We start from the raw sequence: 113,767 nt of genomic DNA, 5'->3' as shown, positions 1-113,767 counted from the left end.
TCTCCTCGCAGCTGTGGCCGTTCTCCACCCTGGGCTGGCCGAATGAGCAGGCCATGGCCGAGCGCGGCTTCGACCGCTACCTGCCATCGTCGGTGCTGATCACCGGCTTCGACATCATCTTCTTCTGGGTGGCGCGCATGATCATGGCCACCGACAACCTGGTCGGAAAGATCCCGTTCAAGGACGTCTACTTCACCGGCCTGATCCGCGACGGCCAGGGCCAGAAGATGTCCAAGAGCAAGGGCAACGTGCTCGACCCGCTGGACATCATCGACGGCATCACCATCGACGACCTGGTCGCCAAGCGTACCGGCGGCCTGATGCAGCCGAAGATGGTGGAGAAGATCGAAAAGGCCACCCGCAAGGAATTCCCGGACGGCATTGCTGCCCACGGTGCCGATGCGCTGCGCTTCACCATCGCCGCGCTGGCCACCCACGGCCGCGACATCAAGTTCGACATGAACCGCGCCGAGGGCTACAAGAACTTCTGCAACAAGCTGTGGAACGCCAGCCGCTTCGCCCTGATGAACACCGAAGGCGCTGCGTTCACCGGCGTGCCGAAGCCGCGTACCGATGCCGAGCGCTGGATCCTCGCGCGCCTGGCCGCCACCACCGCCGAAGCGCAGGGCCATTTCGCCGCCTACCGCTTCGACCTGCTGGCGCAGTGCCTGTACGAGTTCGCCTGGAACGCGTTCTGCGACTGGTTCCTGGAACTGAGCAAGCCGGCACTGAACGGTGCAGACGCCGCCGACGCCGAAAGCACCCGCCACACCCTGCTGTACGTGCTGGAAGCGCTGCTGCGCCTGCTGCACCCGCTCACGCCGTTCATCACCGAACAGCTGTGGCAGCAGCTGGCCCCGCGCCTGGGCCTGACCGAAACCACGCTGTCGCTGCGCCCGTACCCGACCGCCGCCGAGTTCGAAGGCGATTTCGCCCAGGCCGAGGCCGACGTGGAATGGCTGAAGGCGGTGATCAGTGCCGTGCGCCGCGTGCGCAGTGAGCTGAACGTCGCGCCGTCCAAGCTGGTGCCGCTCCGCCTGCAGGCCGGCCTGGCGCAGGACCGCGTGCGTATTGAACGCTTCAGCGCCTCGCTGTCGTTCCTGCTGAAGCTGGACAGCGTCCAGTGGCTGGCCGAAGGCGAAAGCGCACCGCCGGCGGCCGCCGCGATCGTGGGCGAGCTGAAGCTGCTGGTGCCGCTGGAAGGCCTGGTCGATCTGGACGCCGAGCGCGCACGCCTGGACAAGGAGATCAAGCGCGTGGAAGGCGAGCAGGAAAAGAGCGAAACCAAGCTGGCCAGGTTCACCGACAAGGTTCCACCGGCGGTGGTCGAGCAGGAGCGCGTGCGATTGGCCGACTGGAACACCCAGCTGGCCGGCCTGCGCGAACAGCGCGCGAAGCTGTAACACCTCGCCCTGGTGGGTGCCAACCAAGGTTGGCACCCACCAAACCCGGAACATTTTCCCGGCATGGCATCATCACCGGATGCCGCTTTCCATCTTCCTGCTGGTCCTCGCCGCTGCGGCACTGCATGCCAGCTGGAATGCGATCGTCAAACGCGGGCCGGACAAGTTCCTCGGCACCGTGCTGGTGACCGGCAGCGCTGCGCTGCTGTCGGCGGCGGCCCTGCCCTTCCTGCCGTTCCCGGCCGCGCAAAGCTGGCCCTGGCTGGCTGCATCCGTACTGCTGCAGGTGACCTACTACGGGCTGGTCGCACGCTGCTACCAGCGGGTCGACATGAGCCTGGCCTATCCGCTGATGCGTGGCAGCGCGCCGATCCTGGTTGCACTGGCGGGCTCCCTGCTGGGCGAGCAACTGCCCCCGGCGGCGTGGCTGGGCGTGGTGCTGGTGAGCACCGGCATCCTGTGCATGGCACTGGGTGCACGTGGCGGCCAGCTGCGCCTGCCGCTGCTGACTGCGGCGATGATCGCCACCTACACCCTGGTCGATGCGCACGGCGCGCGCGAGTCCGGCAGCGCGCTCAGCTACACGCTGTGGTTGTTCCTGCTGTCGGGCATTCCGCTGCCGCTGTGGGCGTTGTACACCCGCGGCGGCGCGGTATTGGACTATGCGCGGCAGCATTGGCCACTGGGCCTGGCCGGTGGCGTCGGCACCACCGCCTCCTACGCGATGGCGTTGTGGGCCATGACCCAGGCACCGGTGGCGATGGTCTCGGCGCTGCGCGAATCCTCGATCCTGTTCGCGTTGCTGATCTCGGTATTCGTGCTGCGCGAGCGGATTCCGCGTGCGCGCTGGCTGGCAGCGGCGTTGATTGTGGGTGGCGTGCTCGCACTGCGGATGGCGTGAGAGAAGCGTGCCAACCAAGGTTGGCGGCTAGCGGTAGTGCCGGCCGCTGGCCGGCACCCTTCTCCGTCACAACGGCGGCATCGCCTGCAGGTCACCATCGACCAGCTCGATCGCCATCACCACCGCGTCCTCGCGGCCCTGTGCGGCCGGGTAGTAGCGCGGGCGGCGGCCGATCTCGTTGAAGCCTTCGCTGTGGTACAGCGCCAGCGCCGGCGTATTGGACGGACGCACTTCGAGGAACACACGCTGTGCCCCCCGGTCGCCAGCCAGCTGTACCAGCGCGCGCAGCAGTTGACGACCCAGCCCACGCGACTGCGCCAGCGGATCGATGCAGATGTTCAATACATGTGCCTCATCGGCCGCGATGCTGAGCACCCCATAGCCGATCAACTGACCATCGCGCTCCATGGCCAGGCCGGGATAGCCCGCACGCAGGCAATCGACGAAGATGCCGCGGGTCCACGGAAACGGATACCCGCGTACTTCAATCGCCATCACCGCGTTGAGGTCACTCTCGCGCAGCGCGCGCAGGCTGACCGGACCAGGCTGGCTGACCGCACTCACGGTGCGCCCCGCTTGCGCAGGGCACGCAGCTGCGGCCACAGCGCGCGCTTGGCGGCGGGATCCTGGCGCAGCTGGTCCAACGGCCAGCTGTCCATCAGCGCCTGCGTGGCCGGATCATTGGGATTGCAGCCGGACGCGCGCAGCAAGGCGATCTGCAGGCGATCCGGCAGCCGCACCACCGGCTGCCGGGCATTGCCGCCGGGCAGCGGGCGGGCCGCCGCCGGCGCGGTATTCGGTGCGTTGACTGGGGTCTGGCGACGTGGTGGCGCCTGGCGTTCCTGCCGGGAAACCGGTGTTGGCGCAGCCAGAGGTTCGCGCGCGGGCGCGGTGGGTGCCCGCGCCTGCTCCACCGCTGGCGCGGCAGCCGCCTCGGCTTCGGCCACGCTCAGCTGCAGCGCGGCGTCCAGCTCGGCGGCCAGCTGGCCGTCGTGATAGACGGTGTAGCCCATGGCCTGCAGCCAGGCCTGCTGGGCCGGTGACCACAGCACGGGCAGGTCCTGGCTCACGCGGCCTCGGGCTTCTTGCGCAGGCGCTGCACGGCCCACATCACCGGGCCGGACAGGGCGTACAGGATGCCCACCGCGAACAGCACGCGCGGCAGATCGATGACCGCGATGGCGATGGCCACCGGCACCAGGGCCAGCACCAGGAACGGCACGCGGTCGGAACGGGTACCCTTGGCGCCGCCGCCCTTGAAGCTCCAGAAGCGGATGCGGCTGACCATCAGCAGCGCCGCGATGATCGTCACCGCCAGCGCCACGTAGCGCAGCTGGTTGCCGTCCCAGCCCAGGTTGCCATCTGCGAACGCCCAGACGAAGGACATCATCAGGCCGGCCGCAGCCGGGCTGGCCAGGCCGACGAACCAGCGTTTGTCGACCACCGCCACCTGGGTATTGAAGCGGGCCAGGCGCAGTGCCGCGCAGGCCGCGTACAGGAACGCTACGGCCCAGCCAACGCGGCCGAGCAGCGGATCGTCGAACTTCAGCCACGACAGCGACCAGTGATACATCACCAGCGCCGGAGCCATGCCGAAGCTGACCAGGTCGGCCAGCGAGTCGTACTGCACGCCGAATTCGCTGCTGGTGCCGGTCAGGCGCGCCACGCGCCCATCCAGCCCATCCATCACCGCCGCCACGAACACGGCGATGCTGGCGTTGACGAAATCCCCATTGGCCGCGGCGATGATCGCGTAGAAGCCGGCGAACAGTCCGGCAGTGGTGAACAGGTTGGGCAGCAGGTAAATCGTGCGCGAACGCGGCGGCGGTGTGATCGGGTCCATGGAATCCAGTTTAATCGACTTGCCAGTGCTCGGCGCCAATGCTGCAATCGGCGTTCTACGCCCATTCCGCGGAGTTTGCCATGCGTGCCCTGTCCTGCCTTGGATGCCTGCTGCTGCTGGCCAGTGCCAGCGCCGTGGCTGGCCCGGTCTATAAATGGAAGGACGCCCATGGCGTGACCCAGTACTCGGAGACCCCGCCGGCGGGCAAAAAGTACGAGACCCGGGAGCAGGCGCGCAGCCCGCAGACTGCAGCCAGCACCCAGACTCCGGCTGCACCGGTGCCCGAGCAGTGCAGCACCGCCCGTGCCAACCTGGCCTTGCTGGATGGTGGCGGCCAGGTGATGCAGGACACCGATGGTGATGGCAAGGCCGATACCCCGTTGAGCCCGGAGCAGCGCACCGCGCAGAAGGGGCTGGCGGAGGCCGCGATCAAGGCGTACTGCCCACCGGCAAGTTAAGGGGGTCGGCAGGGCTGCGCCCTGCACCTGCAGAGGCTGCATGCAACGGCAACGGCAACGTCAAAAGCGGGCATTCCGTGGAATGGCGGGGCGGTGTCGGATTGCGGGGACGCCGCAAGTACGTCCATGTAGGCCTGGCCGCGGCATCCATGCGGCTGACACCCCGCAATCCGACACCGCCCCACCCCCGACAGATTCCCGGTGGCCAATAGATCCACGCCATGCGTGGATGAAATCTGTCGGATCTCGAATTGAATCCGGGGTCAGATCCGTTTTCCTGCGGAAAACGGATCTGACCCCAGGAGCCATTCCGACAGCTCGCAGGAAACTGTCGAAGGCGGGGTGGGTCCGTTTGCGGGAGTGTCCGCGGCATGGATGCCGCGGCCAAGCCCCCAGGGATGGGTTTACGGCGTCTCCCGCAACCTGACCCACCCCGCCATCCCACGGGAAGCCCGCTGTTGCTGTTGCTGTTGCTGTTGCAGCTGACGTTGCTTGAGGCGGGTGCAGGGCGCAGCCCTGCCGATACCCCTCCCCCCGGCCGGGCTGGCAGAATAGGCGTCTCTGCCGTTATCCGAAGCCGACGATGCGCCTCTCCCAGTTCCACCTGCACACCACCAAGGAAACCCCCAGCGACGCCGAGCTCACCAGCCACCGGCTGATGCTGCGCGCGGGCATGATCCGCAAGCTGGCATCGGGCCTGTACACCTGGTCGCCGCTGGGCCTGCGCGTGCTGCGCAAGGTCGAGCGCATCGTGCGCGAGGAAATGGACCGCGCCGGTGCCGTGGAATTCCAGATCCCGACCATCCAGCCGAAGGAACTGTGGGAGCAGACCGGGCGCTGGCAGAAGTTCGGCCCGCAGCTGCTGAAGATCAAGGACCGCAAGGACCAGGTGTTCTGCTACAGCCCGACCGCCGAGGAAGCAGCCTGCGACTTCGCGCGCAGCGAGCTGTCCAGCTACAAGCAATTGCCGGTGAACTTCTACCAGGTACAGACCAAGTTCCGCGACGAGATCCGCCCGCGTTTCGGCGTGATGCGTTCGCGCGAGTTCCTGATGAAGGACGCCTATTCGTTCCACCTGCACGACGAGTGCCTGGTGCGCGAATACGAGAACATGAAGTCGGCCTACAGCCGCATCTTCACCCGCCTCGGCCTGGACTTCCGCATGGTGCAGGCCGACTCCGGCGCAATCGGCGGCGATGCGTCGCAGGAATTCCACGTGATCGCCGATTCCGGTGAAGACGCGCTGGTGTTCTCCACCGGCTCGGACTACGCGGCCAACATGGAAGCGGCGATTGCCGCCGATCCGGCGCCGCGTGCGGCCGCCAGCGAAGCCATGCGCAAGGTCGACACCCCCAGCCAGAAGACCTGCGAGGAGGTCGCGGCCCTGCTCGGCATCGACCTGCAGCGCACGGTGAAGTCGGTGGCGCTGATCGCGGGTGAAGGAAAGGCACAGCAGTTCGTGCTGGTACTGGTGCGCGGTGACCATGAAGTCAACGAGATCAAGCTGGCCAAGGTTGCCGGCCTGGACGAACAGCGCTTCGCCAGCGAGGCGGAGATCGCCGAGCATCTGGGCAGCGTGCCGGGCTTCCTCGGCCCGGTCGCCCCGGCCAAGCCCATCCGCGTGGTCGCCGATCGCGAAGTGGCGGCGATGTCGGACTTCGTCGTCGGCGCCAACGAAACCGGCTTCCACCTGGCCGGCGTCAACTGGGGCCGCGACCTGCCGGAACCGGAAGTGGCGGACATCCGCAACGTGCGTGCCGGTGACCGCGCAGTGGACGGTGGCGAACTGAAGATCGCCCGTGGCATCGAAGTCGGCCACGTGTTCCAGCTCGGTCGCAAGTACGCCGAAGCGCTGGATGCCACCGTGCTGGATGAAAACGGCAAGGCGGCGGTGATGGCGATGGGCTGCTATGGCATCGGTATCTCGCGCGTGGTAGCTGCCGCGATCGAACAGAACCATGACGATGCCGGCATCATCTGGCCGGACGCGATGGCGCCGTGGCAGGTGGTGGTGTGCGTGATCAACCCGAAGGGCGATGCTGCCGTGGCCGACGCTGCGGCCAACCTGTTGCAGGAACTGCGCGATGCCGGCCTGGACGCGGCGCTTGACGATCGCGGCCTGCGCCCGGGCGCGATGTTCGCCGACATGGAACTGATCGGCATCCCGCACCGCGTGGTGGTCAGCGAACGCGGCCTGGCCGCCGGTACCTACGAATACCGCTCGCGCCGCGCCAGCGAAGCAGAAAGCCTGGACAAGGCCTCCCTGCTGCAGCGTCTGCAGGGCTGATCAGGAAAAAGACCGGGCCCTGCCCCGGTCTTTTTTTTCTGCCGCGGTCTTCCCCGATATTGCAGCGGACATAATCCGGTCAAAATCACCGCGACGGCGCCTGCATGCCGCCACGCCATGACCCGCCTGCATTTGTGCTGTGATTAATTCATCTCTATTCTGTCCGCCGACGCCATGGACTGGCTTGTCCCGTCCACACATTAGTTTCCGGAGTAACCGTAAATGAGCATTGACCTGACCGGCCTGTCAGCACGCGAGCTGGGCGCCCTGATCCGTACCGCCAAGAAGCAGCAGACCATCGTCGCCAAGCGCCGGCCGATCACCAAGGTCCGGGCCCAGCTGACCAAGCTGGCCAAGACCGAGGGTTACACCATCGAAGAACTGTTCGGCAGCGCCCCGGCCACGCGTGCCCGCAAGGCCGCTCCGGCCGCCAAGGCCCCGTCGAAGACCGCCGGCCGCAAGCTGGGCAAGGTTGCCCCGAAGTACCGCAACCCGGCCAACCCCAAGGAAACCTGGACCGGCCGTGGCAAGCAGCCGCGCTGGATGGCTGAGCTGACTGCCAAGGGCAACAAGAAGCCGGAAGATTTCCTGATCAAGAAGGCCTGAGGCCGGATCGGGATGCAATGGAAAACGCCGGCGAAAGCCGGCGTTTTTTGTTTGTAGAGCCGAGCCCACGCTCGGCTATCCATATCCGAAGCCGAGCATGGGCTCGGCTCTACAGAGTCTTGCGGGCGGGCATCAGCAGATTGCCGAACAGCAGGCCGGCCACCAGTGCCATCACCACGTTGAGCACGGTAAGGAACACGCTCTGGCCGGCGCCCACGTCCTGCTGCTGGACCAGGGTCAGCACGCCGCGCAGGCTGGTGCTGCCGGGCACCATCATGATGATGCCGGGCAGGCGGATGATCGCGCCCGGACGCCCGACCAGACGACCGAACAGATTGCCACCGGCCGTCAGCAGCATCGCCGACAGGAAGATGCCGGCCGGCGCGCCCCAGGCGTGGCCGCCAAACTTGGAGATCGCATAACCGGCCACCGAGGCGGCAATCACCCACGGATAGTCGCGACGATTGGCCTTGAACAGCATCGCGAACGCGAATGCCGCGGTCAGCAGCGAGCCCCACTCCACCCACGGCCCCTGCGGCCGAGCCGCGCGGATCACCGGGTCCAGGCCGAGCACGTCGGCCAGGGTCACCGCGATCATCGCGCCGACGCTGAGCTTCATGATGGTGGTCAGCGCGCCGGCAAAGCGCGCGGTGCCCGATACCCAGTGCTGGCTGGCCAGTTCGTTGACCGCATTGGTCAGCGACATGCCGGGCAGCAGCACTACCAGCGAGGCGATGATCACCGTGTTGAGGTTGAGCGCACCAATAAAGGACGCAACCAGCGTGGCGACCAGGCCGGCCAACAGCGCGGCCAGTGCCTCGGCGGCTTCCCGGGTGGCCGGGCGACGGTCGGTGACCATGCCGAGCAGGCCGATCATCAGGCCGATGACACCGGCGGTCGCAATGTCCAGCCACGGCAGCTTCCACATGCCGGCCACGCCGGCCGCGCCAAGGGTGAACGAGAGGATCGTGCGCAGCTTGCCGCGCCGGCCCGGATCCTTGTCCAGCTGGCGCAGCGCGGTGTGGCCCTGGGCGATGCTCATCCGGCCGTTGGCCACTTCTTCGGCAATATGGTCGGCGACGCTGAGCTTGTGCAGGTCGTTCTCGCCGGGCGCCAGGCGGATCACCCGGGTGATGTCACTGGAGCCGATCGCCTGCGCCGGATCGCTGAAGCTGAGGATGATGCCGGTGGGGTTCGACCACGGTTCACAATCCAGGTCGAGCTGGCGAGCCAGTGCCACCACCGCCGTTTCCAGGCGCTGGGCCGTGGTGCCATAGCTGTGCAGGCGTCCGGCGATCTCGGAAACGAAGGCCACCCGCTGCGCGTAGGTGGCCTGGGGCGTGGGGATCGTGTGAGCATCTGCGGACATGCGCCGTAGTATTACCTAGGCGGGGCCTGACCGGAGAAATTCATCCGAGTTCGACGCGATGGCCAATACAGAACGGTTATGCTGCGACCGGAATGGCCCAAGTGACCCCGAACCACGCCCCCCAGCTCGAACAGGACGCCCATGATCCGGGCGTGATCCGCCTGTCCGGCACCTGGACCTTGAAGACCGCGCTGGCCGCGGCCGAGGTCCTGCGTGGCGTTCCTGACACGCTGACCGGCATCGATGCCACCGCCATCGAGAAGATGGATTCGGCCGGCGTGCTGCAGGTGCTGCGCGTGGCCCATCGCGCCGACCTCGGCGAAGACGCACTGAAGTTCCGCGCGGATCACCAGGCGCTGGTGTGCACCATCGAGGAAGTCGCCGACGACCGGCCCAAGCCCAAGCGCGACTTCGGCGTGCTGGCGGCACTGGAGCGGCTGGGTGTCAGCGTCCATGCCACAGGCCACAACATCAAGGCGCTGTGCAGTTTCCTCGGCGAGAACCTGGTCAAGGCGGCCCGCCTGGTCAAGGAACCGCGCCGCTTCCGCCTTACCGCCACCGTGCACCAGATGGAGCAGGTCGGGCTGGATGCGGTGCCGCTGGTGGCACTGCTGTCCTACCTGGTCGGTGCGGTGATCGCCTTCCTCGGCTCGACCATCCTGCGCGACTTCGGCGCCGAGATCTACGTGGTCGAACTGGTCAACATCGCCTTCCTGCGCGAGTTCGCGGTGCTGCTGACCGCGATCGTGCTGGCCGGCCGTACCGCCAGCGCCTTCACCGCACAGATCGGCGCGATGAAGGCGCGCGAGGAAATCGATGCGATGCGCACGCTGGGCCTGGACCCGGTCGACCTGCTGGTGCTGCCTCGCTTGCTGGCGTTGCTGGTCACCCTGCCCCTGCTGACCTTCATCGCGATGATCGCCGGCCTGGCCGGCGGCGTCACCGTCGGTGCGTTCGACCTCGACATCCCGCCGCAGATGTACATCGCGCGCATGCACGAGACCATGGAGGTGCGGCACATGCTGGTCGGCCTGTCGAAGGCGCCGGTGTTCGCGCTGGTGATCGGCCTGATCGGCTGCCTGGAAGGCCTGAAGGTCGAAGGCACGGCACAGTCGGTAGGCGAACGCACTACTTCCAGCGTGGTGCAGACGATCTCGCTGGTGATCATCATCGACGCCTTCGCGGCGTTGTGGTTCATGCACATGGGCTGGTGACATGAGCACGCATCCGACGCCCGAAGACATTCCCATGCAGGACGACGACGGCCACGAGCTGGCCATCCGCGTGCGCGGCCTGGTCAACCGTTTCGGCAGCCAGACCGTGCACGAAGACCTGGACCTGGACGTGCGTCGCGGCGAGATCCTGGGCGTGGTCGGTGGCTCCGGCACCGGCAAGTCGGTGCTGATGCGCTCCATCCTGGGCCTGCGCACGCCCGACGAAGGCCAGATCGAAGTGCTGGGCCGCGACGCGCGTGCCGACGACGCCGAGAGCCGCCTGCACATCGAACGCAACACCGGCGTGCTGTTCCAGGACGGCGCACTGTTTTCGTCACTGACCGTGGGCGAGAACGTGCAGGTGCCGCTGAAGGAACACTACCGCGAACTGCCCGAGCGCTGGCATTACGAGCTGGCACTGCTGAAGGTGAAGCTGGCCGGCCTGCCCGCCGACGCGATCAACAAGCTGCCCTCGCAGCTGTCCGGCGGCATGCGCAAGCGCGCCGGCCTGGCCCGGGCGCTGGCGCTGGACCCGCCGCTGCTGTTCCTGGACGAACCCACCGCCGGCCTCGACCCGATCGGCGCGGCCGCGTTCGACCGACTGATCAAGACCCTGCAGGAAGCGCTGGGGCTGACCGTGTTCCTGATCACCCACGACCTGGACACCCTGTACGCCATCTGCGACCGCGTGGCCGTGCTGGCCGACCGCAGGGTCGTTGCCAACGCCCCCCTCCCGGAAATCGAGAAACTGGATCATCCGTGGATCCAGGAATACTTCCACGGACCCCGCGCGCGCGCCGCGCGTGGCGAACAGATCGAGAGTGCCTGAGCCATGGAAACCAAAGCCAACTACGTGCTGATCGGCGCGTTCACCCTGATCACCGGCCTGGCCCTGCTGGCGTTCGGCCTGTGGGCGGCCAAGTACTCTTCCGACCGCACCTGGCAGGAATACCGCGTGGTGTTCCGCGAGGCGGTGACCGGCCTGTCGGTGGGCAGCCCGGTGCAGTACAACGGCATCGCGGTCGGGTCGATCGTCGAACTGAACCTGGTGCCGGACGACCCGCGCCAGGTGGTCGCACGCATCCGCCTGAACTCGACCACGCCGGTCAAGACCGATACCCGCGCCAAGCTGGCGATCACCAGCCTCACCGGCCCGTCGATCATCCAGCTCAGCGGCGGTACGCCGCAGTCGCCGGCGCTGACCACGGTCAACAAGGATCCGGCACCGATCATACCGACCACGCCGTCGGCGCTGCAGAACATCACTGATGTTGCCAACCGCATCGTCGAGCGCATGGACCAGATCCTCAGCGACCGCAATGTAGCCTCGATCAACGCCACGCTGGCCAACCTGGAGACCATCAGCGGTGGCCTGGCCGACCGCGACCAGGGTACCCAGGCGCTGCTGCTCAGCGCGCGCGATGCCGCCCGCAGCCTGGACACCACGCTGAAGACCACCAACGGCACCATCGAGCGCCTGGACAGGAACCTGGTGCAGCAGCTGCCGGGCATCATCGACAAGCTCGATGCCACCCTGGCCAAGCTCGACTCGGCCGCCGGCAACGCCGATTCGATCCTTGGCGAGAACCGCGCCGCGATCAACAGCTTCGCCAATGATGGCCTCGGCCAGCTCGGCCCGACGCTGACCGAACTGCGCGGCCTGATCCGCGACCTGCGCCGGGTCAGCGACCGCCTCGAGAACAACCCCGCGCGCTACCTGCTGGGCCGCGACGCACCGAAGGAGTTCGAACCCAAATGAGCCCGATGCCCCTTCCGCGCCTGCTGCTGGCCGCTTCGCTGGTCACCCTGCTGGGCGGCTGCTCCATCCTTGGCAGCAGCGAGAAAACCGCAGTGACGCTGTACTCGCCCGCCGTGCAGGTGAAGGCCGACCCGGCGTGGCCGCAGGCCAGCTGGCAGCTGGTACTGGCCAAGCCGAGCGCCGCGCGCCTGGTCGACAGCCCGCGCATCAATGTGCGGCCGACGCCTTCGCAGATGGAAATCTACAAGGGCGCCAGCTGGGCACAGCCGGCCACCGACATGATCGAGGACACCCTGCTGCGCGGCTTCGAGGATTCCGGGCGCATCCGCGGCGTGGCGCGCAGCACCGCCGGCATCCGTGCCGACTACAAGCTGTCCACCGACGTGCGCCGCTTCGAATCGGATTACCAGGGCCAGGCCACGCCGACCGTGGTGATCGAGGTCAACGCCAAGCTGATCCACGTCGCCGACCAGCGCGTGGTGGCCGACCGTACGTTCCGCCAGGCGCAGCCGGTCGGCAGCACCGACGTACCGGCGGTGACCGCGGCGTTCGAACGTGGCCTGCAGCAGCTGGCGCAGGATGTGGTGGGGTGGACACTGGTGAGCGGGCAGGCCGACCAGCCTAACGTCGCGCGCTGATCGATCAGCGCGGCGCAATCCAGCGGAACGTCAGGTTGATCCGCTCACCCTGCACCCGCGCCATCTTCGGAAGCGCGTGCTGGTAGAACCTCTGCGTCTGCCCCGCCATTACCAGCAGATCGCCATGGCCGAGCAGGTACTCGGCCTTGCGCGCCGGATCATCGCGCCGGCGCAGCAGGAATCGACGCGATGCGCCCAGACTCAGCGACGCAATCACCGGGGCCGGACCCAACTCCGGCTCGTCATCGCTGTGCCATCCCATGTAGTCGCCGCCGCCGCGATAGCGGTTCAGCAGCACGCTGTTGAAGCGGCCGAAGCCATCGTCCTGCAGGCGCTCGCGCATGCCCTGCAGGGACGGCGGCCACGGGTGCGGCACGAATTCTGCCCCCGAGTAGCGATAGCGCGCCTGCGGATCACCTATCCAGCAGCTCAACCGTGGCGAATCCACCCAGCTGCCGAACATGCGGATGCGATGCACCTCCCACGGCACGCCGGCTTGCAGATCGCGCTGCAAGGCATCGGCCTCGGCGGGAGACAGCCAGGCCGGGAGGTGGCGGACGTCGGCATCGGGAAGGTCGTGGGGGAACAGCATGGGCGCCCCAAGGGAAAGGGGGGGCGACCGAAGGCCGCCCCGGAACGTCAGCGGCGCGCGAACGCCACGCCCGTTTTTTCCTTCAGTTCGTCATCACTGACACCCGGCGCGGCCTCCACCAGCAGCAGGCCCTTGTCAGTCACGTCGAACACCGCCAGGTCGGTGATGATGCGGTCGACCACGCCCACGCCGGTCAGCGGCAGCGTGCATTCGGCCAGGATCTTGTGCTCGCCGTTCTTGGCGGTGTGCTCCATCAGTACCACCACGCGCTGCACGCCGGCCACCAGGTCCATCGCGCCGCCCATGCCCTTGACCATCTTGCCGGGCACCATCCAGTTGGCCAGGTCGCCCTTGTCGGTGACCTGCATGGCGCCGAGGATGGCCAGGTTGACGTGGCCACCACGGATCATCGCGAAGCTGTCGTGGCTGCCGAAGTAGCTGGCGCCCGCACGTGCGGTGACCGTCTGCTTGCCGGCGTTGATCAGGTCGGCGTCGACCTCGGCGTCGGTCGGGAACGGGCCAATGCCGAGCAGGCCGTTCTCCGACTGCAGCCACACATCCACGCCGTCGGGAATGTGGTTGGCGACCAGGGTCGGCAGGCCGATGCCAAGGTTCACGTAGGCGCCATCGGTCAGTTCCTGGGCGGCACGGGCCGCCATTTCATCGCGGGTCCACGCCATGTCAGTTGCCCTCCGCGCGGATGGTGCGCTGTTCGATTCGCTTCTCAGGATGCGCGTTGTGCACGATGCGGTGCACATAGATGCCCGGCAAGTGAACCTGGTCCGGATCAATCGCACCGACCGGCACCACCTCTTCCACTTCCACGATGCAGACCTTGCCGGCCATCGCGCAGGCCGGGTTGAAGTTGCGCGCGGTCTTGCGGAACACCAGGTTGCCAGCCTCGTCGGCCTTCCAGGCCTTGACCAGTGCCACATCGGCGCGCAGCGCGGTTTCCATCACGTAGTGCTTGCCATCGAACTCGCGGGTTTCCTTGCCTTCGGCCACCACTGTGCCATAGCCGGTGGCGGTGAAGAACGCCGGAATGCCTGCGCCGCCAGCACGCAGGCGTTCGGCCAGGGTGCCCTGCGGGTTGAATTCCAGCTCGAGCTCGCCGGCCAGGAACTGCCGCTCGAACTCCTTGTTCTCGCCCACATAGGACGAAATCATCTTCTTGATCTGCCGGGTTTCCAGCAGCTGGCCCAGACCGAAACCATCGACCCCGGCATTGTTGGAGATCACGGTCAGGCCCTTGGCGCCACTGTCGCGCAGCGCGGCGATCAGGGCCTCGGGAATGCCACACAGGCCGAAGCCGCCCACGGCCAGCGTCTGGCCATCGGCGACCACCCCTTGCAGGGCCTCCGCCGCACTGGCGAAACGCTTGCTGCGCTTGCCGGTGGAAGTCGATTGCTGCATTGCTGTACTACCCTGCACGTTGAGGATGACCGCATTCTAGCTGGAGGGCGGCGAAGGGCCTGGATGCGCCGCAGCATTGCACGGGCATCGCACTGGGTTCCGTAGAATGCTTGGTTCCCCTGCCAATGGCCGGCCCCATGCCCGGCCCACCCTCGTTGATGGCCCATACCTACACCGAAGAAGACCTGCTCCGCTGGATGGACGCGTGGACACTGGAAAAGAGCGAACGTTGCCTGTCCGGCGTCCGCAACATGCATCTGACCAGTGGAATGCTCATCGCCGAAGTGAAAGGCTCGGCCAGATATCCCTACAGGGTGGAAATCGATCTGGAAGCCAGCCTGCGCCATCCTCGCAGCCGCCTGCAAAGTGAATGCTCGTGCCCTGTCGGCCATCACTGCAAGCACGTGGCGGCCGTGCTGATCGCCCACATGCTGGATGCAGCAGACCTGGGCGATGACGATCCAGCGTCGGAGCACGAACCGGTCCAGTCGCCACGCCGCGAACTGCTGGAACAGCTGTCACGCTGGCAGTCCGTCAGAGCCCAGCCTCCCCGGTCACGTAGAAACGGCATCATCTTCGAGCTGTCCACGTTCAATCACCGGCCTTCCATCCTGCTCCGTCGCGTCAAGTACGCCCTCGACGACACGATCGAGTTCGACAAGTGGCAGGAAATCACCCCTCAGCTGTTGCTGGAACCGCCCGCCTACCTGACGCAGGCCGACCTGGCCGCGGTGGCGCAGCTGTGGGCCCTGCATCAGTCGGTGAAACCGCCGGAGTGGTTCGACGTCGGCACGATCCTGCAGTCGATCGTGTCCAGCGGGCATGGCTGGGTGTCATGTGGCATGCATGATCGCGTGCCAGCCAGGCCCGGCACACCACGTCGCGGTACGTTGGGGTGGAGCGCAGAGACGACTCACGGCAGGTTGCTGCTGGCGCCGGCACTGAGCGTGGAAGGCGATGCGGAAGGCCTCGTACTGGGATCTAGTGCCGGTTACCTGGATCCGGTCTCCGGTGAAGTCGGCCTTCTCCTGCTGGACGTCAAGCCAGAGGACGCGGACGCGTTCCTCGCCCTTCCCCACCTGCTCCCCGATGAGGAACCGATCGTGGCGCAACTGCTGCAACAGATCGACCCCGCGCTGCCGCGCCCCGGTGCAGGCGACACACTGCCTACGCTGCAGATCAGCGCCATGACCCCCGTGCTGCGCCTGCATACGATCGAGTTCCGCCCGGCATGGCTTGGCCACCGCGACGCTTCGCAATGGGCCGATATCGCCACCGTGGCCTTCGAATACGACGAGCACGTGCGGTTCCTGGATGATCCGAGCCTGTTCGCCCACGATCCGGAGGGCCAGCTTGCGCTGCTGCCCCGCGACCTGGCCGAGGAATCACGGCGCGAGGCCGAGCTGCGCACGGTGGGACTGCATCGCGACACGGCGCCGCGGGCGCCATTGGAGGGCGCAGGACCTCAGTTCCAGCTGCGCACCCATGACTGGACACGGTTCCTGCTGGACGACGTACCGCGCCTGGAAGCCTTGGGCTGGAAGGTAGAGACCGACGACGATTTCCGCCATCGCATCACCCGGGTGGATGAGATCGACCTGGACATCCAGGCGGACCCGGCGGATGCGGGCTGGTTCAACCTGGGCCTGGACATCCAGGTGGAAGGCCGCAACGTGTCGATGGTTCCGCTGCTGCAGCAGGTGCTGCAGTCCGATCCCCGCTGGATGCGTGGCCAGCTGGACGCCATCGGCGATGATGAGAACATTCTGTTGACGGCGGGCGACAACACGCGCCTGGCATTGCGGGCCGCACGACTGAAACCGATCATGGCCCTGTTGACGGACCTGTTCGCCCAGCGTGGCGCGCCGCTGCGCCTGTCTGTGCTTGACCGTGGCCGCCTGCAGGCGCTGCAGGACACGGCGCGCCTGCAGTTCCGCGGGCGCAAGGACACCCAGGCACTGGTGCAGCGGCTGATGCAGGCACCCGCATTGGGCGAAGTGCCGCCGCCGGCAGGGCTGGTGGCAACGCTGCGTCCCTATCAGCGCGAAGGCCTGTCGTGGCTGCAGTACCTGCGCCAGCAGGGCCTGGGGGGCGTGCTGGCCGATGACATGGGCCTGGGCAAAACCGTGCAGACGCTGGCGCATGTGCTGGTCGAGAAGGAAGCCGGTCGCCTGGACCGTCCGGCGCTGCTGGTGGTGCCCACTTCGCTGCTGCACAACTGGCAGAGCGAAGCGGCACGCTTCACCCCGGGCCTGCGCGTGCTGACCCTGCACGGGCCGGCACGTGAAACGCTGTTCGAGGCGATTCCCGGGCACGACCTTGTACTGACCACCTACCCTCTGCTGTGGCGCGACGAGCAGGCGCTGCAGGCACATACCTACCATCTGCTGATTCTGGATGAAGCCCAGCAGGTGAAGAATCCGAAGTCACGCGCGGCCATCGCCCTGCGCACGCTGCAGGCGCGCCACCGGCTGTGCCTGACCGGCACGCCGCTGGAAAACCACCTGGGCGAGCTGTGGACGCAGTTCGACTTCCTGCTGCCCGGCCTGATAGGCAGCGAGAAACAGTTCAACCAGCATTGGCGCCATCCGATCGAACGTGGCAGCGACCACCGCCGCGCCACCTTGCTGGCGCAACGGCTGCGTCCGTTCATACTGCGCCGGCGCAAGGACCAGGTGGCTTCAGAGCTTCCGCCCAAGACCGTCATTACCCGCGCGGTGGAAATGGAAGGCGGCCAGCGTGATCTCTATGAAACCGTGCGCGCAGCGATGGAAAAGCAGGTGCGCGAAGCCATCAGCGGCAGCGGGCTGGCGCGCAGCCACATCGTGGTACTGGATGCGTTGCTGAAGCTGCGCCAGGTCTGCTGCGATCCGCGCCTGCTGCCGGGCGACATCCCCGCCCGCAATGCCGGTTCGGCAAAGCTCGAGCTGCTGCGCGAGATGCTTCCGTCGATGGTCGAGGAGGGCCGGCGCATCCTGTTGTTCTCGCAGTTCACCGGCATGCTCGCGCTGATCGCGCAGGCACTGGATCAGTTGGGCTTGGCCTATGTGACCCTGACCGGCGACACCCAGGACCGGGCCACGCCGGTGCAGCGCTTCATGCAGGGCGAGGTGCCGGTATTCCTGATCAGCCTGAAGGCAGGTGGCGTCGGGTTGAACCTGACCGCCGCCGATACCGTCATCCACTTCGACCCGTGGTGGAATCCGGCGGCCGAAAACCAGGCCAGCGATCGCGCCCATCGCATCGGCCAGCAGCAGCCGGTGTTCGTTTACCGGCTGATCGCCGCAGGCAGCATCGAAGAACGGATTGCCGAGCTGCAGGAGCGCAAGGCCACGCTGGCCGACGCCATTCTCGAAAGCGGCGGCGCTACGGGGCCACGCTTCAGCGAAGAAGACGTGCAGGCGCTGCTGGCGCCGTTGCCGGGCCTGCCCGGCAAGCGTTTGCGCAAAGCGGGCAAGCGGTCGACGCGAAGCTGACCTCCGGACGCCAGTCAGGTGGCGTTCCCCGATGGAAACGATTCCCATACATGACTGGGACTACAATTGGGGACTGAGCTCACAAAGGAACTGATCGATGCCCCTGCCCGCCTTCAAGGCCTACGATATCCGCGGCCGTGTGCCGGAAGAACTGAACGAAGACCTGGCCCGCCGCATCGGCGTCGCCTTGGCCGCGCAGCTCGCTCCCGGTCCAGTGGTCCTCGGCCACGATGTGCGCCTGACCAGCCCGGCGCTGCAGGATGCACTGGCCACCGGCCTGCGTGGTACCGGGCGCGAGGTGATCGACATCGGCCTGTGCGGCACGGAAGAAGTCTATTTCCAGACCGACCATCTGGGCGCGGCCGGCGGCGTGATGGTCACCGCCAGCCACAACCCGATGGATTACAACGGCATGAAGCTGGTCAAGGAGAATGCCCGGCCGATCAGCTCCGATACCGGCCTGTTCGCAATCTCCGACGCGGTTTCCGCCGATACGTCCGAGGCCCAGCCGCCGCGTGCCGGGCAGGTTGCCCAGCACGACAAGAGCGCCTACATCCAGCACCTGCTCAGCTATGTCGATGCCAGCAGGCTCAAGCCGCTGAAGCTGGTGGTGAATGCCGGTAACGGCGGCGCGGGCGCGATCGTCGACCTGCTGGCCCCGCACCTGCCGTTCGAGTTCATCCGCATCTGCCACGAACCGGACGGCAGCTTCCCCAACGGCATTCCCAACCCGCTGCTGCCGGAGAACCGCGCCGCCACCGCCGATGCGGTGCGTGAACACGGTGCCGATTTCGGCATTGCCTGGGACGGTGACTTCGACCGCTGCTTCTTCTTCGACCACACCGGCCGCTTCATCGAGGGCTACTACCTGGTCGGTCTGCTGGCCAAGGCGATCCTGGCACGCAATCCCGGCGGCAAGGTCGTGCATGACCCGCGCCTGGTCTGGAACACCGTGGATATGGTCGAACAGGCGGGCGGTGTGCCGGTGCAGTGCAAGAGCGGCCACGCCTTCATCAAGGAAAAGATGCGCGCCGAAGACGCCGTGTACGGTGGCGAGATGAGCGCCCACCACTATTTCCGCGAGTTCGCCTATGCCGACTCCGGCATGATCCCGTGGCTGCTGATCGCGCAGCTGATCTCCGAGAGCGGCCGCTCACTGGCCGAGTGGGTCGAAGACCGCATGGCGGCCTATCCGTGCAGTGGCGAGATCAACTTCAAGGTGGCCGATGCCAAGGCTGCCGTGGCCCGCGTGATGGAGCACTTCGCGGCGCAATCACCGGTACTGGATCACACCGACGGCATCAGTGCCGACTTCGGCGGCTGGCGCTTCAACCTGCGCAGCTCCAACACCGAACCGCTGCTGCGCCTGAATGTCGAAGCCCGTGGTGACGCCGCGCTGATGCAGGCGCGTACCGACGAAATTTCCCGCCTAATCCAGCAGTAATCAAGGACGACCATGAGCATCATCCAGCCCGTCATTCTGTCCGGTGGCTCCGGCACCCGCCTGTGGCCGCTGTCGCGCGAGTCCTACCCCAAGCAGTTTCTACCCTTGGCCAGCGAGCTGACGATGCTGCAGGCCACTTGGAAGCGGGTGGCGCCGATCGCCGCGCATGGCCCGCTGGTGATCGCCAACGAGGAGCACCGCTTTGTCGCTGCCGAGCAGCTGCAGCAGGTCGGCGCCGAGCCGGCGGCCATCATCCTGGAACCGGTTGGCCGCAACACGGCGCCGGCAATCGCGGTCGCAGCCCTGGAAGCCACCCGCGACGGCGCCGATGCGCTGCTGCTGGTGCTGCCCTCGGACCATGTGATCACCGACGAAGCCGCCTTCCGCAGCGCCGTGCAGGCCGCCGCCAGTGCCGCCGAAACCGGCAAGCTGGTGACCTTCGGCATCGTGCCGACCGGCCCGGAAACCGGCTACGGCTATATCAAGGCCGCCGATGGGCAGGGCCTGCGTGCGGTCGAGCGCTTTGTCGAAAAGCCCGACCTCGAGACCGCCAGCGGTTACGTCAGCAGCGGCCAGTATTACTGGAACAGCGGCATGTTCCTGTTCAAGGCCTCGCGCTACCTGCAGGAACTGGAGCGCTTCCAGCCCGGCATGCTGGCCGGCAGCCGCCAGGCCTGGCAGCAGGCCCGCCGCGATTCGGATTTCACCCGCCTGGACAAGGACGCCTTCGCCGCCGTTCCCTCTGATTCCATCGACTATGCCGTGATGGAAAAAACCGCCGACGCCGTGGTGATTCCGTTGGACGCCGGCTGGAACGATGTCGGCTCGTGGACAGCCCTGCGCGATGTCTCGCAGCAGGACGGCGATGGCAACGCCCACCAGGGCGATGTGATCGCCATCGACTGCCGCAACACCTATGCCTATGCACAGCGCCTGGTGGCACTGGTCGGCCTGGATGACGTGATTGTCGTCGAGACCGACGACGCGGTGCTGGTCGGCAGGGCCGACCGCATGCAGGAGGTCAAGACCGTTGTCGGTCAGCTGAAGTCCGAAGGCCGCAGCGAGGCCACGTGGCATCGCAAGGTCTACCGCCCGTGGGGCGCGTACGATTCAATCGACAATGGTGCACGCTTCCAGGTCAAGCGCATCACGGTCAAGCCCGGCGGCACACTCAGCCTGCAGATGCATCATCACCGCGCCGAGCACTGGATCGTGGTCAGCGGCACCGCAGAAGTGACCCGCGGCGACGAAGTGATCCTGCTCAGCGAAAACCAGAGCACGTACATCCCGCTGGGAGTGACCCATCGCCTGCGCAACCCGGGCAAGCTGCCGCTGGAACTGATCGAAGTGCAGTCCGGCAGCTACCTTGGCGAGGACGACATCGTGCGCTTCGAGGATACCTACGGGCGCAGCTGACCCGGCGCCCGCTGGAGGCGACCGACCGTTGGTTGGGGTGGGTGCCGACCGTTGGTCGGGGTGGGTGCCGACCGTTGGTCGGGGTGGGTGCCGACCGTTGGTCGGCACGCCGCCTGCCGGGTCAGGCAATCTCCGCCATCACCCGCTTCAGGCCATCCTGCCAACTCGGCAGTACGATACTGAAATCCTGCTGCAGCTTGCGGTTGTCCAGCACCGACCAGGCCGGGCGCTTGGCCGGGGTCGGATACTCGGAACTGGGAATCGCCTCGACCGCCGGCACCTTCGCCAACACGCCGGTAACCAGCGCTTCGGCGAAGATCGCTTCGGCGAACCCATGCCAGCTGGTCTGGCCGCTGGCGGTCAGGTGCCAGGTACCGGACAGTTGGCCCGGATGCCGCAGCGCCTGCGCAGTAACATCAGCGATCAGCGCGGCCGGCGTCGGCGTACCGACCTGGTCGGCCACCACACGCAGCTGGTCGCGCTCGGCGCCGACGCGCAACATGGTGCGCAGGAAATTTGCCCCATGCGAGGCATACACCCAGGCCGTGCGGAAGATCAGGTGGCGACCGCCGGCCGCGCGTACCGCATCCTCACCATCGCGCTTGCTGGTGCCATACACACCCAGCGGCGCGGTCGGCTCGTCCTCGCGGTACGGCGCGGTGCCCTGGCCATCGAACACGTAGTCGGTGGAGTAATGCACGAACGGCACGCCATGGGCCGCACACCAACGCGCGATCATGCCAGGCGCCTGCGCGTTGGCCGCAAACGCAGCTTCCACATCCTGCTCGGCACGATCAACGGCGGTATAGGCCGCAGCATTCACCACCACCGACGGCTGAAGACGGTCCAGCAGGGCCGGCAGGCTTTCAGGTTGGCCGAAATCGGCGGTTTCGCAGGCGCTGCCATCCGGCAGAGTGCCGCTGCGGGTGGTCGCGACCACCTTGCCCAGCGGCGCCAGCGCGCGCAGCAGCTCCTGGCCGACCTGGCCGTTGCCACCGAACACCAGCACGGTCATGGCGCGCCCTGGGCGGCGGTGTAGACCGGCAGGCGGTCTTCGGCGATGTCCTTCAGGAACGGCGCGTTCTCGTCCTTGGCCGACAACGTCGGTGCACTGACTGGCCAGTCCACGGCGATATCCGCATCGTTCCAGCGCACGCCGGCATCGAAGTCCTTCAGGTAGACCTCGGTGCACAGATAGCTGAACACCGCGCGCTCGGACAGGACGGCGAAACCGTGGGCGAAGCCTTCCGGAATCCAGAACTGCTTCTTGTTCTCCGCGCTCAGCACCACCGCTTCCCACTGGCCGAAGGTCGGCGAACCCCGACGGATGTCGACGGCCACGTCATAGACCTCGCCTTCCAGCACGCTGACCAGCTTGCCCTGCGGCCGCGGCCACTGGTAATGCAGGCCACGCAGCACGCCCTGCGCCGAGGTGGAGACATTGCTCTGCACGAAGCGGTCCGGCAAGCCCAGTGTGGCAAAGCGTTCGGCGTTCCAGGTTTCGAAGAAGTAGCCGCGTGCGTCGCCGAACACCGCCGGCTCGATCACCACGCAGCCAGGCAACTTGGTTTCAATCACTTTCACGGAACAACTCCACGCAGGGCGAGCTTGTGCAGGTACTGGCCGTAGCCATTCTTGATCAGCGGCGCGGCGAGTGCCTCCAGCTGTTCGGCGGTGATCCAGCCCTGGCCAAACGAGATTTCTTCCGGGCAGCAGACCTGCAGGCCCTGCCGGGTCTGGATGGTCTCGATGAAGTTGGAGGCTTCCAGCAGCGACTGGTGGGTGCCGGTATCGAGCCAGGCATAGCCACGGCCGAGCGCTTCCAGGTGCAGGTTTCTCTCGCCCAGATAGCGCTTGTTGAGATCGGTGATCTCCAGCTCGCCGCGCGGCGACGGCTTCAGCTCGGACGCGTAATCGCTTGCCTTGCCGTCATAGAAGTACAGGCCAGTCACCGCATAGTTCGAACGCGGGTTTTCCGGCTTCTCCACCAGATCGATGACCTTGCCGCTCTTGTCGAACTCGGCCACGCCATAGCGCTCCGGATCATTCACCCAGTAGCCGAACACGGTGGCACCGTCGGTGCGCTCATCGGCGCGCTTGAGCACGTCGCGCAGGCCGTGGCCGTGGAAGATGTTGTCACCCAGCACCAGGCAGCTCGGTTTGCCGGCCACGAAGTCGCGGCCGATCAGGTAGGCCTGGGCCAGGCCATCGGGGCTGGGCTGCACCGCGTACTGGATGTCCATGCCCCACTGCGAACCATCGCCCAGCAGCTGCTGGAACAGGGCCTGCTCGTGCGGGGTGTTGATGATCAGCACCTCGCGGATGCCCGCCAGCATCAGCACGCTGAGCGGGTAGTAGATCATCGGCTTGTCGTACACCGGCAGCAGCTGCTTGCTGACGCCCTTGGTGATCGGATACAGCCGGGTGCCGGAGCCGCCGGCGAGGATGATGCCCTTGCGCTGCGTCATGGTGTCTCCCGGGTTCAGGCTGCGGTGCCGATGCGCTGCAGGCGGTAGCTGCCGTCCAGCACGCCGTTGACCCATTCCTGGTTGTCCAGGTACCAGTCGACGGTGAAGGTGATGCCCTGCTCGAAGGTGTAGGCCGGTTCCCAGCCCAGGTCGTTCTTCAGCTTGGACGCATCGATCGCATAGCGGCGGTCATGGCCGGGGCGGTCGGTGACGTAGGTGATCTGGCTGCTGCGCGGCTGGCCATCCGCACGCGGGCGGCGCTGGTCCAGCAGTGCGCAGATGGCCTGCACCACTTCGATGTTCTGTTTTTCCGAATTGCCACCGACGTTGTAGGTCTCGCCAACCTGGCCCTTGGCCAGCACGGTGCGGATCGCCTCGCAGTGATCGGACACGAACAGCCAGTCGCGCACCTGCTTGCCGTCGCCGTACACCGGCAGCGGCTCGCCGGCCAGCGCCTTGGCGATCACCAGCGGGATAAGCTTCTCGGGGAAGTGGTACGGGCCGTAGTTGTTGGAGCAGTTGGTGGTCAGCACCGGCAGCCCGTAGGTGTGGTGGAACGCACGCACCAGGTGGTCCGAGGCGGCCTTCGACGCCGAGTACGGGGAATTCGGAGCATACGGCGTGGTTTCGCTGAACTTGCCGGTCTCACCCAGCGTGCCGTACACCTCGTCAGTGGATACGTGCAGGAAGCGGAAGGCCGCGCCCTGCTCGGCCGGCAGCGCCTTCCAGTAGTCACGGACCGCCTCCAGCAGGCCCAGGGTGCCCACCACGTTGGTCTGGATGAAGGCGCCAGGACCGTCGATGGAGCGATCCACGTGGCTCTCGGCAGCAAAGTTGAGCACGGCGTCCGGCCGGTGCTCGGCCAGCAGGCGGGTGACCAGCGCCTGATCGCCGATGTCGCCCTGCACGAACACGTGATTCGGGTTGCCGTCCAGGCTGGACAGGGTCTTCAGATTGCCGGCGTAGGTCAGCGCATCGAGGTTGATGACTTTGACGCCGCGCGCGACGGCCTCGAGAACGAAGTTACCGCCAATGAATCCGGCGCCGCCGGTGACAAGCCATGTGGGCACTACCTGTTCTCCTGATCGAAATTCATCCAAGGGGCGCTATGAAGCGCCCGACACAGCGGCACAGGATACATGTGGTTCGTCTTCACGACTGCCTGCGTGACGTGAACGACGCACGATACTCACGCGAGCCATGCCGCATCGCAACATGACCATACGCGTTCGCATGGTCGTCCCAAGCCAGCTAGAATCGGGATCCCACCCCCGAACCGGTTGCTGTGCGAGGACCGGACGTTCTCCCCAGTTATTGAAGGACCCCGTACCAGATGAAAATCCTCGTCGCGTACAAGCGCGTGGTGGACTACAACGTCCGCATTCAGGTCAAGCCGGACGGTTCCGGCGTGGTCACCGACGGCGTCAAGCTGTCACCCAATCCCTTCGATGAAATCGCCCTGGAAGAAGCCCTGCGCCTGCGCGACAAGGGCATTGCCAGCGAAGTGGTGGTCGCCACCATTGCCCCGGCCGATGCCCAGGCGCACCTGCGCAACGGCCTGGCCATGGGCGCCAACCGTGCCATCCACGTCGTTACCGACCAGGCCATCCAGCCGCTGACAGCCGCACGCACCCTGCTCAAGCTGATCGAGAAGGAACAGCCGGACCTGGTGATCCTGGGCAAGCAGGCCATCGACGACGACGCCAACCAGACTGGCCAGATGCTGGCCACGCTGTGGGGCCGCCCGCAGGCGACCTTCGCCAGCAAGCTGGAGATTGCTGATGGCAAGGCCACGGTGACCCGCGAAGTCGACGCCGGCCTGGAAACGCTGGAAGTGGACCTGCCGGCGGTGGTCACCACCGATCTGCGCCTGAACGAGCCGCGCTTCATCAAGCTGCCGGACATCATGAAGGCCAAGGCCAAGCCGCTGGAGACCCTGCAGCTGGCCGATCTGGGCGTTGAAGCCGCCGATACCTTCAAGACCACCCAGTATGCCGCGCCGTCCAAGCGCAGCAAGGGTGTGATGGTCAAGGACGCGGCTGAACTGGTGGCCGCACTCAAGCAGAAGGGGTTGCTGTAATGAGCAGGATTCTCGTCATCGCCGAACACCACGACGGCAAGCTCAACGCCGCCACCGCCAAGACCGTAAGCGCTGCTGCCGCCATCAGCGGTGCCAGCATCGACGTGCTGGTGCTGGCCGCCGACCCGGCCGCCGTTGCCGCTGAGGCCGCGAAGATCGCTGGCGTCGCCAAGGTTCTGACCGTGGCCAACGCTGCCAACGCGCAGGCCATCGCCCAGGTGCTGGCGCCGCAGATCGCGCAGCTGGCCAAGGGCTACACCCACGTGTTCGGCCCGTCCACCACCTTCGGCAAGGACCTGATGCCCTGCGTGGCCGCCCTGCTGGGCGTCAACCAGGTCTCCGACCTGATGACCGTCGAAGGCAGCCACACCTTCAAGCGCCCGATCTACGCCGGCAACGCGATCATCACCGTGGAAGCCCCCGCCGACCAGATCGTGGTCGCCACCGTACGCGCCGCGTCGTGGCCGGAAGCCGCCCAGGGCGGCAGTGCCACCATTGAAGCGGCCAGCGTCGATGCTGCCCTGCCGAGCCACACCCGCTTCATCGGCCTGGCCGCCGGTGCCAGCGACCGCCCGGACCTGCAGAGCGCCAAGCGCGTGGTCTCCGGTGGCCGCGGCGTCGGTTCGGAAGAGAACTTCAAGGTCATCTTCCAGCTGGCCGACAAGCTCGGCGCCGCCGTCGGTGCCTCGCGCGCCGCGGTCGATGCCGGCTACGTGCCCAGCGACCTGCAGGTGGGCCAGACCGGCAAGATCATCGCCCCGGAGCTGTATGTGGCGGTGGGCATCAGCGGTGCGATCCAGCATCTGACCGGCATCAAGGACGCCGGTACGATCGTGGCGATCAACAAGGATCCGGATTCGCCGATCTTTGAGATTGCCGATATCGGCTTGGTTGGGGATCTGTTCGCGATCCTGCCGGATCTGGAAAAGGCCTTGGCCTGATGCCCGGCGATGTGATCGGAGCGGCTGGGCCGCTCCGGTCCATCCTCTCCTCAGCCAATGCGCCAGCTGGCGTATGCTTTCCTGCCACTGGCCCCGTGGGCCTGAACCTCATGGACGCGCCATAGACATGTACACAAGCTTCCTGCCCCATCGTCCTTCGGCCCCTTCCCGATGATTGTCGGTTCCGGACTGGTGGCGCGCGCTTTCGCGCAGCGCTATGCCGAGGACGATTCGACCATCATTTTCGCTTCGGGTGTCTCCAACTCGAACGAAACCGACCCGGAAGCGTTCGCCCGCGAACGCTCCATGCTCACCGGGTATTTGGCCGAAGGCCAGCAGCGGCTGGTCTATTTCGGCAGCTGCAACGTAGTCAATGCCAAAGAGCACTCGGCCTATTTCCAGCACAAGCGCGCCATGGAAGCGCTGGTGATCGGCTCTGGCCGTGGCACTGTGCTGCGTCTGCCGCAGGTGGTAGGGCGTACACGCAACCCCAATACCCTCACCAACTTCCTGCGCGACTGCATCCTGCAGGAACGGCAGTTGACCTTGTGGACACGCGCACAACGCAATCTGATCGACATCGACGATGTCGCAGCCATCGCTACCCGCATTCTCGAGGGCGGTGCAGCGCCGTCGGTGGTGGCCATCGCTTCACCTTGGTCACTGCCGATGCCCCGTATCGTCGACCTGTTCGAGCAGGTGCTCGGCCGCCGTGCGCATCGCGTGCTGATGGAACGTGGAGAAGCGATGGCCATCGACAGCAGCCTCTCCGAGCAGGTCGCTCGCGACATCGGGGTGGATTTTGGGCCAGACTATCCACTCCGTGTGATCCAGAAATATTATGGCCCCCGCCATGAAGCCTGAACTCTCCGTCGTCATTCCCGTCTACGGCAGCGCCTCGATCCTGCCCAACCTTGTCCGCCGCCTGGAGGAAGTGCTGGTGCCGGCGCTGGGCGCTGATGGCTTCGAGGTCGTACTGGTGCACGATTCCGGCCCGGACAATGCCTGGGAAGTCATCCGCGGTGAGGCTCGCACGCGGCCGTGGCTGGTTGGCGTGGATCTGCGCCGCAATGCCGGCCAGCACAATGCAATCATGGCCGGCCTCGGCTTTGCGCGGGGCCGCTATATCGTCACGATGGACGATGATCTGCAGCACGACCCGGCCGACATCCCTCGCATCCTGCAGACGCTGCGCGACGGTGCCGACCTGTGCTACGTGCAGTTCGAAGGCCGCAAGCATGCACTGTGGAAGCGCGCCGGCAGCCGCTTCAACGATATGGTGGCCGCACGCCTGCTGAAGAAGCCCGAGGGTCTGTACCTTTCGCCCTTCCGCGGTTTCGTGCGTGAACTGGGTGAGGAAGCCCGGCGCTACCAAGGCCCGTTTGTGTATCTCGACGGACTGCTGGTACAGAGCACCAGCCCCAAGCGCATCGCGACCATCTCCGGCCAGCACCACGCGCGCAGCGATGGCCGCTCGGGCTACAGCCTGAGCAAATCGATTTCACTCTGGCTGCAGATGGCCACCAGCTTCTCGATCGTGCCGCTGCGCTTCGTCTCGCTGGCCGGGGTATTGGCCTCATGCGTGGCATTCGTGATGGCGGTGGTGGTGCTCTGGCAGAAACTGCACAGCCCGCAGATGGCGGTCGGCTGGCCGTCACTGATCATTACCATCCTGTTCATGGGCGGCCTGCAGCTGCTGGCGCTCGGTGTCATCGGCGAATACACCGGCCGCGTTCTGCTGAACATCAACAACCGCCCGCAGTACATCATCGGGCGTACCACCAACGTGGCAGGCCGGGACGAAGACGATCGCCCCTGAGTTCCTTGGCTGCGGCCTCAGGCCGCGCCCATCCGGCGCCCGAGCCAGAGGTAGGTCAGGCGCCGCGCCTGCGCCATCAGGCGGGCCTTGAGGTTGCCCACGCGCAAGGTCATCGGCGACAGCAGCTGCGGATGCGCTGCGGCCAAGGCGTTATGGAAATCGATGGCCTGCTGCGCCTGGTCGTTCATCAGCCTCACGCTCCACTGCCCTGCGTTGATGCGGAAACTGGCCAGGCTCTCGCGCAGCGCGACCATGTCGCCCTGCAGCATGATCGCCGAATAGCTGGCCTGGTCGATAAGGTAGGGGTGGGAGTTGTCCCAGCCCCCCGCCTGCACCAGCAGCTCGCGTCGGAACATCACGCAGCCCGGCTCACCGAAAAGGTTGGTGCCGGCAAGCACCGATGCCCGTACCGCATCGCGCCCCCTTACCAGCCCCTTCAGCGGACCCAGGCCACGGCCGGCGATCACCACCTTGCCGTGCGCATCCACGAGGTCACGCTTGCTGGCCACCAGTACTGCCGAGGGGTGTGCATCCAGCGCCGCGACCTGCCGGCTGAGGGCATCGGGTGCGATCAGATCATCGCCGCAGACCAGCTTTAGCAGCTCGCCGTGGGCTGCAATGCTGACCCGGTCCCAATTGGCCTTGGCACCGCCGCCGGCGGGTGTCGGGTCGAGTACCCGGACCTTGGGATGACCGGCATAGCGGGCCAGCAGTTCAGTGGTGCCGTCGTTGGAGGAATGATCAGCCACGACCAGCTCGAAATCATCGTAGTCCTGCGCGAGGATCGAATCGAGCGTCTGCGCAAGGTACTCGACGTTCCTGTAGGCCGGCACCACGACCGAGACACGTGGGTTCATTCCTTTTTCTCCGCGGTAGGTGGTTCCGGTCGTCGCCGGAAAGAGAAATGCTTGTGGCCAACATAATTGAAGATCACCACCAGAACGGTAATGACGATCTGCGTCGGAATGGCCGGAAGGCCGAGCACGTCGGCCAGCAGGGCCAGTGCCCCCATGTTCAACAGCAGGCTGCCGACATTGACGCTGGTGAAGCGCAGGAAATCGCGCCAGCCATTGCCGCTGACCCGGAACACCAGCCGTCGGTAGATGAAGAACACCAGCACCAGCGAGACCACCCAGGCGATGCCCAGGCTCACGACCGACGGCACCTTGGGGCCCAGCAGCAGCACCAGCCCGGCGAACAATGCCGTACTGAAGGCGGTGTTGGCGCCACCGACCAGCAGGAACAGGACGCGCTGGTCCTTGATCAGGCGCTGCAGCGGACCGGGCGGGCCGGAGCGCGGCAACGCGTCGTTGTCCTTCCTGGTCATGCTCACGGTACCTCGCAGCTCACCGAGAAACCGGTAAGCAGTACACCCAGTTCTCGGGCATCGCTGCTGCCGGGCTGGTCACGGCTGGGGATGCTCACCGGACTGACTGTCAGTTCGGCATGCTCATTGCCCACGCGCGCGCGCGCGGCCTGACCTGGCCGCACGGTCAGCACATCCTCGTTGCCCCCGCCGGTGTTGATGCGCACGTGGCGCTCGGATTGCCCGGGCGGCACGTACAGCTCGGCGAAGTACGCGCAACCACAGGGAGGAAGCGCGAGTGACGCGTGCGCGCCACTCCAGCGCACGGCGCCTTCGGGCGGATGCCAGCCCTGGGTATACCCGATCCTGCGCGTGGAACAATCGCTGGCCGTGCTGTCGGCGTACAGCGCCAGACGGCGCTCCCGCATGACGTTGGCGCCTTTGCGCGCATAATCCAGCTGCGCCTGCAGCAACCCTGCGGCAGCCTCGTCGGGCACGGCCCGCAACAATGCCTTGTTCATGGACGCGAAGATGGCTTCGCGGAAAGGACTGGCTCTCCACTCGTGGACATAGGTGAGCAGCTGGGTCAGCATCACGGCCGACAGCAGGCCACCCACCAGCGCGTTCCACCCTGATGCCCGGGGCGCGGCCTGCAGCTCGCGGGCCGCCAGCCAGATCACACCCGCCAGTCCGAGCACAAGGTCCATGTAGTAGCGCGACGCCATCACCGCGAACGGCCCCTCAGCACCGCGTGCCAGTGTCAGCGAAGCGGCGATCAGAACACCATAGAGCGCCAGCAGCAGTGGCAACCGCGACCCGGGAGCGCCGCGGCGCAGCCAGGCGACAGCAGCGACCACGCCGACCAGAAGCAGGATGCCACCAACCACCGCAATGGCCTCCAGCGGCAGCCTTCCGCCCATCAGCACGGCTTCGGGATACCCCATCGTGGAGCCCACCGCGTACAGCAGCAGCGCCGGCAGATCCAACCCGATATTCAGGCCGTTGCGGGTAGACGCGTCGGTGACCGAGCCGCTGAGCAGATACACAACCATCGACAGCGCGACCGCCGCGCTCGGCAGGATGCCGGTCCAGCGCCCCTCGGCCCGCCAGCGCGGCAGGAACGAAAACACCTGCACGATCACCACGGCGCCGACGAAGGCGTAGTTCCAGCCCATGCCACAGACCAGCACGATCAGCGGCGCGGCAAGCACCAGTGCCACCACCCACAGCGCCGGTCGGCGTGAACGCCCTGACAGCAGGTGGGCATGGCCACAGAAGAACGCCACGAAGGCCAGGTTCTTCGTCCACAGCGGCAGGCCCAGATCCAGAGTCAACAATTCATAGCCGGCCCAGCTGAAGCACAGGGCCGCCAAGGTCACCATCACCACCACATTCAGCCACGGGCGCTGCGCGCCGGGCTGGCGTCGCATGTCGGCCAGCCAAGCGATGCACAAGCACACCGCGACCGTGGAGATCACCGCGCCGGTCAACCGATTAGCCAGCAGCACGTCAAGGTCGAAAAGGCTGACATTCGCCCACAGGAACAGTTGGTTGACGAATCCGCGGTGCGAGGATCCGCCCCAGAACTCGAACGTGGACAGCTGGCCCGCCTGCCATTGGTCAAGCTGGAACAGCAGGCGCAGCGAATCCATGTACAGCGCGTCGGGGTGCGCGCGGTTGAGGATGACCTGATGGATGGCCGCGAACACCGCCACCACGGCCAATACCAGGGCAACACTGCGCCAAGGGAGTACCTGTGCACCGCTGGTGCCTGCGCCGGCAGTCGGACGCTGTGCTGCGTGTCCCCTCATCGGCTGCCTCATGCTGCCTGCTCATCGCGCTGCATTGATGACGACAACACACGCCACAGCGCCTCACGCGAGTATTCCTGATCGATGAATGCCTGCTCCGCCATCGACACGCGCTGCCAGAGCGCGTCATCGCGCAGCAACGAGACAATATGTGCCGCCATCGCCTGTGGTTCGTCCGCCACAAGCATGAACGCGCTGGCGCCGCTCAGGCCCTGCATGCCCACTGACGTGGTCACGCATGGAACACCGTGACGCAGCGCTTCGAGCACCTTGCCTTTCACGCCGCCGCCGAATCGCAGCGGTGCGACGGCAACCCGCGCGCGGGCATAGAAGGTTTCCAGACGCGCATCGCTGACATAGCCGGTCACCTCGATCCGCTCGGACGCCAGAGCCTGTACCTCCGGACGGGGGTTGGATCCCACCAGGCTCACCCGAACCCCGGGCACTTCGCGCTCGACCAGCGGCAGCACCTCGCTGACGAACCACAGAGCAGCATCAACGTTGGGCGCATGGGCAAAGCCGGCCACCAGCAGGATGTCCTGTCGGCCCTGCGGTGATGGCACCAGTTCCGACTGTTCGAAAGCATACAGCGGGATGGTTGCAGCGCGGCTGGTCGCGGCCGGCGCGTGTTCGGCCAACCACTGCCGCACGTGGCGCGTTTCATCCTCCGATGGATAGAGCACGACGTCGGCCTGCTGCCAGAGTGCATGCTCGAACTGGCGGTAGCGCTCGGTTTCCCGCTTCAGTTCATCGTCGGGCTTCACGTGAAGCTGCTGCTGCATGCGCAGATGATGGATGTCGTGCCCGTAGTACACCAGCGTTGCCTTGCTGTGCCGGCGGACGCTGGCCACCAGCTCGATGGAAATATGCGGACGATTGAGGATCACCACATCCAGGTAGCGACCGTTGGCCTCCATCCAGGCGTCAAAGCCGTCCGTGCCCACGCATGCGGCTCCATGCATCACCTCGATGCCCGATCGCTGCAGCGGCGGTGCGTACTCGGCGTCGTAGTAAGCGTTGGCTGGCCAGAACGTGACCTGGCATCCTTCCTGCACCAGCGTCTGCAGCACCTGGCAGGTCGCACGTGATCCCGCGTCACGGTCCGGTTGCGGAACGTAATGATCGACCACAAGCACGTGGCGCTTGCTGCGCGAACGATCGCGGGCGAGAAAGACATTCTCGGCATTGGCGAACTGCGTTTCCTGCAACGTCGGGCCCCAGCGCTCAAGGAACTTGTCGCGGTTGACCGCCTGCCACGCCTTTACGCCACTGCTCTCATCGGTACCGCTGGAGACGCCCTCGTAATGCACGACCACCGAATCCGGCTGCATGTACACCTTGAGGCCGCGTGCACGCACCCGGAAGGCAATGTCCGTGTCTTCGTAGTAGGCCGGAGCGAAATGTTCGTCGAACCCGCCAAGTTCGCGGAACAGGTCCAACGGCAACATGATCGATGCGCCGGACACATAGTCGGCTTCCTTGAGATAGCTGTAGGCGGGGCGCGAGGGATCCTCAAGCCGCCCGAAGTTCCAGGCGCTGCCATCGGCCCATACGATACCGCCCGCTTCCTGCAGCCGGCCATCGGGGTAAACGAGCTTGGAGCCGACCAAGCCGGCATCCGGATGCGACTGGAACACCGCGACAAGGGCATCCAGCCAGCCCGGCCGGACCTCGGTGTCGTTGTTGAGGAGATACACGTAGCGGCCCTGGGCCAAGGTCAAAGCCTGGTTGCAGGAACGCAGGAAACCCAGATTCTTCGGATTGGCGTGATAGCGCAGCCCCGGAATTGCTGCCAGGCCGCCGATCCGCGTATCGCCGGAGGCATCCTCCAGCACCAACACCTCGAACGGTACACGCGCACCGGCACGGGCAATGGATGCCACGCACGCCAGGCTCTGCTCGAAATTACCGTAAGTCGGGATGACAATGCTGACCAACGGCTCCGCCACCTCGGCGAAGCGTACGCTCTCCAGGATGGCCTGCGGGTCGTTCCTGACGTCCTCCAGCAACAGTCCGTCCAGCGCAGCCGGCGCGGATTCGTCCTGCTTCAGCAGCATCCGCTTTGCCATCGGCACCATCGGCTTGAGCAGTGGATGCCGCGCCAGCCCGGACGCACGCAGCGATTGCAGAACCACACGCCACTCGCCGCGTAGCACGCGACCAGCGAAACGCAGAGGCTTGGTGATGCGCCAGGAACGTGAACCGATCAGCGAGCCGGTCAGATCCTGCAACGACTGCAGTTCCTCGCGATAGGACGCCAGAAGCGCCGATACCTCGCTGCCATCGCTCTCCTCCGCCAGCTGCCTACCCGGCAGGCTGACACCTGACTGGTGGAGGAGCTGATCGATCTGCTCGTGGCGCTTGCGCAATTCGGCGCGTGCCGCACTGGTCAGGCCGGACACTGCGGTCATCTGTGCCTGCAGCTGGCTGCGGACCTCCCATACCTCGGCCATCGCCGACTCGAGGTGCTGGGCCCGCGCCTTCTCATGCTCCAGTTGCTGCTGGAGGCGTGCGACCGTCGCGCGCTGATCCTGCTCCAACTGCTGCAGCCGTTCGGCGGCGGCCAGCCCGGCCTGCTCAAGCTGACGATGCAGCTCTGCCACCACGCTCTGCTCGCGTACCACATGGCCTCGCAGCGAACCGATCTCCGCGTCCTGCGCCTGGGCCCAGCGCGCGACTTCATGGTGATGGGCGTACAGATCCTCCGCCTCGGTGTACAGCACCGACGCTGGCAGCTGCGGCAGCAGCAATGGGTCCGCCGCGGCCACCACTACGAAATAGACAGCGTCGGGAATGACTGCGGCACGCTCCTGCACGCCCTCGCCAGTATCGGTCAGCGCCTGGTAGACAGGCTGCGCCGGTCCTCCATCCAGCCCTGTGATGGTCGAACAGACCGACATGCGGTGGCCGCACAGGTACATCGCCGGGAAATACCGCTCCACAAGCGTGCGGAACTCTTCCAGGTAGAGTTCCTTGACATGGTATTCGTTGTGGTAGCCGGCGCGATCGGAGTAGACCTCCTTGTTGGGCGAGGACATGATCATCACGCCATCCGGCCGCAGTACGCGACGGATTTCGGACATCATCTCCTCCTGCTCGTACAGGTGTTCGATGGTCTCGAAGGAGACCACCACATCGACGCTGTCGTCTGGAAGTGGAATTGCCGCGGCCGAACCCTGCAGGTATTGCAGATTCGCTACGCCGGCATAGCGCTCCCGCGCATGCCCAACGGCATCCTGCGAGATGTCGACACCGCGGACAGAACGCGCGCGCCCGGCAAGCATCGCGCTGCCGTAGCCTTCACCACTGGCCACGTCGAGCACGTCCTTGCCTTCCACCAGGGGCAGGCACCACGCATAGCGATGCAGATGTTCCTGGCGGATGACACCGTGTTCGGTAGGGACGAAACGTTCGCCGGTGAACTCGATCATCAGGATTCCTTGGTGACTTCGATGGCAAGCATGGGCAGTCCCACCAGGCCAAACCGCATGGTCTCGTCGATCGCGCGGAACTCCAGCGCGTCATGGATCCAATGCTGCTGGGTGTGGTCGTGCTGGTCGCCGGAGGCAACCGCTGCATCGATCATGTAAGAGCCGGACGGCATCACCGGCATGCGGAACAGAAACGAAGCCACGACAGACTCGCCGGCGCGCCCGCCCACCGGCGCGTCCTTGCAGGCGAAATAGCTGTTGTCGCCAAACAACCTCTGGCCCAGTCGATCCTTCACGTAGAAGCCGACGATCAGGCTGTCCAGCGACTGCATGAGCTCAACCCGGACGCGCAGCCGGACCAGCTCGCCGCCTTCGGCCATGCCCAGCGGCGAGCCGTCCTGGTCGGTCAGTGCGACATCGACAATTCTCGCACCTTGCGCACCGAACTCCTGGCCCACATTCTCCGGGTCGAATTCGAACAGGGCGATCCGGTTTCTGACGCCCGCTTCGCGCAGGGCATCGTGGCGGAAGTCCGGACCGTCGGACGCCAGCCTGCGCGACTTCCTTTCCACCTTGACGTCTTCGACACCAGCTTCGCGGCGACCGACCACATGCTGCTCCGTCATATACGCTTCGATCACCTCCTGCGAGGTACCGGACAGGCGCATCTGGCCATTCTGGAGCCATACCGCACTTTCGCAGAGGTTGGTCACCGCCGCTGCATCATGACTGACGAACAGCAGCGTTCCGTTCTTCTGGAACTCGCGCAGGAAACGCATGCACTTTTGCGAGAAGAAGGCGTCGCCTACGGCCAACGCCTCGTCGATGATCAGGATGTCGGCATCGACATGGGCAATCACCGCGAAGGCCAACCGTACAGACATGCCACTGGAGTAGCTGCGTACCGGTTGGTCGATGAACTCACCGATGTCGGCGAAGGCCAGGATGCTCTCCATGCGCGCCTCGATCTGGGGCCGGTTCAATCCCAGGATCGTAGCGTTGAGGTAGACGTTCTCGCGCCCCGTGAATTCCGGGTTGAAGCCACTACCCAGTTCCAGCAGCGCCGCCACCCGCCCCTTGACCGTAATATGGCCTTCGGTCGGGTTGAGGGTACCGGCGATCATCTGCAGCAGGGTGGACTTGCCCGAGCCGTTGCGGCCGACAATACCCACCGTCTGCCCGCGGCGGATCGAGAAACTGACGCCGCGCAGCGCCCAGAAATCCTTGTAGAAGGATTTGCGCTTGCCGGCCAGGGCCTGCAACAGCCGGTGCGAGGGGCGTTCGTACATGTGGTACGCCTTGCCCACGCCCTGCACATCGATGACGATGTCGCCGTCGGTCAGCTCAGAGGACATCGGCAAACCCCACGCGCAACTTGTTGAACATCCGATGGCCCAGCAGAGCCACCGCACAGGCGATCAGGGTGTAGAGACCCAGGCCGGCCCAGTCGGGCAGCCGGCCCCAGATCACCACTTCGCGTACCTGGTCGATGATGAAGGTCAGCGGGTTCAACTCGAACACGATGCGATAGCTTTCCGGTACCGATTCGACCGGCACGATGGCAGAGGACAGGAACAGCATCGCCGCCGCCATCACGCCGGCAATCTGGCCGATGTCACGCAGGTACACGCCCAGCGACGAGACGATCCAGCCCACGCCCGCTGTGAGGATCACCAGCGGGATGATCACCACCGGCAGCAGGATGGCCGTGGCCGGAATGCTGCCCTTGATCGCCAACTGCAACAGAAGCAGTACCACCATGTTCATCAGCAGGTGAAACAGCGCCGAGAAGGTCATGCTCCACACCAGGATATCCAGCGGGAACACCACCCGCTTGACGAAGCCGGTGTTGGCTACGATCAGCTGTGGGGCGCGGGTGAAGCACTCAGCGAAGAACCCGTGCACGGTCAGGCCCGCGAACAGGATCAGGGCAAAGTCGGTGGTCGATCCTGTCGATCCCGGCCAGCGGCCTTTCATCACGAAGCCGAAGGCAAGGGTGTACACCAGCAGCATCAGGAACGGACTGATCAACGACCACAGCAGCCCGAAACTGGCCCCGCGGTAGCGGCCCAGGACTTCGCGCTGGCTCAGTTCGAACGTCAGCGAACGATGCTTGCCGATAACCGAGAGAATTCCCATCAGCCAGCCTGCTGCACCAATGCCCGCTCCAGATCCACCTGCAGATCCCCCAACTCCTCAACACCCACGCTCAGCCGCACCAGCGCATCGCTGATTCCCAGCTGCTCCCGGCGTGCGACCGGGATCGAGGCATGCGTCATCACCGCCGGGTGGTTGACCAGGCTTTCCACACCGCCCAGCGACTCGGCCAGGGTGAACAGCTCGGTCTTCTCGCAGAAGCGCTTGGCCGCCTCGAACCCACCCTTGAGTACGATCGAGACGATGCCGCCGTAGCCGGCCATCTGCTTGCCGGCCAGCTCATGCTGCGGGTGCGAGGCCAGGCCGGGGTAGATCACCTTCTCCACCGCCGGGTGCTTTTCCAGCCACTGGGCCAGGGCCAGCGCGTTGGCGCAATGTGCCCTCATGCGCAGCGGCAGGGTCTTCAGGCCGCGCAGGGCCAGGAAGCTGTCAAACGGGCCCTGCACGCCACCCACCGAGTTCTGCAGGAACGCCATCTGCTCGGCCAGTTCGGCGTTGTCGCCAACCACCACCATGCCGCCGACCATGTCCGAGTGACCGTTGAGGTACTTGGTGGCCGAATGCAGGACCAGGTCCGCGCCCAGTTCCAGCGGGCGCTGCAGCATCGGCGAGGCGAAGGTGTTGTCGACCACCACGATCAGGCCATGGCGCTTGGCGATGGCAGCGACCGCGGCGATGTCCACGATCTTCAGCATCGGGTTGGTCGGGGTCTCGATCCACACCATCTTCGTCTTCGGCGTGATCGAGGCTTCGAACGCCGCCAGATCGGTCAGGTCGACGAAACTGAAATCCAGCCCGGCGGTGCGGCGACGCACGCGCTCGAACAGGCGGAAGCTGCCGCCGTAGATATCGTCCATCGCCACCACGTGGCTGCCGGCGTCCAGCAGCTCGATCACCGTCGAGCTGGCCGCCATGCCCGAAGCGAACGCAAAGCCACGGGTACCGCCTTCCAGCGACGCCACGCAACGCTCATAGGCGAAACGGGTCGGGTTGTGCGTGCGCGAGTACTCGAAGCCCTGGTGCTCGCCCGGGCTGGACTGGGCGTAGGTCGAGGTGGCGTAGATCGGCGGCATCACCGCACCGGTACTGGGGTCGGGCGACTGGCCACCGTGGATGGCCAGCGTGGCCAGGGCCAGCGCACGGTCGGGCGAAGAGGAGTTGGACATGTCGTTTCCTGAATGGCGCCGACGTGCGGCGCCGTCAAAGGATCGGGAGTCTATCAGCGCAGCCTTAACGAGCTTTGACGCGAATAAACCGGAATTCAGCGGTGAACTGCCGTGATCGGCGGCTTACTGCACGCGACGGCGCAGATAGTTCAGCAGGTCGATACGGGTGATCAGGCCCAGGAAAGCATCGCCGTCCATCACGATCGCCACCTGGCCGCGGTCGAACACCGGCAGCAGGGCCTCGATCGGCGACTTCACGTCCAGCCGGTCCAGCTTGCTGACCATCGCCGTGGCAACCGTGTCGCGGAAGCGCGCTTCGTCGCCATAGACATGCAGCAGGACGTCGCTTTCATCGACGATGCCGACCAGCTGGTCACCGTCCATCACCGGCAGCTGCGACACGTCATACAGCTTCATGCGCTGGTAGGCGGTGGTCAGCAGGTCGTTCGGGCCAATAACGACAGTGTCGCGCTGGCCGTACGGACGCAGGATCAGGTCGCGCAGGTCGCCGTGCTGCGGGCGCTGCAGGAAGCCGTTGTCCAGCATCCAGTAGTCGTTGTACATCTTCGACAGGTACTTGTTGCCGGTATCGCAGACCAGTACGAGCACCTTCTTCGGCGTGGTCTGCTCCTTGCAGTACTTCAGCGCTGCGGCCAGCAGGGTGCCGGTGGACGAACCGCCGAGGATGCCTTCCTTGCCCAGCAGCTCGCGCGCGGTGTGGAAGCTCTCGGCGTCGCTGATTGCATAGGCTTTCTTGACACGGCTGAAATCGGAGATCGACGGCAGGAAGTCCTCGCCGATGCCCTCCACCAGCCAGCTGCCCGACTTGTCGTTGAGCACGCCGTCGTTGATGTATTCGGCCAGGATCGAGCCGACCGGATCGGCCAGCACCAGCTCGGTCTTGGGCGACAGCTTGGCGAACGCTCGCGACAGGCCGGTCATGGTGCCGGAGCTGCCGCAGCCGAACACGATGGCGTCGAGGTCACCCCCCATCTGCTCCAGGATCTCCGGGCCGGTACCGAATTCGTGCGCTGCCGGATTGTCCGGGTTGCCGAACTGGTTGATGAAGTAGGCGCCCGGGGTCTGCTCGGCGATGGTCTTGGCCAGGTCCTGGTAGTACTCCGGATGGCCCTTGGCCACGTCCGAGCGGGTCAGGCGGACTTCGGCGCCCATCGCCTTCAGGTTGAAGATCTTCTCGCGGCTCATCTTGTCGGGAACGACGAGGATCAGCTTGTAGCTCTTCTGCTGTGCCACCAGCGCCAGGCCCAGGCCGGTGTTGCCGGCGGTACCTTCAACCAGGGTCGCGCCCGGCTTCAGGTCGCCACGCTGCTCCGCCGCCTCGATCATCGACAGGCCGATGCGATCCTTGATCGATCCGCCCGGGTTGGCGCTCTCCAGCTTCAGGTAGAGCTCGCAGACGCCGGTGTCCAGGCGCTGGGCCTTGACGATCGGGGTCTGGCCGATGAGTTCGAGGACGGAAGAATGAATGGGCATTCGGAGGACTTTCGATTCGCGCCGCGCAGGGCCGGACCGATGATTATCCGTCGGATGGCGATGAATGTCAGGTCGTTGCGCCGCGGGGCCGGAAGCCCGCAAAAAAGGGATGCGGACGGCCCCGGATCGACGAGGAGACCGGTGCCGCCCGCATCGGTGAGTTGTGCCTGAAGGCCAAGGCACCACCGCCTGTGGTGCCTTGGCGCGGCCGCCTCATCGGCGCGGCCGCGATGCCAGGGCAGGAGCCCCCGGCAGGGCCATCGATGGCCGGGTCACGCCGTTCCGGGCGCGACGATGTGCGTCAAAGCGTGGGGGACGTCGTTGGGAGCGGTGTTTCGTACATTCGCAGAAGACGTTGCTTGGCCAGCAGCTTCTCGCGCTTCATGCGACCCAGGGTGACATCATCGATCGGGAGTACACCCAACTCCGCGTCCATGCACTTCTTGTTCAACTTGCGGTGCTGGTCATGGAGTGCCCTGAACTCCGGATCACGCGCGCGACGTGCGTCGATCTCGCTCTGGGGCTGATCTTCAAACATGATGGACCTCCTTCGACAGATACACGAACGCCCCGGCCGAAAGGCACGGGGCGTTGTTCATGGAGGAGCGCCGGTCGATGGCCACCTGGACGCCTGCAACGACCTGCGGCACTGGCCTGCGCACGTCGATCTGCTGCGGTTCGCGCCCTGCTTGCATCGGCCCGGCCCTCCCATCGTCCGGTCCGCGGCATTGCGTCCCGGACGATTGACCCTACGCCTGCTCAAGGCGGGGTACAAGACCCCTGCGTCAAAAAGACCGAACCCCGCCGAGGCGGGGTTCAGGCTGAATGCTCATCACAACGAAAAACAAACAATATCAATGCATTACGGGGCAATGATGACCTCGGCCGAGCGCGCCCGGGTGGACGCAGCCTTCTTGCCGCTGACCTGGATGCGGTTGCTGGCGACACCACCCGCGACCAGGGCGTCGCGCAGCGCTTCGGCACGCTTTTGGCCCACGCCGTTGGCACTGTCGTAGGCCTCGATGCGCAGGCGGCCCTTCTTGCCGATGTTCAGGTACTCGGCCAGGGCCTTGGCCTGATTGCGGGCCCCACTGGACAGGCTTGACGCGCCGACGGCGAATGCGTCACCAGCGAAGGTGAAAACTTCGCCACGGCCATCGAACTTCGAGCCCGGCAGTTTCTGCCCGGACACCAGTTCGGCTTCCTCGCGGGCCAGCTTGGCGGCGTTCTGCTGTGCGGCGCTCAGACGCTGCTGCTGCTTGCCGGCCACGCTGGTCAGGGCGTTCTCGGCGTCCTGGCGGGCCAGGGTCTCGGCTTCGGCGGCCTGGCGCAACCGTTCGGCCTCCTCGGCCTGCATCTGCGCCTGCATGCGCAGCTGCTCGGCTTCCTGGCGGGCACGGGCCGCATCGCGGCGGCTGGCCTCGATCAGCAGGTCGCTGCGGGTCCGATCCAGGCGGTCCACCTCGCGCGCGGCCAGTGCGGTGCGCACGGCGGTCTCGGCGATCTCGACCCGGCGCTCGGCCAGGTAGGTGGCCAGCTCCTGATCGCGGCGCTTGGCCTTGTCCAGGGTGGCGATGGCCTGCTGGGCCTGCATGCGCTCGAACGCGCCCAGCTCAGCGGTATCCGGGTTGGCCTGGATGGCCATCAGGCGCTGGCTCAGCTGCGCCACCATCGGGTTGTCGGCGGCCATGGCCAGGGTCGGCAGCGCCAGCAGCGCGGCCAGGGTTGCGGCGGTCATCGGCTTCACCGGCGGTCCTCCCCGGTCGACAGCTGGCGTTGCAGCTGGTTGACCTCGTTGCGGCGCAGCTGCAGCTGCGCGCTGACGGTGGCTTCCTCGCTGCGGACGCGGGCCAGGTCGGCATCGGCGGCGGCGCGCAGGGCCATTGCCGGCGCATTCTTGCGCTCGCGGCGGTCGCCTGCGGCGCGCTGGGCCTGCTCCAGCCCCTGCCGGGCCAGCCCGATCAGGTCCGGGGCGTACTGGTCGGCATCGGCCTGGGTGGCCTTGTCGACCGCCTGCCGGGCCTGCGCCAGTTCCAAGGCGGCGTCCTGCGCCCAGGCGGGGGCAGACAGTGCGAATGCAAACGCCATCACATACAGGCCATGGCGCATTCGTGCGAAGCTAAGTCGTTTCATTGGGGAGGCCGTACCGGTTGTCGGTTCACGGCCATTGTCGTCAAGCCGACACCGTGCTGGCAACGGGCGTCGGCCGTTTCGTTGGGGAAAATTCGCAATGGATATCGGCTACTTCCTGAAGCTGATGACCGAAAAGAACGCTTCGGACATGTTTTTGACCACCGGGGCACCGGTCTACATCAAGATCGAGGGGAAGCTCTATCCGCTGGGCAACACCGGCCTGCCGCCGGGCATGGTGAAGAAGATTGCCTACTCGCTGATGGACGAGGGCCAGGTGCCGCAGTTCGAGCGCGAACTCGAGCTCAACATGGCCATCGCCCTGCCCGACGCCGGGCGCTTCCGCGTCAACGTGTTCAAGCAGCGGGGTGAGGTCGGCATGGTCATCCGCGCCATCCGCAGCCGCATCCCGAGCATCGAGGAGCTGAACCTTCCGCAGGTGCTGAAGGACGTCATCATGACCCCGCGCGGGCTGGTGCTGGTGGTGGGGTCCACCGGCTCCGGCAAGTCCACCTCGCTGGCGTCGATGATCGACCACCGCAACAGCACCACCACCGGTCACATCCTCACCATCGAGGACCCGATCGAGTACCTGCACAAGCACAAGATGTCGATCGTCAACCAGCGCGAGGTCGGCCTGGACACCCATGCCTTCCACAACGCGCTGAAGAACGCGATGCGTGAAGCGCCGGACGTGATCCTGATCGGCGAGATCCTGGATGCGGAAACGATGGAGGCGGCGATCGCCTTCGCCGAGACCGGCCACCTGTGCCTGGCCACCCTGCACTCCAACAACGCCGACCAGACCATCGAGCGCATCCTCAACTTCTTCCCGGAAAGCGCGCACAAGAACGTGCTGATGAACCTGGCGCTGAACTTGCGCGCGGTGATCAGCCAGCGCCTGGTGAAGAACAAGGAGGGCCGACGCCTGCCGGCCACCGAGGTGCTGATCAACACGCCGATGATCCGCGACCTGCTGCGCCGCGGCCAGGTGCACGAAATCAAGGCGGCGATGGAAGCCTCGCTGGAGGAAGGCATGGAGAGCTTTGACCAGTGCCTGTTCCGGCTGGCCAAGGCCGGCATCATCGAGCACGAAGAAGCGCTGCGCGCGGCCGACTCGCGCGATGGCCTGGCCCTGAAGTTCCGCCTGTCCGAAGGTAGCAGTGGCGAGCATGACCCGTACGCCGATTTCTCGGCGGGCGCGCCCAGCATCACCCACGGCTTCTGATCGCACGAAAAAGGGGACGGAGGGGATTAAGTCGTTTGTGCACTTGCGACTTGATCCCCTCCGTCCCTTTTCTGAAGAGTTCAGGGGCCATCTCATCCAATGAGACCCCTCATCCGTAGGTTTCCTCAATGGAAACCATCCGCAAGCTGGCCATTCTGGCTGATGCCGCCAAGTACGATGCCTCCTGCGCCTCCAGCGGCTCGGGCAAGCGCGATTCGCGCGCCAGTGGCGGTATCGGCAGCACCGAGGGCATGGGCATCTGCCACAGCTACACGCCCGATGGCCGCTGTGTTTCGTTGCTGAAGATCCTGCTGACCAACTTCTGCGTCTACGACTGCGCCTACTGCGTGAACCGGGTCTCCAGCAACGTGCCCCGTGCACGTTTCAGCGTGGATGAGGTGGTCACGCTCACCCTGGACTTCTACAAGCGCAACTACATCGAGGGCCTGTTCCTGTCCAGCGGCATCATCCGCAATGCGGACTACACCATGGAACAGATGGTGGAAGTAGCCCGGCAACTGCGCGAAGAACACCGCTACGCCGGCTACATCCACCTCAAGACCATTCCCGAGGCCTCGCCGGACCTGCTGGCCAGTGCCGGGCGCTATGCCGACCGCCTGTCCATCAACGTGGAACTGCCGACCGAAGCCGGCCTGAGCGCCTTGGCGCCGGAGAAGACGGTTCATTCCATCCGTGGCGCGATGGGCGAACTGCGTTGGCGCATCGAGGAAGCCAAGGAGGCGCGCAAGGCCCCCGCAGCGGTGGCCCCGACGGCCAGCCGCAGCGCACGCCCGCGCCCTCCCCGTTTCGCCCCGGCCGGGCAGAGCACGCAGATGATCGTCGGCGCGGACGGGGCCAACGACCAGCAGATCCTGGCCAGCGCCGACAGCCTGTACGGCAGTTACCGGATGCGCCGGGTCTACTACTCCGCGTTCAGCCCGATTCCGGACGCCAGCCGGCAGCTGCCACTGCAGCCGCCACCGCTGCAGCGCGAACATCGCCTTTACCAGGCCGACTGGCTGCTGCGCTTCTACGGCTACGGCGTGGATGAGATTACCGATACCACCCAGGACGGCATGCTCGACCTGGATATCGACCCGAAGATGGCCTGGGCGATCCGCCATCCCGAGCGCTTTCCGGTCGATCTGAACCGGGCACCGAAGGAAATGCTGCTGCGCGTGCCCGGCCTCGGCGTGCGCAACGTCAAGCGCGTGCTGATGGCGCGCCGTCACGGGCGGCTGCGCGTGGCCGACATCGCGCGCCTGAAAGCACCGATGAGCAAGCTGCTGCCGTTCGTGCTGCTGGCCGACCATCACCCGCGCAAAGCACTGGATGATCCGGCGGCGCTGCGCGCGCAGCTGGCCCCGCCGCCGCGCCAGGGTTCGCTGTTCGATGCCCCGTCCGCGGCCTGACGCGCAGCGCTGGTCGCTGCGGGTGGATCCGCCGTGGTCGCTGCAGGCCTGGCGCGATGCTGCGCGCGAAGCGTTGCTGCGCGGCGTTGCCCCGCCGCAGCTGGACTGGCTGGAAGGGAGCGAAACGTCGCTGCTGGATGCACCGGCCGTGCAGCAGGCGCCGATGCTTGCCGAGGCCGGTGCACCCAACGTTCCACGTGACTTCCTGGAGCTGGCGGCCACCTGCCTGTGCCATCGCGATCCCCAGCGCCTGGCCTTGCTGTATCGCCTGCTGTGGCGCATCGCCCATGGCGAGCGTGCGGTGCTGGGCAACCCCGCCGACGCCGATGTGCTGCGCGCAACGGCTCTGGCCCAGGCCGTCCGCCGTGACACGCACAAGATGAAGGCGTTCGTGCGCTTCCGGGAAGTGCCCGGCCAACCTGACGCGTTCATCGCCTGGTTCGAGCCACAGCACCACATCGTCGACCGGGTAGCGCCGTTCTTCGCGCGCCGCTTCACCGGCATGCGCTGGGCCATCCTCACGCCCCAACGCAGCGTCGCCTGGGATGGGCAGGCGCTTGCCTTTGGCCCCGGTGCACGGCGCGAAGATGCCCCGGCCGAGGATGCACGCGAGTCGCTGTGGCAGACCTACTACGCCAGCATCTTCAATCCGGCGCGGCTCAACACACGGATGATGATGCAGGAAATGCCGGCCAAGTACTGGCGCCACCTGCCTGAAGCCCGGTTGCTGCCACGCCTGGTGCGCGACGCGGCCGACCGCGTGCAGGAAATGCATGACCGGCCGGCACAGGCACCGCAACGCAGGATTCCCCCGCGTGCGAACGCTGCGACGCCGGCAGCCGATGCCAGCAGCCTGGACAATCTGCGCGGACAGGCCAGTGCCTGCCGCCAGTGCCCGCTATGGGAGCAGGCCACGCAGACCGTGTTCGGGCAGGGGCCTGCCGATGCGCGGGTGATGGTGATCGGCGAGCAGCCCGGTGATACCGAGGATCTGCGCGGGCAGCCGTTCGCAGGACCTGCCGGCCAGGTGCTGGACCGCGCACTGGCGGAACTGGGAATCGATCGCGCCCAGCTGTACCTCACCAACGCGGTGAAGCACTTCCACCATGAGCGGCGCGGCAAGGTGCGGCTGCACAAGCGGCCGGAAAGCCGCCACATCCAGGCCTGCCGCCCCTGGCTGATGGGTGAGATCGCACGCGTGCGGCCCCAGGTGATCGTATGCCTGGGCGCGACAGCGGCAGCCTCGGTATTCGGTCGTGACTTCGACCTCTCACGCGACCGCGGACGCTGGCACACCCTCGAAGATGGCACGCGCGGCTACGCCACGGTGCACCCGGCGTGGGTGTTGCGGCAGACCGACGATGCACGCCGCGAGGCCGGCTATCGGCTGTTCCGGGAAGACCTTCGGCAGATGTTGCGAGGGGATGGGGCATCCGCCGGGCATGGCCCGGCGCTACCACGGGCCGGGGACCGGTAGCGCCGGGCCGCGCCCGGCGAGCGAAGCGGCCCGTCAGGCGGCGTCGGGCTGGTGTTCCGGACGCGCGCGGTCGAAGGCATCCACTGCCTGGCAGGCCGCCTCGATGCGGCGCAAGGTCGGGTACGGCGCCAGGTCCAGGCCGAAGCGGTGGGCGTTGTACAGCTGCGGCAGCAGGCAGATGTCGGCCAGGCCGGGACGGTCGCCGTGGCAGAAGGTGCCGGTGTCGCGGCTGTTGGCCAACAGCGTTTCCATCGCCGCAAAGCCCTCGGCGATCCAGTGCAGCGTCCACTGCGTGCGTGCGTCGGCAGGCACCTGCAGCGTGCGCTCCAGGTACTGCATCACCCGCAGGTTGTTGATCGGGTGGATATCACAGGCCACCAACTGGGCCAGCGCCCGCACCCGCGCACGGCCGGCGGCGTCGGCCGGCAGCAGCGGTACCTGCGGAAAGCGCTCGTCCAGGTATTCGAGGATCGCCAGCGACTGGGTCAGCACATGCCCCTCATGCAGCAGCGTCGGCACCTGCTGCTGCGGATTGAGCGCGCGATAGGCATCCCGGTGCTGCTCGCCACCGTCGCGCACCAGATGCACCGGCCGCGCCTCCCAGGCCAGGCCCTTCAGCTCCAGGCCGATGCGCACGCGGTAGGCGGCGCTGGATCGCCAGTAGGTGTACAGCACGATGCCGTCGTCGACCGGGATCTCCATGGCCGCCTCCATGCTCAGGGCCTGGCCGCCTGTTCGATGCGCTGCTCGATCGCACCGAAGATGCTGTTGCCGGCAGCATCAAGCATCTCGATGCGGACCACGTCGCCGAAGGACATGAACGGCGTGCTCGGCTTGCCGTCGCGCAGGGTCTCGACCACGCGCTGCTCGGCAAAGCACGAGGCGCCCTTGCTGGTGTCTTCGTTGGCGATGGTGCCCGAACCGACAATGGTGCCGGCACCCAGCGGACGGGTCTTGGCCGCATGCGCGACCAGCTGGGCGAAGTTGAACTGCATGTCCACGCCCGCCTCCGGCGCACCGAACCACTGGCCGTTGATGTGGGTCAGCAGCGGCAGGTGCACCTTGCTGTCCTGCCACGCAGCACCCAGCTCATCGGGGGTGACGAACACCGGCGACAGCGCCGAACGCGGCTTGGACTGCAGGAAGCCGAAGCCCTTGGCCAGCTCGCCCGGGATCAGGTTGCGCAGCGAGACATCGTTGACCAGGCCGACCAGCTGGATGTGGCTGGCGGCCTGTTCCGGGGTGGCCGCCATCGGCACGTCGTCGGTGATCACCACGATCTCCGCTTCCAGGTCGATGCCGTAGTCCTCGCTGACCACCTTGACCGCATCGCGCGGACCGTAGAAGCCCGCACTGGTGGCCTGGTACATCAGCGGGTCGGTGTAGAAGCTCTCGGGCACCTCGGCACCGCGGGCGCGGCGCACGCGCTCGACGTGCGGCAGGTAGGCGCTGCCATCGACGAACTCATAGGCACGCGGCATCGGTGCGGCCAGCGCCTGCGGATCGAGGTCGAACACGCCATCGGCGTCGCCAGCGTTGAGCGATTCGTACAGGGCGTTCAGGCGCGGCGCGATGTGGCTCCAGTCCTCCAGGGCCTGCTGTAGGGTGGCGGCAATGCCGGTGGCGCGCACGCCGTGGCGCAGGTCACGCGAGACGACGATAAGGGTGCCGTCGCGGCCGCCTTCCTTCAAGGAACCAAGCTTCATGGTGGGTGTCCGGAGTCGTGGGCAAACAAGTTTCAAGTGTAATCAAATCTGCGACGACGCCAAGCTGCAGCGCGGCATCGGCCCACCCTACCGTAGTGGGGGCTTCGGCAGGGCTTGCAGCCCTGCACCTGCTCAATGCAACGGCAACGGCAACAGCTGGCTTTCCGTGGGTTGCCGGGGCGGTGTCGGATTGCGGGGACGCCGCAAGTACGTCCCTGTAGGCTTGGCCGCGGCATCCATGCCGCGGACACCCCGCAATCCGACACCGCCCGCCCTCGACACATTCCGGCGACTGCTGGTGGATGTCGACCTTGGTCGACACATTGGTCAGATATCGAATGGAATTCCGGGGGACAGATCCGTTTTCCAAAGGAAAGCGGATCTGACACCAAGAGACGTCCCAGCAGCTCGCGGGAAACTGTCGAAGGCGGGGTGGGCCCGGTGGCGGGAGTGTCCGCGGCATGGATGCTGCGGCCAAGCCCCCATGGACGGGTTTACGGCGTCTCCCGCCACCGGACCCACCCCGCCATCCCTCAGGAAACCCGCTTTTGACGTTGACGTCGCTTTGGCCTCTGCGGGTGCAGGGCGCAGCCCTGCAGAGAGAACCCCTTACCTGAACAGGCCTTTTTGCGCGAGGTCTCAGCCATCGGTTAGACTAGGCAGGTCTGCAGCGGCCGTCCGTTTCCCTCCGGGACCGCCGGCGACCAGGGTCCGCCCTCTTCGCCCGCCCCCACTCCGACGCCGTTCGTCACGCATTCCAGCCGGCGCTTCGTGCCGGCTGCACCCAACTTCTCGCAGCGCGGTTCACGGGAACGCTCCGAGTCAGCCGATCACTTTGATCTGCCCCCGTCTGTCCGTTCGGACAGGCGTTTCTTGTACCTGGAGCAATCTCAATGTCTTTTGAATCGCTGGGCCTGGCGCCCTTCCTGCTGCGTGCGCTTGCCGAGCAGGGCTACGAAAACCCGACCCCGATCCAGCAGCAGGCGATCCCGCTGGCGCTGGCCGGTCGCGACCTGCTGGCCGGCGCACAGACCGGTACCGGCAAAACTGCCGCATTCGGCCTGCCGTTGCTGCAGCACCTGGGCACCGCCTCGCAGGAAGTGCGTGCCGGCCCGCGCAAGCCGCGTGCGCTGATCCTGGCCCCGACCCGCGAACTGGCCACCCAGGTGCATGACAGCCTGCGCGGCTACAGCAAGTACCTGCGCATTCCCAGCGCCTGCATCTACGGCGGTGTCGGCATGGGCAACCAGCTGGACATCCTGCGCCGTGGCGTGGACCTGCTGGTGGCCTGCCCGGGCCGCCTGATCGACCACCTGGAGCGTCGCAGCGTCGACCTGTCCGGCATTGAACTGCTGGTGCTGGACGAAGCCGACCGCATGCTCGACATGGGCTTCCTGCCGTCGATCAAGCGCATCCTGGCCAAGCTGCCGAAGCAGAACCGCCAGACCCTGCTGTTCTCGGCCACCTTCGAGGACAACATCCGCCAGCTGGCGCTGGAGTTCATGCGCAACCCGGAACAGATCCAGGTGACGCCGAAGAACACCGTGGCCGAAACCATCACCCACCGCGTGCACCCGGTCGATGCCGGCCGCAAGCGCGACCTGCTGCTGCACCTGCTGGCGCAGGACAGCCGCGAGCAGACCCTGGTGTTCGCCCGTACCAAGCACGGCAGCGACAAACTGGCCACGTTCCTGGAAAAGTCGGGCATCAAGACTGCGGCGATCCATGGCAACAAGAGCCAGGGCCAGCGCCTGCGTGCGCTGGGCGACTTCAAGGCCGGCCGCGTGACCGTGCTGGTGGCCACCGACATCGCTGCGCGCGGCATCGACATCAACGAGCTGCCGAAGGTGATCAACTTCGACCTGCCGATGGTGGCCGAGGACTACGTGCACCGCATCGGTCGTACCGGCCGCAACGGCGCGACCGGCCAGGCGATTTCGCTGGTGGCGCAGGATGAAGTGAAGCTGCTGCGCGCGATCGTGCGCCTGCTGGGCCGCGACATGGACATCCGCGATGTACCGGGCTTCGAACTGCAGGTTCCGATCCGCTGGGGCAACAGTGCGCCGGGCAAGGCCGAGCACGATACCGGTGAGCGCGCACCGCGCAAGAGCCACGCGCGCCGTCCGCACGGTGATGCGCCGCGCCATGCGCATGCCGGCCCGAAGAAGGCCGGCGGTGGCCGCCGCGAAGGCGGTGGAAATGGCCAGCAGCGTGCAGGTGCCGGCCAGGGCCAGCGCCGTGGCGGTGGTGGCAATGGTGGCGGCCGTGGTCGTGGCCAGGGTGGCGGCGGTGGTCGCGCTGGCTGATCCCAGCTGACATGGAGGGTGCTTCCCGCTGCGCGGGGGGCTATCGAAGGACGGCGCTGACGCGCCGTCCTTTTTTGTTGTTGGCTACCGTGAGTAGAAGCCGGCGGTGTGCTGCGCTGAGGGCGGATGGGCGTGGGGCCAGCGCAAAACACGCCGTAAACCCATCCATGGGGGCTCGGTCGGCGCATCCATGCGCCTCACGGTTTTGCGCTGGCCCCACGCCCATCCGCTTCAAGCATTGCCCGCGCCTTCTTCTCCCGCCGGGTAGCCGGGAGAAGAAAGATCAAATTCAAATTCAAAGTCAAATTCAAAGTCAAAAGCCGAAGCCGCAATTCCTAGCTTTGCCTTTGCCTTTGCTTTTGCTTTTGCCCTTGCTCCCGCCTTGGGGTCTGATGCGTCCGCGCCCGCAGGAAACTGTCATGGGAGGCAGGGGGCCTCAGCCAGGACCGTTGGCGCCAAGGGTGGCGCCATCGAGCCCCCATGGATGGGTTCACGGCGTGTCCTGGCTGAGGCCCCCTGCCTCCCAAGCACAACAACGACTCGGCGCCAAACGCCTCAACCCCGCGCTTTACTCGGATTCACCAGATTCCCGAAGAAGATCGCGTTGATCAGCAGCCGATCCGTCCCGTGCCAGTACTTGCGGTGCGCCGGGTCATCGGCAAACAGCACCACGTTGCCCTGCCCCTGCGCCGACACCAGCACCCACGCGCTGCCCGCCACCCGCGCACGGTTGCGCTCGGAAAGATAGCCATTCACCCGCGGCGGTGTGTCGATGCGTACCACCGTCGAGAACGGATTCGTGCTCGGCTGCAGCGTCACCGTGCTCTCCTTGTTGATCGCCAGTTGCCGGCGCGGCACGCCAAACGCCAGCGGATGACTGGTGTCCACATCGGCGCTCAGGATGTTGCCGCTGACCCGCTCGATCGCGGCGATGTCGCGCTGGTCACCGAATGCACGGCGGCTCTCGTCGGCAGTCTCTTCTTCCTTGCCGAGCTTCTCGCCGTCGGCCAACTTCTGCTCGATCGCCCACTTCGATGCACTGCCGTAGGTAACCAGCGAGCCACCCGCCTGCACCCAGCGCTTCAGCGCAGCCACCGCTGTGGTATCGACGCCGGTGTAGGTCCCCCCGGACAGCACGATCGTGGTGTAGCGGTCCAGGGACACTTTGCCCAGCTGCTGCGGGTCCAGCTTGCTTGCAGGCAAATGCAACTGCTGGTCGAGCAGGAACCAGGCCGAGCCGATCTCGGTGGCGGCCACGCCCTCACCCATCACCAGCGCAACCGCGGGTTTGCGCAGTGCCTTGACGCCGTCACTGCCCAGATCGATGCCTTCGCGGCTGCGGCCACTGGACAGCGCGTGCACCTGCACACCTGCCTCGCGCGCGGCCGATGTCACAGCCTCAAGCAGCGCCGCGCCCTGCAGCGCTTGCCCGGCAACCGGAATCACCAGGCTGCCGGCGGCGAAGCTGACGTCGCCCTGCGCGGTCGCGGTGGTGAACGGCTGGAATGCCGCACGTGCGCTCACGCCCTTGCCCTGCAGCGCGGCCAGCGCGCGCCCGGCGTTGTAGTCGCGCCAGTCGATCGCGTAGGCGAACCCGGCCTGGCCACCCAGCACCGCGCCCTGCTGCGCCGGCAACGCAGTCACCCGCGCGCCGCCTTCGATACGGCTGCGGCTACCGGCGAAGGCCACGCCGTAGGCCGGTGCGATTGCATAGCTGGTGCTGCCGTAGAACACGTCGCCCTTGATCGGCGGCGTCTCGGCAAAGATCGAATGCACCAGGCGGAACTGCGCCTGCTGCACCTGCACCACGTAGGTGCTGCCGGCATCGAAGCGCTGCCCATCGACGGTGACTGCACGCTCCAGCGCACGTACCTCGATGCGATGCAGCAGCAACAGTTCCAGCAGGCGGCGGGTCAGTGCCGGATCGTGCGCGTCGCCGAACACGAAGCTCTTCACCGGCTGCTGTGCGGCCTGCTTCAGCGCGCTCTGGAAGAACTGCTTCTGCAGGTCGAACAGGCCACTACGCTCGGCCACTGCACCACGCACCGTGCCCAGCCCGGTGGCGACCTGGTTGCGGATGGTGAACGGGAAGGTCAGCAGGCCATTGACCGATTCCTGCACGCGGCCACGCGAACTGGCCTGCTCGACGGTGACGCCGACCGCGCCGTGGAAGTCCGGATAGGTCGAGCCGTACACCGGCGAGAAGTTGTCGAAATTCTCGCCGGTGTAGTACAGCGAACCCAAGGCATCCAGCGCCTGCGCGTGGTACTTGGCCAGGGTCTTGTTGAACTCGTACGACGGCGCCGGAATCAACGGGCTGTGCATGCTCTTCGGCGAAGGCTCGAAGTAGTACGTGCTGTCCTTGCCCATTTCGTGGAAGTCGATCTGCACGTTCGGGTACCACTGGTGGAACACCTCCACCTTCGGCCGCGAGTCCTGCTGGGTCAGGGCCAGCCAGTCGCGGTTGAGATCGGTGAAGTAGTGGTTGGTGCGGCCCTGCGGGAACGGCTCGACGTGCTCCTTGTCAGCCGGGTCGGCCGAAGCCGGATCGGAGGCCCACGCGTTGTGCCAGTTGGCGGCGCGATCGCGACCGTCCGGATTCTGCGCCGGGTCGAACAGCACCACCGCCTGCTGCAGCCATTGCTGGGTCTCGGCACTGCGGTTGGCCACCAGGTAGTAGGCGGTCAGCATCGCCGCCTCGGCGCTGGAGGTCTCGTTGCCATGCACGCTGTAACCCAGCCACACCACCACCGGGCTGTCGCCCGCCGCACTGCGCGGCTGCGCCGGATCGACCAGGGTCGCGTGCTGCTGGCGCAGCTGTTCCAACCGCGCGTGGTTGCCGGCAGCGGTTACCGTGGCGATCAGCAACGGGCGGCCCTCGTAACTGCGGCCGATCTCGCGCACGCTGATCTTGTCCGAGCGTTTCGCCAGTTCCTGGAAGTACGCCACCAGCTGGTCGTGCCGGGTGTAACGGCTGCCGATCGGGTAGCCGAGGAACTGCTCGGGTGTGGGAATGGACGTATCGAACGCGGCCGCGTCGACGGCCTGCGGGAAGAAGTACGCACTCTGTGCCTGCGCTGGCTGCGGGCAGGACAGTGCGGTGGCGGCGGCGATCAGCAACGGAAGAACGGCACGACGATGCAAGGACACGGTGACTCCCCAGGACACAACGGCAGACGGTCGCGCGGCCGGCTCCCTGAAGAAACCGGCCGCAGCGGATGGATCAGAAGCGGTAATCGAAGCCCAGCGTGAAGTAGCGGCCGCGCAGGTCGTACTGGCTGAAGTCGTATGGCGCGCGGATGCCCGGGAACGAAGCGTCGTACGGCGGCGTCTTGTCAGCCAGGTTCTGCACCTTGGCATACAGCGTCAGCTTGTCGATGCCGGTGTAGCCCAGGTACAGGTCGTACTGGCTATAGCTGCCGACGCGCTGCTGCACGGCCTTGGCTGCGGTGCTGGCTTCCTGGCGGTAGCTGCTGGTGTAGTACCAGGTTACTGCGGCGTTGAAATCACCGTACTTCCAGTCCAGCGTGGTGGTGGCCTTGTCCTTGGGCAGGGTCGCGCCCAGGTTGCTGCCGGCGTAGTCCACCAGCGGGCCACCGACCACGGTCGGGCGACGGTAGTCGCGCACGTGGGTATAGGCCGAGGACACGGTGAAGTCACCCAGCGCCGCGGTCGGGATGCGCTGGCGCAGTTCGACGTCGATACCCGAGGTCTTCAGCTCGCTCAGGTTCTGGTAGCGGTTGTAGACCGCCTGCAGCTTGCCGCGCTCATCGCGCTGCACCGCGCCAGCCACGTTGTCGTTGACCAGGGTCTGGGTATTGTTGGTGCCGACCAGGTTGTCCAGCTGGATGCGGTAATAGTCCACGCTCAGGTTGGTGTTGGCCCACGGTGACAGCACCACGCCGAAGTTCACGCTCTTGGTTCGCTCCGGCTTCAGTGCGTTGTTACCGACGGTGAAGAAGGTCGGGTTCTGGCGCGAGCCCGGCACGTCCGGATCACGCGGATCAACCACGCTGCCGTAGGCGATGCTGGTGCTGTTGGAGTTTTCCGACAGCGACGGTGCGCGGAAGCCCTTGGAAGCGGACGCACGCACCAGCAGGACATCCAGGGGCTGCCAGCGCAGGCCGATCTTCGGCGAGAACGCATCGCCGAAATCGTCGTAGTGGTCGGCGCGCGCGGCGGCGGACAGCTCCAGCGTCGAGGCCAGCGGCACGTTCACTTCGGCGTAGGCCGCACTGACCTGGCGCTTGCCGTGTACTTCGGCAATGGCCGGGCGCACCTGCAGGCCGGCATCGATCTGCCACGGGTTGTTGGAGTCGAGCTTTTCGCGGCGCCACTCGGCACCGGCCGCGAAGCCGATCTCACCCGCCCAGGTATGGCCCAGGCTGCCGGAAATCTTCGCATCGATACCCTGCAGCTTGGATTCGGCCGGACGCAGCGTGGCGATGTTGATCGAATCGCGCACCGACTGCGGCGTGGCCGCCGGGTTGAGCAGGTTGTAGCTGCCGGTGGCCAGCGCGTCGGCCAGCGCCCAGCGATTGGCGAAGCCGCCGGACACGCTCTCGCGCTCGCTGCTGCGTGCGCCGAACGCGGCCACTTCCCAATCCCACGACGCGGTGGTGCCACGCAGGCCGAACACGCCGCGGTAGGCGGTGGAACGGTTGGTCTTGATCGTGCCGCCGAGGTCGAAGAAGGTGTACTCGATCGGGATCGCGCGGCCGTACGGGTTGTACGGATTGTTGGCCGGCAGCAGCGACGACACCGGCTCGGCCAGGCCGCTGTTGGCGTTCAACGCGAAGCGGCCGCTTTCCAGGGTGAAGAACGGGCTGCTGCCGAACCAGGCGGCGCTCTTGATCTGGCTGTACAGCACTTCGCCAAAGGCCTCGACGTTGTCGTTCAGGCGGAAGGTACCGTTGGCATAGGCCTGGTAGCGCTTGGTCGAGGGAATCAGCGTGGTGAACGGCGCCTGGTTGAAGCCGCAGGTATCACCGGACAGGCCATCGATCGGCGCGCTGGCAACGCGGGTGGTGCCGGCCGGGCAGTTGCCGTTGGCATCGAGCATCGGCACCGAGACGCCGTTGACCAGGTAGCGCGCGCCCTTGGCCGACCAGCCGTTCCAGCGGCCACCCGGCTTGTCGGTGTAGATGCCGCTCCTGGTCAGGTTGCGTTCGTCCTGGTCCAGGCGCTCACGGTTGTACCCCTGCAGGCTGAAGAGGATGTTGTAGCCATCGGTGTCCAGATCACCGAGGCCGCCGACGAACTTCAGGTTCTGCTCGTGCAGGCCGCCCTGGTCGGCACCGCCGAAGCTGCCGCCGATCTCGGCGCCTTCGAAGTTCTGCCGGGTGATGATGTTGACCACGCCGGCCACGGCGTCGGAGCCGTACACCGCCGAGGCGCCGTCCTTGAGCACCTCAATGCGCTCGACCGCGACCAGCGGCAGCGCATTGAGATCGACGAAGGTGTCGGACAGGCCACCGGCCGGGAAGCCGTAGTTGGCCAGCCGGCGGCCATTGAGCAGCACCAGCGTGTTCTTCTGCGACAGGCCACGCAGGCCGATGCCGGCCGAGCCGGACGCCCAGCCGTTATTGGTGGTTTCGTTGGCAGCGTTGCCGGTGTTGGCCGAGATCGAGCGCAGCACGTCGGCGACGGTGGCCTTGCCGGTCTGTTCCAACTGCTGGCGGCCGATCACCTGCACCGGGTTGGAGGCCTCGGTATCGGTGCGCTTGATGTTGGAACCGGTGACGCGCACGGCGGCCAGGGTGCTGGCTTCGCCACTGGCGTCGGCGGAGGTTTCGGCGGCGGCGGACAAAGGCGCGGCCAGAGCGACGGCCAGGGCCGCCACGAGCAGGGTGTGCTTGGGCATGACGATGTGGGGAGGTGGAAAGGGCGACGTAGTTCCGCAGTAGTCCATGCCTGGCCGGGGCCCGGCCAATAACATCTCTTCATACGGATATAAGAGAAACTATCATCTCTTCATCCGGATGGAAAGAATTACCTCACGAAAGTCCAACAACCGCTCAGGATGGCCGGCCACCTGCGGCGTACAATCGCGCCATGGAAATCTTCAAAGTCTTCATGCTCGAGGCGGCGCACCGCCTCCCCAACGTGCCGCCGGGGCACAAGTGCGCGCGCCTGCATGGCCACTCGTTCCGGGTGGAACTGAAGGTCGAGGGCGAGCCCGGCGCGCAGACCGGCTGGATCATGGACTTCGGCGACGTGAAGGCGGCTTTCCAGCCGATCTATGACCGCCTGGACCATCACTACCTCAACGACATCCCCGGCCTGGAGAACCCGACCAGCGAGAACCTGGCGGTGTGGATCTGGAACGAACTCAAGCCCAGCCTGCCGGCGCTGAGCGAGATCACCGTGCACGAAACCTGCACCTCCGGCTGTCGCTACCGCGGCCCGACGGCCTGATCAACCCATTGATCTGAAAGGCTTTTCAAAGGCGCCCTGAGCGCCTTGGTTATTTTTGTTGCATTGCCGCATCAACGGCGTATGCTGCAATGCATCAAGCCACTCCCTGATGCCCCCTATGGCTGCCGCCTTCAGCGATCGCTTCAGTGATGCCACCCGCCAGTTCGCCGCCGCCGCAACGCGCGCAAACCGATTGGCGTTGGAGAACGCGGAAAGCATGTTCGGCGTGCAGTTGAAGGTGATGGAGCGCAACCTGACCGCGACCGGCGGCTGGCTGGGCGAACTGGCCCGCAGCGACGACGCGGCCGGGATGCTCAACAAGGGCGCACAGCTGTGGCAGGACAACCTGCAGCGGCTGGGCCAGGCCCAGCAGGACGTGGTCGGTCTCGGCCTGGTGGCCAGCAAGGCGTGGTCCGAACTGGTGCAGGGTTACAACGAATCAACGGCGGACGCGAGCAACCACTGACGCGACGCAACGCTCATTGCGTGGGTCCCTCCCCCCATGCAATCCGGACCCGGCAGATCCCTCCCTCTGCCGGGTCTTTTTTTGCCTGGCGTCCGGATTCCGGAGTGCGTCTTCGTCCGATGTCTCTGCGAACTGAGGGGCCCCGCCGGGACAGGCAGGGGCCTGGGCAAATGTCCCCCGGCGCCGGCCGTTGGCCGCCACCTCCTCCTTTACTTTGCCCAGCCCCCCGCCCGCCCCGACGAGGCTCGGCTTACGGCAGGTAAAGCGCAGCGCTCGTGGCGCCTTTCAACGAGGCGCCGACGAACTCCGAACGCAGAGCGGATGCCCTTGCGTACGAAGTAAAGGGGGAGGTGACGGCCAACGGCCGGCGCCGGAGGACATTCGTACGCAAGGGCCTCCGCCCTGCGCCGCGCAGGACAACCCGCGAAGGAACCTCAGCGCCCGCGACCACCATGCCAATGCTGGTGCCACGCCTGGAACATCAGCACGTTCCACAGGTGCGTGTGCCACTTGCGCTCGCCGCGCAGGAACGCTTCCCAGATGCCGCGCACGCGTGCCGCATCGAAGCAGCCCTGGTTGCGAAGCAGCTGCGGGTCCAGCAGCGCCTCCGCCCAATCGCGCAACGGACCGGCCAGCCAGCGCGCCATGGGCGGGCCAAAGCCACGCTTGGGACGGTACACCAGCGGCTCGGGCAGGTAGCGTGCCAACAGATTCTTCAGAATGAGTTTGTGTTCGCCATCGTGGTACTTCAGGTGCTGCGGCAGGCGCCAGGCCAGGCGCACCACCTCCATGTCCAGCAATGGCGCACGGGTTTCAACGCCCGCCGCCATGCCCGCGCGATCAACCTTGGCAAGGATGCCCTCGGCCAGGTCCATGCGGAAATCCAGCAGCTGGATGCGCGCCTCGGCCGGCAGCGCGGTGTCCTGCTGCTGGAAGATCGTCATCGGCTCGCGTGCACCCAGCACCACCTGCGCCGGCTGCCGCCAGCGCGTCACGCGCTGCAGGTAGTGGCCTTCCACGTCGTTGGCGGCGACTTCCGCCACCAGCGCACGCCAGCCGCCGAGGCGGCCTCGCTCCACGTTCATCCGGTTGCCGCTGCGCCGTGCCAGGTCACGCACCCAGTCCGGCAGGCCGCCGCACAGGCGTGCATTGCGCAGCGCGCGGCCGTAGCTGGGGTGACCGAAGAACAGCTCATCGCCGCCGTCACCGGTCAGCGCGACCGGCTTGCGCGCCCCCAGCAGTTCACTGGCCAGCAACGTCGGCAGCTGCGAGGCGTCGGCGAACGGCTCGCACCAGACCTGCGGCAGCCGCTGAAGCAGGTCCAGTCCCTGGCGCGCGTCCATCCGGTGCAGGTGGTGCTGCACGCCGAGATGCCGCGCGACCTGCGAGGCCCAGTCGCTCTCATCATGGCCGGGATCATCGAAACCGACCGTCCATGCCTCGATCGGGAGGGTCGACTGCGCCTGCATCATCGCGGTCACCAGCGACGAGTCGGTGCCACCGGACAGGAACGCGCCGCAGGCCAGTGGCGAATGCATGCGTGCGGCAATGGCCTTCTGCAGTACCGTCTCCAGCTGGTCGGTAGCCTGTTCCAGGCTGGGTGCCGGCTGCAGGGATTCCTGCAGTGCGCTGTGCATCGCATCGCGTGCGCACCAGTAGCGTGAGCCGCCCTGGGCGGCCTGGCTGGAACCGCCAGCCGCATGGTCATTCAGATCGATGCGCAGCATCGCGCCGGCCACCAGCTTGTGGATACCGCGGTAGATGGTGTGTGGTGCCGGCACATAGTCATGGCGCAGCAGCAGGCTCAGCGCATCCTGGTCGATGCCAGGGGCAAATCCGGCGAAGGCCTGAAGCGCCTTCAACTCCGAGGCAAACAGGAACTGGCCCTGGTACCAACCGTAGTACAGCGGCCGCTCGCCGACCCGGTCGCGGGCCAGCCACAGTTCGCGCGCCTCCCGGTCCCACACACTGAAACCGAACGCGCCCTCGATGCGCGACAGCGCCCGCTCCACGCCCCATTCGACGATCGCCTGCAGCAGCAGCCGCGCATCGCTGCAACTGCGTGGCAGGTCGCGCAGCTGCGCCTGCAGGTCACTGCGGTTGTACAGGCGGCCGTCCAGGCACAGCACGTAGCGACCGCAGTCCGAGCTCAGCGGCTGTAACGGCGTATCGGTGGGCGCCCGGCAGTGGCCCAGTGCCAGGCCGGCCCCGGCGTCGGTCCAGTAGCCAATGCGGCCCCGGCCGCGCTGCTGCAGGGCGCGCAGCATCGGTGCCAGGCGCTGCAGCAGGTGTTCGTCCTCGGCAGGTGGCAGCCAGGCCCCGACCACGCCACTCATCGGGCACCTCTGCAGCGGCAGCGGCGGGACGGGTTCAGCAGGTAGAGGGCGGGCGACATGGGAACGGCACGCGGAGCGGAGGAGACTCCATGCTCTGCGCCCTGACGGCCCCGCGTCAGTCGCGTTGCTGTCAGCGATGGTCACCAGACGTATCACGAAGGTAACGCTTTGTAACAACCTCAGGCTATGCTCAACGCCAAGCTGTTGCCAGGCCTGGAGTGCGGCCCCAGCGCCAGCAACCCCGGCTGAATGGCGCCCACCCGCTGGACCCGGGCGGCCCGCAGGCTGGGATAGCATCGCCGCGCTCGTGCCGTGGCGGTACGTTTGCGTCCACGGAGGCCTTGGAAATGCTGGATATCGTACTGGTCGAAGACGATGCCCGCCTGGGAACGATGGTCAGTGACTACCTGCAGCGGCATGGCTACCAGGTCGCCCATGAACGCAGCGGCGAGCGGGCAGTGGCCCGGATCCTGGCGGAAAAGCCGGCGCTGGTCCTGCTCGATGTCGGCCTGCCCGACCAGGATGGTTTCGAAGTGTGTCGGCAGATCCGGCCCCACTATGACGGCATCATCTGCGTGCTGACCGCCCGCACCGACAACATCGACCAGGTGCTGGGCCTGGAACTGGGGGCCGACGATTACATCGGCAAACCGATCGAACCGAGGGTGCTGCTGGCCCGGCTGCGTGCCCACCTGCGCCGCCATCGCCGGGTCGAGCCACGTGACGGCAGCCTGCGCTTCGGCGAGCTGAACATCGACCCTTCCACCCGCAACGTACACCTGCAGGGCGGCCTGCTGGAGCTCACCACGGCCGAGTTCGACCTGCTGTTCCTGCTGGCCAGCAACGCCGGCCAGATCCTGGACCGCGATGCGCTGCTGCGCGGCCTGCGCGGGATCGCCTTCGACGGCCTGGACCGCTCGATCGATGCCCGCATCTCGCGCCTGCGCCGCAAGCTGGGCGACAACCCGGAGCAGCCAGAACGGATCAAGACCGTTCGCGGCCGCGGCTACCTGTTCAGCCGCTCGGCATGGGGATGACGCGCACGCCGTCGGCGATGCGCGGCCACGCCTTCCACTTCCTGCGCTACGGCATCGGCTTCCTGCTCGCCCATCTGTTGCTGATCGTGCTGGGCCTGTGGGCCTGGGATGCCCTGCTGGAAGACCGCACCGAAGCCGGCCTGCAGGCCGAGATGCGCGGCACGCACGCGCTGCTGCAGCATCGCTTCGCCGAAACCCCGCGTGAACAGTGGCCGGCGCTGGCCCGCGAACTCGACGCTGATTTCGCCTATGCCCTACGCCTGGTTCCTTTGGCCGAGGCGGTGAAGGCGCTGCAGTCCAGCCAGCGACCGCCATTCAACAACGGCCGGGTGCAGATCGACCTGGAGCACATGCGCAGCCTGCAGCGCATCGGTGACAGCGGCTACGCGCTGATGCTGGGGCCGCTGGACGAAGCGCTGCCTGACGAAAGCTGGCAGGACAGCGAAGTCTCCGGCGTGGCGATCCTGCTGCTGATCCTGATGGTGGCGGTGGCACTGCCGATGTACGTGATGGTCTACCGGCTGTGGCGCGACGTCTCGCAGCTGGCCCAGGCGGCGCGGCGGATGCGCGACGGCCAGCTGGACACGCGTGCGCCGCGCGCCGGCACCGCACTGGTGCGGCCGCTGGCCAATGCCTTCAACCACATGGCCGAGCAGCTGCAGCAACTGCTGGAAAGCCAGCGGGTGCTCGCGCAGGCGGTGGCGCACGAAGTCCGCACGCCATTGGCACGGATGCGTTTCGGCCTGGCCGAGCTGGAAGACAGCGCACTCGACGACGTGCAGCGCGATGCGCTGGGCGGCCTGCGCACCGATGTGGATCGGCTGCAGCACCTGACCGACGCCGGCGTCGAGTACGCCGCACTGGGTCGCTGCCATCAGCTGACCCGCCAGCGCCTGCAGCTGGCGGCGCTGGCGCGCGGCGTGGTCGCCCAGTTCGCGCCGCTGCCGGTGCCGGTGCAGCAGGCGCTGTCGCCGGTGGGCCTGGTCAACGTCAACCGGCACATGCTGGAGCTGGCACTGCGCAACCTGCTCGGCAATGCACTGCGTTACGCGCGCCGGCAGATCCGTATTGCCAGCACCGTCAATGACGGCTGGCTGTGCCTGCAGGTGGAGGACGACGGCCCCGGCATCGCACCCGAACTGCGCGGCCAGGTACTGCAACCCTATGTGCGGCTGGATCCGGGCAGCCCCGGCTTCGGCCTCGGCCTGGCGCTGGTGCAGGTGGTGGCCGACAAGCATGGCGGCCACGTTGAAGTGACCGACTCCGAACTGGGAGGTGCGTGCATCCGCCTGAAACTGCCGCTGGAAAGCGGCGGTGCGGTGACGGGCGACCCGGCCTGCTAGGCCGCCGGTTCGGCGCGTGGCAGGGCAAACACGAACAACGCGCCGCTCGCGCTGTCACGCAGTTCGATCCTGCGCCCATGCAGCTGCACGATGCGCTGCACGATCAGCAGGCCCAGCCCGCCGTTCTCGCCGCGCCGTGCCCCCAGCGCAGCCGGTGCCTGGAACAGCTGGGTGCGCAGCGCTGGCGCAACCCCGGGGCCGTCGTCGGCCACGCTCACCTCCACGCTGTCATCGGTTGCGCGCAGGCGCACCTCGATCTGCCCACCCTCGGGTGCATGCCGCAGCGCGTTGTCGAGCAGGTTGGTCAGCACCCGCTCGACCAGGCCCAGATCGGCACGCACCAGCGGCAGGCCGGGCGGGAACTCTGCGTGCAGGTGCTGGTTGCGCGCCTGCGCCGCCAGCTCGAATTTCTGCAGCACATCCTGCAGCAGTTCCGGCAGCGCGAACACTTCCCACTCCAGGCGCACTTCGCCATGTTCCAGCCGCGCCAGCTCGAACAGCGCGCGTGCCAGCCGGCCGACCTTGGCACTCTGTGCCAGCGCGATGCCGAGATAACGGCGCCGCTCGTCCGGCGACAGCGTGGCGTCCTTCAACGCCAGTGTTTCCAGGTAGCCATGCAGCGACGACAACGGCGTACGCAGGTCATGCGAGATGTTGGCGACCAGCTCGCGGCGCTGCAGATCCTGCTGGCGCAGCTGCTGCCACTGCTCGCCCAACCGTTGCGCCATCTGCGCATGCGCATGTTCGAGGATCACCAGTTCATCGCGCTCACCCGGGCGCAGCGGCTCCGCCGGCGGCAGTCGCGTGGGTGCATCGATGTCGAAGGCCTGGATGCGCCGGGTCAGCCGCCGCAGCGGGCGTGTCACCCAGTAGAAGGCCACCAGCCCGGCCAGCAGGCCGAGGCCACCAACGAGTGCCACCGACCACAGCGTAGTGTTCCACTGGCTGCCGGCGGCGAGGTCGTCGGCCAGCATCTGCCGGTGCTCGCCCACCAGCACCACGTACACATAGCCGGCCTGGCGGCCCTGCACGATCAACGGTGCAGCACTGAACACCTTGCGGCCATCGGCGCTGCGCGGATCATCACCGAGGATCGGCAACGGTGCTCCCGCCAGCAGGCGGCGCAGCGGCGCCACGTCCACCCGGGTGCGCACCAGGTGCCCACTGGGCGCATCGTGGCCAAGGATGCGGCCCTGGTCGTCCAGCAGGTAGACCTCGACGCTGGGGTTGACCGCCATCAGCTGGCCGAACAGCGCGCGCACGGCGGCATCGCGCATGCCGCTGGTATCCATCAGCTCGCTGCGCTGGGCAATGTGCTCGGCCAGGCCCAGCGACAGCCGCTGTACCACCTCCTGCTCGTGGCGGGTGTTGGCCCGCATCTGCAGTGCAAGCAGCGCCATGCAGCACGCCAGCATCAGCGCAGCGGTCACCACCGCCAGCTTCTGCCACAGGTTCGGCTTGATCATGCCGCCGCCCCGGCCGGATCGACCAGCTTGTAGCCACGGCCCCACACCGTCAGCAACCGCCGCGGGTTGGCCGGGTCCGGCTCGATCTTGCTGCGCAGGCGATTGATATGGGTGTTGACCGTGTGTTCGTAGCCATCGTGCTGGTAGCCCCAGACCTGGTTGAGCAGTTCCATGCGCGCGAACACCTGGTCCGGATGACGGGCGAAGAACAGCAGCAGGTCGAACTCGCGCGGGGTCAGCTCCAGCGCGTTGCCATCCACCGAGGCGGTGCGCGCGACCGGATCCAGCTGCAGGCCGCCCAGTTCGATCGCGCCGGCATCGATGCGTGCGCTCTGCGCCATCGCCTCGGCGCGGCGCAGCAATGCGCGCACCCGCGCTACCAGTTCCGGCATCGAGAAGGGCTTTGCCAGATAATCGTCCGCGCCCAGTTCCAGGCCGACGATGCGCTGGGTTTCGCTGCCGCGCGCGCTGATGATGATGATCGGCACATAGCGCGCCATCGCGCGTGCACGCTGGCAGACCTGCAGGCCATCCACGCCGGGCAGCATCACGTCCAGCACCAATGCATCCCACGGACCTTCCTGCTCCAGCAGGCGCAGGCCGGCATCGCCGCTGGCGGCATGGGCCACGTCGTAGCCCTCATCGCCCAGGTGCATGCGCAGCAGGTCGGCGATGTGGGCATCGTCTTCAACGATCAGCACGCGTTTGGTCGACATCGGCAGCTCGGGGCCAGTGGGGAGGCTGGCAGCATTGTGGCGCGGGGCGGCCGCCGATACCTCACGAAAAATTGAATCCTGCGTGAGGATTCGTTGACCCGGGCGGGCGCAGCATGGCCCCGTCGCCCCTTCCCGGAGTCCGCCATGTCCCTGTCCCGCCGCCATCTGCTGGGCCTGGGTGGTGTTGCCACCGCTGCCGGCCTGCTCGGTCTGGGGGCCTGCAGCCGCGCCGCCCCGGCGGCCGCTGAAGCGCGCCCGCCGCGACAGTTCGAGGTCATGCACAGCGATGCGCAATGGCGCCAGCGGTTGACCCCGGCGCAGTACGCGGTGCTGCGCCAGCAGGGCACCGAACGCCCCTGGAGCAGCCCGCTCAACAATGAACACCGGCAAGGCACCTTCGCCTGCGCCGGCTGTGCACTGCCGCTGTTCTCCTCCTCCACCAAGTTCGAGAGCGGCACCGGCTGGCCCAGCTTCTGGGCACCGCTGCACAACGCCATCGGCGAAGACCGCGACGTGACCTTTGGGATGCTGCGGGTAGAGGTGCACTGCCGCCGCTGTGGTGGCCACCTTGGCCACGTGTTCAACGACGGCCCGCGCCCGACGGGGCTGCGCTACTGCATGAACGGTGCGGCGATGGTGTTCGTTCCCGGCGCCACGGACGGTACCGCCGACGGCTGGCGGGTGCCGGTCGGTTCTTCCCCTGCTTCCGGAGCCTGACGATGCTGCTGTTGCTGCTTGCCTACCTCGGCGGCGCGCTGACCCTGCTCAGCCCGTGCATCCTGCCGGTGCTGCCGTTCGTGTTCGCGCGTGCCGACCGCCCCTTCCTGCGCAGCACGCTGCCGTTGCTGCTGGGCATGGCGCTCACCTTCACCGTGGTCGCCAGCCTGGCTGCGGTGGGCAGCCAATGGGTGGCCCAGGCCAACCAGGTCGGACGCTGGGTCGCCCTGCTGCTGATGGCGCTGTTCGCGCTGGCACTGTTGTGGCCGCGACTGGCCGACCATCTGCTGGCGCCATTCCAGCGCGTCGGCGCACGGCTGAGCGCGCGTGCCGATGCGGCGGATGCCGCGGGGCACGGCGGCGCGTGGACCTCGCTGCTGATCGGCGTCGCCACCGGCCTGCTGTGGGCGCCCTGCGCGGGGCCGATCCTCGGCCTGGTGCTGACCGGTGCCGCCCTGCATGGCGCCAGTGCCGGTACCAGTGCGCTGCTGCTCGCGTATGCGCTGGGTGCGATCAGCGCGCTGGCGCTGGCGGTATGGGTAGGTGGCCGCGTGTTCCGCGCGCTGCAGGCGCGGCTTGGGCTGGGCGACGTACTGCGCAAGGTGCTGGGCGTGGCCGCGCTGCTGGCGGTGGTGGCGATTGGTCTGGGCTGGGATACCGGCCTGCTCACCCGTCTTTCGACGGTCAGCACCGCACGCATCGAGCAGGGCCTGCTGGATGCGGTACCCGGTGCGCAGCCGGCGGCACCGCCGATGATGATGATGGCCGGTGCCAACGCCGCAGCCGATGCACCGCTACCGGTGGAAGGCACCCTGCCCGCGCTGGACGGCGCCACCGGCTGGCTCAACAGCCCACCGCTGACGGCCCAGCAGCTGCGCGGCAAGGTGGTACTGGTCGATTTCTGGACGTACTCCTGCATCAACTGCCTGCGCGCGATGCCGTTCGTGCACGAATGGGAACGCCGCTACCGTGACCACGGCCTGGTGGTGGTCGGCGTGCACACGCCGGAGTTCGCCTTCGAGCGTGACCCACGCAACGTGATGAAGGCGGTGCAGCAGCTGAAGGTCGAGTACCCGGTGGCGCTCGACAACCAGTACACGATCTGGCGCGCGTTCAACAACCGCTACTGGCCGGCGCAGTACTTCGTCGATGTGCAGGGCAACATCCGCGGCCACCAGTTCGGCGAAGGCAACTACGCGCGCTCGGAACAGGTGATCCGTCGCCTGCTGGCCGAAGCCGGGCAGACGAACCTGCCGCCACCCGCCGATCCCGCTGCCGCCGACCTGAAGGGCGTGGCCGTGCAGGCCGACATGGGCAACCTGCGCTCGCCGGAAACCTACCTCGGCCACGCCCGTGCCGAGCAGTTCGCCTCACCCGGCGGACAGCGCAGCGACAGCGCGTTCGACTACACGCTGCCGACCACCCTGGCGTTGAACCAGTGGGGACTGTCCGGCCACTGGACCATTACCGACGAGACCGCAGAGCTGCAGCGGGCCGGTGGCCGCATTGCCTTCCAGTTCCATGCGCGCGACCTGCACCTGGTGCTGGCACCGACCCGCGACGGCACGCCGGTGCGCTTTCGCGTCTGGCTGGACGGCAAGCCGCTGCCCGCCGCCGATGCCGGCAGCGATGTCGATGCCGATGGCAGTGGCGTGGTCGACGAGCACCGCCTGTACCAGCTGGTGCGCCAGCGCGGCACGGTCGGTCCGCACCGCTTCGAGATCGAATTCCTCGATGCGGGCGTGCAGGCCTATGCCTTCACTTTTGGTTGAAACGGGAGGACATGATGAAACTCTCCTTTGAACAGGGCATCGCCGCCGGTGTCGCCGGACTGGTGGCCACCGCATTGATCGCCGGTGTGCTGCTGGTCGACCACGGCGCGGCTGCGGCGCCGGTCGAAGCCAGCGCGCAGACCCAGGCAGTACCGGCACCCACGGGCGATGCGGCGTTCCGCGATGACGCGACCCACGCCAGCGTGGTGTTCGCCGGCGGTTGCTTCTGGGGCGTGCAGGGCGTGTTCCAGCACGTCAAGGGCGTGAGCAATGCGGTGTCCGGCTACATCGGCGGCAGCGCCGCCGACGCGCGTTACGAGCGGGTCAGCAGCGGCCAGACCGGCCACGCCGAAGCAGTGAAGATTGACTACGACCCGCGCCAGGTCAGCTACGGGCAGTTGATGCAGGTGTTCTTCTCGGTGGCACACGACCCGACCCAGCTCAACCGCCAGGGGCCGGACCACGGCAGCCAGTATCGATCGGCAATCTTCACCGATGACGCCCGCCAACGGGCAGCCAGCCGCGCCTACATCGCCCAGCTCGGCCAGGCCGGCAGCTACCGCGCACCGATCGTCACCCAGCTGGTCAGCGGCCAGCGCTTCTACCCGGCCGAAAGCTACCACCAGAATTACATGGCGAACTACCCGCAGGCCGCCTACATCCGCTACTACGACGCACCGAAGCTTGCGGCGCTGGGCAAGCAGTTCCCGGCGCTGTACCGGCGCGAGGCGGCGCTGGTGCCGATGCGGTAGCCGGCATTCCCCCTTGGGCTGACCGACGCTCGGCGGTGCTCTCTGTAGAGCCGAGCCCACGCTCGGCTGCTGTTGGCGGAAGTGCAGCCGAGCATGGGCTCGGCTCTACACACAAAAAAAGACGCACGGCCATCCAGCCGTGCGTTTGGGAAGTATCGGCCGTGCCCCGATCAGGCCAGGCCGACAACGACATGCTAGGCTCGCCATCATCATGGGTACAGCACCAGATGGCGGGATATTCGATGGATACAGATGACCAGGCCTCGATGATTCCCCCCCGCTATCAACGGCTGTCGGATGAGTTGGCCGAAGCCATTCATGGTGGCCGCCTTCCGGTCGGCAGCCGCCTGCCTTCGCTGCGGCAGATGGCCCTGCAGCGCAGGCTCAGCCTGAACACGGTGATTGCCGCCTATCGCCAGCTCGAAGATGCCGGACTGGTGATTCCGCGGCCGAAGGCGGGCTTCGAAGTCGCGCCGCGGCTGTCGGTGCCGGAGCGTTCGCTGCGCGACACCCCATCCGCGCCCACCGCGCCGCTGCAGCAGGTGCTGATGGCCCGGGTACTGGAAGCACAGCGCCGCCCGGGTGTGGTCGATCTGGCCTTCGCCGGCCCACGTGGTCGCCAGTTCTATCCCGGCGCGCAGCTGGCCCGGCATACCGCGCAGGTGCTGCGCCACGGCCAGCAGACGGTGGAGACCTATGCGAGACCCAACGGCTCCCCCCGGCTGCTGGCACAGATCGTGCGCCGCAGTCCGCGCATGGGACTGCACACCCACGCCGAGCGACTCCTGCTGACCCATGGTGCGATGGAAGCCCTGCAGCTGGCGTTGCGCGCGGTCACCCAGCCCGGTGACGCGGTGGGCATCGAGGCGCCGTCCTACTTCAACCTGTATCCGTTGCTGGCCAACCTCGGCCTGCAGGCCATCGAGTTGCCCACCCACCCGCAGCACGGACTGGACGTGGATGCACTGGATGCGCTGCTGGAGCACAGGCCGCTGGCCGCACTGGTGGTGATGCCGACCGTGCACAACCCGCTCGGCTGCACCATGCCGACCGCCGCCAAACAACACCTGGCCGAGCTGGTCAACGCACGGCAGCTGCCGCTGATCGAGGATGCGGTGTACGCCGAGCTGCAGTTCTGCGAACCGCCGGCACCCTTGCTGAAAGCCTTCGATCGCGATGGCTGGGTGATGGTGGTCGGTGGCTTCTCAAAGACACTGGCGCCGGATTACCGCATCGGCTGGCTGGATGGCGGCCGCTTCGCAGAGCGCATCGCACTGCTGAAGTTCCAGTCCACCGGCGGCGAGCCGCAGCTGCTCGGCGATGCGGTGGCCGCGTATCTGGAAGCAGGCAGCTACGAGCACCATCTGCACCGCATGCGCCGCCTGTACCGCGAACAGGTCGGGCGGCTGCGCCAGCTGGTGGCCGAACACTTCCCGGCCGGCACCCGCGCCACCGAACCGCAGGGCGGCTTCCTGCTGTGGCTGGAACTGCCGGGCGTGGACACGCGCGAGCTGTTCGAGCGAGCGCTGCTGGAGGACATCGTGTTCATGCCGGGCCAGGTGTACTCGCGCGGCGCACGCTACCGCCACTGCCTGCGGCTGTCGTGCTGCCAGAGCCTGGATGCGCGCTTCATCGGTGCGGTGGAGCGGCTGGGTGCGATCGCACGGGAGCTGGCAGTGCGCCAGCTCCTGTAGAGCCGAGCCTACGCTCGGCTGCCCTTCGCTGACGGTCCCCGCTGAGCCGAGCATGGGCTCGGCTCTACAGGAAGCAGGTCAGTCGAGCAGGTGCGTACTCAGGATCTGACCATCCGCCCCCGGCAGATGCGGCAGCCGTCCCCAGCACGGCATCGGCAGGCGCTGCTGCAGCGTGGCGATGTTCTCGTCCTGGCGCTGCATCGCACGATCAATGTGGTTGCCGATCCAGCCCAGGCGGTCCACGCCGCTGGCCTGCAGTGATTGCGCAGTCAACCGCGCATGGTTGACGCAGCCAAGTCGCATGCCCACCACCAGCAGCACCGGCAGCTGCAGCGCACGCACCAGGTCGAGCTGGTCCAGCGTGGCCGAAACCGGCGCCAGCCAACCGCCAACCCCCTCCACCACCACGATATCGGCCTGCGCGCGCAGTCGCGCGAACGCGGCCACGATCGGCGCCAGTTCCACCTGCACGCCGTCCTCGGCCGCCGCCAGCTCCGGTGCCAGCGGCTGCCGCAGCGCATATGGGTTCAGGTCGGCATAGTCCGGCACCGGCCAGCTGGCCGCCTGCAGTGCCAGCGCGTCCTCGTTGCGCAGGCCCTGCCCCAGGTCTTCGCTGCCACTGGCCACCGGCTTCATGCCGACTGCACGCAGGCCGCGCCGGCGCAGCGCATGCAGCAGCGCAGTGCTGGCCGCGGTCTTGCCGATTTCGGTGTCGGTGCCGGTAACGAACAGGGCGGGCGGCAGCGTGGCAGGCAACGGCATCGATTGGCTCCAACAGGGCAACAGAGCGTGCATTATCGCCGGCCCGTCGCGCTTGCTAGACTGCGGGCATGTTCGCCAATGCCTCGCTCACCGGCAGCAAGCCGGAACAATACGCCCAGCTGCTGGAACAGGCCCGTGGCCTGGTCTACGCCGAGTCCGACCGCATCGCCAACGCGGCCAACCTCTCCGCACTGGTCTACCACGCCCTGCCCGACCTGAACTGGGTGGGTTTCTACCTGTACGATGGCAAGGAACTGGTGGTCGGCCCGTTCCAGGGCCTGCCGGCCTGCGTGCGCATCCCGCTGGACAAGGGCGTGTGCGGTGCCGCCGCCAGCCAGCGGGTCACCCAGCGCGTGGAGGATGTCGACGCCTTCCCCGGCCACATCGCCTGTGATTCGGCCTCGCGTTCGGAGCTGGTGGTGCCGCTGCTGCGCGGCGATGAACTGATCGGCGTGTTCGACATCGACAGCCCGAAGGTGGGCCGCTTCGATGCCGACGACCAGGCCGGCCTGGAAGCCATTGCGCGCGTGTTCGTCGAGGCGCTGGGATGAACGCACCCAAGCTGCGCAACATTGGCCCCAAGAGCGCGGCCTGGCTGCGCCAGGTCGGCCTGCGCAGCCGCGACGACCTGGTCGCGATCGGAGCGGTCGGTGCCTTCGTCAAGGTCAAGCGTGCCGGCTTCAAGCCCAGCCTGAACCTGCTGTACTCGCTGGAAGGTGCGTTGCTGGACTGCCACTGGCAGGAACTGAGCGAGCCGCAGCGCGATGCGCTGGTACAGGACTATGAAGCGCGCATCGCCGCGCATCCGCTGAAGGCGGCCGGCCCGGCGTCGGGCCCGGTGCATGAGCAGCGCTTCGATGCCGACGATGACGCTGACAGCGTTGCCGAGGGCGCGGACGAGGATTGAGCCGCGCCCTTCTGTAGAGCCGAGCCCACGCTCGGCTGGCTTTTCTGATCGAAGTGCAGCCGAGCATGGCTCGGCTCTACAAGAGCAGATCAGGGCTGCTGCAGCTCCAGCAATTCGCCCACCAGCCCGACCTCACCGCGCTCCAGCCACACACGCAGGCGCGTGCCATGGTCGATGCGCAGCGCCCAGCACAGCGACATCGGCAGGCCGCAGACCTTCGACAGCACCATGCGCAGCGGGCCGCCATGGCTGACCACCAGCGTCGGCACCGGATCGTCATCATCGAGCAGGCGATCCAGCGCGCGCGCGATGCGCCGCTCGAAGTGGCCCCAGCTTTCGCCGTTCGGCGGCGGGAACGCATGCGGGTCAGCATGGAAGGCAGCCAGTGCATCCTCCGGCAGGTCGAACAGCGACTGCCCGTCCCAATCGCCGAAATCCAGTTCTTCCCATTCCTCGTCCGCTTCCACGTCCAGCCCACGCGGCGTGGCCAGCGCCATTGCCGTGTGCAGCGCGCGCAGCCGCGGCGAACTGATCACCCGCTCCCAGGGCTGCGCGGCGTAGGCGTCGACCAGTTCCTGCGGCAGGCGGGCCAGCTGCGGCGGGTCGCTGCGGCCATCGAGGAACTCATCGCGACCGTTGCCGGCATGGCGGACCAGGTCGAGGATCATGCGTGCGTTCCGTACAGGCAACGCGGGGACAGCGGAAAACGGGCGGACATCGGCAACGGCACCACGGGATCGAGGGACCATTCTAAGTGACAGCAAAGGCAGTCGAGCAGGCGCGACGCAACGGGACTGCCTGCGATGCCGTAGACTGCGCGCACTTCCAGGTGACCTGCGGCCACGGCCGGCAGGTTGAAACGGGAAGCCGGTGACGCGTGATTCCACGCCAGGCCGGCGCTGCCCCCGCAACGGTAAGCACGTCAGTTCCGGGCAACACTGCCACTGTGCCTCAGGCATGGGAAGGCGCCTGGACGGTGGCCTCGCGCCGCCCGGCGGCAAGCCCGGAGACCGGCCCGGAAGCCTCAGGTCGCGATGCGGTGGGCATGGCGCTGGATGACCGTGGCGTGCGCTGCGGCATCGGCGCGCGCCTGCCTTCGCGGCTCCTCCCCTTCGCCACGCGGGCGTGCGTGGCACCTGGAGTCCCCCATGAAGCTGCAGTCCCGAATGTTGTCCCTGGCCGTGCTGGCCGCCCTGCCCGCGCTGGCCCAGGCCGCCAATGACACCACCGCGCTCGACCAGATCCTGGTCACTGCGACCCGCACCCCGATCGCCCTGCAGGACAGCATCGCGCCGGCCCAGGTGATCGACCGCGCGCAGATCGAATCCAGCCAGGCCACCTCGCTGCAGGAACTGCTGCGCGGCCGCGCCGGCATCAACCTGACCAATGCCGGCGGCTTGGGCAAGCAGAGCTCGCTGTTCCTGCGCGGCACCAACTCCGGCCACACCGTGGTGCTGGTCGATGGCGTGCGCATCAACAGCGCCGACCTCGGCCTGGCGATGTACCAGGACCTGCCGCTGGCACAGATCGAGCGCGTGGAGATCGTGCGTGGCCCGCAGTCCAGCCTGTACGGCGCGGACGCCATCGGTGGCGTGATCCAGATCTTCACCCGCCGCAGCCAGGGTGACTTCGCCCCGCATTTCCAGCTCGGTGGCGGCAGCAATGGACTGCGCGAGGCCAGTGGCGGCATCGGCGGCGGCACCGAACGCGGCTGGTTCGGCGCTGACATCGCCTACCAGCATTCCGATGGCATCGATGCCTGCCGCGGCTCCTCCTCGGTGTTCACCGCGGGCTGCTTTGCCGACGAGCATGACCGCGACGGCTACCGCAACCTGTCCAAGAGCCTGCGCGGTGGCTACACCTTCAACGACCAATGGAACGTGGAAGGCAGTGCATTGCGTGCCGACGGAAAGAACCATTACGACGGCTACTACAACTATTCGGAAACCCGCCAGCAGGTGCTGTCCGGCAAGCTGCGCTACACCCCGTCCGAACGCCTGGCGTTCACCGCCAATGTCGGCCGCAGTGACAACGAGTCGGACAACTTCGGCGACTTCGATGCCCGTGGCAGCGCCCAGACCCATCGTGACAGTGCCTCGCTGCAGGGCGACTTCGGCATGGCCGAAGGCCAGCTGCTGAGCACCGGCGTGGACTGGAGCGAAGACAAACTGGATGGCAGCAGCGCCGGGTACCTCGTCGACAGCCGTCGCAACACCGGCGTGTTCGTGCAGTACCAGGGCCGCTTCGGCCGCCACCAGCTGCAGGTCAGCGCACGCAACGACGACAACCAGCAGTTCGGCAACCACGCCACCGGCAGCGCCGGCTGGGCGATGGAACTGGGCCACGGCCTGCGCCTCAACGCCAGCTATGGCACCGCGTTCAAGGCGCCGACCTTCAGCGATCTGTACGACCCGTGGAGCGGCGTGCCGACGTTGAACCCGGAGAAGTCCAAGAGCGCCAACCTGGGCGTTTCGCAGCAGGGACAGGGCTGGCACTGGGGCCTGGACGTATATGAAACCCGCATCGATGATCTGATTACCTACGATGCGGCGACCTTCAGGATGCAGCAAGTGGAGAAGGCCCGCATCCGCGGCGCCGAACTGACCGGTGGCGTGTTGCTGGCCGGCTTCGACATCAACGCACAGCTCAGCTACACCGACCCGCGCAACCGTACCCATGGCAGCAGCCAGTTCGACAACTGGCTGCCGCGCCGCGCGCAGCAGACCGCACGCCTGGACATCGACCGCCGCTTCGGCGACTTCCGCGCCGGCCTGACGGTTCAGGGTTCAGGCAAGCGTTATGACAATGCGGCCAACACGATAAAGGTCGGCGGTTACGGTACGCTGGACCTGCGCGCCGAGTACGCGCTGACGCCGTCGTGGACGCTGCTGGCGCGTGCCGCCAATGTGTTCGATCGCCGCTACGAGACCGTGGCGTGGTTCAACCAGCCCGGCCGCGAGTACCAGCTGAGCGTGCGTTACCAGCCGAAATGAAGGCGCGCGCCGGGCATCGCCCGGCGCCTCCTGATGCCATCGACGCATGGCGTCGATCTACTGTAGAGCCGAGCCCATGCTCGGCTCACGCAATGAAGCAGCCGAGCGTGGGCTCGGCTCTACGCCCGAACGCCCGCGGCCAACCCCGGCAACTCACGCAGGTCGTCGATCACTGCCACCGCGTGCGCGCTGCCCAGGTCCAGGCCGCGCGGATAGCCGTAGCGCACCAGCGCGATCGGCATGCCCGCATCTTCGGCGGCGCGGTAGTCGGTCAACGAATCTCCCACCATCAGGCACGCCTCCACCGGCAGCGCGAAATGCGCGGCGATGTGCCGCAGCGGTTCGCCACTGGGCTTGCGCTGCGGCAGCGAATCACCGCCCAGTATCAGCGCGAACGCATCACCAATGCCCAGGTGCTGCAGCAGCGGCGGCACCAGTGCTTCGGGCTTGTTGGTGCAGATCGCCAGTGGCACGTCGCGCGCGCGCAGCTGCGCCAGTGCGTCGGCCACGCCATCGAACAGGCGCGGGCTGCGCAGCAGGCATTCACGGTAGTGAACCATGAACACCGGCATCACTTCGGCCAGGTCGACCTCGCGGCCTGCCGCATGCACGGCCTGTTCGACCAGGCGGCGCACACCGTCGCCGATCCAGCCGAGCACGGTGGCTTCCGGCACGCGTGCCATGCCTATGTCCTCCAGCGTGCGGTTCAGCGCTTCGGCGATATCAGCTGCGCTGTCGACCAGCGTGCCATCAAGGTCGAACACGACCAGTGGATAGGGATACGACAAGGAACGGCACCTGCACGACGTGGGCCCCCCATTGTACGCCGCTGGTTTCCGCGCCGATTCGCCTCAACCGATCCGGCGCGCTCGGGTGGCCAGGAAGGTGGGAAGATAACGGTCGATCAGGAAGCGCGGCCGCGGCTGCCAGTCTTCCATGAAGCGATCGATGACGAAGCCGGCATCCAGCTGGCCACCAATCAGCTCGGTCAGGCTGTGGCCAAAGGTCAATGCGTCGCCACGGGCCAGCTTCGCCTCGCGTTCGGCTTGCGGCAGGTCTTCCAGGTCCGAATAGGGAATGGCGTACTGCGGACGGATCAGGCCCTGTGCATCCAGCTGCGGATCGCGCGCACCCACGAACAGCACCGGATTGTAGAAACTGGCCATCAGCATGCCATCGCGCGCCAGCACGCGGCGGCATTCAGTCCATACCGGGCGCACGTCAGGGACGTAGAGGTTCGAGATCGGGTGGAACACCACATCGAAACTGTCATTGGCAAACACGTGCAGGTCGCGCATGTCACCCTGCACGGTGCGCAGCTGCAGGCCATCGCGCGCGGCGACCGCGCGGTCCTGTTCAAGCTGCCCGTCGGAGAGGTCGAACACGGTGACATCGGCGCCAGCGGCAGCAAGCACCGGTGCCTGTTGGCCACCACCCGAGGCCAGGCACAGGATGCGACGGCCGCGCACGTCGCCCATCCAGTCCAGCGGCAACGCGCGCGGCGTCAAGTGCACCTGCCAGCGGCCTGCGCGCGCGGCAGCAATCGTTGAGCTTTCCACCGGGCGCGACCATTCGCGCGCTTCACTGGCCTGGCGGTCCCAGGCAGCACGGTTGTGGTCGATCAAGGCCTGTCCATGGTTCATGTGTCCTCCGTGCCCGGCGGGCGCCAATCCAGATCCTGGAAGGCCGGGCCGGCGAAGCACTCGCCCAGGAAGTCCAGGAATCGCCGCATGATAGCGGGCTGCTGTCGCCGTGATGCGTACACGGCATGAATGCCGAGCTCGTCCAGACTGAATTCGGGCAGCAGTTCGACCAGTTCGCCACTGCGCAGCATCGGCGCCACCTGGTAGGTCGGCAGCATGGCGATACCGGCACCGGCCCGCACCGCCTCCAGCAGCAGCGATGCCTCGTTGGCACTGATGTTGCCGCCCACAGCCACCGACAGCGAACGGCCATCGCGGTGCAGCTGCCACAGGCTCTTGCCGACGTAGTGGTGGGTCAGGCAGTTGTGCGCGGCCAGGTGTTCGGGAGCGGTTGGCGTACCGCGCGCCTCCAGGTAGGACGGCGTCGCGCACAGCACCGAGCGGCAGGTCGCCAGCCGCCGTGCGATCAGGCTGGGATCGATCTGGCGCGCGATGCGCACGGCCAGGTCCACCCGTTCTTCCACCAGGTTCACGGTGCGGTCGACCAGCAGCAGTTCGATGCGCGCGGCAGGATGGCGCGCGACGAAACCGGCCACCGCTCGTGCCAGGTGGCTCTGCCCGAACGACACGCTGGCGGTCACCCGCAGCGTGCCGTGCGGTTCGGGATCATCGCTGGCCAGCTCGCCCTGCAGTTCCTCACTTATCGCCAGCATCTGCCGGAAGCGCGCCAGCGCCGCTTCGCCGGGGCCGGTCAGGCTGACCCGCCGTGTGGTCCGGTGCAGCAGGCGCGCGCCCAGCCAACCCTCGACCTCGGCCAGGTAACGGCTGACCATCGCCCGTGACATGTCCAGCACCTCTGCCGCTGCGGTCAGGCTGCCGCGCTCGGCCACCTCGACGAACACGGTCATGGCGGTCAATCGGTCCATATGCTCGCTCCATGCAACAAACAAGCGCGTTATACGCTGTTTTTCGAGCGACTGCAGCGGCCTACAGTGGCCGCGTCCCCCCCACACCGCCCCACGGAGTCCTGCCATGAAGATCGCCCTCGTCGGTTCCACCGGCAACATCGGCCGCCAGATCGCCCGCCACGCGCTGGCGAACGGCCACGAACTCACTGTCATCGTGCGCAGCGCGCAGGATCTTCCGGCCGAACTGACCGGCGCCCATCCGGTGGTCGCCTCGCTGAATGACCAGGACGCGCTGGTCGCCGCCATCGCCGGCCACGACGTGCTGGCCAGCGCCTACGGCCCACGCCCGGGCGATGACATCGGCCGCGTCGGCGAGGTGGCCGCACAGCTGGCCGCGGCCGCGCGCAAGGCAGGTGTACCGCGCCTGGTGGTGGTCGGCGGTGCCGGCAGCCTGGAAGTCGCACCCGGCGTGCAGCTGGTCGATACCCCCACCTTCCCGGAGGCCTACAAGCCATACGCGCTGGCCCATCGAGAAGCCTTCAATCGACTGCAGGTGGTGGACGACCTGGACTGGACCTTCTTCTCGCCGGCCGCCGAAATCGGCCCGGGCGAAGAGCGTGGCCATTACCGCGTGCAGCCCAGGGCCTTCCTGGCCGACGCCAGCGGCCACAGCCGCATCAGTTATGCCGACTACGGCGCCGCGTTCGTCGCCGAGCTGGAAGCGCACAAGTACCCGAAGCAGATCATCACGGCAGCGTATTGATCATGCCGTCCGCCGGGCATGGCCCGGCGCTACCTCCCTGTAGAGCCGAAGGCAACGGCAGGAGCCGTTGCCAACATCGCTTGCGACGGCCCGTAGGGGGCCGGGCAAGGACGCCCGGCATAGCCCGCGCTCGGCTCTACGCGAACATGCAGCCGGGCATTGGCCCGGCTCTAGACAAGGAATTCCCATGCGTACCGCTGCCCTGCTGCTTCCCCTCGCCCTGGCCGCCACTTTCACCAGTGCGCCGCTGCTGGCCGCACCGGCCACCGCGGCGCCGACCACCGCGACGAAATCCCAACTGCACCTGCAGACCTTCCATCCCGGCCCGCAGGCAATGTTCCCGGTGTCCTCGGTGCTGATCGAAGGCCGCCACGACGCGATCCTGGTCAATGCGCAGTTCGGTGCCAGCGACGCGCGCAAACTGGTCGAGCTGATCCGCGCCAGCGGCAAGCAGTTGACCACGATCTATATCAGCCACGGCGATCCGGACTACTACTTCGGCCTGGCCACGCTGCAGGATGCGTTCCCGCAGGCGCGCATCGTCGCTACCGCGCAGACCGTTGCCCACATCCAGCAGACACAGGCCGGCAAGCTGGCCTACTGGGGCCCGAAGATGGCTGCCGACGTGCCCGCGCGCATCGTGCTGCCGCAGGTGCTGGAGGGCGATGCCCTGCAACTGGAAGGCCAGCGCCTGCCGCTGATCGGCCTGGACGGACCGACCCCGGACCGCACCGTGCTGTGGGTGCCGTCGCTGCGCGCGATCGTCGGTGGCATTCCGGTGGTGGCGGGCGAGCACGTGTGGATGGCCGACACGCAGACGCCGAAGTCACATGCCGACTGGCTGCAGACCCTGCAGCAGCTGCAGGCGCTGAAGCCGAAGGTGGTGGTGCCGGGGCACTACGCGCCAGGTGCGGCGCTGGATGCCAGTGCACTGCGCTTCACTGCGGACTACATCCGCACGTTCGATATCGAAGCGGCAAAGGCGAAGGACAGTGCGGCGCTGGTGCAGGCAATGCAGTCGCGCTACCCGAAGCTGGATGGCGTCGCATCGCTGGAGCTGAGCGCGAAGGTGGCCAAGGGCGAGATGCAGTGGCCATGAGGTAGGGAGTTTTCTTTTGCAGGGCTGCGCCCTGCACCTGCTCAATGCAACGGCAACAGCCGAAGCAACAGCAACAGCTGGCTATCCGTGGGATGGCGAGGTGGGTCCGGTTGCGGGGGACGCTGCAAGTACGTCCATGTAAGCTCGGTCGCCGCATCCATGCGGCTCACGCCCCCGCAACCGGCCCCACCCCGCCTTCGACAGTTTCCTGCTGCTGATGGAACCTGCTGCTGTTGGTGGGTGCCGACCGTTGGTCGGCACGGCAATGATCAGTGCTCGAACAATTCCCCCTGCACCACCGGTTCCTTTTCGCGGAAGCCACCCAAGCCGACGCCGACCAGGCGGTAACGGGTCTCCGCCGGCAGGTCGACGCGGGCGCGCAGGGCCAGCGCGATGTCGCGCAGTTCTTCCATCGATTCCGGCGGGCGCTCCGGGGTGAAGCTGCGGGTGAGGATGCGGAACTGCGCGGTCTTCAGCTTCAGCACCACGGTGTGGCCGACGCGCTCGGTCTTGCGCGTGGCATTCCAGGTCTTCTCCGCCAGTTGCACGATCGCCTCGCCCAGGTCTTCCAGCAGCAGGTCCTCGGCAAAGGTGTCCTCCGAGGAGATCGACTGTACCTGCTGGTCCGGTTCCACCGGCCGCTCGTCGACGCCGCGTGCACGGTTGTACAGGCTGCGGCCGAAACTGCCGAACGCCTCTTCCAGGTCGACCAGGGACCACTGCCGCAGGTCGCCGCAGGTGACAATGCCACGCGCGGCAAGTTTGCCTTCCATCACCTTGCCGACGCCGGGCACCCGGTTCACCGGCAGCGGCAGCAGGAACGCGTCCACCCGCTGCGGTGGAATCACGAACTGGCCATCGGGCTTGCGCCAGTCCGAAGCGATCTTGGCCAGGAACTTGTTCGGCGCGATCCCGGCTGAAGCGGTCAGGTTCGTCTCCTCACGGATCTGCGCACGGATGGTGCGGGCGATGTCGGTGGCCAGTTCGATGCCGCTCTTCGGCTCGGTCACGTCCAGGTAGGCCTCGTCCAGCGACAACGGCTCGACCAGGTCGGTGTGGCGCAGGAAGATCTCGCGCACCTGGCGTGACACCGCCTTGTAACGTGCAAAGTCAGGCGGCACGAAGATCGCGTCCGGACACAGGCGTTCGGCGCGCAGCGCCGGCATCGCCGAACGCACGCCGAACACGCGTGCCTCGTAGGACGCCGCACACACCACCGAGCGCGCGCCGCGCCATGCCACAACCACCGGCTTGCCGCGCAGTGACGGATCGTCGCGCTGCTCCACCGACGCGTAGAACGCGTCCATGTCGACGTGGATGATCTTGCGCAGTCCGGTCATGTCAGGCGGAAAGGGCGGGGGCGTGCCGAACGGGCCACACGCCGAAGTATGGTCGTTGCACATCAACAGGATGCGCGTATTCCATTGAAAACACTACGGTTGCGTACGGTTGAAATGTTTGATCGGCGCAGTTTCCACGGGCATCCTCGAACGCTTGTTTCCCTGTTTCCCCGCTTCCAGGATTGTGCTTCATGACCCGTCTCCACGCGTTCAACCGCGAACAGCTGCTGGCCAGCGCACGCGGTGAACTGTTCGGCACCGCCGCCGGCCGTTTGCCCAACGATCCGATGCTGATGTTCGACCGCATCACCGACATCCACGAGGACGGCGGACCGCACGGCAAGGGCATGGTACGCGCCGAGCTGGATATCCGCCCGGACCTGTGGTTCTTCGGCTGCCACTTCATCGGCGACCCGGTGATGCCCGGCTGCCTGGGCCTGGATGCCATGTGGCAGCTGACCGGCTTCTTCCTGACCTGGCTGGGCGCCCCCGGCAAGGGCCGCGCGCTGGGCTGTGGCGAGGTGAAGTTCACCGGCCAGGTACTGCCGGACGCCAAGCTCGTACGCTACGAGATCGACATCAGCCGGGTCATCAACCGCAAGCTGGTGATGGCCCAGTCCGATGCCCGCATGTACGTGGATGATCGCGAAATCTACAGCGCCCGCGACCTGCGCGTCGGCCTGTTCACCGAAACCGGGAGCTTCTGATGCGTCGCGTCGTCATCACCGGCATGGGCATCACCTCCTGCCTCGGCAATGATCTGGATACCGTTTCGGCCGCGCTGCGCGAAGGGCGCTCGGGCATCACCGCCCTGGCCGACCACGCCGAAGCGGGCCTGCGCAGCCAGGTCGGCGGTCGTGTCGACCTCGATCTGGAGGCGCTGATCGACCGCAAGCAGAAGCGCTTCATGAGCGACGCGGCGGCCTTCGCCTACCTGGCCATGCGCGATGCCATCGCCGATGCCGGGCTCAGCGCCGAGCAGGTCAGCAGCCTGCGCACCGGCCTGATCGCCGGTTCCGGTGGCGGCTCCAGCGAATGGCAGATCGGCGCGGTCGACCTGCTGCGCGAACGTGGTGTGCGCAAGGTCGGCCCGTACATGGTGCCGCGCACGATGTGCTCGACGGTCTCGGCCTGCCTGGCCACCGCCTACCAGATCAAGGGCGTCAGCTATTCGTTGTCGGCCGCCTGCGCGACCTCGGCGCACTGCATCGGCGCCGCCGCGGACATGATCCGCCATGGCGCGCAGGACATCATGTTCGCCGGTGGCGGCGAAGACCTGCACTGGTCGATGAGCGTGATGTTCGATGCGATGGGCGCGCTGTCGACCAGCTTCAACGAGACCCCGGCCAGCGCCTCGCGCCCGTACGACAAGGACCGCGACGGCTTCGTCATCGCCGGCGGTGGTGGCATGCTGGTGCTGGAGGACTACGACCACGCCGTTGCGCGCGGCGCGCGCATCCATGCCGAACTGATCGGCTATGGCGTGACCTCCGACGGCGCCGACATGGTCGCCCCGTCCGGTGAAGGCGCGGTGCGCTGCATGAAGATGGCACTGCAGGGCGTCGATCGCCCGCTGGATTACCTCAACACCCACGGCACCTCCACGCCGCTGGGCGACGTCACCGAGCTCAACGCCATCCGCGAAGTGTTCGGCGATGCGGTGCCGCCGCTGTCCTCGACCAAGGCGCTGTCCGGCCATTCGCTGGGTGCGGCCAGCGTGCACGAGGCGATCTACTGCCTGCTGATGATGCGCGATGGCTTCGTTGCCGGTTCGGCCAACATCGGCGAACTGGACCCGAAGGTGGAGAGCTTCCCGATCCTGCGCGAAAGCCGCGCGCAGACGCTGGACACGGTGATGTCCAACAGCTTCGGCTTCGGTGGCACCAACGCCGCGCTGGTGTTCGGGCGGGTGTGATGGGGGCAGGCGTGCCGACCAACGGTCGGCACCCACCGTCAGGGGCGGTCGGCACCCACCGCTACTTCGGCAGCAGCGGCAGCAGCAACGCGTGCGCATCCACCAGCGAACCGACAATGCGATGGCCAAGCGCGCGCAGCTCTTCGTCAGGATGCACCAGGTCCGGTACCTGGATCACGGTCATGCCAGCGGCCAATGCCGCGCGCGTGCCAGCGGGTGAGTCTTCCAGCGCCAGGCAGCGCCCAGGCACCTGGCCCAGTCGCTGCGCGGCCAGCAGGTAGATGTCCGGCGCCGGTTTCGGCCGCGCCACGTCGCCACTGGTGATCACCGCGTCGAAATACGGCAGCAGTCCGGCCGCCGCCAGCTTGCGGTTGGCACGCGGCTGCCGCGTGGTGGTGGCCACCGCGCGCGGTACCGCGTGCGCCTTCAGCAGCTCCAGCAGTTCCAGGATGCCCGGACGCAACGGCAGGCCGGTCTGTGTGCGTCCTTCGTACAGTTCGTGGCAGCGTGCAGCGACCGCCTCGATCACGCTGTCCTCGATACCCTGCGTACGCAGCAGCGCGTGCGAATCCCGGTCGCCGAGGCCGACCATGCGCAGGAACACTGCCTCGTCCAGGCCCAGTGCGAATTCGTCGGCGGCCTCGCTCCAGCAGGCCAGCGAGACGCGCTCGCTGTCGATCATCAGGCCGTCCATGTCGAAGATGACGGCGTCGGGGAGGAACGGCAGCGCAGCAATGGTGGTCATGGAGCGAACAGCGTATCCAGGTCGGTGGAAGTGAGCTGCCGCCATTGCCCCTCGTCCAGTCCCTGCAGGTCCAGCCCGCCAACACGACTGCGGTGCAGGGCCTGCACGTGGTTGCCGGTGGCGGCGAACATGCGGCGTACCTGATGGTAGCGGCCTTCGTGCAGCACCAGGCGCGCGCGACGCGCATCCAGCACTTCCAGTTCAGCCGGCAGCAGGGGCGTCTTCTCGGACTCCAGCATCAGCGTGCCGCTGGCGAACAGCGCCACCTCGTCGCCGCGCAGGTCCTCGCTCAATTCGACCTCATAGACTTTCGGCAGCTTCGACTTCGGCGAGATGATCCGGTGCAGCAGGCTGCCATCGTCGGTCAGCAGCAGCAGGCCGCTGGTCTCGCGGTCGAGGCGGCCCACCGTGGACAGCACCGGATCGCGGTCGCGGAAGCGCGGCGGCAACAGGTCGTAGATCAGGCGGCCGGTATCCTTGGTCGAACAGGTGTAGCCAGCCGGCTTGTGCAGCGCGATCGACAGGCCCACCGGCGGGTCCAGCGGCTCGCCATCAACCCGGATCACCTCGTGCGGCACCTGGTCGTCGGCGTACAGTACCTCGCCGTCGGCGTCGGTGATGCGGCCTTCGCGGAACATCCACTGCACCTGCTTGCGGCTGCCATAGCCCAGATTGGCAATGTGCTTGACCAGTTTCACTTGCCTTTCCCCTTCACCGCTTCAACCAGCTTGAAGCCGTCGCGCTCGGCGACCACGCGCACCGCGCCGAAGCTGTCGTTGAGGGTGTGCTCGTACGGCAGGTGGCGATTGGCCACCACGTACAGGCGCCCGCCCGGGCGCAGCGCCTGCGCAGCCACGGCAATGAAGCGCTGGCCGATGTCCGGGCGGTCGGCACGCGATGGGGTGTGGAACGGCGGGTTGCTGATGATGACGTCGTAGCCCGGCTCGATGCCGGCGGTGACGTCGCGCCACAGGAAGCGCAGCGGCAGCGGGCGCGGCGGCGGCGCCAGGTTCAGCTCGGCCAGCGCCAGTGCGCGCTGCTCGGCTTCGTACAGGTCCAGCGCGGTGATCTTCGGGCAACGCTCCAGCAGTTCGCGTGACAGGTAACCGTAGCCAGCGCCCAGGTCGGCAGCACGCCCGGCCAGCTCGGCCGGCAGGTGCTCGGCCAACAGTGCCGAGGCCGGGTCGATGCGATCCCAGGCGAACACGCCCGGACGACTGAGGAAACGGCCGCCGACGATCGGGCGCACCGCGTCCAGTGCCGACCAGCGCTTGGCCAGGTCAGCGTCGTGCTGGCCCTGCAGTGGGGCGGTCCAGTACACGCGGCAATGGTTCTTGGTCAGGCTGCCGCCGAGGCCGGCCAACTGCTTGAGGTCGCCTTCGCCGGAGCGCGCGCCTTCGTTGTTGGACTGGCAGGCGACGATGCGGCCACCGTCGGCGACCAGCGCCAGCGCGCGCGCAAACAACGCACGAGCCTCTTCGCGCTGGCGCGGCGGCAGCACCAGCACCAACGGGTAGCGGCCCTTGCCGGCCACATCATCCAGCTGGCCGCTGACGGTCCAGCCGGCGGCCTGCTGCAGCGGCTGCGCGAACGGGGCGAAGCTCTGTTCACAGTGCACCTCGCGGTTGCCGGCCGCTTCGCGCAGCGGCCAGCCGTCGCGGGCCCGCAGGAAGGCCACCGGACCTTCCGGCCAGCGCAGGGCACCTTGTGAAAACGGCAGGAACAGGGTCTGCAGGGGGGCGTCGTCGCTGGAGGCCATCGGCGCGGGTACTTCAAGCGTGAGGGCCGTCCATTGTACCGGCTTGACCGGGCCGGCCCCGGCAGCCGCTTTGCGAAACCCGAACGGGGCTTTGATCTGCCAGCAACATTGAAACGTTCAGGGTAGAGGCTCCCCCGGAAACCCAGGAGAACCTGCATGCGAGCCTTGTTCGTCGGTGGCGTGGTCGACAACAGTGAAATGGACCTGGAAGGCAGCCATCCGCCCGTGCATTACCCCGAGGACACCGGCGGCGGCCACTCGCGCTACCGGCTCCACCAGGTCGGTCATGGCGCCGACGGCAGCGTTGCCTACGCCGTCTATGGGGCACCGGACCTGGCCGATGACGAGGTGGCGAGGGTTGCAGAGGAGCGGGCGTACGCACGCCGGTTCGAGGCGACGCCGACCCTGTTCGAGCACTGACACATCTGTAGCGCCCGAGCCCACGCTCGGGCGGCGGCAGAGCCGAGCGTGGGCTCGGCTCTACATCGGATCAAGGCGCCTTGGGTGGCAGGCGGTTGATACTGGCGATCTCATCCAGCCACACATGGTGCTGCTGCACCGGCGTGTCGTAGTCATCCAGGCGCAACTGGCCGTTGCTGCCTTCATCACCCGCGGCGTTGCGGTATTGCTGCACAGTTGGCCTCACGGCCACCGTGCCGAGCAGGCGGCGGCCATCGTGCAGAATCAGTTCCACCTGCGTTTCGCCATCCAGCTGCGGCAGCAGGGCTTCCAGGCGCGCGATCTGCGCCGGATCGGTGTGGATACGTGGAGCTATGCGGGACATCGGCGACCTCCTGACTGCAGGGTCGCCGATCGGCCGTGAATGCTCAGTGCAGCGCGCTGTCCGCGCGCGCCACCTGCACCTTGCGCACGGCAGCCACCAGCTGCGCCACCGAGTACGGCTTGGCGACGTGCTCCTGGAAGCCCGAGGCCAGCGCGCGGCGGCGGTCGTCGGCACGCGCCAGTGCAGTCACCGCCACCGCAGGCAAGGTCGCCGCGTCCACGCCCATGTCCTCGCGCAAGGTGCGCACCAGCCCATAGCCATCCATGCCCGGCATGCCGATGTCGGTCAGCAGCACGTGGTACTGCAGGTGGCCGGTGTCGGCCAGCAGTGCCAGCGCTTCGCCGGCCGAGCTGGCCGCCGATACGGTGGCGCCCTGCTCTTCCAGCATGCGGCGCAGGTATTCCAGCACTTCCGGCTGATCCTCCACCGCCAGCACGTGCATGCCGCGCAGCGGATAGGGTTCGACGACCACCGGCTCCAGGATCGGCCCACTGATCACTTCGCGCAGCGGTCGGCGCTCTGCATCCGGCAGGTGCTGGGGCAGGCGCACGGTGAAGGTGGCGCCGTGGCCATGCCCTTCGCTGGCGGCAGTGACCGTGCCGCCATGCAGTTCGACCAGCTGTTGCACGATCGCCAGGCCCAGGCCGAGACCGCCATGACGGCGCGTGGTGGTGCCATCAGCCTGCCGGAAGCGGCTGAACAGATGGTTGAGGAATTCGGGCGCGATGCCGTCGCCGGTGTCGCGCACGGTGATCACCCAGTGGTTGCCATCGGCCTGCAGCTGCAGGTCGACGCGGCCTTCGGCCGGGGTGAACTTGATCGCATTCGACAGCAGGTTCCACAACACCTGCTGCAGGCGGGTGGCGTCGCCCAGCACCAGGCACGGCTGTTCCGGCAGCAGCAGGCTCACATCCAGCGCCTTGCCTTCGGCGACCAGCTCCTGCGCGCCGATGGCTTCGCTCAGCAGGTCGCGCAGGTCCAGTATCTCCACCTCCAGCTGCACCTTGCCCAGCAGCATGCTGCTCAGGTCGAGCATGTCCGAGATCAGCCGCTTCTGCGCACCGGCGCTGTTGGCGATCACGTTCAGGCCCTTGTACAGCGGACTGGTGTTGTCCACGCGCTGCAGCAGCAGTTCGCTCCAGCCCAGGATGGTGGTCAGCGGCGTACGCAGTTCATGCGACAGCGTGGCCAGGAACTCGTCCTTCAGCCGCGCCATGTTCTCCGCAGCGCTGCGCGCGGCACGCTCGGACTGCAGCAGCTCCTCGCGGGCCAGTTCAATTTCGCGTCGTTCGGTGACATCCGGACTGCTGCCGGCCAGGCCGATGAAGCGGCCCATCCGCGAAAAACGCGGGCGGGCGTTCATCTCCAGCCAGCGCCACTGGCCATCCGCGCGCCGCGCACGCACCAGCGCGTGCATCGAACGCTGCGCCTTCAGCGCTTCCTGCAGTTCGTATTCGAACACGGACGCGTCATCCGGATGCACGAGACCGCGCCAGACATCTTCCGGCACACGCGTTTCATCACCACCGAAGAACTCGCTGAAGGCACTGTTGACGAAACGCGCATGGCCGCGCTCATCGAGCACCCACACCGGCATCGGCAGGCCGTCTGCCAGCGCGCTGAAACGGGCTTCGCTTTCGCCCAGCTCCACTTCCATCTGCTTGCGCGCGGTGATGTCGAAGAACAGGATGCCGACCTTGTCTTCTCCCGGCCGCCCCACCCGCACCGCGTCGACCGCGAACGAGCGGCCCAGCGCACGGGCTTCCATCTCGAACTGAGCGGGGCGGCCGCTGCGTGCGACTTCGCCATAGATACGGAACCAGTCCTGCTCGTGGTTGGGTTCCAGCGCAGTCATGCACTTGCCACGCGCGTCCTTCAGCCCAGTGTGGCGCTCGAACGCGTCGTTGACTTCGATGAAACAATAGTCGACCGCACGATCACCCTCGAACAGCACCTGGATCACGCAGAAGCCGGCGTTGATGCGCTCAAGCACGCCACGATGCAGGTCGGGTTCTGGCGCCGGCACCAGCATCGGTGGGCGCTCCACGAGGGGCGGCAGTGTGGACAAGGGGGTCTTTGCAGGCCAGGTTGGGAGCACAGCATCTTCCAAAGGGCGTATTCACAGCGTCAAGCGCCGTCAGTCATGGTTGACGTCGATGAATTGGCGGCAACCGCTCTTGCCCACGACGCAATCGGCCATTGCGGTCGTCCGGCAGCAGGCTCACACTCGATCCGTGATCAACACCCCCCCCCAGCGCGGGGACGCAGGAGACCGTCATGAAACGCTCACTCGCGATTGCCCTGCTGGCAGGCGCCCTGGCGGCCGGTGGCGCCAATGCTGCGCCACGCACCGTGACCGACGCAGACGCGCCGCGTGCGTTGCAGGCCGATGGACCGGTCAGCGTGAAATGGGAAGATCCGGCCAAGTTCACCGAAATACGCCAGAGCAGCAACCGCTTCGAGGCCGAACGCGGTGACTGGGTGCAGCAGCTGGCCCGCTACCTGCAGACCACCGCAGCCAAGCCGCTGCAGCCTGGACAGACCCTCGATGTGACCCTCGTCGACATCAAGCGTGCCGGTGACTACGAGCCTTGGCACGGTCCGCGTGGCCGCGACATCCGGATCATGCGCGACATCTACCCGCCACGGATCACCCTGCAGTACACGCTGAAGGATGCCAGCGGCCGTATTGTCAGCGAGGGCGATGCGCGTCTCAGCGATACCGGCTACCTGCACAACGTGGGACTGAAGAGCGACAGCGATCCACTGCGCTACGAGAAGCGCCTGATCGATGACTGGGTGAAGCGCCAGCTGGCCAGTCAGGCGACCGCCGCGCGTTAGGTCCCCCGGCAGGTGTCGACCTTGGTCGACACGCATTCACGGCGCCGATCGAGGTCGGCCGCTACCGGTGCCGAGCGCGGGCTCGGCGCTACACGTACACCTTCGCCACGCGCTTGACCGCGCACGGCAGCTGGTAGGCGCTCACGCCACAGCGCGGCGCCAGCTCCGACAGGGTCGGCGCAGAACCCCACAGTTCCACCACGCTGCCGATGCCGGCCTGCGCATGCGCGGTCAGGTCCACCGTCAGCATGTCCATCGACACGCGCCCGATCAGCGCACCGGGCTGGCCGTCGATCAGCACCGGAGTGCCGTTTGGAGCGAACTGCGGATAACCGTCGGCATAGCCGAGTGCAACCACACCCACGCGGGTGCGCGCCTTGGCCACGAAACGCGCGCCATACCCCACCGGTTCACCGGCTTCGATCCAGCGCTCGGCAATCACCTTCGACTGCATCGTCATCACCGGGCGCAGCCGCTCGGTCAACACGGTGTTGTCCGGCAGCGGGTTGGCGCCGTACAGCATCAGGCCCGGGCGCACCCAATCACTGCGCACATCCGGCCAGCCCAGCAGCGCAGGCGAGTTGCACACGCTGGTCTCGCCTGCCAGTCCATCAATGGCGCGGGCGAAGGTCGCCGCCTGTTCGTGGGTGCGTTCGCTGTCCAGCTCGTCGGCACGCGCCAGGTGGGTCATCAGCACGACGCGTTCGACGTGCGGCAGCGCCGACAGGCGCGCGTGCGCCGCGCGGAAGCTGTCCACGTCCAGGCCGAGGCGGTGCATGCCGCTGTCCAGCTTCAGCCACACCGTCAACGGGCGCGGGCTGTCGAACGCCGCCAGTGCCTCCACTTGCCACGGTGAACCGACGGCGAACCAGAAGTCATGCTCGGCCACCAGCGTCATGTCGCTCGGCTCGAAGATGCCTTCCAGCAGCAGGATCGGCGCACGGATGCCGGCCTGGCGCAGCTCCAATGCCTCTTCGATGGTGGCCACGCCGAAGCCATCGGCCTCGCCTTCCAGCGCCTGCGCACAGCGCACCGCGCCATGCCCATAGGCATCGGCCTTGATGATCGCCAGCGCCTTGCCACCGCCCAGTTCACGGGCGAGGCGGTAGTTGCTGCGCAGGGCGCCCAGATCGATCAGCGCGCGGGCAGGACGCATGTGCGGTTCTCGTGTTGCGGCGCGTGACCGTACTGGCCGTAGCGGAAAATATCCAGCCCTTCGGTGCTGATCTGCGGCTGTCGCGCGCTCATCAGGTCGGCCAGGTAGCGGCCCGAGCCGCAGGCCATGGTCCAGCCCAGCGTGCCGTGTCCGGTGTTGAGGTACAGGTTGCGGAACGGCGTGGCGCCGATCACCGGCGTACCGTCCGGCGTAGCCGGGCGCAGGCCGGTCCAGAACTGCGCGCGCGACAGGTCGCCGCCCTTCGGATAGAGATCCCTGACCACAAGTTCCAGGGTCTCGCGGCGGCGCTGCGACAGCGACAGGTCGAAGCCGGCCACTTCGGCCATGCCACCGACACGGATGCGGTCGTCGAAGCGGGTCACCGCCACCTTGTAGCTCTCATCGAGGATGGTCGAGGTCGGTGCCATCGCCGGGTCGGTGATCGGCAGGGTCAGCGAATAGCCCTTCAGCGGGTACACCGGCAGGCGCATCCCCAGCGGTGCGACCAGCGCTGGCGAGTGGCTGCCAAGCGCGACCACGAAGCGGTCGGCGGTTTCCAGCTTGCCGTCGATGCGCACGCCGGTGATGCGGTCGCCATCGAACTCCAGGCCGGTGATGTCCTGGTCGAAACGGAATTCAACGCCGGCATCCATGCACAACTGCGACAGCCGGCGGGTGAACAACTGGCAGTCGCCGGTCTGGTCACGCGGCAGGCGCAGCGCGCCGACCAGGCCATCGACATGGGCCAGGGCCGGTTCGGCCTGGATGATGCCGGCGCGGTCCAGCACCTCGTACGGCACGCCGTACTGGGCCAGGATCTCGATGTCCTGCGCCGAAGCATCCAGCTGCTGCTGGGTGCGGAACAGCTGGGTGGTGCCAAGGTCGCGGCCTTCGAATTCGATGCCGATCTGCGCGCGCAGCTCGTTCAGGCAGTCGCGGCTGTACTCGGACATGCGCACCATGCGCGCCTTGTTGATCGCATAACGCTCGTGGGTGCAGTTGCGCAGCATCTGCCACAGCCAGCGGTACTGGGCCAGGTCCATGCCCGGGCGGATCGCCAGCGGCGCGTGCTTCTCGAACAGCCAGCCGATGGCCTTCTTCGGCACGCCCGGGGCCGCCCACGGCGAGGTGTAGCCGAACGACAGCTGGCCGGCATTGGCGAAGCTGGTTTCCAGCGCCGGGCCGGGTTGGCGGTCGATGACCGTGACTTCAAACCCGGCCTGTCGCAGGTACCAGGCACTGGTGGTACCGATCACGCCGCTGCCGAGAACTAGGACTCGCATGGGACTTCTCCAACCCGATCATTCCCTGCACTGGAGCGCACAGGGACCATAATTGGGGAAGTATAGACAGCCATTTCCAGTTGATTTGCCTGTTTTGAAATCAACCGGCAGGATGTTCCACTTCAATTCACTCCCGAAGGTTGACGGTCATGGCCACCCGGATCCGCGAACTGGACAAGATCGACCGCAAGATCCTGCGCATCCTGCAGGCCGAGGGCCGCATCTCCTTCACCGAACTGGGCGAGCGGGTGGGCCTGTCGACCACCCCGTGCACAGAGCGCGTGCGCCGGCTGGAGCGCGAAGGGGTGATCACCGGCTACCACGCCCACCTCGACCCGGCCGCAGTTAAAGCGAGCCTGCTGGTGTTCGTGGAGATCAGCCTGGCGTACAAATCCGGCGACATCTTCGAGGAGTTCCGGCGCGCCGCGCTGAAGCTGCCCAACGTACTGGAATGCCATCTTGTATCGGGCGACTTCGATTACCTGCTGAAGGCGCGGATCAGCGAGATGGCCTCCTACCGCAAGCTGCTCGGCAGCACGCTGCTGACACTGCCGCATGTACGTGAGTCGAAGAGCTACATCGTGATGGAAGAAGTGAAGGAAACACTGAGCCTGCCGATTCCGGACTGAGGCTGCTGCAGGGTGGGGCCAGATCCCGTACAGCGGGGTCTGACCCCGATCATGGCGACAGTCAGCGCTGCTGCGGATGCTTCTGCGGGCGCTGTTCCTGCTGCCTGCCGCCCTTGTGCTGCTGCGGCTCCATCTGCTGTTGCTGCTGCTGTTGCTGCTGCGGGTTGCGGCCCTGCGGTTCCTTGCCGGGATGACGGTTCTGCTGGTTTTTCATGGTCGCGATCCAGTGGACGAAGGACATGCGGCGGCGGGATGCCGGCGCAGGGCCACGGTGGCCCCGGAACGGTTAATCGCAGGCGAAAAAGCAGTGATCGGCTGGACGCTGTTTTCGCGCGTTCAGCCCGCTCAGCGCCAGCCAGCAGCCAACCTTGGTGGCACCAGGGTTCAGCGCTTGATCTGCTGGCCATCGCCGGCCGGCACGCTGTCGTAGTAGCGGCCGGTGCGCGAGTCGAACACGCGGTTCGGGCCGGCCGGTCGCACGCCGGGTACGATGCGGCTATTGCGGTCATAGACCTTGTCGGCCGGCCTCGGTGCTGACGGCGGCGCGACCTGGGCCGGACCGGTGGACTTGATTGGTTGCGCCGGTTGCGGCGTAGGCAGCAACTGCGGCTGCGGCCGGGCCGCCTGTGGCGGTGGCGCCACCGGCTGCGGCGCCACGGTGGTCCCGCTGCGGGTGGCCGTGGGGTCGGGGGTGGGCACCTGGGCCAGCGCCAGTGCCGGCAACAGGGCGATCAACAGCAGGGGAAGGGTCGGCTTCATGGCACGCTCCGGCGTCTATGACACCCACCTTGCTCCCGCACCCGTGTGCCACCCATGAACGGCCATCACACTTGCAAGCGCGCGCCGGCACCCCCACGTTTTCCGGCATCCCCAGGCCATCGACCCACGGAGCGCCGCCATGACCGCCTTCGATCTGACGCCCCCCACTGCCACCCAGACCGAGGCGCTGGTCGCCGGCCTCAGCAGCGAGGAACGCCGCGTGCTGTTGCAGCACGGCACCGAAGCGCCGTTCTGCGGCGTGTTCCTCGACAACAAGCGCGAGGGCGTCTACTGCTGCCGGCTGTGCGCGCTGCCGCTGTTCCGCTCCAGCACCAAGTTCGATTCCGGCACCGGCTGGCCCAGCTTCTTCGCCCCGTTCGACCCGGCGCACGTGCGCGAGATCCGCGACACCAGCCACGGCATGGTCCGCACCGAGATCACCTGCGCGCGCTGCGGCAGCCATCTGGGCCACGTGTTCCCCGACGGTCCGCCGCCCACCTACGAGCGCCACTGCCTGAACTCCGTCTCACTTTCCTTCGTCGGCAATGGCGAGCCCTGGCCCGATCCGTTGCAGCGTGGCGGCGCGGAAAGCGGCGTGGCCGGCTGAAACACCCCGCTGACCGATTTCACAGAATTCCCTCTTCAGAAACCCGGGCGACGGGCCGACAAGGAGATATCCCCTCTCCCTGCGTCGCCCCATGCTCATCATCGTTGGATTCCTGGTCGTCATCATCAGCGTGATCGGGGGCTACCTCGGTGCCCACGGCCGCCTGGGTGCCCTCTGGCAGCCCTACGAGCTGGTCATCATCGGCGGCGCCGCGCTCGGCGCGTTCCTGGTCGGTACCCCGGCCAAGACGGTCAAGCAGACCCTGCAGGCCATGGTCGGCGTGTTCAAGGGCCCGCGCTACAAGCAGCAGGATTACATCGATGTCCTCAGCCTGCTCTATGAACTGCTCAACAAGGCGCGCCGCGAAGGCTTCATGGCACTGGAAGACCATGTCGAACGCCCGGCCGAGAGCGCCTTGTTCAGCAATTACCCCAAGGTGCAGGCCGACCACCACCTGATCGACTTCATCACCGACTGCCTGCGCCTGATGATCGGCAGCAACATCGAGCCGCACGAGCTGGAACCGCTGCTGGAACTGGAGCTGGAAAAGCACCACGCTGAAGCCATGGCGCCGTCGCAGGTGCTGACCAAGGTCGCCGACGGACTGCCCGGTTTCGGCATCGTGGCTGCGGTGCTGGGCATCGTCATCACCATGGGTTCGATCGGCGGCGACATCGTCGAGGTCGGTGGCCACGTGGCCGGTGCGCTGGTCGGCACCTTCCTCGGCATCCTGCTGGGCTATGGCTTCGTCGGCCCGATGGCCGCCGCCATGGAAGCGCGCGCCGAGCAGGACAGCCGTATCTACGAATCGGTCAAGACCGCCCTGCTGGCCTGCCTGCGCGGCTACAACCCGAAGATCGCGCTGGAATTTGCCCGCAAGACGCTGCCGTCGAACGTGCGCCCGGCCTTCTCCGATTTCGAGCAGCACCTGAAGACGGTCAAGTAAGCCATGGCCGAGAACAAGCCCACCGTCATCGTCCGCCGGGTCAGGAAGGCCGGCCACGCCGCTCACCACGGAGGGTCGTGGAAGGTGGCCTATGCCGACTTCGTGACCGCGATGATGGCCTTCTTCCTGGTGCTGTGGCTGATGGCCACCACCAACAAGAACGACCGTGCGGCCATTTCCGAGTACTTCCGCAACCCGAGCCCGCTGAGCGGGCAGAGTGCCACGCCGGCACCCGGCATGGCCGGCCCGGGCGGCGCCAGCACATCGATGATCAAGCTGGGCGGCGCCACCGACATCTCGCGGGGCAGCAGCAACGATCCCTTCCAGAACCAGAAGGAAGCAGTGCCGCAACCGGTGGACCAACAGCAGCGCGACAAGCAGCAGCTGGAAGCACTGATGAAGGAGCTGCAGGAAGCGATCAGCCGGAGCCAGGCACTGGAACCCTTCAAGGACCAGCTGCTGCTGGACCTGACTCCGGAAGGCCTGCGCATCCAGATCGTGGACAAGCAGAACCGGCCGATGTTCGACCTCGGCAGCGCTACGCTGAAGCCGTACACGCAACAGATCCTGCACGAGCTGGCCAACTACCTGAACCACGTGCCGAACCGGATCAGCCTGACCGGCCACACCGACATCACCGCCTATTCGGCCGCACGCGGCTACGGCAACTGGGAACTGAGCGCCGACCGCGCCAACGCTGCACGCCGTGCACTGGTGGACGGCGGCCTGGAGGACAGCAAGATCACCCGCGTGGTCGGCCTGTCTTCATCGGTGCTGTTCGATAAAGCCGACCCGCAGAACCCGATCAACCGCCGCATCAGCATCGTGGTGATGACCAAGGCCGCCGAGGAGGCAGCGCTGGCGGGTGCCGGCCCCCAGGTGGGGCTGTCGGCGCCCACCGCCGACCCGGACGTGCAGGCCGCGCAGGGGCAAGCGGAATAAGCTGTGGGTGCGCGCCTTGGTCCGAATCCACAGGGCCATGCCGGGCGAGCGCACCACGCCGCACCCGCTACAATGGCGGTCTTTCCGTTTCCAGGTGATTTCACCCCCATGTCCCAGAACTCCAAGGCCAAGCGCGACAAGCGCAAGAAGCAGCAGGGCAAGCGCCCGTTCCTCCGCCTGAACGCGCAGCAGCAGGTGCAGAACCATGCCGTGCTGACCAACGAAGACGGCCAGGTGGTGGCGGCAATCGGCCTGCAGGGCCGTGAGTGGCTGCTGGCCATCGGCGGCCAGACCATGGGCAACGCCGAGAACCCGGTGCCGATGCTGGCCATGCTCAAGCACCTGGCCAACGTGCAGGAGAAGGAAGGCCGCAAGGTCAACCTGGAGTACTCCGAACTGCTGCAGAAGCTGCTGGACACCCTGGCGGCCGAATCCGAGCAGACCGCCGACGAATACCTGGACAAGCTGGTGTCCGAGTTCGAAGGCGTCGACGCTGCTGAAGGCGAAGAAGGCGAAGCCGTCGAGGGCGACGCGGCCGAAGAAGCCGCTGCCGAGGCCGCCCCGGCCGCTGACAGCGACAGCAAGCCGCAGGCCTGAACCGGCCGCGGCGGTGACGGTCTACGTCGATGACGCGGTGCATCCCTGGCGCGGACAGCGCTGGGCGCACCTGATGGCCGACACCCTGGCCGAGCTGCACGCAATGGCCGCGCAGCTCGGCATCCCACCGCGCGCCTTCCAGAACAAGGCCAGCGGCGCCCACTACGATGTCACTGCCGGGCTGCGCGCACAGGCCATCGCGCTCGGCGCCCGGGCGATCTCACGGCACACCGACCGCGAGCTGGTCAAGGCGGTGATTGCCAACGCCCGGGCGCAGTACCGGCCGTAGGCTCGGCTGCCGTGTGCCTCCTGTAGTGCCGAGCCGATGCTCGGCTGCTCTACGCGAAATGCAGCCAAGCGTGGGCTCGGCTCTACAGGCCCGATCAGAACGGGTCGCTGCCCAGCCGGATTTCCACGTTCAGCAGCGAGCACAGCGCAAGCATCGCGTCATCGTCGCGGGTCAGCGCCATCACCCCGGTAAAGCCATCACTGCCGGCATCCACGCTCCACAGCGTGTAGTTGTGCTCGCGCAGGCGGTCGAAGGCGGTGGCCATCAGCTGCACGCCGTCCAGGCCTTCGGCAAAGTCCTCGTCGTCCAGGTCGCCACCCCAGTCCAGCTGCAGGTTGAAGCGCGCCGAAAGCTCGTTCACCGCCGACTGCAGCGACTCCAGGTCCTCACGCTCCACATCGAAACCGGACTGCCAGGCGATGGCGGTGAACAGCGCCGGCAGCCAGTCGCTGTCCGCTTCCAGCGGCTGACCGTCCTCGGCCAGGTGCTCGCGCCAGCGGTTGAACTGCTGCAGGGCCAACTCTTCGTCACCCGGGTTGATCAGCACCAGCAGGTTCCAGACCCGCGCCTCGAAGCCCTCCTCGTCGAAGTCGTGGATGTCTTCCTCGAAGTCGAAATAGTCGCTGTTGTCGGGCATGGCGGAACGTCCTCTGGGGCAGGTCGGCATTCTACGGTTTATCCTGTGCCGCTGAAGCCGGCCTTGGTGGCCGTCACTGTGAATGAAGCGATGAGCGATACCCCTCCCGACCACCTGGCGATCAACCCGGCCAGCCCCTTCCATGATGCGCAGGCGCTGGAGCGCGGCGTTGGCGTGCGTTTCAACGACATCGAGCGCGACAACGTCGAGGAATACTCGGTCAGCGAAGGCTGGATCCGCGTGCAGGCCGGCAAGGCCCGTGACCGCCGCGGCAACCCGATGACGATCAAGGTCAAGGGCAAGGTCGAGGTGTATTTCCTGGACCAGAAACCGGAATAACCGGCACCGGCATGTAGAGCCGAGCCTGTGCTCGGCTGCTTTTCGTTCCGGGTTCATGACGCCTGAAGCAAGCGTAGCCGAGCATGGGCTCGGCTCTACATGCCAGGGCGGAATCCGCGTCAGCGTCAGCAACGCCCGGTCCCAGGCATCATTCGCGCTTGCGCGATTCCAGCAGGTCCAGGTTGCGGATCAGGCGCCGCGAGATCTCATCGGAGATCACCCCGCGCCGGGTCAGCCGGAACAGTTCCTCGCGCTCGGCGTTGAGGCCGGCGCTGCGCAGCTGGCGGTAGCCCAGCTCCATGCGCCGCACCTTCTCCGGGTCTACGTCGGGCCCGTCGTTGTCCTTCTCCAGGTGCCGCTGGTACAGCAGGCTCACCCGCGAGGCGGCATCGTTGTACAGCTGCACGTTCTCGGTGTTCTGGTTCATCACCAGCTGCTGGCGCATGCGCTCGACCCCGGCCAGCGCCGCCTTCGACGACAGCCGGCGCGCCAGGTCCTCTTCCTTGCGTTCACCCGAATCGGCCGGCAGCTGCAGGCCCTTCAGCAGCTGCGGCAGCGCGATGCTGGCGCCGAGCAGCGAGAACAGGATCACCGAGGCGGCCAGGAAGATCACCAGGTCACGTGCCGGGAACGCACTGCCATCAGGCAGGAACAGCGGCAGGGTCAACACGCCGGCCAGGGTGATCGCACCACGCACGCCGGCCACCGAGGTCGCCACCACGATGCGCCAGTTCGGCGCTTCGCCCCGCTCCAGTCCGCGGCGACGCGCGCGCAGCAGGTTCCAGCGCAGCGACAGCCACACCCACAGCAGGCGCAGCACGACCAGCGCCAGGTTGATCACCACTACGTACACCAGCAGCCACCACGCGCTCTGGTGGCCGGTCTCGTTCATGGTGGTGGTGGCACGTTCGACAATACCGGGCAGCTGCTCGCCCAGCAGCACGAACATGATGCCGTTGAAGCTGAACTGCAGCATGTTCCAGACCCCGGCACGCTGCACGCGCATGCTGCCGGAGACGCGGCCGGTCAGCTCGACGTAGCTCATCGCGATACCGGCGGCGACCGCGGCGAGGATGCCGGAGGCGTGGATCTCTTCGGCCAGCAGGTAGGCCGCGAACGGAATGAGCAGGTTGACCAGCATCGCCGCGCCCGGCTCCTCGCCGAAGCGGCGCCACAGCCAGCGCTGGAAGGTCGACACACCAAGGGTGACCGCCACGCCCACCGCAAGGCCGGCCACGGCCACCCACACGAAGGTCAGCGAGGCCGTGGCCAGCGAGAACGTGCCGGTCATCACCGCAGCCACCGCGAAGCGGAAGCAGACCAGGCCCGATGCATCGTTGAGCAGCGACTCGCCTTCCAGGATGTGCATCAGGCGCTTGGGAATCGGCGCCTTGGAGGCGATCGCCCCCACTGCCACAGGATCGGTCGGCGACACGATCGCCGCCAGCGCGAAGCACACCGCCAGCGGCATCACCGGAATCAGCCAGTGGATCAGGAAGCCTGCGCCGATGACGGTGAACACCACCAGGCCGAACGCCAGTTCGAGGATCGCGCCCTTGTCGCGGAACAGGCCCTGCTTGGGGATGCGCCAGCCATCAAGGAACAGCAGCGGCGGCAGGAACAGCAGGAAGAACACTTCCGGCTCCAGCGCGTGGCCGCGGTTGAACACCCCGGCGATGACCGCGCCCAGGCCGATCTGCACCAGCGGCAGCGGCAACGAGAACGGCAGGACGCGAACCAGGTAGCCGCTGGCGACAACGGCCACCAGCATCGCCAGGACGACTTCAATGGTATGCATGCTTCTTCCAGGAAGCGGCGCGCGGGGAGGCTCGAAGGCCAGCGCCGGAAACCCGGAAAAAACTACCACATGCGGCCATGAGCGCGACGGCCGGGGCGGTCGCGCGTCAGCCCCGGCTCATGCCCCGTCGAAGCGGTACAGGTCCATGGCGAGGAAGCCGGCGTCGATGCCGGCATCGATGCGCCGCGCACCGAAGCTGTCCTCGCCGGCTGCGCCCATCGCGAAGAACAGCGGCAGCAGGTGCTCGTCGGTCGGGTGCGCGCGTTCGGCGAACGGCGCCTGCCGGCGGTAGTCGAACAGGGCCTGGCGATCATCGGCGGCCAGGCGCTGCTCCACCCACTCGATGAAGGGCCGCACGTATGGCGCTTCCTTGCCGTCCTGGTAGTCGCCCCAGTCGTGCAGGTTGTGGGTGATGCTGCCCGAGCCGACCAGCAGCACGCCTTGTTCGCGCAGTGGTGCCAGCGCGCGGCCCAGCGCGAACTGATGCTCGGGGCCGAGCAGCGGCTGGATCGACACCGGCACCACCGGGATGTCGGCCTGCGGGCGCAACAGCCGCAGCGGTACCCACGCGCCGTGGTCGAGGCCACGCTGCGGGTCGATGGCCACTGGCAGTCCTGCGGCGGCGATGCGGCCGGCCACTTCTTCGGCCAGTGCCGGGTCACCCGGCGCCGGGTACTGCAGTTCGAACAGCGCGCGCGGGAAGCCGCCGAAATCGTGGATGGTTGGCGGCTGCGGATGCGCCCCGACCAGCGGCTGCCGGCCCAGCCAGTGCGCCGAGGCCATCACGATGGCGCGCGGCGTGGGCAGGTCGCGCGCCAGCTCGGCCAGGCGCACACCAACCTGGCCCGGATGCAGGGCAGTCATCGGCGAACCATGGGAGATGTACAGCGAAGGCAGGCGGGACATGGAATTCTCCAGTTGCAGGATCAGGCGGCGATCAGCGCGAACGCAGGGTCCACTTGCCATCGCCGACCAGGAACAGCACCACCAGCGCCAGCGCCCAGAACGCCGGGTATTCCCAGCCGCCGCCGGCATTGGCGAAACCGAAGCCGTTGGCGCCGTGCACGGTGACGATGGTGCCCAGCAGCAGCGGCACGCCGACCAGGCCCACCCAGCGCGCATAGATGCCCAGCAGCAGCGCGACAGTGATCACCAGCTCGACGCCGATGGTGAGGTAGCCGAGCACGCCGGGCAGGCCCAGCGACTCGAAGAACGCTGCCGTGCCGGCCGGGGTGAATACCAGCAGCTTGGTCAGCGCATGGACCAGGAACAGCACGCCCAGGGCCAGGCGCAGCAGGGCGGCGCCATACGGGGCCAGCGGCGAATCAGGAGCGGTCGTGGCGTGCATCGGAAAGCACCTTGAAGGGAGTGGGCTCAGGTTATTGCGCCTTCACGGGCCGATAAATACGATCGATTGACCGTATTTATTTCAGAAGGCGCAACAATGGACACCCTCGAGGCGATGCGCGTGTTCGTGGCGGTGGTCGAGCGCAACGGCTTCAGCGCCGCCGCCCAGGCCCTGGACATGTCCACCGCCGGCGTTACCCGCCAGGTCGCCGCGCTGGAAAAGCGCTTGTCCACCCGCCTGCTCCATCGCACCACGCGGCGGGTCAGCCCCACCAGCACCGGCGCCGCCTACTACGCCCAATGCGTGCGCCTGCTGGCCGAGTTCGACGCGCTGGAGGCCAGCATCGGCGCGCAGGCGCTGGAGCCCTCCGGCACGCTGCGCATCAACGCGCCGGTCAGCTGGGGCATTGCCCGCCTCGGTCCGTTGCTGGCCAGCTACCGCGAACGCTTCCCGCAGGTGGAACTGGACCTGGCCCTGTCCGACCGCCTGGTGGACATGGTCGAGGAAGGCTACGACGTGGCCATCCGCATCACCCGCGAGCCGGGCCCCACCCTGATCGCCCGCCGCCTGGGCGAATCGCGGGTGAGCCTGTGCGCCGCGCCGGCCTACCTGGCCGCACGCGGCGCCCCGCAGACCCCGCAGGACCTGCAGGCGCACGCGTGCCTGGGCTACAGCTACTGGGCCGCTGGCGACCACTGGCCGTTGCAGGGGCCCGCAGGCGAAGTAAAGGTCGCGGTGAACAGCCTGCTGCACGCCAACAACGGCGACGTGCTGCGCGAAGCGGCGATTGCCGGCATGGGCGTGATCCTGCAGCCGGATTTCCTGCTGGAAGACGCGTTGGCCGATGGCCGGCTGGTGCGCGTGCTGCCCGAATGGGAGGCCGCCCCGATCGGCATCTTCGCGGTCTATACCAGCCGCAGCCACCTGGCACCGAAGGTGCGCAGTTTCATCGACCATCTGGTCGAAGCCGGGGTGTAGCCGAACCTGGTGCTTGCCGGCCTGCGGCCGGCACTACCGTCATGCTTCGGCCGGGTAGTGCCGGCCGCTGGCCGGCCAATACGAACCCGATCAGGCGGGGACTTCATCCAACGCGTCGATGATCCGCTCCAGCGGTGCCGGCCGCCCCAGCAGGTAACCCTGCACCTGGTCACAGCCGTGCGCGGCCAGCCAGTCCAGCTGCCCCGGTGTTTCCACGCCTTCGGCAATGATGGTCAGGCCCATGCTGTGGCCCAGCGACAGCAGCGCGCGACAGATCGAGGCGTTGCGTGGATTGGTTTCCACGTCCGCCACGAAGCTGCGGTCGATCTTCAGGATGTCCAGCGGCAGGTGCTGCAGGTAGGACATGCTGGAATAGCCGGTGCCGAAATCATCCAGCGACACGCTGATGCCCTGCTCATGCAGGCGCTGCATGGTCTGCATCGCCTGCGCCGGCTTGCGCATCAGGCTGCTCTCGGTCAGCTCCACGTGCAGCGCACCGCGGGCCAGGCCGAATTCCTGCTGGGCGCGGGTGAACTCGGCCACCAGGTCGCTGTTGAAGAACTGCACCGCAGACACGTTGACCGCGATCGGCAGCTCGCCCCACCCGGCGTCGACCAGACGGCGCTGCGCCTTCGCCGCGGCGCGGATCACCCAGCGGCCCAGCGCCAGGATCAACCCGGTGTCCTCGCACAGCTGGATGAACTCGTTGGGCGGGATGAAGCTGCCATCGGCCTGCGGCCAGCGCAGCAGGGCCTCCAGCGCGGCCGGGCTGCCATCACCGGCATGCCGGATCGGCTGGAAGTACAGCTGGAACTCGTTGTCGATGGCGGCATGGATGCGCCCGGCCAGGCGCAACCGATCGGCCAGCCGCGTGGTCACCGCCGCATCGAACCAGACCACCACGTTGCCCTCGGCACGCGCCGCGTGCGCGGCCTGCGCAGCCATGCCGATCACCTGTTCGGCGCCATGGCCGTCACCGGCGACATGCACGGCCACGCCGATACGCGGCTCGAACTGGTGCAGCGAGTCCTTGCCGCGCATCGGCGCCGACACGATCTGCAGCAGGTCGTCCAGCACGCGCTGGGTATCGTGCCCGGCACCAATGGCCAAGACGAAATCTTCGGCCGGCTGGAACGCCAGCGTGCCATAGCGCGCGCCCAGGCCCCCGAGCCGGGTCGCCATCGACTGCAGTACCGCATCGCCGATCTCGCGGCCAAGCGTATCGGCCACCAGCTGCAGGCCGCGCAGCTGCACGAAGGCGATGGTGTAACCCTGTTCCTGCTCATCCAGCTGTTCGGTCAACGCACGCACGTTGAGCAGGCCCGTGGCCGGGTTGTGCCGCGCCTGGTAGGCCAGGTCGCGCTCGTAGGCCAGCCGTTCGCTCACATCCTCGGCCAGCACCAGGCAGGCCGGCTGTCCGTCGAAATCGAGTTTGGACAGGTGTGCGCGCACCTCGAACACGCTGCCGTCCTTGCGCCGGTGCAGGCGCACGGTCGCGTCCGGAGGATCGCCCACCTGTGCGCGCTGGATGGCACCACGCACCTCGTCCCAGCCCTCGCGCGGGCGGATGTCGAGGATGCTCATCGCCAGGAACTCGTCGCGGCTGTAGCCGTACTGGCGCACGGCGGCATCGTTGACCTCGATGAAGCGCAGCGTGTCCGGGTCGAATACCCAGAACGGCGCCGGATTGCGGTCAAACAGCAGGCGGAAGCGGCGTTCCACTTCGCTCATCTGCTCGCGCGCCTGATAGCGTTCGCTCAGGTCGGTCAGCGCACCGATCATGCGCCGCTCGCTGTCGGCCACTTCCACCCGCTGCCCACGTGCCCCGACCCAGCGCACCTCGCCTCCGGGCAGCACCAGGCGGAATACCTGGTCGAGCACCGCGCCGCCGGCGAAGGCCTGGTCGAAGGCCTGCTGCAGGCGTGCGCCGTCGTCGCGGTGCACGCGTGCGAAGAAATCGGCCACCGGCAGGGCATCGGTCTGCACGCCGAAGATCTCGCGCGCCAGGGGTGACCAGCGCAGCAGCGCGGCATCCTCGTCCACGTACCAGGTGCAGACACGCCCGACCTGGTGCGCAAGGCGCAGCTCGGCGTGGCCGGCCTTCAGCTCTTCGGCCATCGACTGCTGGCTGCGGGTGGTTCGGCGCACCGCATACAGCAGCACCAGCAGCACCACGATGTAGGCCAGTACGATCGCCACCGATGCCTGCAGGTAGGGCCACCACGGTGCCAGCACGTCTTCGTCGGCCAGGCCCACCTGCACCGCCAGCGGACTGCGTTCGAGCGTGCTGATGGTGAGGATGCGCGGTACGCCATCCACCACGCCCGGCATGCTGCCCAGCTCGACCACTGCCTGCGTGCCGAGCAGGTCACGGCGTGGCAGGCCGTAGCGGTGGCCCACCGTGCCATGCGGGTCAGGCACGCGGGCCAGCATGTAGCCTTCGGCATCGCTGATCGAGACCAGTCCCTTGGGGCCGACGTCGAGGCCACCGACGATGCGCTGCAGTTCGCCGCAGCGCAGCCGTGCCAGCAGCCAGCGTTCGCCGGCCATCGGCAGCGCCAGCGGGACCACCCAACCGCCATCGCTGGCCCGCTGCGGCGGGCCGATGTACAGCGCGCTGCCCTGGCCACGACGCTGCGGGTCGGTCCACAGCGGCAGCTGCAGGTCGCCCTCGCCGGCCGTCAGCGGTCGGCCATGGCGGTCGAGCACGGCGATGCTGTGCAGTTCGGCATGCCGGCCCAGCACCCCGCCGATGGATGCATCCAGCAGGGCCGGCGCCTGCGCCGGCACGCTGCGGAACAGCTCGGCGGCGTCGGCGGCGATGCCGGACATGGCCCGCTCCAGGTTGCGCAGTTCCAGCGCCAGCAGGCGCTCGCTGCCCACCGCCAGCGCGCGGCTCTGGCGCTGCGCCGCTTCCAGGCGGCGGTGGTAGTCATTGACCAGCATGAGGGTCAGCCCGGTGACCAGCAGCACGCCCAGCAGCACTCCGCCCCAGGTAATGGCGCGCAGCGGCCGGGCCAACGCGCGTTTCAGCGCGGGCATCGGCGGGTGTTCCTTGTGCAGTCGGCTGGCTTCATGCGCGAACGAATCCTCCACGTCCCCGACCTCAACGGCCGGTGGACGCCATTCTTGACGCCTGACCCGCCCCCGCATGGCCACCTCCCCGTGTCCGCGCAGGGTTCCAGGGTCCAGCATGCACCACGTCGCTCACGGCGTGAAGGTCGGTTCCACGTGTTCAGCCAGATCCTGCACAGCACAGGACGCAGCACAGGGCCGCCAGGCGGGCCGGCGCAGATTAGACTTGGCGTTTTCCGCCGCAAGAGAAGTCCATGTCCAAGCTGCGCCGTCCCACCCTGGCGCTGGCCATCGTTGCCAGCCTGTCCCTGGCCGCCTGTGACCGCCCGGCCGAGCCGGCCGCCACGGCCACCGCGCCGGCCGATGCCACCCCCGCTGCGGCCAAGCCGATGCTGGGCAGCTTCGGCTTCGATGCCAGCGGTATGGACCGTAGCATTGCCGCCGGCGATGACTTCTTTGGCTTCGCCAACGGCACCTGGGTCAAGAACACCGAGATTCCGGCCGACCGGTCGCGCTTCGGCAGCTTCAACGTCATTGCCGAGAAGACCCTGGCCGACACCCGCGCCATTCTCGAAGGGGCCGCCGGCAACACCCAGGCCAGCGGTGACGACAAGCTGATCGGCGATTACTACGCCGCTTACATGGACGAGGCCGGCATCGAGCAGCGCGGCGTTGCACCCGTGGAACCGCAGCTGAAGGCGATCGATGCCATCACCGACAAGGCCGGCCTGGCACGTGCCCTGGGCGGCGATGTGCGCGCCGACGTCGACCTGCTCAATGCGACCAACTTCTACACCGACCGCCTGTTCGGCCTGTGGGTGTCGGTGGACCTGCTGCAGCCCGACCGCAATGCGCCGTACCTGGTGCAGGGCGGCCTGGGCATGCCCGACCGCGATTTCTACCTGGGCGGCGGCCGCATGGCCGAACTGCGCAAGCAATACCAGGCCTACATCGCACAGATGCTGCAGCTGGCCGGCGTCGCCGATCCGGCCGGCAAGGCACAACGCATTCTCGCGCTGGAGACGAAGATCGCGCAGGCACATGCCACCCAGGAAGAAACCAATGATGTGACCAAGGGTGCCAATCCCTGGACCCAGGCCGACTTCAATGCCAAGGCGCCCGGCATGGACTGGAACGCCTTCCTCGACGCGGCCGCGCTGGGCAAGCAGCAGGACTTCATCGTCTGGCAGCCCAAGGCCGTGGCCGGCCTGTCCAGGCTGGTCGCCACCGAGCCACTGGAGGTGTGGAAGGACTACCTGGCCTTCCACGCGCTGGACCGTGCCGCCGCCTACCTGCCGAAGAAATTCGCCGATGCCCGCTTCGCCTTCCACGGCACCGCGCTGAGCGGCACCCCGCAGCAGAGCGATCGCTGGAAGCGCGCGGTGGACGACGCCAACCACGCAGTGGGCGAAGCGATCGGCAAGCGTTACGTCGAAAAGCACTTCGACGCGAAGACCAAGGAACGCGCGGACGAGATGGCCAAGAACATCATTGCCGCCTTCGCCAAGCGCATCGACGCGCTGGCGTGGATGTCGCCGCAGACCAAGGCGAGCGCCAAGGCGAAGGTGGCCGGCCTGACCGTGGGCATGGGCTATCCGGAAAAGTGGCGCGACTACACCGGCCTGGAGATCCGCCGTGATGACGCGCTGGGCAATGCACAGCGCGCCGAGCTGTTCGAGTACCAGCGCAACATCGCCAAGCTGGGCAAGCCGGTCGACCACGGCGAGTGGGCGATGCTGCCGCAGACCATCAACGCGATGAATGTGCCGCTGGAAAACCGCCTGGTGTTCCCGGCCGCGATCCTGCAGCCGCCGTTCTTCGACGGCGCCGCCGACGACGCCGTGAACTATGGTGCGATCGGCGCCGTGATCGGCCACGAGATCAGCCACGGTTTCGACAACGCGGGCGCACTGTTCGATGAAACCGGCAAGCTGCACAACTGGTGGACCGCCGAGGACCTGAAGCAGTTCAACGCCGCCGGCGATGCGCTGGCCGCGCAGTTCAGCAGCTACGAGCCGTTCCCGGGCGTGCATGTGAACGGCAAGCTGACCCTGGGCGAGAACATCGCCGACGTGGCCGGCCTGGGTACCGCCTACGACGCCTACCAGCTGTCGCTGCAGGGCAAGCCGGGCCAGACCCTGGAGGGCTTCACCCCGGACCAGCGCTTCTTCCTCGGCTTCGCCCAGGCGTGGCGCAGCAAGAGCCGCGAACAGGCGCTGCGCAACTCGCTGCTGACCGATGTGCATGCACCGGGCCAGTTCCGCGCACTGACCGTGCGCAACATCGACGCCTGGTACCCGGCGTTCGAGGTGAAGGAAGGCCAGAAGCTGTACCTGGCGCCGGACAAGCGGGTCAAGGTGTGGTGATGTAACCGGAACGGGCGCCGCAAGGCGCCCGTTTCACTTGCGGGTAGCTGCCAACCTTGGTTGGCGCTTCCGCGGCACCGCGAAAAGCGTGCCAACCAAGGTTGGCACCTACCAGGCAACCACGGGCCACTCGCGCAGGATCTCCACCGGCGCGCCCATGCGTGCACAGGCGCGGCTGGCGAGGCCGTCGGGCAGCGCACGGCGGAACAGCGGCGCCATACCCTGCATCAGCTTCGCAGACGCCGCAGCCTGGGCGCGCTGACGGCCACTGCGTGCAAGCATGCCTTCGGCCCAGTCCGGCAGCAGCGCCGCGCCCGCACCGAGGAACACCTCGCGCGACAGCCCCGGCACCGGTACCGGCAGGCGCACGCCGGACAGCACCTCCAGCACCTCGCGCGAGCGCTCATCCACACGCAGCTCCGGCTGACGTGCACAGAAGTACGCCGCCACTTCCGCTTCGCTGCGCGGCACATCCACCGCGCCCAGTGCCTCGGCCACGCAACGGTACTCGTCGTAATAGCGATCGGCGATGTGCGCCGGCACCTCGCGCCCGTAGCGTCGGAACCCCTGCAGGAAACCGAAGGCTTCGGTCACGTGCACCCACGTCAGCAACTGCGGATCGTCGGCGGCGTAGGGCTCGCCCTGCGCGGTCTGGCCGCGGATCTGCGCATGGATGCGGCGCACCCTGGCCACCAGCGCCTCCACCTCGCCGCTGGGCGCATAGCTGGTGCCGGCAACGAAGGCCGTGGTGCGGCGCAGCCGACCCACCAGGTCCTGGCGGAAATTGGAGTGGTCATAGACACCGGCCAGCGCGCGTGGGTGCAGGGTCTGCAGCATCAGCGCGCACAGGCCACCGGCGAGCATCGAGGGAAATTCGGCGTGCAGCCGCCAGGTGACGCTGTCCGGGCCGAACCAGCCCGGATCGCCCTGCGGATGGTCGTAGTCGATACCACTCTGGCCGCGCGGGAAGGCGTCCAGTACCCAGCGTCGGATCGGCGCCGTGACGGGGCGGGAGAGTCGCTGCAGCAAAGCCGGCATCACAGGTCCAGGAGAGGCGGAAGAACAGTCGCGTCTTGCGCGGTTGGCTCCGATTCTCGGCGATCACGCCTCCGGCGGCGAGCCTCCCCGCTCAGCGACGGTTTCATGTGCGGTCGCAGCACGTTTCACCCTGCGACATCCTGTCGCAGGCCGCGACTGCGATGCTGCATCGCATCAATTTTCACTCCCACCGGTCAAACCCTTGCGCCGCTTGGCATTGCCCCCATTGCACGGCTCGCTGGAAGTGCTAGAACTGGATCCGCCACACCGTCCAATGCTGATCGACGCACGTTCCACAAGGAGCCAGCCATGATTGCCTTGTTCAAGGGTTTGGGAATTCTGCTTCGCGACAACGAGCTCTACAGCAGCCCGTTCGACAAACAGGTGGCGCACTGGCGCAACCTCAGCGAGCAGCAGATCCGCGATGAAGTGGCTGTGCTGGCCCAGGCCAAGTGCCAGTGGCTGATCGCCTCGATCGTCGGCTGGCAGGCGGCCTCGCTGCTGATCCTGGGCCTGATCGCCAACTACCTGTGGCGCGACGACTTCCATATCACCTTCACCCGCGTGGTAATCGTGTTCGGCTCGTGGGTGTCGATCCTGTTCGTGATCTGGTTCATGGCCAACATGTTCGATCAGCAGGCCGGCTTCGAGCGCTGGATGAAGGCGTTCAACAGCCGCGCCCGCATCAGTTCCAAGGCCGACAGCGTGGAGCACGTGGCCGAGGCGCTGGACCTGGCCGAGCACTACCCGGAAGTGCTGGACTACAAGCAGGCGGTCACCGCCAAGCGCGAGCTGCGCCACGAGGACATCCGCATCATGACCGAGATCGGGCGCATGAAGCAGCACTCCGAACTGGTCGGCCGCCTGAACCATGTGGGCGAGAACGAGCACCACCACGACCTGACACTGCAGCCTGCCTACTGACCCTTCAGGGAAGCGGGGGGACCCACACTGCCACCGTGATCACTCACGGTGGCAGTGTTCTATCCGGTCCTGGCTGACGCACTGGTGGAAGCCCTTGGGCAGGTCACGCATCGCCTCGGTCTTCCCCACCGCCACGGCAAACCGGCGCAATGGTGGCGTCGCACACGCGGCGTCGGTACTGCACGCTGGGTCCAGCACCAGGTAGTGGCATTGGCCACTACTGCTGGCGATGCACTGGAACCGTGCCTCGCCGTCGACCACGCTGCCCTTGCTGTAAAGCGTGTCCACGCCGTTGGCACGGGTGCGGGTGATCGAAGTATTGCTGGATTTCTCACAGCCAGCCAACGACAACGCAGCGATGCAGGCAAACAGGAACAGGCGCATGGTGCCTCCAGGATGCGGCTACATGCCGCGGAACAGGCTCATGAACGGCTGGCTGACCACCAGCGTCTCCGTGCGCCCACGCAGGCGCAGCACGCCGCGCCCGGTATCGTCGCGGCTGACCGCCGCCACCGCCTTCATGTTGACGATGGTCGAGCGATGGATCTGGCGGAAATGCTGCGGGTCGAGCACTTCCAGCAGTTCGCGCAGCGGCGTGCGCAACAGGCTCTCGCCGGCAGCGGTCACCACGGTGGTGTACTTGTTGTCGGCACGGAAGTAGGCCACGTCTTCCAGCATGATCAGCTGCGTCTCGCGGCCGTTGCTGGCGGTGATCCAGGCCAATGGCGGGCGCTCTGCCGCACCCTGCGATGGCCCCAGGCGCCGCAGCAGGCGCTCGAGTACGGCATCGTCCTGGCGCGTTGATGGCAGCCGCGACAGGATGCGTTCACGGGTGGCCAGCAGGCGCTCGTCGCTGACCGGCTTCAGCAGGTAATCCATCGCGCCCTGCTCGAACGCGTCGATGGCGTACTGGTCGTAGGCGGTGACGAACACCACCTGGGTGCGCGGGCTCAGCTCGGACAGCGAACGGGCTACTTCAATGCCACTGATGCCGGGCATGCGAATATCGAGGAAGGCGATGTCCGGCTGCTTCTCGGCCAGCTGCTCCAGTGCACTGGCGCCATCCTCGCACTCGGCCACCAGCTTCAGGTCCGGCCACAACCGGCCCAGCTGCTCGACCAGCGACTGCCGCAGCAGTTCCTCGTCTTCGGCAATGAGCGCCTCAAGCGGCATGGCTGCGCTCCTTGCTCGACTGCGGCAGGGTCATGGTTGCGGCCACGCCGCTGGGGAAGTTGGCGACGATCGCCACGCCGGCCTGCTCACCGCAGGTCAGGCGCAGGCGCTCGCGCAGGTTCTTCAGGCCGATGCCGGTACCGCTGGTGCCCTGGCCGAAGCCGAGGCCATCATCGGCCACCGTCACCGTCACATGGTCATCGAAGCCACGGGCCAGGATCCAGATCGTGCCACCGCCGGGCTTGGGTTCCAGGCCATGCTTGATCGCGTTCTCCACCAGCGTCTGCAGCGCCATCGCCGGCAGCTGCACGCCGTGCAGCTCGTTCGGCACCTGCACCTCCACCCCCAGCCGTGCGCCCATGCGGATACGCAGGATCTCCAGGTAGGCACGGGTGCGCTCCAGCTCCACGCCCAGCGTGGACAGCGATTCGTCCACCTGTGGCAACGAGCTGCGCAGGTACTGGATCAGGTGGCCCAGCATCTGGTCGGCACGTGCCGGGTCGGTGCGGGTCAGCACCTGCGCGTTGGCCAGCGTGTTGTAGAGGAAGTGCGGTTCCACCTGCGCATGCAGCAGATTCAACCGGGCCACCGACAGTTCCTTTTCCACCTGGGTCTGCTCGGCCGCGGCCTGCTCGTCGCGACGTTGGTCGGCAACACGGCGGCTGATCGCGCGGGTGACCGCTTCGGCGTTCTCGAAGTTGCTGCCCTCATCCAGCGCCAGCAGGTCGGCCCACCAGCCGGCATCCGGTTCAAACAGCAGGGTGACGGTACTGGTGCCCTGCCCCGGCGTGACCGTCGCCAGCACGCTGTTGCGCTTGATCGCCAGCCGAGCCGGCAGATTCCAGCGCGACGGCTGGCGGCCGTTCCAGGCATCCACGCGGCGCACGTAGGCCCGTACCTGCAGGCTGCCGGCCGAACTTTCCACGTCTTCAACGCGCGGCAGTTCGGCGATGGCCGCTTCCACCACCGAGAATGCCTGGCCGGCATCCATCGGCAGTTCCACCTGGCGGCGCTGGCGGCCGGAGAGCGTGGTCGAATCCAGCCGGCCGGCGACCAGCCAGACGCGGCGTACATGGGTAATCGCGCTGCCCAGCGCGGAAATCATCAGGAACATCGCCAGCAGGCCGAAGATCCAGCCCGGGCCATCGTTCATGCCACTGAAGATGCCGCTCCAGACCATGCCTGCGACGAACAGCGCCGCAGCCCAGGCCAGCAGGTGACGAAGCAGGAGAGAGAGGCTGGCGAACACGGCGGCGCCTTGGAGGAAGGGGGTGAGCCGAGCATAGGGCGGCCCGCCGGGCAAACAAGCGGGCTGCGACGAAGGGCCGGAATCCGGGGATGGAAGCCGTAACTGAAACGCCGGGCATGGCCCGGCGTTTCCGGGCGGGGGCAATGCCGGCCAGCGGCCGGCACTACCGAACGCCGTTATTTGCGCTGGTCGGCGCTGGCGTCACGCACGGCGCGGAACGACTCGTCCCTGCTCCAGTTCGGCCAGCTGCGCGAATTGGCCAGCTGGTTGCCCAGCGTGTACAGCACTTCCAGGTCGCGGGCGGCACCGGCGAACACCCAGTCCGGCTGCCATTCGTCGCCCTGCTGGTGGTAGCGCTTGGCGGTGTAGTCTTCCGAGGCCTTCTTGCCCGCAGCCACGCCACCGTCCACCCAGTCCTGGCCGGCCGACCACGACAGTGCCGGCACGCCACGCTTGGCGAACGGGAAGTGATCGGAGCGGAAGAACAGGCCCGCTTCCGGCTTCGGGTCCGGCGTGTAGCGGATATCCCAGCCCTTGGCCACGTCCTTCAGCTGATCCAGCAGCTCGAAGCGCGCGGCGCCGTAGATGCCGAAATCGCGCGACGGACCGAACGGCGCCATGCCATCCATGTTGATCACCGCCACGGTCTTTTCCAGCGGGTACAGCGGATGGGTGGCGTAGTACTCCGAACCCAGCAGGCCCTTTTCCTCGGCGGTGACCGCCAGGAACAGCACCGAGCGCTCGGGGCGCTTGCCCTTGGCGAAGCCGCGTGCCAGTTCGATCAGCGAGGCGGTACCGCTGGCGTTGTCCAGCGCGCCGTTGAAGATGCGGTCGCCGCGTGCGTCAGGTTCGCCTACGCCGATGTGGTCCCAATGCGCGCTGTAGATGATGGTCTCATCCGCATGCGTGCTGCCTTCCAGGCGCGCGGCCACATTGTGCGAGGTGATCACTTCGGTCTTCACCGCGTACTTCGCGTCCAGGCTGGCGCCGGTCAGCGGCACCGGGGCGAAGTCGCGCTGCTGCGCCTTCTTCTTCAATGCTTCGAAATCCTGCCCGGCCGCGCGGAACAGCTCCACGGCCAGGTCGCGCTGGATCCAGCCTTCCAGCAGCGGGTGGCTGTCGGCCGGGTTGTCACGCACCACGTCGAACATGGTGTTGGTGTTGGAGCCGGCCACGGTGGCCCAGCCGTACGACGCCGGTGCGGTCTCGTGCACGATCAGCACGCCCAGCGCGCCCTGGCGGGCACCTTCTTCATACTTGTAGGTCCAACGGCCGTAGTAGGTCATGCCCTTGCCGTCGAAGTCGCCCTGGCCGGTCTCGAAGTCCGGGTCGTTGATCAGCACGACGGCGATCTTGCCCTTCAGGTCCACGCCCTTGAAGTCGTCCCAGTTGCGCTCCGGGGCCTTCACGCCGTACCCGAGGAACACCAGCGGGGCCTTGCTGATGTCGACGTTGCTGGCGCCGTTCATGGCGGCGCGCACGGCGATCTGCTTGCCCTGCTCCAGCGGCACGGTCTTGCCGCCCTGGTGCAACGCCAGCTGCGGTGCGCCGACGATGTCGCCCTTGCGCAGCGGCACGGCCTGGGTCCACAGGCGCTTGCCATCCTTGAGGTCACCGCCCGGCTGCAGGCCGGCATCGGCGAACTGCTTGCTGAGGAAGGCGATGGTCTTCTCTTCGCCGGCGGTGGCCGGGGAGCGGCCTTCGTAGGCGTCGGAGGCCAGTTCCTTGACGTCGGCGGAGATCCGCGCGCCGTCGAATTTCGGGGTGGCGGCCATCAGTGCGCTCGACACTGACAGGGCCAGCACGCCCAGTGCTACTCGCTTCATTGCTCTCTCCAGCAGGGAAATCTCTCTGGAGTGTAATGGGATTCGGCAGGGCTGCGCCCTGCACCTGCCGAAGCCAGGGCAGCAGCAACAGCTGGAGCAACAGCAACAGCAGAAGCAGGCATTCGGTGGGATGGCGGGGTGGGTCCGGTTGCGGGGGACGCCGTAAACCCCCAGACCGGCCCAGCCGCTGGCGGCTGTGCGTTCAGGCGCTTGCGAAGCAGTGCTTCGCAAGCAAAGCGCCCTCACCCCTGGGGGCTTGGCCGCGGCATCCATGCCGCGGACACCCCCGCAACCGGACCCACCCCGCCTTCGACACATTTCTGCTGCTGTTGGTGGGCGTCAACCTTGGTCGACACGCCGCTGTTGGTAGGTGTCGACCTTGGTCGACACGGACGGAAACAAGAAGGGGTCAGAGTCCTTTCCCTGCGGGAAAGGGCTCTGACCCCATCTGTGTGTTGCTTCAGCCTGTTACCAGTTCGGGTCTTCGGCGGGGACCGCCGCGGCCTTGGGCTTCGGCTTGGCCGCCGGGCGTGCGGCAGCTGCGGGAGCGGCCGAGGCGGTCGCGCCTGCGGCGGCCGTTGCCGGCTTGCTGCCCAGTATCTGGCGCAGTTCGATCTGGCCCGGGCGGAAGCCGCCGCGCATCGCGTCGACGCCGTCTTCGATGGTGCCGTAGGACGTCTGTGCAGCCACGCGATCGATGCGGATGGTGCAGCACGGGTGTTCGCTGCGGCCCAGCGAGCGGCCGGTCTGCGGGTCCTTCAGTTCTTCGCCAAGGCGCACGGCCTGCCAGCGCTGGCCAGCCTGCAGCGTTTCGCCGCCCTGACTCAGTACCACCTGGTCGCCGTCCACCGAGACCACCGACACCGGGAACAGCGTGGTGACGATGGTGGTGCCGATCTGGCCGGACAGCGACTCCATCATCGCCGCCGCCATGTTGCGACCGTTGACCACGCGCGGCAGGGTGCTGGGGCCGGTCGAGGCCAGCTGGTGGTCGAAGCTGTCGGACATCACCACCTGGCCGGTGGTGGCGTTGATCAGGCGCAGCGTGATGCGCCCGCCACCGGAGTACGAGGTCACCTGGCGGTCGGACATGCGCAGGTTGCGCACGCTGCGCGGGTACTCGAAACGCTCGATGGTCGGGATCAGGATCAGGTCGGTCGCCAGCTGCTGGCCCACGCGTGCGGTGTCCTGCAGGCGCACGTTGCCGCTGTTGATGTGGTCGATCTCGGCCTGCAGCTCGTCACCAAACTCGCGGTCCAGCACGATGAAGCGCTGGGTCTGGGTCAGCGTGTCGGACAGGCGTGCGCGGATCGCGTCGGCCACTTCGTCCGCGTCCACGCGGCCGTCGCCCACGGCGTAGCTGCCGGCCTTGGTGCGCGGCAGTGCAACCACGATCTTCGGCTTGCCCTGCTCGTCCGGTGCACGGTACTGGGCGATCTGTGCGCGCACGCGCACCTTCCAGTAGCTGCGCATGCTGCGATGGGTCACATCGGAATCGTAGGAGCTGGCGCCACGCTTGGCATCAACACTCACCTTCTCGTCGTAGCTTTGCTTGACACTGGCCGAGGCCGAACCGCCCTTGGCCGAGGCTTCGCCGGACGCACTGGCCGACGCCGAGCCCTTGAAGCTCCAGCCTTCGTCGCTGGCGCGCACACGGGCGATCGTCTCCTCGTCCAGCTGCCGCACTTCGTCCTGCGACAGGATTTCATAGCCCAGCACCGCGCCCTGCGAGCCGGCGATCATCTGCTGGGTGAACGCGTCGGCGCGGATATCGCCGACGTGTTCGTCATCCACATCCACATGCAGGCCTGCACGCAGGCTCTGCATCTGGCTGGCCACGCGTACGCCGTTGACCTGCGCCACCGCCGACTGCAATGCCGCCAGCACCGCCAGTTCCGGGGTGCTGCCGATGCCGTCGGCTTCGCGCGCGACCTGGGTGGTGCCGCCGAAATCCGGCGTGCCACGCAGGGGCGCTGCTTCCACGGGCGCATTGCTGGCCAGTGCACTGGTTGCCTTGTCCTTGGCGGGCGCGGCGGCCGGGGTGTCCTGCTTGCCACAGGCTGCAAGCAGCGTGGCAGCCAGGCCCAGGCCGATCAAACGGTAGGTCATACGCATGGAGATTCGCCTCGGATCAGAGCTTGTCGAGCATCGAATCGGCGTTGGACGGCACCTTCACCTTGCTCTTCCTGGCGAAGGTCACGGCCGACTTGGTCGAGCCGTACAGGCCCTGGATGAAGCCCGGCGATTCCTTGGCCACCCATGCACCTGCCGCCAGCTTGCGGCCGACGGTGGCCAGCTGGGTCGCGCCCAGGTTCTTCATGCCGGCGGTGAAGTTGCTGGCTTCGCCGCCCAGCTTCTGTGCTTCGGCCGCCGAGGACAGCAGCGAGACCAGGCCTTCGGCGTAGTGCTGCTTGGATTCAGCGTTCAGTTCCGGCTGTGCGGCCTGGCGCTCGTTGATCGCCGCCTGCGCCGCTTCGCTGACCGACACCGACTTCTTCATCGCATCGACGCTGACCGAACCCGACGACAGCGCCTGGCGCTCGGCTTCCAGCAGCTGCACCTGCTCGGCCAGGCCGAAGGCGCGGGCGAACGAGGTCTGGGCCTGCAGCGAGTGCGACTGCGAGGTAACGAAACGACGCACCAGCGCTTCCTGCGCGGCTTCGTCCGGAGCGGCGGCGCTGGAGGCGCTGCTGCTGGAGGTGCCGGTGGCGGCACCGGCCAGGTCCTTCAGCTTGCCCAGGCCAGCGTGGGCCGGCATCGACAGGGTGGCGGCAGCGATGGCCACGACAAGAGCGGTATTGCGGATCATATGAGTGTCCTTTGGGAGAGACGGCCGCGAAGCGGCACGTGGGAATCGGTAATCCAGGGTGATGCCGAGCGGG

103 protein-coding genes and 1 riboswitch (1 of these 104 running past the window's edge) are annotated in these 113,767 nt (G+C 67.0%); of the genes, 47 read left to right on the top strand and 56 right to left on the bottom strand.

The window, feature by feature from the left end; genetic code table 11:
* Positions 1–1,403, top strand: the final stretch of a protein-coding gene (locus G370_RS0113015) for a valine--tRNA ligase (protein WP_019660990.1). 1,426 nt of this gene lie to the left of the window's left edge; only the last 1,403 of its 2,829 coding nucleotides appear in the window; its start codon lies beyond the left edge, outside the window; its stop codon occupies positions 1,401–1,403.
* 79 nt (positions 1,404–1,482) lie between these two features.
* The gene (locus tag G370_RS0113010; RefSeq protein WP_019660989.1) at positions 1,483–2,304 is read left to right on the top strand and encodes an EamA family transporter; all 822 of its coding nucleotides are present in this window, start codon (positions 1,483–1,485) and stop codon (positions 2,302–2,304) included.
* 66 nt (positions 2,305–2,370) lie between these two features.
* Here the strand turns inward: G370_RS0113010 and rimI are convergent, their stop codons facing one another.
* From rimI to pssA, 3 genes are read right to left on the bottom strand one after another with little or no spacing between them, the layout of a single operon-like run.
* A complete protein-coding gene (gene rimI, locus G370_RS0113005; RefSeq protein ID WP_019660988.1) occupies positions 2,371–2,868 on the bottom strand; it encodes a ribosomal protein S18-alanine N-acetyltransferase in 498 nt (165 codons plus the stop codon).
* On the bottom strand, positions 2,865–3,374 hold the full coding sequence (locus G370_RS0113000; protein WP_019660987.1) for a hypothetical protein: 510 nt from the start codon (positions 3,372–3,374) through the stop codon (positions 2,865–2,867). Before G370_RS0113000 ends, rimI begins: the two co-directional genes overlap by 4 nt.
* A complete protein-coding gene (gene pssA, locus G370_RS0112995) occupies positions 3,371–4,147 on the bottom strand; it encodes a CDP-diacylglycerol--serine O-phosphatidyltransferase (RefSeq protein WP_019660986.1) in 777 nt (258 codons plus the stop codon). The genes G370_RS0113000 and pssA overlap by 4 nt, the downstream gene beginning before the upstream one ends.
* Positions 4,148–4,227: 80 nt before the next feature.
* Between pssA and G370_RS0112990 the strand changes: the two genes are divergently transcribed.
* The 3 genes from G370_RS0112990 (at position 4,228) to G370_RS0112980 (ending at position 7,498) form a co-directional block, all read left to right on the top strand.
* Positions 4,228–4,605 carry a DUF4124 domain-containing protein gene (locus tag G370_RS0112990; RefSeq protein ID WP_026347125.1) on the top strand — a complete coding sequence of 126 codons (378 nt, stop codon included), beginning with the start codon at positions 4,228–4,230 and terminating at the stop codon, positions 4,603–4,605.
* Positions 4,606–5,188: 583 nt separating this feature from the next.
* The gene (locus tag G370_RS0112985) at positions 5,189–6,892 is read left to right on the top strand and encodes a proline--tRNA ligase (RefSeq protein WP_019660984.1); all 1,704 of its coding nucleotides are present in this window, start codon (positions 5,189–5,191) and stop codon (positions 6,890–6,892) included.
* 222 nt (positions 6,893–7,114) lie between these two features.
* On the top strand, positions 7,115–7,498 hold the full coding sequence (locus G370_RS0112980; protein ID WP_010480700.1) for an H-NS histone family protein: 384 nt from the start codon (positions 7,115–7,117) through the stop codon (positions 7,496–7,498).
* Positions 7,499–7,607: 109 nt separating this feature from the next.
* Here G370_RS0112980 and G370_RS0112975 read toward each other — a convergent pair whose 3' ends face one another.
* On the bottom strand, positions 7,608–8,867 hold the full coding sequence (locus tag G370_RS0112975; protein ID WP_019660983.1) for a threonine/serine exporter family protein: 1,260 nt from the start codon (positions 8,865–8,867) through the stop codon (positions 7,608–7,610).
* Between the two features lie 92 nt (positions 8,868–8,959).
* On the opposite strand from G370_RS0112975, the gene G370_RS0112970 reads away from it, so the two are divergent.
* The 4 genes from G370_RS0112970 to G370_RS0112955 are packed head-to-tail and all read left to right on the top strand — an operon-like array spanning position 8,960 to position 12,478.
* On the top strand, positions 8,960–10,081 hold the full coding sequence (locus tag G370_RS0112970; RefSeq protein ID WP_019660982.1) for an ABC transporter permease: 1,122 nt from the start codon (positions 8,960–8,962) through the stop codon (positions 10,079–10,081).
* A gap of 1 nt (position 10,082) precedes the next feature.
* Positions 10,083–10,910 carry an ABC transporter ATP-binding protein gene (locus G370_RS0112965; protein ID WP_019660981.1) on the top strand — a complete coding sequence of 276 codons (828 nt, stop codon included), beginning with the start codon at positions 10,083–10,085 and terminating at the stop codon, positions 10,908–10,910.
* 3 nt (positions 10,911–10,913) lie between these two features.
* Positions 10,914–11,840: an MlaD family protein gene (locus tag G370_RS0112960; protein WP_019660980.1), complete on the top strand. Its 927-nt coding sequence runs from the start codon at positions 10,914–10,916 to the stop codon at positions 11,838–11,840.
* Positions 11,837–12,478: an ABC-type transport auxiliary lipoprotein family protein gene (locus tag G370_RS0112955; protein WP_019660979.1), complete on the top strand. Its 642-nt coding sequence runs from the start codon at positions 11,837–11,839 to the stop codon at positions 12,476–12,478. Before G370_RS0112960 ends, G370_RS0112955 begins: the two co-directional genes overlap by 4 nt.
* 4 nt (positions 12,479–12,482) lie before the next feature.
* Here the strand turns inward: G370_RS0112955 and G370_RS0112950 are convergent, their stop codons facing one another.
* From G370_RS0112950 to G370_RS0112940, 3 genes are read right to left on the bottom strand one after another with little or no spacing between them, the layout of a single operon-like run.
* Entirely contained in the window at positions 12,483–13,070 is a 588-nt protein-coding gene (locus tag G370_RS0112950; RefSeq protein ID WP_019660978.1) for an alpha-ketoglutarate-dependent dioxygenase AlkB family protein, read from the bottom strand.
* A gap of 47 nt (positions 13,071–13,117) precedes the next feature.
* Positions 13,118–13,750, bottom strand: a complete 633-nt coding sequence (locus G370_RS0112945) for a CoA transferase subunit B (RefSeq protein WP_019660977.1) — start codon at positions 13,748–13,750, stop codon at positions 13,118–13,120.
* A 1-nt stretch (position 13,751) separates the two neighbouring features.
* A complete protein-coding gene (locus G370_RS0112940) occupies positions 13,752–14,483 on the bottom strand; it encodes a CoA transferase subunit A (RefSeq protein WP_019660976.1) in 732 nt (243 codons plus the stop codon).
* Positions 14,484–14,641: 158 nt separating this feature from the next.
* Here G370_RS0112940 and G370_RS0112935 point away from each other — a divergent pair, with 158 nt between their 5' ends.
* The 3 genes from G370_RS0112935 (at position 14,642) to G370_RS0112925 (ending at position 20,819) form a co-directional block, all read left to right on the top strand.
* Entirely contained in the window at positions 14,642–17,959 is a 3,318-nt protein-coding gene (locus G370_RS0112935) for a DEAD/DEAH box helicase (RefSeq protein ID WP_019660975.1), read from the top strand.
* 97 nt (positions 17,960–18,056) lie between these two features.
* Entirely contained in the window at positions 18,057–19,403 is a 1,347-nt protein-coding gene (locus G370_RS0112930; RefSeq protein ID WP_019660974.1) for a phosphohexomutase domain-containing protein, read from the top strand.
* A gap of 12 nt (positions 19,404–19,415) precedes the next feature.
* A complete protein-coding gene (locus G370_RS0112925) occupies positions 19,416–20,819 on the top strand; it encodes a mannose-1-phosphate guanylyltransferase/mannose-6-phosphate isomerase (protein WP_019660973.1) in 1,404 nt (467 codons plus the stop codon).
* A 121-nt stretch (positions 20,820–20,940) separates the two neighbouring features.
* Here the strand turns inward: G370_RS0112925 and rfbD are convergent, their stop codons facing one another.
* From rfbD to rfbB, 4 genes are read right to left on the bottom strand one after another with little or no spacing between them, the layout of a single operon-like run.
* Positions 20,941–21,834 carry a dTDP-4-dehydrorhamnose reductase gene (rfbD, locus tag G370_RS0112920; protein ID WP_019660972.1) on the bottom strand — a complete coding sequence of 298 codons (894 nt, stop codon included), beginning with the start codon at positions 21,832–21,834 and terminating at the stop codon, positions 20,941–20,943.
* Positions 21,831–22,403: a dTDP-4-dehydrorhamnose 3,5-epimerase gene (gene rfbC, locus G370_RS0112915; protein WP_019660971.1), complete on the bottom strand. Its 573-nt coding sequence runs from the start codon at positions 22,401–22,403 to the stop codon at positions 21,831–21,833. The genes rfbD and rfbC overlap by 4 nt, the downstream gene beginning before the upstream one ends.
* Entirely contained in the window at positions 22,400–23,287 is an 888-nt protein-coding gene (gene rfbA / locus G370_RS0112910; protein ID WP_019660970.1) for a glucose-1-phosphate thymidylyltransferase RfbA, read from the bottom strand. The genes rfbC and rfbA overlap by 4 nt, the downstream gene beginning before the upstream one ends.
* Positions 23,288–23,301: 14 nt before the next feature.
* The gene (gene rfbB, locus G370_RS0112905) at positions 23,302–24,357 is read right to left on the bottom strand and encodes a dTDP-glucose 4,6-dehydratase (protein ID WP_019660969.1); all 1,056 of its coding nucleotides are present in this window, start codon (positions 24,355–24,357) and stop codon (positions 23,302–23,304) included.
* A 263-nt stretch (positions 24,358–24,620) separates the two neighbouring features.
* On the opposite strand from rfbB, the gene G370_RS0112900 reads away from it, so the two are divergent.
* From G370_RS0112900 to G370_RS0112885, 4 genes are all read left to right on the top strand, one after another.
* Positions 24,621–25,367, top strand: coding sequence for an electron transfer flavoprotein subunit beta/FixA family protein (locus tag G370_RS0112900; RefSeq protein WP_019660968.1), 747 nt, complete (start codon positions 24,621–24,623; stop codon positions 25,365–25,367).
* The gene (locus G370_RS0112895; RefSeq protein ID WP_019660967.1) at positions 25,367–26,308 is read left to right on the top strand and encodes an electron transfer flavoprotein subunit alpha/FixB family protein; all 942 of its coding nucleotides are present in this window, start codon (positions 25,367–25,369) and stop codon (positions 26,306–26,308) included. Before G370_RS0112900 ends, G370_RS0112895 begins: the two co-directional genes overlap by 1 nt.
* Before the next feature lie 171 nt (positions 26,309–26,479).
* Positions 26,480–27,172 (top strand): NAD-dependent epimerase/dehydratase family protein, encoded by a 693-nt coding sequence (locus tag G370_RS01000000120835; protein WP_019660966.1) that lies wholly within the window; start codon positions 26,480–26,482, stop codon positions 27,170–27,172.
* On the top strand, positions 27,162–28,127 hold the full coding sequence (locus G370_RS0112885; RefSeq protein WP_111097817.1) for a glycosyltransferase family 2 protein: 966 nt from the start codon (positions 27,162–27,164) through the stop codon (positions 28,125–28,127). Before G370_RS01000000120835 ends, G370_RS0112885 begins: the two co-directional genes overlap by 11 nt.
* Before the next feature lie 17 nt (positions 28,128–28,144).
* On the opposite strand, the gene G370_RS0112880 is transcribed toward G370_RS0112885, so the two are convergent.
* The 11 genes from G370_RS0112880 to G370_RS0112825 form a co-directional block, all read right to left on the bottom strand.
* Entirely contained in the window at positions 28,145–28,984 is an 840-nt protein-coding gene (locus G370_RS0112880; RefSeq protein ID WP_019660964.1) for a glycosyltransferase family 2 protein, read from the bottom strand.
* Entirely contained in the window at positions 28,981–29,454 is a 474-nt protein-coding gene (locus G370_RS0112875) for a GtrA family protein (RefSeq protein WP_019660963.1), read from the bottom strand. The genes G370_RS0112880 and G370_RS0112875 overlap by 4 nt, the downstream gene beginning before the upstream one ends.
* A gap of 2 nt (positions 29,455–29,456) precedes the next feature.
* Positions 29,457–31,244 (bottom strand): hypothetical protein, encoded by a 1,788-nt coding sequence (locus G370_RS0112870; protein WP_026347123.1) that lies wholly within the window; start codon positions 31,242–31,244, stop codon positions 29,457–29,459.
* Positions 31,245–31,252: 8 nt separating this feature from the next.
* Entirely contained in the window at positions 31,253–34,675 is a 3,423-nt protein-coding gene (locus G370_RS0112865; protein WP_019660961.1) for a glycosyltransferase, read from the bottom strand.
* Positions 34,675–36,030, bottom strand: a complete 1,356-nt coding sequence (locus tag G370_RS0112860) for an ABC transporter ATP-binding protein (protein WP_019660960.1) — start codon at positions 36,028–36,030, stop codon at positions 34,675–34,677. The genes G370_RS0112865 and G370_RS0112860 overlap by 1 nt, the downstream gene beginning before the upstream one ends.
* Entirely contained in the window at positions 36,020–36,814 is a 795-nt protein-coding gene (locus G370_RS0112855; protein ID WP_019660959.1) for an ABC transporter permease, read from the bottom strand. Before G370_RS0112855 ends, G370_RS0112860 begins: the two co-directional genes overlap by 11 nt.
* The gene (locus G370_RS0112850) at positions 36,814–37,998 is read right to left on the bottom strand and encodes a cystathionine gamma-synthase (protein ID WP_019660958.1); all 1,185 of its coding nucleotides are present in this window, start codon (positions 37,996–37,998) and stop codon (positions 36,814–36,816) included. Before G370_RS0112850 ends, G370_RS0112855 begins: the two co-directional genes overlap by 1 nt.
* Positions 37,999–38,121: 123 nt before the next feature.
* Entirely contained in the window at positions 38,122–39,492 is a 1,371-nt protein-coding gene (locus G370_RS0112845; RefSeq protein ID WP_019660957.1) for a pyridoxal-phosphate dependent enzyme, read from the bottom strand.
* Positions 39,493–39,793: 301 nt separating this feature from the next.
* Positions 39,794–40,030 (bottom strand): HP1242/YdcH family protein, encoded by a 237-nt coding sequence (locus G370_RS0112840; protein WP_005407964.1) that lies wholly within the window; start codon positions 40,028–40,030, stop codon positions 39,794–39,796.
* 324 nt (positions 40,031–40,354) lie between these two features.
* Positions 40,355–41,239, bottom strand: a complete 885-nt coding sequence (locus G370_RS0112830; protein WP_019660955.1) for an OmpA family protein — start codon at positions 41,237–41,239, stop codon at positions 40,355–40,357.
* Positions 41,236–41,601, bottom strand: a complete 366-nt coding sequence (locus tag G370_RS0112825; RefSeq protein ID WP_019660954.1) for a DUF4398 domain-containing protein — start codon at positions 41,599–41,601, stop codon at positions 41,236–41,238. The genes G370_RS0112830 and G370_RS0112825 overlap by 4 nt, the downstream gene beginning before the upstream one ends.
* A 121-nt stretch (positions 41,602–41,722) precedes the next feature.
* On the opposite strand from G370_RS0112825, the gene G370_RS0112820 reads away from it, so the two are divergent.
* The 3 genes from G370_RS0112820 to G370_RS0112810 all read left to right on the top strand — a co-directional run bounded on the left by G370_RS0112820 (position 41,723) and on the right by G370_RS0112810 (position 45,739).
* Complete coding sequence (locus G370_RS0112820) at positions 41,723–42,850, top strand: PilT/PilU family type 4a pilus ATPase (protein ID WP_019660953.1); 1,128 nt, start codon at positions 41,723–41,725, stop codon at positions 42,848–42,850.
* A gap of 128 nt (positions 42,851–42,978) precedes the next feature.
* Entirely contained in the window at positions 42,979–44,262 is a 1,284-nt protein-coding gene (locus tag G370_RS0112815) for a putative DNA modification/repair radical SAM protein (protein ID WP_019660952.1), read from the top strand.
* Complete coding sequence (locus G370_RS0112810) at positions 44,243–45,739, top strand: UdgX family uracil-DNA binding protein (protein ID WP_019660951.1); 1,497 nt, start codon at positions 44,243–44,245, stop codon at positions 45,737–45,739. The genes G370_RS0112815 and G370_RS0112810 overlap by 20 nt, the downstream gene beginning before the upstream one ends.
* Before the next feature lie 33 nt (positions 45,740–45,772).
* Here G370_RS0112810 and maiA read toward each other — a convergent pair whose 3' ends face one another.
* Together maiA and G370_RS0112800 are read right to left on the bottom strand one after the other, a co-directional pair.
* Entirely contained in the window at positions 45,773–46,441 is a 669-nt protein-coding gene (maiA, locus tag G370_RS0112805) for a maleylacetoacetate isomerase (RefSeq protein ID WP_019660950.1), read from the bottom strand.
* 14 nt (positions 46,442–46,455) lie between these two features.
* The gene (locus G370_RS0112800) at positions 46,456–47,445 is read right to left on the bottom strand and encodes a fumarylacetoacetate hydrolase family protein (protein WP_019660949.1); all 990 of its coding nucleotides are present in this window, start codon (positions 47,443–47,445) and stop codon (positions 46,456–46,458) included.
* Positions 47,446–48,338: 893 nt separating this feature from the next.
* Between G370_RS0112800 and G370_RS0112795 the strand changes: the two genes are divergently transcribed.
* On the top strand, positions 48,339–49,751 hold the full coding sequence (locus G370_RS0112795) for a DEAD/DEAH box helicase (RefSeq protein ID WP_019660948.1): 1,413 nt from the start codon (positions 48,339–48,341) through the stop codon (positions 49,749–49,751).
* A 555-nt stretch (positions 49,752–50,306) separates the two neighbouring features.
* Here G370_RS0112795 and G370_RS0112790 read toward each other — a convergent pair.
* On the bottom strand, positions 50,307–52,901 hold the full coding sequence (locus G370_RS0112790) for a M14 family zinc carboxypeptidase (RefSeq protein ID WP_019660947.1): 2,595 nt from the start codon (positions 52,899–52,901) through the stop codon (positions 50,307–50,309).
* 73 nt (positions 52,902–52,974) lie between these two features.
* Positions 52,975–55,614, bottom strand: a complete 2,640-nt coding sequence (locus G370_RS0112785; protein ID WP_019660946.1) for a TonB-dependent receptor plug domain-containing protein — start codon at positions 55,612–55,614, stop codon at positions 52,975–52,977.
* 191 nt (positions 55,615–55,805) lie between these two features.
* Between G370_RS0112785 and queD the strand changes: the two genes are divergently transcribed.
* Positions 55,806–56,168 (top strand): 6-carboxytetrahydropterin synthase QueD, encoded by a 363-nt coding sequence (gene queD / locus G370_RS0112780; RefSeq protein ID WP_005407953.1) that lies wholly within the window; start codon positions 55,806–55,808, stop codon positions 56,166–56,168.
* A 118-nt stretch (positions 56,169–56,286) separates the two neighbouring features.
* Complete coding sequence (locus tag G370_RS0112775) at positions 56,287–56,634, top strand: phasin family protein (RefSeq protein ID WP_019660945.1); 348 nt, start codon at positions 56,287–56,289, stop codon at positions 56,632–56,634.
* 434 nt (positions 56,635–57,068) lie between these two features.
* Here G370_RS0112775 and asnB read toward each other — a convergent pair whose 3' ends face one another.
* Positions 57,069–58,970 carry an asparagine synthase (glutamine-hydrolyzing) gene (gene asnB / locus G370_RS0112770; protein ID WP_019660944.1) on the bottom strand — a complete coding sequence of 634 codons (1,902 nt, stop codon included), beginning with the start codon at positions 58,968–58,970 and terminating at the stop codon, positions 57,069–57,071.
* Between the two features lie 347 nt (positions 58,971–59,317).
* Here asnB and G370_RS0112765 point away from each other — a divergent pair, with 347 nt between their 5' ends.
* Together G370_RS0112765 and G370_RS0112760 are read left to right on the top strand one after the other, a co-directional pair.
* Positions 59,318–60,007, top strand: a complete 690-nt coding sequence (locus G370_RS0112765) for a winged helix-turn-helix domain-containing protein (RefSeq protein ID WP_010484092.1) — start codon at positions 59,318–59,320, stop codon at positions 60,005–60,007.
* Positions 60,004–61,350, top strand: coding sequence for an ATP-binding protein (locus G370_RS0112760; RefSeq protein WP_019660943.1), 1,347 nt, complete (start codon positions 60,004–60,006; stop codon positions 61,348–61,350). Before G370_RS0112765 ends, G370_RS0112760 begins: the two co-directional genes overlap by 4 nt.
* On the opposite strand, the gene G370_RS0112755 is transcribed toward G370_RS0112760, so the two are convergent.
* Both G370_RS0112755 and G370_RS0112750 read right to left on the bottom strand, forming a co-directional pair.
* Entirely contained in the window at positions 61,347–62,816 is a 1,470-nt protein-coding gene (locus tag G370_RS0112755; protein WP_019660942.1) for a sensor histidine kinase, read from the bottom strand. The two genes, G370_RS0112760 and G370_RS0112755, sit on opposite strands and share 4 nt — an antisense overlap.
* Entirely contained in the window at positions 62,813–63,532 is a 720-nt protein-coding gene (locus G370_RS0112750; RefSeq protein WP_005407947.1) for a response regulator transcription factor, read from the bottom strand. The genes G370_RS0112755 and G370_RS0112750 overlap by 4 nt, the downstream gene beginning before the upstream one ends.
* 144 nt (positions 63,533–63,676) lie before the next feature.
* Between G370_RS0112750 and msrB (G370_RS0112745) the strand changes: the two genes are divergently transcribed.
* The 4 genes from msrB (G370_RS0112745) to G370_RS0112730 all read left to right on the top strand — a co-directional run bounded on the left by msrB (G370_RS0112745) (position 63,677) and on the right by G370_RS0112730 (position 68,467).
* Positions 63,677–64,249, top strand: a complete 573-nt coding sequence (gene msrB / locus G370_RS0112745) for a peptide-methionine (R)-S-oxide reductase MsrB (RefSeq protein ID WP_019660941.1) — start codon at positions 63,677–63,679, stop codon at positions 64,247–64,249.
* 2 nt (positions 64,250–64,251) lie between these two features.
* Positions 64,252–66,021, top strand: a complete 1,770-nt coding sequence (locus G370_RS0112740) for a cytochrome c biogenesis protein DipZ (protein ID WP_019660940.1) — start codon at positions 64,252–64,254, stop codon at positions 66,019–66,021.
* A 14-nt stretch (positions 66,022–66,035) separates the two neighbouring features.
* Complete coding sequence (gene msrA / locus G370_RS0112735; protein ID WP_026347122.1) at positions 66,036–66,773, top strand: peptide-methionine (S)-S-oxide reductase MsrA; 738 nt, start codon at positions 66,036–66,038, stop codon at positions 66,771–66,773.
* Positions 66,774–67,015: 242 nt separating this feature from the next.
* Complete coding sequence (locus G370_RS0112730) at positions 67,016–68,467, top strand: aminotransferase-like domain-containing protein (protein WP_019660938.1); 1,452 nt, start codon at positions 67,016–67,018, stop codon at positions 68,465–68,467.
* A 78-nt stretch (positions 68,468–68,545) separates the two neighbouring features.
* Here G370_RS0112730 and bioD read toward each other — a convergent pair whose 3' ends face one another.
* Complete coding sequence (bioD, locus tag G370_RS0112725) at positions 68,546–69,229, bottom strand: dethiobiotin synthase (RefSeq protein ID WP_019660937.1); 684 nt, start codon at positions 69,227–69,229, stop codon at positions 68,546–68,548.
* A gap of 68 nt (positions 69,230–69,297) precedes the next feature.
* Between bioD and G370_RS0112720 the strand changes: the two genes are divergently transcribed.
* Positions 69,298–69,780: a GAF domain-containing protein gene (locus tag G370_RS0112720; RefSeq protein WP_005407940.1), complete on the top strand. Its 483-nt coding sequence runs from the start codon at positions 69,298–69,300 to the stop codon at positions 69,778–69,780.
* Complete coding sequence (locus G370_RS0112715) at positions 69,777–70,136, top strand: TfoX/Sxy family protein (RefSeq protein ID WP_019660936.1); 360 nt, start codon at positions 69,777–69,779, stop codon at positions 70,134–70,136. The genes G370_RS0112720 and G370_RS0112715 overlap by 4 nt, the downstream gene beginning before the upstream one ends.
* Before the next feature lie 89 nt (positions 70,137–70,225).
* Here G370_RS0112715 and G370_RS0112710 read toward each other — a convergent pair whose 3' ends face one another.
* Entirely contained in the window at positions 70,226–70,804 is a 579-nt protein-coding gene (locus G370_RS0112710; RefSeq protein WP_019660935.1) for a histidine phosphatase family protein, read from the bottom strand.
* Positions 70,805–70,946: 142 nt separating this feature from the next.
* Positions 70,947–71,169: riboswitch (cobalamin riboswitch) on the top strand.
* A gap of 115 nt (positions 71,170–71,284) precedes the next feature.
* Between G370_RS0112710 and btuB the strand changes: the two genes are divergently transcribed.
* Positions 71,285–73,129, top strand: coding sequence for a TonB-dependent vitamin B12 receptor (btuB, locus tag G370_RS0112705; RefSeq protein ID WP_019660934.1), 1,845 nt, complete (start codon positions 71,285–71,287; stop codon positions 73,127–73,129).
* Between the two features lie 119 nt (positions 73,130–73,248).
* Here the strand turns inward: btuB and gph are convergent, their stop codons facing one another.
* From gph to G370_RS0112690, 3 genes are all read right to left on the bottom strand, one after another.
* The gene (gene gph / locus G370_RS0112700) at positions 73,249–73,917 is read right to left on the bottom strand and encodes a phosphoglycolate phosphatase (protein ID WP_019660933.1); all 669 of its coding nucleotides are present in this window, start codon (positions 73,915–73,917) and stop codon (positions 73,249–73,251) included.
* Positions 73,918–73,980: 63 nt separating this feature from the next.
* Positions 73,981–74,772: a class I SAM-dependent methyltransferase gene (locus tag G370_RS0112695; RefSeq protein WP_019660932.1), complete on the bottom strand. Its 792-nt coding sequence runs from the start codon at positions 74,770–74,772 to the stop codon at positions 73,981–73,983.
* Positions 74,769–75,698, bottom strand: a complete 930-nt coding sequence (locus G370_RS0112690; protein WP_019660931.1) for a LysR family transcriptional regulator — start codon at positions 75,696–75,698, stop codon at positions 74,769–74,771. Before G370_RS0112690 ends, G370_RS0112695 begins: the two co-directional genes overlap by 4 nt.
* Before the next feature lie 106 nt (positions 75,699–75,804).
* Between G370_RS0112690 and G370_RS0112685 the strand changes: the two genes are divergently transcribed.
* Positions 75,805–76,443: an NAD(P)-dependent oxidoreductase gene (locus G370_RS0112685; protein ID WP_019660930.1), complete on the top strand. Its 639-nt coding sequence runs from the start codon at positions 75,805–75,807 to the stop codon at positions 76,441–76,443.
* Between the two features lie 187 nt (positions 76,444–76,630).
* Positions 76,631–77,542 carry an MBL fold metallo-hydrolase gene (locus tag G370_RS0112680; protein ID WP_019660929.1) on the top strand — a complete coding sequence of 304 codons (912 nt, stop codon included), beginning with the start codon at positions 76,631–76,633 and terminating at the stop codon, positions 77,540–77,542.
* Between the two features lie 269 nt (positions 77,543–77,811).
* Here G370_RS0112680 and dinB read toward each other — a convergent pair whose 3' ends face one another.
* Entirely contained in the window at positions 77,812–78,882 is a 1,071-nt protein-coding gene (gene dinB / locus G370_RS0112675; RefSeq protein WP_019660928.1) for a DNA polymerase IV, read from the bottom strand.
* A gap of 191 nt (positions 78,883–79,073) precedes the next feature.
* On the opposite strand from dinB, the gene fabA reads away from it, so the two are divergent.
* Both fabA and fabB read left to right on the top strand, forming a co-directional pair.
* Positions 79,074–79,589, top strand: a complete 516-nt coding sequence (gene fabA / locus G370_RS0112670) for a 3-hydroxyacyl-[acyl-carrier-protein] dehydratase FabA (RefSeq protein ID WP_014035851.1) — start codon at positions 79,074–79,076, stop codon at positions 79,587–79,589.
* Positions 79,589–80,797, top strand: a complete 1,209-nt coding sequence (gene fabB / locus G370_RS0112665; RefSeq protein WP_019660927.1) for a beta-ketoacyl-ACP synthase I — start codon at positions 79,589–79,591, stop codon at positions 80,795–80,797. The genes fabA and fabB overlap by 1 nt, the downstream gene beginning before the upstream one ends.
* Before the next feature lie 61 nt (positions 80,798–80,858).
* Here the strand turns inward: fabB and G370_RS0112660 are convergent, their stop codons facing one another.
* From G370_RS0112660 to G370_RS0112650, 3 genes are read right to left on the bottom strand one after another with little or no spacing between them, the layout of a single operon-like run.
* On the bottom strand, positions 80,859–81,542 hold the full coding sequence (locus G370_RS0112660) for an HAD family hydrolase (RefSeq protein WP_019660926.1): 684 nt from the start codon (positions 81,540–81,542) through the stop codon (positions 80,859–80,861).
* Positions 81,539–82,240 carry a pseudouridine synthase gene (locus G370_RS0112655; protein WP_019660925.1) on the bottom strand — a complete coding sequence of 234 codons (702 nt, stop codon included), beginning with the start codon at positions 82,238–82,240 and terminating at the stop codon, positions 81,539–81,541. Before G370_RS0112655 ends, G370_RS0112660 begins: the two co-directional genes overlap by 4 nt.
* Positions 82,237–83,301, bottom strand: coding sequence for a class I SAM-dependent methyltransferase (locus G370_RS0112650; RefSeq protein ID WP_019660924.1), 1,065 nt, complete (start codon positions 83,299–83,301; stop codon positions 82,237–82,239). Before G370_RS0112650 ends, G370_RS0112655 begins: the two co-directional genes overlap by 4 nt.
* 156 nt (positions 83,302–83,457) lie before the next feature.
* Between G370_RS0112650 and G370_RS0112645 the strand changes: the two genes are divergently transcribed.
* Complete coding sequence (locus G370_RS0112645) at positions 83,458–83,721, top strand: hypothetical protein (protein WP_005407925.1); 264 nt, start codon at positions 83,458–83,460, stop codon at positions 83,719–83,721.
* A gap of 70 nt (positions 83,722–83,791) precedes the next feature.
* Here the strand turns inward: G370_RS0112645 and G370_RS0112640 are convergent, their stop codons facing one another.
* Positions 83,792–84,085: a DUF3247 family protein gene (locus G370_RS0112640; protein WP_019660923.1), complete on the bottom strand. Its 294-nt coding sequence runs from the start codon at positions 84,083–84,085 to the stop codon at positions 83,792–83,794.
* A gap of 43 nt (positions 84,086–84,128) precedes the next feature.
* Positions 84,129–86,117: a hybrid sensor histidine kinase/response regulator gene (locus G370_RS0112635; RefSeq protein WP_026347121.1), complete on the bottom strand. Its 1,989-nt coding sequence runs from the start codon at positions 86,115–86,117 to the stop codon at positions 84,129–84,131.
* A 245-nt stretch (positions 86,118–86,362) separates the two neighbouring features.
* On the opposite strand from G370_RS0112635, the gene G370_RS0112630 reads away from it, so the two are divergent.
* Positions 86,363–86,926, top strand: coding sequence for a DUF3016 domain-containing protein (locus G370_RS0112630; protein ID WP_019660921.1), 564 nt, complete (start codon positions 86,363–86,365; stop codon positions 86,924–86,926).
* A gap of 88 nt (positions 86,927–87,014) precedes the next feature.
* Here the strand turns inward: G370_RS0112630 and alr are convergent, their stop codons facing one another.
* Positions 87,015–88,082: an alanine racemase gene (gene alr, locus G370_RS0112625; protein WP_019660920.1), complete on the bottom strand. Its 1,068-nt coding sequence runs from the start codon at positions 88,080–88,082 to the stop codon at positions 87,015–87,017.
* Complete coding sequence (locus tag G370_RS0112620) at positions 88,061–89,365, bottom strand: D-amino acid dehydrogenase (RefSeq protein WP_019660919.1); 1,305 nt, start codon at positions 89,363–89,365, stop codon at positions 88,061–88,063. The genes alr and G370_RS0112620 overlap by 22 nt, the downstream gene beginning before the upstream one ends.
* Positions 89,366–89,514: 149 nt before the next feature.
* Here G370_RS0112620 and G370_RS0112615 point away from each other — a divergent pair, with 149 nt between their 5' ends.
* Positions 89,515–89,994, top strand: coding sequence for a winged helix-turn-helix transcriptional regulator (locus tag G370_RS0112615; protein WP_019660918.1), 480 nt, complete (start codon positions 89,515–89,517; stop codon positions 89,992–89,994).
* 61 nt (positions 89,995–90,055) lie between these two features.
* On the opposite strand, the gene G370_RS0112610 is transcribed toward G370_RS0112615, so the two are convergent.
* Both G370_RS0112610 and G370_RS0112605 read right to left on the bottom strand, forming a co-directional pair.
* On the bottom strand, positions 90,056–90,235 hold the full coding sequence (locus G370_RS0112610; protein ID WP_019660917.1) for a hypothetical protein: 180 nt from the start codon (positions 90,233–90,235) through the stop codon (positions 90,056–90,058).
* A 143-nt stretch (positions 90,236–90,378) separates the two neighbouring features.
* Entirely contained in the window at positions 90,379–90,753 is a 375-nt protein-coding gene (locus tag G370_RS0112605; protein WP_019660916.1) for a hypothetical protein, read from the bottom strand.
* Between the two features lie 139 nt (positions 90,754–90,892).
* Between G370_RS0112605 and msrB (G370_RS0112600) the strand changes: the two genes are divergently transcribed.
* The 5 genes from msrB (G370_RS0112600) (at position 90,893) to G370_RS0112580 (ending at position 94,134) form a co-directional block, all read left to right on the top strand.
* A complete protein-coding gene (msrB, locus tag G370_RS0112600; protein ID WP_019660915.1) occupies positions 90,893–91,360 on the top strand; it encodes a peptide-methionine (R)-S-oxide reductase MsrB in 468 nt (155 codons plus the stop codon).
* Between the two features lie 91 nt (positions 91,361–91,451).
* Positions 91,452–92,306, top strand: coding sequence for a flagellar motor stator protein MotA (gene motA / locus G370_RS0112595; RefSeq protein ID WP_019660914.1), 855 nt, complete (start codon positions 91,452–91,454; stop codon positions 92,304–92,306).
* A 3-nt stretch (positions 92,307–92,309) separates the two neighbouring features.
* The gene (gene motB, locus G370_RS0112590) at positions 92,310–93,248 is read left to right on the top strand and encodes a flagellar motor protein MotB (protein ID WP_019660913.1); all 939 of its coding nucleotides are present in this window, start codon (positions 92,310–92,312) and stop codon (positions 93,246–93,248) included.
* A 108-nt stretch (positions 93,249–93,356) separates the two neighbouring features.
* Positions 93,357–93,845 (top strand): hypothetical protein, encoded by a 489-nt coding sequence (locus G370_RS0112585; protein WP_019660912.1) that lies wholly within the window; start codon positions 93,357–93,359, stop codon positions 93,843–93,845.
* Between the two features lie 13 nt (positions 93,846–93,858).
* Positions 93,859–94,134 (top strand): DUF4031 domain-containing protein, encoded by a 276-nt coding sequence (locus G370_RS0112580; RefSeq protein ID WP_019660911.1) that lies wholly within the window; start codon positions 93,859–93,861, stop codon positions 94,132–94,134.
* 94 nt (positions 94,135–94,228) lie between these two features.
* Here G370_RS0112580 and G370_RS0112575 read toward each other — a convergent pair whose 3' ends face one another.
* The gene (locus G370_RS0112575) at positions 94,229–94,771 is read right to left on the bottom strand and encodes a DUF6630 family protein (protein WP_019660910.1); all 543 of its coding nucleotides are present in this window, start codon (positions 94,769–94,771) and stop codon (positions 94,229–94,231) included.
* A 90-nt stretch (positions 94,772–94,861) separates the two neighbouring features.
* On the opposite strand from G370_RS0112575, the gene G370_RS0112570 reads away from it, so the two are divergent.
* On the top strand, positions 94,862–95,110 hold the full coding sequence (locus G370_RS0112570; protein WP_026347120.1) for a DUF3297 family protein: 249 nt from the start codon (positions 94,862–94,864) through the stop codon (positions 95,108–95,110).
* 148 nt (positions 95,111–95,258) lie between these two features.
* Here G370_RS0112570 and G370_RS0112565 read toward each other — a convergent pair whose 3' ends face one another.
* From G370_RS0112565 to G370_RS0112555, 3 genes are all read right to left on the bottom strand, one after another.
* Positions 95,259–96,908, bottom strand: a complete 1,650-nt coding sequence (locus tag G370_RS0112565; RefSeq protein ID WP_019660908.1) for a Na+/H+ antiporter — start codon at positions 96,906–96,908, stop codon at positions 95,259–95,261.
* Between the two features lie 117 nt (positions 96,909–97,025).
* Complete coding sequence (locus G370_RS0112560) at positions 97,026–97,814, bottom strand: dioxygenase family protein (protein WP_019660907.1); 789 nt, start codon at positions 97,812–97,814, stop codon at positions 97,026–97,028.
* Positions 97,815–97,845: 31 nt separating this feature from the next.
* Entirely contained in the window at positions 97,846–98,256 is a 411-nt protein-coding gene (locus tag G370_RS0112555; RefSeq protein ID WP_019660906.1) for a DoxX family protein, read from the bottom strand.
* Between the two features lie 96 nt (positions 98,257–98,352).
* Here G370_RS0112555 and G370_RS0112550 point away from each other — a divergent pair, with 96 nt between their 5' ends.
* Positions 98,353–99,234, top strand: coding sequence for a LysR family transcriptional regulator (locus G370_RS0112550; protein WP_019660905.1), 882 nt, complete (start codon positions 98,353–98,355; stop codon positions 99,232–99,234).
* A 90-nt stretch (positions 99,235–99,324) separates the two neighbouring features.
* Here G370_RS0112550 and G370_RS0112545 read toward each other — a convergent pair whose 3' ends face one another.
* A complete protein-coding gene (locus G370_RS0112545; protein WP_019660904.1) occupies positions 99,325–102,387 on the bottom strand; it encodes a bifunctional diguanylate cyclase/phosphodiesterase in 3,063 nt (1,020 codons plus the stop codon).
* A 176-nt stretch (positions 102,388–102,563) separates the two neighbouring features.
* Between G370_RS0112545 and G370_RS0112540 the strand changes: the two genes are divergently transcribed.
* Complete coding sequence (locus G370_RS0112540; RefSeq protein WP_019660903.1) at positions 102,564–104,675, top strand: M13 family metallopeptidase; 2,112 nt, start codon at positions 102,564–102,566, stop codon at positions 104,673–104,675.
* 108 nt (positions 104,676–104,783) lie between these two features.
* On the opposite strand, the gene G370_RS0112535 is transcribed toward G370_RS0112540, so the two are convergent.
* Positions 104,784–105,713, bottom strand: a complete 930-nt coding sequence (locus tag G370_RS0112535; protein ID WP_019660902.1) for an oxygenase MpaB family protein — start codon at positions 105,711–105,713, stop codon at positions 104,784–104,786.
* 309 nt (positions 105,714–106,022) lie between these two features.
* Here G370_RS0112535 and G370_RS0112530 point away from each other — a divergent pair, with 309 nt between their 5' ends.
* Positions 106,023–106,637: a hypothetical protein gene (locus tag G370_RS0112530; RefSeq protein WP_010484135.1), complete on the top strand. Its 615-nt coding sequence runs from the start codon at positions 106,023–106,025 to the stop codon at positions 106,635–106,637.
* 39 nt (positions 106,638–106,676) lie between these two features.
* Here G370_RS0112530 and G370_RS0112525 read toward each other — a convergent pair whose 3' ends face one another.
* The 6 genes from G370_RS0112525 to G370_RS0112500 all read right to left on the bottom strand — a co-directional run bounded on the left by G370_RS0112525 (position 106,677) and on the right by G370_RS0112500 (position 113,694).
* Positions 106,677–107,021: a hypothetical protein gene (locus G370_RS0112525; protein ID WP_010484136.1), complete on the bottom strand. Its 345-nt coding sequence runs from the start codon at positions 107,019–107,021 to the stop codon at positions 106,677–106,679.
* 18 nt (positions 107,022–107,039) lie between these two features.
* Positions 107,040–107,810, bottom strand: a complete 771-nt coding sequence (locus G370_RS0112520) for a LytR/AlgR family response regulator transcription factor (RefSeq protein WP_010484137.1) — start codon at positions 107,808–107,810, stop codon at positions 107,040–107,042.
* Positions 107,800–109,059: a sensor histidine kinase gene (locus tag G370_RS0112515; RefSeq protein ID WP_010484138.1), complete on the bottom strand. Its 1,260-nt coding sequence runs from the start codon at positions 109,057–109,059 to the stop codon at positions 107,800–107,802. Before G370_RS0112515 ends, G370_RS0112520 begins: the two co-directional genes overlap by 11 nt.
* A gap of 176 nt (positions 109,060–109,235) precedes the next feature.
* Entirely contained in the window at positions 109,236–110,885 is a 1,650-nt protein-coding gene (locus tag G370_RS0112510) for a M28 family metallopeptidase (protein WP_019660901.1), read from the bottom strand.
* Between the two features lie 468 nt (positions 110,886–111,353).
* Positions 111,354–113,000 carry a CsgG/HfaB family protein gene (locus G370_RS0112505; protein ID WP_019660900.1) on the bottom strand — a complete coding sequence of 549 codons (1,647 nt, stop codon included), beginning with the start codon at positions 112,998–113,000 and terminating at the stop codon, positions 111,354–111,356.
* A gap of 16 nt (positions 113,001–113,016) precedes the next feature.
* Positions 113,017–113,694, bottom strand: a complete 678-nt coding sequence (locus tag G370_RS0112500) for a hypothetical protein (protein WP_019660899.1) — start codon at positions 113,692–113,694, stop codon at positions 113,017–113,019.
* Positions 113,695–113,767 lie beyond the last annotated feature (73 nt).

It is taken from the genome of Stenotrophomonas hibiscicola ATCC 19867, assembly GCF_000382065.1.
In the GTDB taxonomy this organism is placed as follows: Bacteria; Pseudomonadota; Gammaproteobacteria; order Xanthomonadales; family Xanthomonadaceae; genus Stenotrophomonas; species Stenotrophomonas hibiscicola.
Note: the sequence above shows the minus strand (reverse complement) of the source record. Positions and strands in the feature narration are given on the sequence as shown.

Coding starts and splice junctions, on each gene's coding strand:
- G370_RS0112615 (WP_019660918.1), top strand. CDS start 89,515: ATGGCCACCCGGATCCGCGAACTGGACAAGATCGACCGCAAGATCCTG.
- G370_RS0112650 (WP_019660924.1), bottom strand. CDS start 83,301: ATGGCCTCCAGCGACGACGCCCCCCTGCAGACCCTGTTCCTGCCGTTT.
- G370_RS0112640 (WP_019660923.1), bottom strand. CDS start 84,085: ATGTCCCGCATAGCTCCACGTATCCACACCGATCCGGCGCAGATCGCG.
- G370_RS0112880 (WP_019660964.1), bottom strand. CDS start 28,984: ATGAACCCACGTGTCTCGGTCGTGGTGCCGGCCTACAGGAACGTCGAG.
- G370_RS0112900 (WP_019660968.1), top strand. CDS start 24,621: ATGAAAATCCTCGTCGCGTACAAGCGCGTGGTGGACTACAACGTCCGC.
- G370_RS0112785 (WP_019660946.1), bottom strand. CDS start 55,614: ATGCCCAAGCACACCCTGCTCGTGGCGGCCCTGGCCGTCGCTCTGGCC.
- G370_RS0112685 (WP_019660930.1), top strand. CDS start 75,805: ATGAAGATCGCCCTCGTCGGTTCCACCGGCAACATCGGCCGCCAGATC.
- G370_RS0112895 (WP_019660967.1), top strand. CDS start 25,367: ATGAGCAGGATTCTCGTCATCGCCGAACACCACGACGGCAAGCTCAAC.
- G370_RS0112550 (WP_019660905.1), top strand. CDS start 98,353: ATGGACACCCTCGAGGCGATGCGCGTGTTCGTGGCGGTGGTCGAGCGC.
- G370_RS0112500 (WP_019660899.1), bottom strand. CDS start 113,694: ATGATCCGCAATACCGCTCTTGTCGTGGCCATCGCTGCCGCCACCCTG.
- G370_RS0112520 (WP_010484137.1), bottom strand. CDS start 107,810: ATGCCGCTTGAGGCGCTCATTGCCGAAGACGAGGAACTGCTGCGGCAG.
- G370_RS0112575 (WP_019660910.1), bottom strand. CDS start 94,771: ATGCCCGACAACAGCGACTATTTCGACTTCGAGGAAGACATCCACGAC.
- G370_RS0112840 (WP_005407964.1), bottom strand. CDS start 40,030: ATGTTTGAAGATCAGCCCCAGAGCGAGATCGACGCACGTCGCGCGCGT.
- G370_RS0112570 (WP_026347120.1), top strand. CDS start 94,862: ATGAGCGATACCCCTCCCGACCACCTGGCGATCAACCCGGCCAGCCCC.
- G370_RS0112555 (WP_019660906.1), bottom strand. CDS start 98,256: ATGCACGCCACGACCGCTCCTGATTCGCCGCTGGCCCCGTATGGCGCC.
- dinB (WP_019660928.1), bottom strand. CDS start 78,882: ATGACCGGACTGCGCAAGATCATCCACGTCGACATGGACGCGTTCTAC.
- G370_RS0112970 (WP_019660982.1), top strand. CDS start 8,960: ATGGCCCAAGTGACCCCGAACCACGCCCCCCAGCTCGAACAGGACGCC.
- G370_RS0112825 (WP_019660954.1), bottom strand. CDS start 41,601: ATGCGCCATGGCCTGTATGTGATGGCGTTTGCATTCGCACTGTCTGCC.
- G370_RS0112980 (WP_010480700.1), top strand. CDS start 7,115: ATGAGCATTGACCTGACCGGCCTGTCAGCACGCGAGCTGGGCGCCCTG.
- G370_RS0112565 (WP_019660908.1), bottom strand. CDS start 96,908: ATGCATACCATTGAAGTCGTCCTGGCGATGCTGGTGGCCGTTGTCGCC.
- G370_RS0112680 (WP_019660929.1), top strand. CDS start 76,631: ATGCGTACCGCTGCCCTGCTGCTTCCCCTCGCCCTGGCCGCCACTTTC.
- G370_RS0112545 (WP_019660904.1), bottom strand. CDS start 102,387: ATGCGGGGGCGGGTCAGGCGTCAAGAATGGCGTCCACCGGCCGTTGAG.
- G370_RS0112885 (WP_111097817.1), top strand. CDS start 27,162: ATGAAGCCTGAACTCTCCGTCGTCATTCCCGTCTACGGCAGCGCCTCG.
- G370_RS0112635 (WP_026347121.1), bottom strand. CDS start 86,117: ATGCTGGTGCCGGCGCCAGAACCCGACCTGCATCGTGGCGTGCTTGAG.
- G370_RS0112510 (WP_019660901.1), bottom strand. CDS start 110,885: ATGAAGCGAGTAGCACTGGGCGTGCTGGCCCTGTCAGTGTCGAGCGCA.
- G370_RS0112935 (WP_019660975.1), top strand. CDS start 14,642: ATGGCCCATACCTACACCGAAGAAGACCTGCTCCGCTGGATGGACGCG.
- G370_RS0112760 (WP_019660943.1), top strand. CDS start 60,004: ATGACGCGCACGCCGTCGGCGATGCGCGGCCACGCCTTCCACTTCCTG.
- asnB (WP_019660944.1), bottom strand. CDS start 58,970: ATGAGTGGCGTGGTCGGGGCCTGGCTGCCACCTGCCGAGGACGAACAC.
- G370_RS0112940 (WP_019660976.1), bottom strand. CDS start 14,483: ATGCAGCAATCGACTTCCACCGGCAAGCGCAGCAAGCGTTTCGCCAGT.
- G370_RS0112755 (WP_019660942.1), bottom strand. CDS start 62,816: ATGATCAAGCCGAACCTGTGGCAGAAGCTGGCGGTGGTGACCGCTGCG.
- G370_RS0112740 (WP_019660940.1), top strand. CDS start 64,252: ATGCTGCTGTTGCTGCTTGCCTACCTCGGCGGCGCGCTGACCCTGCTC.
- G370_RS0112695 (WP_019660932.1), bottom strand. CDS start 74,772: ATGAACCATGGACAGGCCTTGATCGACCACAACCGTGCTGCCTGGGAC.
- G370_RS0112990 (WP_026347125.1), top strand. CDS start 4,228: ATGCGTGCCCTGTCCTGCCTTGGATGCCTGCTGCTGCTGGCCAGTGCC.
- G370_RS0112955 (WP_019660979.1), top strand. CDS start 11,837: ATGAGCCCGATGCCCCTTCCGCGCCTGCTGCTGGCCGCTTCGCTGGTC.
- G370_RS0112930 (WP_019660974.1), top strand. CDS start 18,057: ATGCCCCTGCCCGCCTTCAAGGCCTACGATATCCGCGGCCGTGTGCCG.
- G370_RS0112845 (WP_019660957.1), bottom strand. CDS start 39,492: ATGCCCATTCATTCTTCCGTCCTCGAACTCATCGGCCAGACCCCGATC.
- G370_RS0112645 (WP_005407925.1), top strand. CDS start 83,458: ATGCGAGCCTTGTTCGTCGGTGGCGTGGTCGACAACAGTGAAATGGAC.
- msrA (WP_026347122.1), top strand. CDS start 66,036: ATGAAACTCTCCTTTGAACAGGGCATCGCCGCCGGTGTCGCCGGACTG.
- G370_RS0112815 (WP_019660952.1), top strand. CDS start 42,979: ATGGAAACCATCCGCAAGCTGGCCATTCTGGCTGATGCCGCCAAGTAC.
- G370_RS0112865 (WP_019660961.1), bottom strand. CDS start 34,675: ATGATCGAGTTCACCGGCGAACGTTTCGTCCCTACCGAACACGGTGTC.
- G370_RS0112800 (WP_019660949.1), bottom strand. CDS start 47,445: ATGAAGCTTGGTTCCTTGAAGGAAGGCGGCCGCGACGGCACCCTTATC.
- G370_RS0112870 (WP_026347123.1), bottom strand. CDS start 31,244: ATGAGGGGACACGCAGCACAGCGTCCGACTGCCGGCGCAGGCACCAGC.
- G370_RS0112610 (WP_019660917.1), bottom strand. CDS start 90,235: ATGTCCTTCGTCCACTGGATCGCGACCATGAAAAACCAGCAGAACCGT.
- G370_RS0112960 (WP_019660980.1), top strand. CDS start 10,914: ATGGAAACCAAAGCCAACTACGTGCTGATCGGCGCGTTCACCCTGATC.
- msrB (WP_019660941.1), top strand. CDS start 63,677: ATGTCCCTGTCCCGCCGCCATCTGCTGGGCCTGGGTGGTGTTGCCACC.
- pssA (WP_019660986.1), bottom strand. CDS start 4,147: ATGGACCCGATCACACCGCCGCCGCGTTCGCGCACGATTTACCTGCTG.
- G370_RS0112850 (WP_019660958.1), bottom strand. CDS start 37,998: ATGTCCAACTCCTCTTCGCCCGACCGTGCGCTGGCCCTGGCCACGCTG.
- queD (WP_005407953.1), top strand. CDS start 55,806: ATGGAAATCTTCAAAGTCTTCATGCTCGAGGCGGCGCACCGCCTCCCC.
- G370_RS0112925 (WP_019660973.1), top strand. CDS start 19,416: ATGAGCATCATCCAGCCCGTCATTCTGTCCGGTGGCTCCGGCACCCGC.
- G370_RS0112585 (WP_019660912.1), top strand. CDS start 93,357: ATGTCCCAGAACTCCAAGGCCAAGCGCGACAAGCGCAAGAAGCAGCAG.
- G370_RS0112750 (WP_005407947.1), bottom strand. CDS start 63,532: ATGTCGACCAAACGCGTGCTGATCGTTGAAGACGATGCCCACATCGCC.
- btuB (WP_019660934.1), top strand. CDS start 71,285: ATGAAGCTGCAGTCCCGAATGTTGTCCCTGGCCGTGCTGGCCGCCCTG.
- G370_RS0112715 (WP_019660936.1), top strand. CDS start 69,777: ATGAACGCACCCAAGCTGCGCAACATTGGCCCCAAGAGCGCGGCCTGG.
- G370_RS0112875 (WP_019660963.1), bottom strand. CDS start 29,454: ATGACCAGGAAGGACAACGACGCGTTGCCGCGCTCCGGCCCGCCCGGT.
- G370_RS0112775 (WP_019660945.1), top strand. CDS start 56,287: ATGGCTGCCGCCTTCAGCGATCGCTTCAGTGATGCCACCCGCCAGTTC.
- G370_RS0112530 (WP_010484135.1), top strand. CDS start 106,023: ATGATTGCCTTGTTCAAGGGTTTGGGAATTCTGCTTCGCGACAACGAG.
- G370_RS0112720 (WP_005407940.1), top strand. CDS start 69,298: ATGTTCGCCAATGCCTCGCTCACCGGCAGCAAGCCGGAACAATACGCC.
- G370_RS0112540 (WP_019660903.1), top strand. CDS start 102,564: ATGTCCAAGCTGCGCCGTCCCACCCTGGCGCTGGCCATCGTTGCCAGC.
- G370_RS0112605 (WP_019660916.1), bottom strand. CDS start 90,753: ATGAAGCCGACCCTTCCCCTGCTGTTGATCGCCCTGTTGCCGGCACTG.
- G370_RS0112690 (WP_019660931.1), bottom strand. CDS start 75,698: ATGGACCGATTGACCGCCATGACCGTGTTCGTCGAGGTGGCCGAGCGC.
- G370_RS0112975 (WP_019660983.1), bottom strand. CDS start 8,867: ATGTCCGCAGATGCTCACACGATCCCCACGCCCCAGGCCACCTACGCG.
- G370_RS0112525 (WP_010484136.1), bottom strand. CDS start 107,021: ATGCGCCTGTTCCTGTTTGCCTGCATCGCTGCGTTGTCGTTGGCTGGC.
- G370_RS01000000120835 (WP_019660966.1), top strand. CDS start 26,480: ATGATTGTCGGTTCCGGACTGGTGGCGCGCGCTTTCGCGCAGCGCTAT.
- G370_RS0112950 (WP_019660978.1), bottom strand. CDS start 13,070: ATGCTGTTCCCCCACGACCTTCCCGATGCCGACGTCCGCCACCTCCCG.
- G370_RS0112820 (WP_019660953.1), top strand. CDS start 41,723: ATGGATATCGGCTACTTCCTGAAGCTGATGACCGAAAAGAACGCTTCG.
- G370_RS0112965 (WP_019660981.1), top strand. CDS start 10,083: ATGAGCACGCATCCGACGCCCGAAGACATTCCCATGCAGGACGACGAC.
- G370_RS0112795 (WP_019660948.1), top strand. CDS start 48,339: ATGTCTTTTGAATCGCTGGGCCTGGCGCCCTTCCTGCTGCGTGCGCTT.
- G370_RS0112860 (WP_019660960.1), bottom strand. CDS start 36,030: ATGTCCTCTGAGCTGACCGACGGCGACATCGTCATCGATGTGCAGGGC.
- msrB (WP_019660915.1), top strand. CDS start 90,893: ATGACCGCCTTCGATCTGACGCCCCCCACTGCCACCCAGACCGAGGCG.
- G370_RS0113010 (WP_019660989.1), top strand. CDS start 1,483: ATGCCGCTTTCCATCTTCCTGCTGGTCCTCGCCGCTGCGGCACTGCAT.
- motA (WP_019660914.1), top strand. CDS start 91,452: ATGCTCATCATCGTTGGATTCCTGGTCGTCATCATCAGCGTGATCGGG.
- G370_RS0112660 (WP_019660926.1), bottom strand. CDS start 81,542: ATGACCACCATTGCTGCGCTGCCGTTCCTCCCCGACGCCGTCATCTTC.
- rfbD (WP_019660972.1), bottom strand. CDS start 21,834: ATGACCGTGCTGGTGTTCGGTGGCAACGGCCAGGTCGGCCAGGAGCTG.
- G370_RS0112985 (WP_019660984.1), top strand. CDS start 5,189: ATGCGCCTCTCCCAGTTCCACCTGCACACCACCAAGGAAACCCCCAGC.
- fabA (WP_014035851.1), top strand. CDS start 79,074: ATGACCCGTCTCCACGCGTTCAACCGCGAACAGCTGCTGGCCAGCGCA.
- G370_RS0112710 (WP_019660935.1), bottom strand. CDS start 70,804: ATGATCCTCGACCTGGTCCGCCATGCCGGCAACGGTCGCGATGAGTTC.
- G370_RS0112505 (WP_019660900.1), bottom strand. CDS start 113,000: ATGCGTATGACCTACCGTTTGATCGGCCTGGGCCTGGCTGCCACGCTG.
- G370_RS0112855 (WP_019660959.1), bottom strand. CDS start 36,814: ATGGGAATTCTCTCGGTTATCGGCAAGCATCGTTCGCTGACGTTCGAA.
- G370_RS0112560 (WP_019660907.1), bottom strand. CDS start 97,814: ATGTCCCGCCTGCCTTCGCTGTACATCTCCCATGGTTCGCCGATGACT.
- motB (WP_019660913.1), top strand. CDS start 92,310: ATGGCCGAGAACAAGCCCACCGTCATCGTCCGCCGGGTCAGGAAGGCC.
- alr (WP_019660920.1), bottom strand. CDS start 88,082: ATGCGTCCTGCCCGCGCGCTGATCGATCTGGGCGCCCTGCGCAGCAAC.
- maiA (WP_019660950.1), bottom strand. CDS start 46,441: ATGGAGATCCCGGTCGACGACGGCATCGTGCTGTACACCTACTGGCGA.
- rfbA (WP_019660970.1), bottom strand. CDS start 23,287: ATGACGCAGCGCAAGGGCATCATCCTCGCCGGCGGCTCCGGCACCCGG.
- G370_RS0112765 (WP_010484092.1), top strand. CDS start 59,318: ATGCTGGATATCGTACTGGTCGAAGACGATGCCCGCCTGGGAACGATG.
- G370_RS0112810 (WP_019660951.1), top strand. CDS start 44,243: ATGCCCCGTCCGCGGCCTGACGCGCAGCGCTGGTCGCTGCGGGTGGAT.
- fabB (WP_019660927.1), top strand. CDS start 79,589: ATGCGTCGCGTCGTCATCACCGGCATGGGCATCACCTCCTGCCTCGGC.
- G370_RS0112730 (WP_019660938.1), top strand. CDS start 67,016: ATGGATACAGATGACCAGGCCTCGATGATTCCCCCCCGCTATCAACGG.
- bioD (WP_019660937.1), bottom strand. CDS start 69,229: ATGCCGTTGCCTGCCACGCTGCCGCCCGCCCTGTTCGTTACCGGCACC.
- G370_RS0112630 (WP_019660921.1), top strand. CDS start 86,363: ATGAAACGCTCACTCGCGATTGCCCTGCTGGCAGGCGCCCTGGCGGCC.
- G370_RS0112620 (WP_019660919.1), bottom strand. CDS start 89,365: ATGCGAGTCCTAGTTCTCGGCAGCGGCGTGATCGGTACCACCAGTGCC.
- G370_RS0112535 (WP_019660902.1), bottom strand. CDS start 105,713: ATGCCGGCTTTGCTGCAGCGACTCTCCCGCCCCGTCACGGCGCCGATC.
- G370_RS0112945 (WP_019660977.1), bottom strand. CDS start 13,750: ATGGCGTGGACCCGCGATGAAATGGCGGCCCGTGCCGCCCAGGAACTG.